At 49.8% G+C, this 115,343-nt stretch carries 114 protein-coding genes (1 of these 114 running past the window's edge); 64 read left to right on the top strand and 50 right to left on the bottom strand.

Annotated elements, in window-relative coordinates; all coding sequences use genetic code 11:
* A protein-coding gene (locus FPE01S_RS15850; protein ID WP_046370046.1) for an MFS transporter crosses the window boundary here: on the bottom strand, window positions 1-265 show its 5' end (the start). It extends 1,010 nt beyond the left edge of the window; only the first 265 of its 1,275 coding nucleotides appear in the window; its start codon is at window positions 263-265; its stop codon lies off the left edge, out of view.
* Window positions 266-530: 265 nt separating this feature from the next.
* Between FPE01S_RS15850 and FPE01S_RS15845 the strand changes: the two genes are divergently transcribed.
* Window positions 531-1,748 (top strand): ROK family protein, encoded by a 1,218-nt coding sequence (locus FPE01S_RS15845; RefSeq protein WP_046370045.1) that lies wholly within the window; start codon window positions 531-533, stop codon window positions 1,746-1,748.
* A 137-nt stretch (window positions 1,749-1,885) separates the two neighbouring features.
* Here the strand turns inward: FPE01S_RS15845 and FPE01S_RS15840 are convergent, their stop codons facing one another.
* The 3 genes from FPE01S_RS15840 to FPE01S_RS15830 form a co-directional block, all read right to left on the bottom strand.
* A complete protein-coding gene (locus tag FPE01S_RS15840) occupies window positions 1,886-2,380 on the bottom strand; it encodes an SMI1/KNR4 family protein (RefSeq protein WP_046370044.1) in 495 nt (164 codons plus the stop codon).
* A 114-nt stretch (window positions 2,381-2,494) separates the two neighbouring features.
* Window positions 2,495-3,190, bottom strand: coding sequence for a hypothetical protein (locus FPE01S_RS15835; protein ID WP_046370043.1), 696 nt, complete (start codon window positions 3,188-3,190; stop codon window positions 2,495-2,497).
* Window positions 3,191-3,250: 60 nt separating this feature from the next.
* The gene (locus tag FPE01S_RS15830; RefSeq protein WP_083990296.1) at window positions 3,251-4,066 is read right to left on the bottom strand and encodes an AraC family transcriptional regulator; all 816 of its coding nucleotides are present in this window, start codon (window positions 4,064-4,066) and stop codon (window positions 3,251-3,253) included.
* 30 nt (window positions 4,067-4,096) lie between these two features.
* Between FPE01S_RS15830 and FPE01S_RS15825 the strand changes: the two genes are divergently transcribed.
* The 4 genes from FPE01S_RS15825 (at window position 4,097) to FPE01S_RS15810 (ending at window position 11,375) form a co-directional block, all read left to right on the top strand.
* Window positions 4,097-4,969: an AraC family transcriptional regulator gene (locus FPE01S_RS15825; protein WP_046370041.1), complete on the top strand. Its 873-nt coding sequence runs from the start codon at window positions 4,097-4,099 to the stop codon at window positions 4,967-4,969.
* A gap of 61 nt (window positions 4,970-5,030) precedes the next feature.
* A complete protein-coding gene (locus FPE01S_RS15820; RefSeq protein ID WP_046370040.1) occupies window positions 5,031-5,768 on the top strand; it encodes an SDR family oxidoreductase in 738 nt (245 codons plus the stop codon).
* Between the two features lie 373 nt (window positions 5,769-6,141).
* A complete protein-coding gene (locus FPE01S_RS15815; RefSeq protein WP_046370039.1) occupies window positions 6,142-8,790 on the top strand; it encodes a glycoside hydrolase family 38 N-terminal domain-containing protein in 2,649 nt (882 codons plus the stop codon).
* 176 nt (window positions 8,791-8,966) lie between these two features.
* Window positions 8,967-11,375: an arylsulfatase gene (locus FPE01S_RS15810; RefSeq protein WP_046370038.1), complete on the top strand. Its 2,409-nt coding sequence runs from the start codon at window positions 8,967-8,969 to the stop codon at window positions 11,373-11,375.
* A gap of 15 nt (window positions 11,376-11,390) precedes the next feature.
* On the opposite strand, the gene FPE01S_RS15805 is transcribed toward FPE01S_RS15810, so the two are convergent.
* From FPE01S_RS15805 to aspT, 3 genes are read right to left on the bottom strand one after another with little or no spacing between them, the layout of a single operon-like run.
* Window positions 11,391-12,581: a porin gene (locus FPE01S_RS15805; protein ID WP_046370037.1), complete on the bottom strand. Its 1,191-nt coding sequence runs from the start codon at window positions 12,579-12,581 to the stop codon at window positions 11,391-11,393.
* Window positions 12,582-12,602: 21 nt separating this feature from the next.
* Window positions 12,603-14,252: an aspartate 4-decarboxylase gene (aspD, locus tag FPE01S_RS15800; protein WP_046370036.1), complete on the bottom strand. Its 1,650-nt coding sequence runs from the start codon at window positions 14,250-14,252 to the stop codon at window positions 12,603-12,605.
* Between the two features lie 35 nt (window positions 14,253-14,287).
* A complete protein-coding gene (gene aspT, locus FPE01S_RS15795; RefSeq protein ID WP_046370035.1) occupies window positions 14,288-15,982 on the bottom strand; it encodes an aspartate-alanine antiporter in 1,695 nt (564 codons plus the stop codon).
* A 205-nt stretch (window positions 15,983-16,187) separates the two neighbouring features.
* On the opposite strand from aspT, the gene FPE01S_RS15790 reads away from it, so the two are divergent.
* The 5 genes from FPE01S_RS15790 (at window position 16,188) to FPE01S_RS15770 (ending at window position 23,128) form a co-directional block, all read left to right on the top strand.
* Window positions 16,188-17,273, top strand: coding sequence for a DUF1214 domain-containing protein (locus FPE01S_RS15790; protein ID WP_072054007.1), 1,086 nt, complete (start codon window positions 16,188-16,190; stop codon window positions 17,271-17,273).
* Between the two features lie 122 nt (window positions 17,274-17,395).
* On the top strand, window positions 17,396-18,853 hold the full coding sequence (cls, locus tag FPE01S_RS15785) for a cardiolipin synthase (protein WP_046370034.1): 1,458 nt from the start codon (window positions 17,396-17,398) through the stop codon (window positions 18,851-18,853).
* A gap of 200 nt (window positions 18,854-19,053) precedes the next feature.
* Window positions 19,054-21,384: a beta-galactosidase gene (locus tag FPE01S_RS15780; RefSeq protein ID WP_046370646.1), complete on the top strand. Its 2,331-nt coding sequence runs from the start codon at window positions 19,054-19,056 to the stop codon at window positions 21,382-21,384.
* 124 nt (window positions 21,385-21,508) lie between these two features.
* Entirely contained in the window at window positions 21,509-22,321 is an 813-nt protein-coding gene (locus FPE01S_RS15775) for an oxidoreductase (protein ID WP_046370033.1), read from the top strand.
* Window positions 22,322-22,330: 9 nt separating this feature from the next.
* The gene (locus tag FPE01S_RS15770) at window positions 22,331-23,128 is read left to right on the top strand and encodes a helix-turn-helix domain-containing protein (protein ID WP_046370032.1); all 798 of its coding nucleotides are present in this window, start codon (window positions 22,331-22,333) and stop codon (window positions 23,126-23,128) included.
* Between the two features lie 27 nt (window positions 23,129-23,155).
* Here the strand turns inward: FPE01S_RS15770 and FPE01S_RS15765 are convergent, their stop codons facing one another.
* The 3 genes from FPE01S_RS15765 to FPE01S_RS15755 all read right to left on the bottom strand — a co-directional run bounded on the left by FPE01S_RS15765 (window position 23,156) and on the right by FPE01S_RS15755 (window position 26,821).
* On the bottom strand, window positions 23,156-23,746 hold the full coding sequence (locus FPE01S_RS15765; protein ID WP_046370031.1) for a YdeI/OmpD-associated family protein: 591 nt from the start codon (window positions 23,744-23,746) through the stop codon (window positions 23,156-23,158).
* Between the two features lie 99 nt (window positions 23,747-23,845).
* Entirely contained in the window at window positions 23,846-26,437 is a 2,592-nt protein-coding gene (locus FPE01S_RS15760) for a bifunctional YncE family protein/alkaline phosphatase family protein (RefSeq protein WP_083990295.1), read from the bottom strand.
* Window positions 26,438-26,467: 30 nt separating this feature from the next.
* Complete coding sequence (locus tag FPE01S_RS15755) at window positions 26,468-26,821, bottom strand: hypothetical protein (RefSeq protein ID WP_046370029.1); 354 nt, start codon at window positions 26,819-26,821, stop codon at window positions 26,468-26,470.
* Window positions 26,822-27,455: 634 nt separating this feature from the next.
* On the opposite strand from FPE01S_RS15755, the gene FPE01S_RS15750 reads away from it, so the two are divergent.
* On the top strand, window positions 27,456-27,929 hold the full coding sequence (locus FPE01S_RS15750) for a DinB family protein (RefSeq protein ID WP_046370028.1): 474 nt from the start codon (window positions 27,456-27,458) through the stop codon (window positions 27,927-27,929).
* Here the strand turns inward: FPE01S_RS15750 and FPE01S_RS15745 are convergent.
* From FPE01S_RS15745 to FPE01S_RS15725, 5 genes are all read right to left on the bottom strand, one after another.
* On the bottom strand, window positions 27,926-29,764 hold the full coding sequence (locus FPE01S_RS15745) for an alkaline phosphatase (RefSeq protein WP_046370027.1): 1,839 nt from the start codon (window positions 29,762-29,764) through the stop codon (window positions 27,926-27,928). The genes FPE01S_RS15750 and FPE01S_RS15745 overlap by 4 nt on opposite strands.
* A 96-nt stretch (window positions 29,765-29,860) precedes the next feature.
* On the bottom strand, window positions 29,861-31,456 hold the full coding sequence (locus FPE01S_RS15740) for a RagB/SusD family nutrient uptake outer membrane protein (protein ID WP_046370026.1): 1,596 nt from the start codon (window positions 31,454-31,456) through the stop codon (window positions 29,861-29,863).
* 17 nt (window positions 31,457-31,473) lie between these two features.
* Entirely contained in the window at window positions 31,474-34,560 is a 3,087-nt protein-coding gene (locus tag FPE01S_RS15735) for a SusC/RagA family TonB-linked outer membrane protein (RefSeq protein ID WP_052956026.1), read from the bottom strand.
* Between the two features lie 86 nt (window positions 34,561-34,646).
* Window positions 34,647-35,711 (bottom strand): FecR domain-containing protein, encoded by a 1,065-nt coding sequence (locus FPE01S_RS15730; protein WP_046370025.1) that lies wholly within the window; start codon window positions 35,709-35,711, stop codon window positions 34,647-34,649.
* Between the two features lie 41 nt (window positions 35,712-35,752).
* Complete coding sequence (locus tag FPE01S_RS15725; protein WP_052955890.1) at window positions 35,753-36,277, bottom strand: sigma-70 family RNA polymerase sigma factor; 525 nt, start codon at window positions 36,275-36,277, stop codon at window positions 35,753-35,755.
* A gap of 272 nt (window positions 36,278-36,549) precedes the next feature.
* Here FPE01S_RS15725 and FPE01S_RS15720 point away from each other — a divergent pair, with 272 nt between their 5' ends.
* Window positions 36,550-37,368 carry an SDR family NAD(P)-dependent oxidoreductase gene (locus tag FPE01S_RS15720; protein WP_046370024.1) on the top strand — a complete coding sequence of 273 codons (819 nt, stop codon included), beginning with the start codon at window positions 36,550-36,552 and terminating at the stop codon, window positions 37,366-37,368.
* 15 nt (window positions 37,369-37,383) lie between these two features.
* On the opposite strand, the gene FPE01S_RS15715 is transcribed toward FPE01S_RS15720, so the two are convergent.
* Window positions 37,384-37,965: a Crp/Fnr family transcriptional regulator gene (locus FPE01S_RS15715; RefSeq protein WP_046370023.1), complete on the bottom strand. Its 582-nt coding sequence runs from the start codon at window positions 37,963-37,965 to the stop codon at window positions 37,384-37,386.
* 144 nt (window positions 37,966-38,109) lie between these two features.
* Here FPE01S_RS15715 and FPE01S_RS15710 point away from each other — a divergent pair, with 144 nt between their 5' ends.
* The 3 genes from FPE01S_RS15710 to FPE01S_RS15700 all read left to right on the top strand — a co-directional run bounded on the left by FPE01S_RS15710 (window position 38,110) and on the right by FPE01S_RS15700 (window position 40,733).
* Complete coding sequence (locus tag FPE01S_RS15710; RefSeq protein WP_046370022.1) at window positions 38,110-38,340, top strand: hypothetical protein; 231 nt, start codon at window positions 38,110-38,112, stop codon at window positions 38,338-38,340.
* 47 nt (window positions 38,341-38,387) lie between these two features.
* Window positions 38,388-39,965: a DUF1254 domain-containing protein gene (locus FPE01S_RS15705; protein WP_083990293.1), complete on the top strand. Its 1,578-nt coding sequence runs from the start codon at window positions 38,388-38,390 to the stop codon at window positions 39,963-39,965.
* Window positions 39,966-40,082: 117 nt separating this feature from the next.
* Window positions 40,083-40,733: a hypothetical protein gene (locus FPE01S_RS15700; RefSeq protein ID WP_169749180.1), complete on the top strand. Its 651-nt coding sequence runs from the start codon at window positions 40,083-40,085 to the stop codon at window positions 40,731-40,733.
* A 51-nt stretch (window positions 40,734-40,784) separates the two neighbouring features.
* On the opposite strand, the gene FPE01S_RS15695 is transcribed toward FPE01S_RS15700, so the two are convergent.
* Window positions 40,785-41,081, bottom strand: a complete 297-nt coding sequence (locus tag FPE01S_RS15695) for a hypothetical protein (RefSeq protein WP_046370020.1) — start codon at window positions 41,079-41,081, stop codon at window positions 40,785-40,787.
* Between the two features lie 203 nt (window positions 41,082-41,284).
* Between FPE01S_RS15695 and FPE01S_RS15690 the strand changes: the two genes are divergently transcribed.
* From FPE01S_RS15690 to FPE01S_RS15670, 5 genes are all read left to right on the top strand, one after another.
* The gene (locus tag FPE01S_RS15690; RefSeq protein ID WP_217998227.1) at window positions 41,285-42,277 is read left to right on the top strand and encodes a hypothetical protein; all 993 of its coding nucleotides are present in this window, start codon (window positions 41,285-41,287) and stop codon (window positions 42,275-42,277) included.
* Window positions 42,278-42,279: 2 nt separating this feature from the next.
* A complete protein-coding gene (locus tag FPE01S_RS15685; RefSeq protein WP_083990292.1) occupies window positions 42,280-42,834 on the top strand; it encodes an FUSC family protein in 555 nt (184 codons plus the stop codon).
* A gap of 253 nt (window positions 42,835-43,087) precedes the next feature.
* Window positions 43,088-44,242, top strand: coding sequence for a glycosyltransferase (locus FPE01S_RS15680; protein ID WP_052955889.1), 1,155 nt, complete (start codon window positions 43,088-43,090; stop codon window positions 44,240-44,242).
* The gene (glf, locus tag FPE01S_RS15675; RefSeq protein ID WP_046370018.1) at window positions 44,235-45,380 is read left to right on the top strand and encodes a UDP-galactopyranose mutase; all 1,146 of its coding nucleotides are present in this window, start codon (window positions 44,235-44,237) and stop codon (window positions 45,378-45,380) included. The genes FPE01S_RS15680 and glf overlap by 8 nt, the downstream gene beginning before the upstream one ends.
* An 18-nt stretch (window positions 45,381-45,398) precedes the next feature.
* Window positions 45,399-46,607 (top strand): family 1 glycosylhydrolase, encoded by a 1,209-nt coding sequence (locus tag FPE01S_RS15670; protein WP_046370017.1) that lies wholly within the window; start codon window positions 45,399-45,401, stop codon window positions 46,605-46,607.
* Between the two features lie 4 nt (window positions 46,608-46,611).
* Here FPE01S_RS15670 and FPE01S_RS15665 read toward each other — a convergent pair whose 3' ends face one another.
* Complete coding sequence (locus FPE01S_RS15665; protein ID WP_046370016.1) at window positions 46,612-46,824, bottom strand: hypothetical protein; 213 nt, start codon at window positions 46,822-46,824, stop codon at window positions 46,612-46,614.
* 60 nt (window positions 46,825-46,884) lie between these two features.
* Between FPE01S_RS15665 and FPE01S_RS15660 the strand changes: the two genes are divergently transcribed.
* The 4 genes from FPE01S_RS15660 (at window position 46,885) to FPE01S_RS15645 (ending at window position 49,465) form a co-directional block, all read left to right on the top strand.
* Window positions 46,885-48,057 carry an amine oxidase gene (locus tag FPE01S_RS15660; RefSeq protein ID WP_046370015.1) on the top strand — a complete coding sequence of 391 codons (1,173 nt, stop codon included), beginning with the start codon at window positions 46,885-46,887 and terminating at the stop codon, window positions 48,055-48,057.
* A gap of 247 nt (window positions 48,058-48,304) precedes the next feature.
* A complete protein-coding gene (locus FPE01S_RS26015) occupies window positions 48,305-48,607 on the top strand; it encodes a hypothetical protein (RefSeq protein ID WP_169749179.1) in 303 nt (100 codons plus the stop codon).
* Window positions 48,549-48,965, top strand: coding sequence for a GreA/GreB family elongation factor (locus FPE01S_RS15650; RefSeq protein ID WP_046370013.1), 417 nt, complete (start codon window positions 48,549-48,551; stop codon window positions 48,963-48,965). Before FPE01S_RS26015 ends, FPE01S_RS15650 begins: the two co-directional genes overlap by 59 nt.
* Window positions 48,966-48,967: 2 nt before the next feature.
* Entirely contained in the window at window positions 48,968-49,465 is a 498-nt protein-coding gene (locus tag FPE01S_RS15645; RefSeq protein ID WP_157474060.1) for a hypothetical protein, read from the top strand.
* A gap of 363 nt (window positions 49,466-49,828) precedes the next feature.
* Here FPE01S_RS15645 and FPE01S_RS15640 read toward each other — a convergent pair whose 3' ends face one another.
* The gene (locus tag FPE01S_RS15640) at window positions 49,829-50,050 is read right to left on the bottom strand and encodes a hypothetical protein (protein ID WP_046370011.1); all 222 of its coding nucleotides are present in this window, start codon (window positions 50,048-50,050) and stop codon (window positions 49,829-49,831) included.
* Between the two features lie 73 nt (window positions 50,051-50,123).
* Between FPE01S_RS15640 and FPE01S_RS15635 the strand changes: the two genes are divergently transcribed.
* From FPE01S_RS15635 to FPE01S_RS15620, 4 genes are all read left to right on the top strand, one after another.
* A complete protein-coding gene (locus FPE01S_RS15635; RefSeq protein WP_072054006.1) occupies window positions 50,124-50,744 on the top strand; it encodes a DUF2199 domain-containing protein in 621 nt (206 codons plus the stop codon).
* On the top strand, window positions 50,723-51,376 hold the full coding sequence (locus FPE01S_RS15630; RefSeq protein WP_157474059.1) for a hypothetical protein: 654 nt from the start codon (window positions 50,723-50,725) through the stop codon (window positions 51,374-51,376). Before FPE01S_RS15635 ends, FPE01S_RS15630 begins: the two co-directional genes overlap by 22 nt.
* A 9-nt stretch (window positions 51,377-51,385) precedes the next feature.
* Window positions 51,386-52,924 (top strand): DNA recombination protein RmuC, encoded by a 1,539-nt coding sequence (locus tag FPE01S_RS26255; protein ID WP_046370009.1) that lies wholly within the window; start codon window positions 51,386-51,388, stop codon window positions 52,922-52,924.
* A 108-nt stretch (window positions 52,925-53,032) separates the two neighbouring features.
* Window positions 53,033-53,713, top strand: a complete 681-nt coding sequence (locus FPE01S_RS15620; RefSeq protein ID WP_046370008.1) for a hypothetical protein — start codon at window positions 53,033-53,035, stop codon at window positions 53,711-53,713.
* Between the two features lie 132 nt (window positions 53,714-53,845).
* On the opposite strand, the gene FPE01S_RS15615 is transcribed toward FPE01S_RS15620, so the two are convergent.
* On the bottom strand, window positions 53,846-54,673 hold the full coding sequence (locus tag FPE01S_RS15615) for a sulfite exporter TauE/SafE family protein (RefSeq protein WP_083990335.1): 828 nt from the start codon (window positions 54,671-54,673) through the stop codon (window positions 53,846-53,848).
* 84 nt (window positions 54,674-54,757) lie between these two features.
* Between FPE01S_RS15615 and FPE01S_RS15610 the strand changes: the two genes are divergently transcribed.
* The 5 genes from FPE01S_RS15610 (at window position 54,758) to FPE01S_RS15590 (ending at window position 58,459) form a co-directional block, all read left to right on the top strand.
* Window positions 54,758-55,390, top strand: a complete 633-nt coding sequence (locus tag FPE01S_RS15610; protein ID WP_046370006.1) for a Crp/Fnr family transcriptional regulator — start codon at window positions 54,758-54,760, stop codon at window positions 55,388-55,390.
* A 78-nt stretch (window positions 55,391-55,468) separates the two neighbouring features.
* On the top strand, window positions 55,469-57,145 hold the full coding sequence (locus FPE01S_RS15605; RefSeq protein ID WP_072054005.1) for an MBL fold metallo-hydrolase: 1,677 nt from the start codon (window positions 55,469-55,471) through the stop codon (window positions 57,143-57,145).
* Window positions 57,142-57,360, top strand: a complete 219-nt coding sequence (locus FPE01S_RS15600) for a hypothetical protein (protein ID WP_046370005.1) — start codon at window positions 57,142-57,144, stop codon at window positions 57,358-57,360. Before FPE01S_RS15605 ends, FPE01S_RS15600 begins: the two co-directional genes overlap by 4 nt.
* Before the next feature lie 23 nt (window positions 57,361-57,383).
* Window positions 57,384-57,947 (top strand): YeeE/YedE family protein, encoded by a 564-nt coding sequence (locus FPE01S_RS15595; protein ID WP_046370004.1) that lies wholly within the window; start codon window positions 57,384-57,386, stop codon window positions 57,945-57,947.
* Between the two features lie 20 nt (window positions 57,948-57,967).
* A complete protein-coding gene (locus FPE01S_RS15590) occupies window positions 57,968-58,459 on the top strand; it encodes a DUF6691 family protein (RefSeq protein WP_046370003.1) in 492 nt (163 codons plus the stop codon).
* Between the two features lie 153 nt (window positions 58,460-58,612).
* Here the strand turns inward: FPE01S_RS15590 and FPE01S_RS15585 are convergent, their stop codons facing one another.
* Window positions 58,613-59,455: a helix-turn-helix domain-containing protein gene (locus FPE01S_RS15585; protein WP_245624011.1), complete on the bottom strand. Its 843-nt coding sequence runs from the start codon at window positions 59,453-59,455 to the stop codon at window positions 58,613-58,615.
* A 5-nt stretch (window positions 59,456-59,460) separates the two neighbouring features.
* Entirely contained in the window at window positions 59,461-60,480 is a 1,020-nt protein-coding gene (locus tag FPE01S_RS15580) for an SDR family NAD(P)-dependent oxidoreductase (protein WP_046370001.1), read from the bottom strand.
* A 252-nt stretch (window positions 60,481-60,732) separates the two neighbouring features.
* Here FPE01S_RS15580 and FPE01S_RS15575 point away from each other — a divergent pair, with 252 nt between their 5' ends.
* Together FPE01S_RS15575 and FPE01S_RS24995 are read left to right on the top strand one after the other, a co-directional pair.
* Window positions 60,733-61,071 carry a hypothetical protein gene (locus FPE01S_RS15575; protein WP_046370000.1) on the top strand — a complete coding sequence of 113 codons (339 nt, stop codon included), beginning with the start codon at window positions 60,733-60,735 and terminating at the stop codon, window positions 61,069-61,071.
* A gap of 78 nt (window positions 61,072-61,149) precedes the next feature.
* Window positions 61,150-62,208, top strand: a complete 1,059-nt coding sequence (locus FPE01S_RS24995) for a DUF998 domain-containing protein (protein WP_052955887.1) — start codon at window positions 61,150-61,152, stop codon at window positions 62,206-62,208.
* Here FPE01S_RS24995 and FPE01S_RS15565 read toward each other — a convergent pair.
* The 5 genes from FPE01S_RS15565 to FPE01S_RS15545 form a co-directional block, all read right to left on the bottom strand.
* On the bottom strand, window positions 62,197-63,030 hold the full coding sequence (locus FPE01S_RS15565; RefSeq protein WP_046369999.1) for a CHAD domain-containing protein: 834 nt from the start codon (window positions 63,028-63,030) through the stop codon (window positions 62,197-62,199). The two genes, FPE01S_RS24995 and FPE01S_RS15565, sit on opposite strands and share 12 nt — an antisense overlap.
* Window positions 63,031-63,232: 202 nt before the next feature.
* The gene (locus FPE01S_RS15560; RefSeq protein ID WP_046369998.1) at window positions 63,233-64,273 is read right to left on the bottom strand and encodes a methyltransferase; all 1,041 of its coding nucleotides are present in this window, start codon (window positions 64,271-64,273) and stop codon (window positions 63,233-63,235) included.
* A 115-nt stretch (window positions 64,274-64,388) separates the two neighbouring features.
* The gene (locus FPE01S_RS15555; RefSeq protein ID WP_052955885.1) at window positions 64,389-64,763 is read right to left on the bottom strand and encodes an inorganic diphosphatase; all 375 of its coding nucleotides are present in this window, start codon (window positions 64,761-64,763) and stop codon (window positions 64,389-64,391) included.
* 65 nt (window positions 64,764-64,828) lie between these two features.
* Entirely contained in the window at window positions 64,829-65,311 is a 483-nt protein-coding gene (locus FPE01S_RS15550) for a DUF421 domain-containing protein (RefSeq protein ID WP_046369997.1), read from the bottom strand.
* Between the two features lie 271 nt (window positions 65,312-65,582).
* On the bottom strand, window positions 65,583-65,978 hold the full coding sequence (locus tag FPE01S_RS15545) for a hypothetical protein (protein ID WP_157474058.1): 396 nt from the start codon (window positions 65,976-65,978) through the stop codon (window positions 65,583-65,585).
* 242 nt (window positions 65,979-66,220) lie between these two features.
* Between FPE01S_RS15545 and FPE01S_RS15540 the strand changes: the two genes are divergently transcribed.
* The 3 genes from FPE01S_RS15540 (at window position 66,221) to FPE01S_RS15530 (ending at window position 67,879) form a co-directional block, all read left to right on the top strand.
* Window positions 66,221-66,649 (top strand): SRPBCC family protein, encoded by a 429-nt coding sequence (locus FPE01S_RS15540; protein WP_046369995.1) that lies wholly within the window; start codon window positions 66,221-66,223, stop codon window positions 66,647-66,649.
* Window positions 66,650-66,653: 4 nt separating this feature from the next.
* Window positions 66,654-67,412 (top strand): NADPH-dependent F420 reductase, encoded by a 759-nt coding sequence (locus FPE01S_RS15535; RefSeq protein ID WP_046369994.1) that lies wholly within the window; start codon window positions 66,654-66,656, stop codon window positions 67,410-67,412.
* Window positions 67,413-67,552: 140 nt separating this feature from the next.
* On the top strand, window positions 67,553-67,879 hold the full coding sequence (locus FPE01S_RS15530) for an ArsR/SmtB family transcription factor (RefSeq protein ID WP_046369993.1): 327 nt from the start codon (window positions 67,553-67,555) through the stop codon (window positions 67,877-67,879).
* 4 nt (window positions 67,880-67,883) lie between these two features.
* Here the strand turns inward: FPE01S_RS15530 and FPE01S_RS15525 are convergent, their stop codons facing one another.
* Window positions 67,884-68,918, bottom strand: coding sequence for a DUF481 domain-containing protein (locus FPE01S_RS15525; protein ID WP_052955883.1), 1,035 nt, complete (start codon window positions 68,916-68,918; stop codon window positions 67,884-67,886).
* Window positions 68,919-69,119: 201 nt separating this feature from the next.
* Here FPE01S_RS15525 and FPE01S_RS15520 point away from each other — a divergent pair, with 201 nt between their 5' ends.
* On the top strand, window positions 69,120-69,944 hold the full coding sequence (locus FPE01S_RS15520; protein WP_083990290.1) for a DUF2490 domain-containing protein: 825 nt from the start codon (window positions 69,120-69,122) through the stop codon (window positions 69,942-69,944).
* A 116-nt stretch (window positions 69,945-70,060) separates the two neighbouring features.
* On the opposite strand, the gene FPE01S_RS25920 is transcribed toward FPE01S_RS15520, so the two are convergent.
* Window positions 70,061-70,231, bottom strand: coding sequence for a VOC family protein (locus FPE01S_RS25920; protein ID WP_157474057.1), 171 nt, complete (start codon window positions 70,229-70,231; stop codon window positions 70,061-70,063).
* 76 nt (window positions 70,232-70,307) lie between these two features.
* On the opposite strand from FPE01S_RS25920, the gene FPE01S_RS15515 reads away from it, so the two are divergent.
* Window positions 70,308-71,222 (top strand): pirin family protein, encoded by a 915-nt coding sequence (locus tag FPE01S_RS15515; RefSeq protein ID WP_046369992.1) that lies wholly within the window; start codon window positions 70,308-70,310, stop codon window positions 71,220-71,222.
* Here the strand turns inward: FPE01S_RS15515 and FPE01S_RS15510 are convergent.
* Window positions 71,217-72,002, bottom strand: a complete 786-nt coding sequence (locus tag FPE01S_RS15510; RefSeq protein ID WP_052955881.1) for a DUF72 domain-containing protein — start codon at window positions 72,000-72,002, stop codon at window positions 71,217-71,219. The two genes, FPE01S_RS15515 and FPE01S_RS15510, sit on opposite strands and share 6 nt — an antisense overlap.
* An 88-nt stretch (window positions 72,003-72,090) precedes the next feature.
* On the opposite strand from FPE01S_RS15510, the gene FPE01S_RS15505 reads away from it, so the two are divergent.
* Window positions 72,091-72,303 (top strand): hypothetical protein, encoded by a 213-nt coding sequence (locus FPE01S_RS15505; RefSeq protein WP_046369991.1) that lies wholly within the window; start codon window positions 72,091-72,093, stop codon window positions 72,301-72,303.
* Between the two features lie 184 nt (window positions 72,304-72,487).
* Here FPE01S_RS15505 and FPE01S_RS15500 read toward each other — a convergent pair whose 3' ends face one another.
* From FPE01S_RS15500 to FPE01S_RS25685, 5 genes are all read right to left on the bottom strand, one after another.
* Window positions 72,488-73,258, bottom strand: coding sequence for an alpha/beta hydrolase (locus tag FPE01S_RS15500; RefSeq protein ID WP_046369990.1), 771 nt, complete (start codon window positions 73,256-73,258; stop codon window positions 72,488-72,490).
* A 557-nt stretch (window positions 73,259-73,815) separates the two neighbouring features.
* Complete coding sequence (locus FPE01S_RS15495; protein WP_046369989.1) at window positions 73,816-74,154, bottom strand: YciI family protein; 339 nt, start codon at window positions 74,152-74,154, stop codon at window positions 73,816-73,818.
* 216 nt (window positions 74,155-74,370) lie between these two features.
* Entirely contained in the window at window positions 74,371-74,556 is a 186-nt protein-coding gene (locus FPE01S_RS15490; protein ID WP_046369988.1) for a hypothetical protein, read from the bottom strand.
* Window positions 74,557-74,783: 227 nt separating this feature from the next.
* A complete protein-coding gene (locus tag FPE01S_RS15485; RefSeq protein WP_046369987.1) occupies window positions 74,784-75,542 on the bottom strand; it encodes an SDR family oxidoreductase in 759 nt (252 codons plus the stop codon).
* A gap of 174 nt (window positions 75,543-75,716) precedes the next feature.
* On the bottom strand, window positions 75,717-78,326 hold the full coding sequence (locus tag FPE01S_RS25685; RefSeq protein WP_052955880.1) for a sigma-54-dependent Fis family transcriptional regulator: 2,610 nt from the start codon (window positions 78,324-78,326) through the stop codon (window positions 75,717-75,719).
* An 87-nt stretch (window positions 78,327-78,413) separates the two neighbouring features.
* Here FPE01S_RS25685 and FPE01S_RS15475 point away from each other — a divergent pair, with 87 nt between their 5' ends.
* Both FPE01S_RS15475 and FPE01S_RS15470 read left to right on the top strand, forming a co-directional pair.
* The gene (locus FPE01S_RS15475; RefSeq protein WP_046369986.1) at window positions 78,414-79,310 is read left to right on the top strand and encodes a dienelactone hydrolase family protein; all 897 of its coding nucleotides are present in this window, start codon (window positions 78,414-78,416) and stop codon (window positions 79,308-79,310) included.
* Between the two features lie 21 nt (window positions 79,311-79,331).
* On the top strand, window positions 79,332-80,585 hold the full coding sequence (locus FPE01S_RS15470; protein WP_046369985.1) for a DUF748 domain-containing protein: 1,254 nt from the start codon (window positions 79,332-79,334) through the stop codon (window positions 80,583-80,585).
* Here the strand turns inward: FPE01S_RS15470 and FPE01S_RS15465 are convergent.
* Complete coding sequence (locus tag FPE01S_RS15465) at window positions 80,572-81,822, bottom strand: multidrug effflux MFS transporter (RefSeq protein WP_046369984.1); 1,251 nt, start codon at window positions 81,820-81,822, stop codon at window positions 80,572-80,574. The genes FPE01S_RS15470 and FPE01S_RS15465 overlap by 14 nt on opposite strands.
* Before the next feature lie 247 nt (window positions 81,823-82,069).
* On the opposite strand from FPE01S_RS15465, the gene FPE01S_RS15460 reads away from it, so the two are divergent.
* Entirely contained in the window at window positions 82,070-82,744 is a 675-nt protein-coding gene (locus FPE01S_RS15460; RefSeq protein ID WP_046369983.1) for a sensor histidine kinase, read from the top strand.
* Here the strand turns inward: FPE01S_RS15460 and FPE01S_RS15455 are convergent.
* Window positions 82,722-83,078 (bottom strand): response regulator, encoded by a 357-nt coding sequence (locus FPE01S_RS15455; protein ID WP_052955878.1) that lies wholly within the window; start codon window positions 83,076-83,078, stop codon window positions 82,722-82,724. The two genes, FPE01S_RS15460 and FPE01S_RS15455, sit on opposite strands and share 23 nt — an antisense overlap.
* Window positions 83,079-83,088: 10 nt before the next feature.
* The gene (locus tag FPE01S_RS15450; protein WP_046369981.1) at window positions 83,089-84,201 is read right to left on the bottom strand and encodes a PAS domain-containing protein; all 1,113 of its coding nucleotides are present in this window, start codon (window positions 84,199-84,201) and stop codon (window positions 83,089-83,091) included.
* Between the two features lie 273 nt (window positions 84,202-84,474).
* On the opposite strand from FPE01S_RS15450, the gene FPE01S_RS15445 reads away from it, so the two are divergent.
* The 7 genes from FPE01S_RS15445 (at window position 84,475) to FPE01S_RS15415 (ending at window position 89,916) form a co-directional block, all read left to right on the top strand.
* Window positions 84,475-84,798 (top strand): ArsR/SmtB family transcription factor, encoded by a 324-nt coding sequence (locus FPE01S_RS15445; RefSeq protein ID WP_046369980.1) that lies wholly within the window; start codon window positions 84,475-84,477, stop codon window positions 84,796-84,798.
* 6 nt (window positions 84,799-84,804) lie between these two features.
* Window positions 84,805-85,272 (top strand): SRPBCC domain-containing protein, encoded by a 468-nt coding sequence (locus FPE01S_RS15440; RefSeq protein ID WP_046369979.1) that lies wholly within the window; start codon window positions 84,805-84,807, stop codon window positions 85,270-85,272.
* A gap of 5 nt (window positions 85,273-85,277) precedes the next feature.
* Window positions 85,278-85,688: a DoxX family protein gene (locus FPE01S_RS15435; protein WP_046369978.1), complete on the top strand. Its 411-nt coding sequence runs from the start codon at window positions 85,278-85,280 to the stop codon at window positions 85,686-85,688.
* Window positions 85,689-85,817: 129 nt separating this feature from the next.
* Window positions 85,818-86,393, top strand: a complete 576-nt coding sequence (locus FPE01S_RS15430; protein ID WP_046369977.1) for a DUF4256 domain-containing protein — start codon at window positions 85,818-85,820, stop codon at window positions 86,391-86,393.
* A 43-nt stretch (window positions 86,394-86,436) separates the two neighbouring features.
* Window positions 86,437-86,967, top strand: a complete 531-nt coding sequence (locus FPE01S_RS15425; protein ID WP_046369976.1) for a DinB family protein — start codon at window positions 86,437-86,439, stop codon at window positions 86,965-86,967.
* Between the two features lie 132 nt (window positions 86,968-87,099).
* On the top strand, window positions 87,100-88,692 hold the full coding sequence (locus tag FPE01S_RS15420; protein WP_046370632.1) for an arylsulfatase: 1,593 nt from the start codon (window positions 87,100-87,102) through the stop codon (window positions 88,690-88,692).
* 48 nt (window positions 88,693-88,740) lie between these two features.
* A complete protein-coding gene (locus FPE01S_RS15415) occupies window positions 88,741-89,916 on the top strand; it encodes an exo-beta-N-acetylmuramidase NamZ family protein (RefSeq protein WP_052955877.1) in 1,176 nt (391 codons plus the stop codon).
* On the opposite strand, the gene FPE01S_RS25510 is transcribed toward FPE01S_RS15415, so the two are convergent.
* On the bottom strand, window positions 89,868-90,203 hold the full coding sequence (locus FPE01S_RS25510) for a LytR/AlgR family response regulator transcription factor (protein WP_072054004.1): 336 nt from the start codon (window positions 90,201-90,203) through the stop codon (window positions 89,868-89,870). The two genes, FPE01S_RS15415 and FPE01S_RS25510, sit on opposite strands and share 49 nt — an antisense overlap.
* Before the next feature lie 193 nt (window positions 90,204-90,396).
* On the bottom strand, window positions 90,397-90,714 hold the full coding sequence (locus tag FPE01S_RS15405; RefSeq protein WP_169749178.1) for a LytR/AlgR family response regulator transcription factor: 318 nt from the start codon (window positions 90,712-90,714) through the stop codon (window positions 90,397-90,399).
* A 277-nt stretch (window positions 90,715-90,991) separates the two neighbouring features.
* Between FPE01S_RS15405 and FPE01S_RS15400 the strand changes: the two genes are divergently transcribed.
* Genes FPE01S_RS15400 through FPE01S_RS15380 form a run of 5 tightly spaced genes read left to right on the top strand, consistent with a single transcriptional unit; the run spans window position 90,992 to window position 95,625 of the window.
* Window positions 90,992-91,543, top strand: a complete 552-nt coding sequence (locus FPE01S_RS15400) for a hypothetical protein (RefSeq protein ID WP_046370630.1) — start codon at window positions 90,992-90,994, stop codon at window positions 91,541-91,543.
* 14 nt (window positions 91,544-91,557) lie between these two features.
* Window positions 91,558-92,880, top strand: a complete 1,323-nt coding sequence (locus FPE01S_RS15395; protein WP_046369973.1) for a Dyp-type peroxidase — start codon at window positions 91,558-91,560, stop codon at window positions 92,878-92,880.
* 20 nt (window positions 92,881-92,900) lie between these two features.
* The gene (locus tag FPE01S_RS15390; protein ID WP_046369972.1) at window positions 92,901-93,920 is read left to right on the top strand and encodes a hypothetical protein; all 1,020 of its coding nucleotides are present in this window, start codon (window positions 92,901-92,903) and stop codon (window positions 93,918-93,920) included.
* 8 nt (window positions 93,921-93,928) lie between these two features.
* The gene (locus tag FPE01S_RS15385; RefSeq protein WP_052955874.1) at window positions 93,929-95,152 is read left to right on the top strand and encodes a DcaP family trimeric outer membrane transporter; all 1,224 of its coding nucleotides are present in this window, start codon (window positions 93,929-93,931) and stop codon (window positions 95,150-95,152) included.
* Window positions 95,153-95,199: 47 nt separating this feature from the next.
* Window positions 95,200-95,625, top strand: coding sequence for a hypothetical protein (locus FPE01S_RS15380; protein WP_046369971.1), 426 nt, complete (start codon window positions 95,200-95,202; stop codon window positions 95,623-95,625).
* On the opposite strand, the gene FPE01S_RS15375 is transcribed toward FPE01S_RS15380, so the two are convergent.
* Both FPE01S_RS15375 and FPE01S_RS15365 read right to left on the bottom strand, forming a co-directional pair.
* Window positions 95,589-96,149 carry a DoxX family protein gene (locus FPE01S_RS15375; protein WP_072054003.1) on the bottom strand — a complete coding sequence of 187 codons (561 nt, stop codon included), beginning with the start codon at window positions 96,147-96,149 and terminating at the stop codon, window positions 95,589-95,591. The two genes, FPE01S_RS15380 and FPE01S_RS15375, sit on opposite strands and share 37 nt — an antisense overlap.
* Window positions 96,150-96,429: 280 nt before the next feature.
* On the bottom strand, window positions 96,430-97,005 hold the full coding sequence (locus FPE01S_RS15365) for a Crp/Fnr family transcriptional regulator (RefSeq protein ID WP_046369969.1): 576 nt from the start codon (window positions 97,003-97,005) through the stop codon (window positions 96,430-96,432).
* Window positions 97,006-97,113: 108 nt separating this feature from the next.
* Here FPE01S_RS15365 and FPE01S_RS15360 point away from each other — a divergent pair, with 108 nt between their 5' ends.
* From FPE01S_RS15360 to FPE01S_RS15335, 6 genes are all read left to right on the top strand, one after another.
* Window positions 97,114-97,677, top strand: coding sequence for a helix-turn-helix domain-containing protein (locus FPE01S_RS15360; RefSeq protein ID WP_046369968.1), 564 nt, complete (start codon window positions 97,114-97,116; stop codon window positions 97,675-97,677).
* Window positions 97,678-97,751: 74 nt separating this feature from the next.
* Complete coding sequence (locus FPE01S_RS15355; protein ID WP_046369967.1) at window positions 97,752-99,968, top strand: heavy metal translocating P-type ATPase; 2,217 nt, start codon at window positions 97,752-97,754, stop codon at window positions 99,966-99,968.
* 91 nt (window positions 99,969-100,059) lie between these two features.
* A complete protein-coding gene (locus FPE01S_RS15350) occupies window positions 100,060-100,275 on the top strand; it encodes a heavy-metal-associated domain-containing protein (RefSeq protein ID WP_046369966.1) in 216 nt (71 codons plus the stop codon).
* A 16-nt stretch (window positions 100,276-100,291) separates the two neighbouring features.
* On the top strand, window positions 100,292-100,786 hold the full coding sequence (locus tag FPE01S_RS15345; RefSeq protein WP_052955872.1) for a DUF3347 domain-containing protein: 495 nt from the start codon (window positions 100,292-100,294) through the stop codon (window positions 100,784-100,786).
* Between the two features lie 6 nt (window positions 100,787-100,792).
* Window positions 100,793-103,090 carry a multicopper oxidase family protein gene (locus FPE01S_RS15340; protein WP_245624010.1) on the top strand — a complete coding sequence of 766 codons (2,298 nt, stop codon included), beginning with the start codon at window positions 100,793-100,795 and terminating at the stop codon, window positions 103,088-103,090.
* Between the two features lie 88 nt (window positions 103,091-103,178).
* A complete protein-coding gene (locus tag FPE01S_RS15335) occupies window positions 103,179-104,150 on the top strand; it encodes a GlxA family transcriptional regulator (protein ID WP_046369965.1) in 972 nt (323 codons plus the stop codon).
* Between the two features lie 4 nt (window positions 104,151-104,154).
* Here the strand turns inward: FPE01S_RS15335 and FPE01S_RS15330 are convergent, their stop codons facing one another.
* Window positions 104,155-105,450, bottom strand: a complete 1,296-nt coding sequence (locus FPE01S_RS15330; protein ID WP_046369964.1) for an OprO/OprP family phosphate-selective porin — start codon at window positions 105,448-105,450, stop codon at window positions 104,155-104,157.
* 17 nt (window positions 105,451-105,467) lie between these two features.
* Window positions 105,468-106,688 (bottom strand): DcaP family trimeric outer membrane transporter, encoded by a 1,221-nt coding sequence (locus FPE01S_RS15325; protein WP_157474056.1) that lies wholly within the window; start codon window positions 106,686-106,688, stop codon window positions 105,468-105,470.
* Window positions 106,689-106,958: 270 nt separating this feature from the next.
* Here FPE01S_RS15325 and FPE01S_RS15320 point away from each other — a divergent pair, with 270 nt between their 5' ends.
* Both FPE01S_RS15320 and FPE01S_RS15315 read left to right on the top strand, forming a co-directional pair.
* Window positions 106,959-108,422 carry an aspartate ammonia-lyase gene (locus FPE01S_RS15320; RefSeq protein WP_083990334.1) on the top strand — a complete coding sequence of 488 codons (1,464 nt, stop codon included), beginning with the start codon at window positions 106,959-106,961 and terminating at the stop codon, window positions 108,420-108,422.
* A gap of 216 nt (window positions 108,423-108,638) precedes the next feature.
* Window positions 108,639-109,703, top strand: a complete 1,065-nt coding sequence (locus FPE01S_RS15315) for a type II asparaginase (RefSeq protein ID WP_046369962.1) — start codon at window positions 108,639-108,641, stop codon at window positions 109,701-109,703.
* 436 nt (window positions 109,704-110,139) lie between these two features.
* Here FPE01S_RS15315 and FPE01S_RS15305 read toward each other — a convergent pair whose 3' ends face one another.
* From FPE01S_RS15305 to FPE01S_RS15275, 6 genes are all read right to left on the bottom strand, one after another.
* Window positions 110,140-110,922 carry a hypothetical protein gene (locus FPE01S_RS15305; RefSeq protein ID WP_046370624.1) on the bottom strand — a complete coding sequence of 261 codons (783 nt, stop codon included), beginning with the start codon at window positions 110,920-110,922 and terminating at the stop codon, window positions 110,140-110,142.
* A gap of 346 nt (window positions 110,923-111,268) precedes the next feature.
* Window positions 111,269-111,895 (bottom strand): putative outer membrane beta-barrel protein, encoded by a 627-nt coding sequence (locus FPE01S_RS15295; protein WP_169749177.1) that lies wholly within the window; start codon window positions 111,893-111,895, stop codon window positions 111,269-111,271.
* Between the two features lie 55 nt (window positions 111,896-111,950).
* Window positions 111,951-112,583 carry a DUF4136 domain-containing protein gene (locus FPE01S_RS15290; RefSeq protein ID WP_046369958.1) on the bottom strand — a complete coding sequence of 211 codons (633 nt, stop codon included), beginning with the start codon at window positions 112,581-112,583 and terminating at the stop codon, window positions 111,951-111,953.
* Between the two features lie 3 nt (window positions 112,584-112,586).
* On the bottom strand, window positions 112,587-112,886 hold the full coding sequence (locus FPE01S_RS15285) for a hypothetical protein (RefSeq protein WP_046369957.1): 300 nt from the start codon (window positions 112,884-112,886) through the stop codon (window positions 112,587-112,589).
* A 172-nt stretch (window positions 112,887-113,058) separates the two neighbouring features.
* Complete coding sequence (locus FPE01S_RS15280) at window positions 113,059-113,919, bottom strand: hypothetical protein (RefSeq protein WP_046369956.1); 861 nt, start codon at window positions 113,917-113,919, stop codon at window positions 113,059-113,061.
* Between the two features lie 244 nt (window positions 113,920-114,163).
* A partial coding sequence (locus FPE01S_RS15275; protein ID WP_157474055.1) for a sigma-54 interaction domain-containing protein occupies window positions 114,164-115,343 on the bottom strand: 1,180 nt, incomplete at its 5' end.

The following is a 115,343-nucleotide window of genomic DNA, read 5'->3' as shown; positions in this document are numbered from 1 at the left end:
CGCCTGTCAGTACCTGGGTGATATAAACGAAGAACTTTTTCGTTTTGTACAGTTCCAGGAAGGGTCCCCACAGGGGTTTTAGTGACCAGGGCAGCATGACCAGGGAGGTCCAGAAGGCTATGGAAGCATCTGAGACGCCCATATTCTTGTACATGATGGCGCTGGCACCTGACAAAGCCACAAACGGCAGGCCCATTGCGAACCAGGTACTGGAGATCCAGAAAAGGGGGTGCAGGGTTTGGGTTTTGTCAGTGTTCAGGCTCATTGCTGCTGGTTTGTTTCTGCTCGCAGGATTAAAAAGACCTCCAACCAACCGGTGATCTTAATTAATTATATGAGCAAACAGGCTTATCCACCAAATTAAATAACAAATTCTCATATTAACAGCCTTTTACTAAAATATTTTATTAATTAATCTCCATTTAATATTATTTATAGGTATTTGACCGTCCTTAAATATTATTTATCTGCTTTAATCTTGCATACTATTCCAAAATGGTTTTAATTTGACGGATTCAATTTTGGTATTTATGATATTCTGGGATGATCTGGAAAGCGAAAGCAAGCCGGGTATTGCGTTGAAAAACAACTCCATAAAGAAGGAAATCATCAGCATTCTGTCCCTTTCCGGGAATGTGACGATTCCGGATCTGAGCAAGAAACTGGTGATCAGTGTTCCTAAAATAACGGCGTTGGTAAACGAGCTGATTGCTGACAGCATCGTTAGCGATTATGGAAAATCGACCGTGGCGAGCGGGCGTAAGCCAAGTGTCTATGGCCTTGTAGCAGATTCCGGCTTTTTCCTGGGGGTAGATATCAAACACTCCCATATTAATATCGGACTGATAGACCTGTGCAAAAACCTGGCTTCAACTTCCAAGCATATCCCTTATACCCTGACGAATGAGAGGCATTCGCTGGACGAATTGTGCAACATTATCAAGACTTTTATTGCCAACAGTGCGATCCCGGGCGATAAGATTGTGGCGATGGGACTAAACCTGTCGGGGCGGATCAACTCCACTACCGGGTACAGCTATAGTTTTTTCCATTTTAATGAGGATCCGTTAAGTGTTTACCTGGAACAAGCCACCGGCATCAAGACATTTATTGAAAATGACTCCCGGGCAATGGCGTATGGAGAATACATTGCCGGCGCGGCGAAAAATGAGAAGAATGTGTTGTTTCTCAATCTTGATTATGGGATCGGGATGGGGATCATTATTAACGGGCAGCTTTATTATGGCAAATCAGGGTTTGCCGGGGAGTTTGGTCATATACCCTTTTTTGACAATGAAATCATTTGCCAGTGTGGCAAGAAGGGTTGCCTGGAAACCGAAGCTTCCGGAAGAGCTTTAACGCATTTGTTCCGCGAAAAAATTAAAAGTGGCTATGCCAGCATTATCACGAAAGACATGGCGCCTGAGGATATCAAGCTGTCGCACATCATCCAGGCGGTGAAAGATGATGATGTATTGGCAATTGACCTGATCGCAGAAATAGGGGAAAAACTCGGCAAAGGGATCGCCACCCTCATTAATCTCTATAACCCGGAGCTGATCGTTTTGGGAGGGGCACTGGCAGAAACATCGGAGTACATCCTGTTACCCATAAAAAGTGCCATCAACAAGTATTCCTTGAACCTGGTCAATACAGACACGCAGATCAAGCTTTCCCAGTTAAATGAAAATGCCGGTGTGGTGGGGGCTTGCTTTTTAGCGCGGGACCGTGTTCTGGAGGCACGGTGAAACAAGAGGTCTATTACCCCTCAACAGGTAACTTTTGAATTCCTCAAAAATACTTTTGGAGAAAAGCCAGTCAGTATTTGATATTATCAGGCTCCGATAGTAGTCTCCGGTGCCTGGTAAAAATCCCATTTTGTGTGCTATCCCCTCTTGCGACCATCGAAGCCGTAGTTTTCAAATGTCCAGTCGATGATCACTTCCTGGATCCAGCTGTAAAATGAATCGTTGGTGACTTCGGGGGCTTCGTGAGTGTAGTCAACATCATGTTGCCAGAACACTATTTTGCAGCTTCCGTCCTCCAGGGTGTTTAGGTCAAAACAGTAATGGTTACCGTAGCCGTCGGGTGAAAATGGCACCAGGTTCGGGAACATGGGGTTCAGGACTTCCTGGTGTTGGACATGGTAAAGCCGGTCCATTGACTTTTGACCATGCTCCTGCCCTACCCCATACAAGCTGTCGCCCATCAGGGCAAATCCATTATGATATTTGATAAATTCAACATACTCGTCAGGCAACTGCAAGGAGTATTTCTCCTGGAAGAAGTTTATAGCGTGTTCCCTGGCAGGCGGATTCAGGAACATAACCTTGTCGGAGAACAGGTACAGACTGTTCAGAATATCAGCAAGCATCATCATCCAAATCTAATGATCTGCCATTAAATAATCCAAACGGAATTACGTATAATTTTTGTGTTGATATAATCTTCAACTACTGTCATGATGACTATTACTCATTTGCGTTTCTTCCAACTACTGCTTTTGCAGTAAACTCATATCGGCCCGGAAGGCCAATGTCTCGGCGGTGATGGAGGTGATGACGTTGAGCTGCAACGCATGCTGTATGGCCGAAAGATCGTCCTGCAGGTTTTCCAGCCGGCCGGCCTCACCGAAACTGTTGAACCCTATGAACAGCAGCAGCTGGCTCAGGTTGCCGCCGTCCACCATTTTGAAGGTCAGAAAGGTTTTTATCCCGGCGGACTGGCAGCGGGACTTTAGCTGCTCCACTACTTTTTTTCCATCGACTATGTCGTGCACCGTTAGGTTGATCATCCGAAGAAATTTTGACCGCAGGCCGGTGCTGTCGGCAAAACTGAGGGCAGGGAGGTTGACGAGCTTATAGCCACCCATAAAGTCTGCATAGGGGTAGGTATTAAGGGTATTGTCGGCGCCGTCTTCGGCAGGTGACACCGGATGATCAAAGTCGCTCCAGGAATGGTTGAACGTCGCATCTACAAAAACATCGTCCCGGGTTCCGGAGATGATGTACCAGCCATACCAGCTCCATTTGTCGTGGTGATCCCTGTGCCATTGCAGGTGCTTTTTGTAGCCTGACTCAAAATGCGATGCTTGTGCCGGTTTGGGTTTCCAGTAGGAAAAATGCGCCACATTCCCCTGGGCGAGTGTATTGCCGGAAATGAGCAGCAGCAGGAAAACGATGAATCTCATGAATGATTTTCGGTAAAGCTAGGCAGGCCCGTAACGAAAAAATTGTAAAAAAATGAACTCCTACAGTTCTGAAAAGCAATTACTGATGGGATTGTCTTCCCTGAAATATTCCTTAGGCGATTGACCTGCCACGCGCCGGAATAATTTCACCAGGTGTGACTGGTCAAAGAATTCTGCTTCGTAACAACATTCCGTCAGTGACTTGCCGGGATGCTGATTCCTGTACCGGACAAAATAATTGAGCTGAATAATATTGCTGAATGCCTTGGGATTAATGCCAACTGACTGATTGAAGACGGTGTCGAAATGCTTTTGAGATAACCCGGCTGCCTTTACCAAACGGTCGATCTTCACTTTTCCATTATGGCGTAAGATCTCACCTACCGAATAACGGATGTATTGAGACTTATGGGAGGAAAAATCTACCCCTTTACAAAGCTTCAGCAAGGCGGTTTCAAGGTTTCGGAAAGTTTCTTCCTGGTTTTCCGAGATACAATCTGCCAATCCCCGTGCGGGGGCAATGTCCTGCAGCGGCAGTATGGTGTTCGTGATGAGATCGGCCGGGAAGCCAAACAAAAGATTCAGGGTATGCGGGTAGAACCTTATGCCGTATAAGACGGCATCGTTTTGCAGTTCGAGGGCATACCGGGTAAGTGTTTGTCCGGCGAAAAATGAAACTGGCTCATTGACCCAGCCAGACTCGTTGTCTCCCCTTTTGGCATTGTTGGCGGACAGGTGGAAAATGATTTCATGGTGGCCATCGGGCAAAATGTTTTCGGAATAAACGGGATCGGGCAAACCCGATACCCGCACACACCAGAATGATTTCACTATTGGCGATAAGCTGGCTGGTATATATGTCTGAACAGTGACCATGGTTGCTGCAAAGCTGCGTATATTTATACAATGCAGGAGCAAAAAGAAAAATATGATGGCTTGCCATATGATGCGCTGGGAATTAAAATCCGCTCCGACGCCAATCCCTATCTTTCTGCTGAACTTCAGAAAAAACTACTGGAGCCGCGCAAATTATCTTCCTATTTTATTGTATTGATCGAAAGCGGTTCAATAACTTATAATATAGACGAACAGGACTTTACACTTACAGACGGGCATTTGCTTTTTGCCATGCCCAATCAGTTTTTTATTCCCCCTGCCAAATCAAGAGATCTTAAATATTTCAAGCTGCTGTTTGATGAAAATATCCTGGCACTATTGCCACAACAATTTCCCTTTTTAGCCAACCCATTATACGGACAAACCATGGCACCTGAGCCAGCCGCAAAAGAGAGAATCACTAAGGTGTTTGGAATACTCAACCAGCTGCTGTACCTGGACAAAGTTGAGACCGATACTGAAATAATATTGGCTTACCTGAACACTTTGCTGTCTGAACTGAACAGCGCTTATTTCAAAAACAGGGAAACGGGCAATAGCTTAAACGCCAATCTATCGAAATTTATTGAGTTCAAACTGGTGGTGGAAACGCACCTGACAGAACAACCCTCCATCCCTGCCATTGCAGAAAAATTAGCCTTATCTACCAACAGCTTATACCGCATCGTAAAAGAATATTCAGGAACCTCACCAAAGGATTTCCTGATTAATCGCCTGATGGCAGAAGCGCAGCGAAAACTCCGTTATTCCAATCTTTCCATCAAAGAATTAGCCTTTGAACTGGGCTTTAATGACCCGGATTACTTTTCAAGGCTGTTTAAAAAGAGCACCGGCAAAAGTGCCAGTGATTTTTTACCCGGGCAGGATTTGTCCGGCAAGTAGGATGAATCGTCCATCTCCCCTGTTTTTCAGCCTGCTACTTTTACTTCATTAATTCAAAGTAATGAAGACAGCGTTAGTAACAGGTGCCAACAAGAGTATTGGTTTTGAAGTTGCCCGGCAACTTGCCCAGGCAGGAATATATGTTTATCTCGGCACCCGAAATTTACAAAACGGCATTGCCGCCGTTGATCAGTTGAAAATAGAAGGACTACATCAAGTAGAAGCCATTCAGCTGGATGTTACAGACGATGAATCGATAGCTAAGGCCCGTAAAGAAATTGGCGAGAAAACAAAAGCGCTTGACATCCTCATTAACAATGCAGGTGTTTTTGGCGGTTACCCGCAATCGGCATTGCTGGCAACGATTGACCAGTTTAAGGCAGCTTATGACATCAATGTCTATGGCGTGGTCAGAACCACACAGGCTTTTATTGATTTATTGCAGCAGTCGTCAGCACCCCGTATTGTAAATGTAAGTTCAAGCCAGGGTTCCATTACCCTGCACAGCGACCCCAACTATAAATATTACGACTACAAAGGCGCCGTATATCTCTCTTCGAAATCAGCGTTGAATATGTATACGGTTGTTTTGGCTTATGAATTGAAGCATACCAATTTCAAAGTAAATGCTGTTTGCCCGGGCTATACCAAAACAGATTTCAATGGGCATCGTGGCCCCGGAACGGTGGAAGATGCCGGAAAGCGGATCGTGAAATATGCCCTGATCGGCAATGACGGCCCCACCGGGAAATATTTCAGTGAGGAAAATAACCCGGAGACAGGAGAGATTCCCTGGTAGGACACATCATTGCCTTGCCCCTTGTAACCGAAGGAGGGCTTTGCCCTCCGACTTTGTCTGCCGTAGCGCTAGCGGAGGTAGAAGCTTTAGCGATGAAGGGCTTTGCCCTCCGAAGCTTTAGCGAAGGAGGGTGCTACTTTTCTGAAAACGAGGAATTCATAACATTGAATGAAATGAGCCACCAGACAGCGTTTCAGAAATCTATACGATTGTAAACAGCTAATGTAAACTTCCTGACAATCCTGCCGATACCGATATATCCTTAATCTTATGCTTGTCTGACTCATTTTTAACGGATAGGTTAACCAGTGAATGGGCAACCCGGATTTCGGTTAAATTCGATACGGACAATTTTCAACGATTAATTAGTCATATGGTGAAAAGGAAGGTCTGGTTCCTGGTCCTGGTAGGAATTTGCATTGCATCCTGTTTGACCGCGCAGGTTACCGATATCTGGGTGGTGTTTAAAACACATTTTGACCTGGGCTTTACGGATCTGCCCGAAAATGTATTTAAACGTTACCGGGAGGAAATGATGGACAATGCCCTGCGGGTCATTGAAAGCAACGAAAACGCTCCCAAAGAAAAACGATTTGCCTGGACCGTCTCTGGCTGGCCATTGGAAGCCCAGATCCTGGGACCCCTGCAAACGCCGGAACGCAAGGCCAGGATTGAAAAGGCGATCCGGAACGGCACCCTGGTAGTGCATGCACTCCCCTTTACCACGCATACGGAATCACTGGATTACGAGGACCTCGTTCGCGGACTGGGTTTCTCTTCTTCCATTGCCAGGAAGTACGGATTGCCCTTGCCCATCAGTGCGAAAATGACCGATGTGCCCAGCCACTCCTGGTTCCTGCCCACACTGCTGCAACATGCAGGGATTAAGTTTCTGCAGCTAGGTTGTAACCCCGCCAGCCAATACCCCAGGGTTCCGGAACTCTTCTGGTGGGAAGGTCCCGATGGTTCAAGGGTTTTGTGCAATTACACCGCGTTATACGGTTCTGAGATCAAGCCAACCCCCGGATGGCCCTGTAAAAACTACCTGGCCATGCAGATGACGGGCGACAACCACGGCCCTCCCACTGCCCAGGAAATCGACCAGCTGCTGGCTTACGCTGCAAAAGAATTGCCGGGAGTCAGGGTCCATTTCGGAACACTGGATGACTTTGCCAAAGCCGTCCTCGCTGAGCGGCCTGATCTGCCCGTTATCAAGGGCGATTGCCCGGACACCTGGATCCACGGACTGCAAAGCAATCCGCAGGAAACCAAACTGGCGAGACAGATCCGTCCGCTGGAATCAGCATTGGACCAACTGAATACCCAGATGAGCGCCTGGGGAGCACCGGTGGCGTCCGTTGCACCCTTGCTGGCTAAAGCCTACGAGCAGAGCTTGTTGTACGCCGAACATACCTGGGGCATGAATGCCGAATACGGTCCCCGGTATAGCTATGGCGATGACTGGATAAAATGGATGGCTGAAGCAGAAGCCGAACCGCTTCCTGAAAACGGCAACTATGCGGCACTGACAAACAGTGATGCGCAGCATCCATCTACCGGCAGTAAACGAAAATGGCTGCGTTCCTATGAGGACAAACGCCAGTATATCCGGAACACCCGCGATAATGTTAAACACCCTTTGGAAACCGATCTTAACCTGCTGGCTGCTTCCGTCAACAAAGACGGGAAGCGCGTGGTCGTGTACAATCCCCTGCCCTGGAAACGATCCGGAATGATTGAAAATCCCTGGGAAAAAGGAAAGTTCTTTTATGTGAAGGACGTAGCGCCTTCGGGCTACAGTACTTTCTCCTTTGAAGAATTGGCGCTGGGCACCGGCAGCAGTGATGAACAACCGGTTTTCAGTACCCCATATTTCAACGTGAGACTTGACCTGACCCGGGGCGGCATTGCTTCCCTGAAAGAAAAATCAACGGGTCGTGAACTTGTTGATCAATCGGCTAAATATGCATTGGGACAGTTCCTGCACGAGCGTTTCAGTGCCAATGAAGTGGACCAGTGGTTTAACGTTTACAGTCGCATTAAAGATGGCTGGGGACTAAATGACCTGGGAAAACCCGGTATGCCACCTGCCACGAAAGTCCCTTATCGAGCGTTTACTCCCAGTGCCTGGAAGATCCGGGTAGCACATACTGCCGTGGCCGATATTGCTACGCTGACAGCGGTATCTGCTGAAGGCTTTGCAAAAGGCTATACGCTGGTATTTACCTTTCCCCGTTATGCACCCTATATTGATGTGGAGTGGACGGTAGACAGGAAAACACCCGATAAACAGCCGGAAGGCGGATGGTTGTGCTTTCCGTTTAAAGCAGCACAACCATTGTTTACCGTGAGTCGCCTGGGCGGACCGGTGACTCCCGCCAAAGACATTATCAATGGAACGAACCGGTATTTGATGGCGGTGAATACGGGCGTAGCGGTAACGCAGGCAGGTCAGCCAGGCATGGCATTGTGTTCGCCGGATGCGCCCCTGGTAAGTCTTGGCAAACCCGGCTTATGGCATTTCGATACCAGTTATGTGCCCACTACACCGGCGGTATTTGTGAACCTGTACAACAATATGTGGAATACCAACTTCGCGTTATGGCAGGGTGGTTCCTGGAGCGAGAAGGTGCGGCTGTGGCAGGTTCCGCAACAGGCATCAACTGTTTTGAACCTGGTTCAATATGGATGGGAAACCCGTCTTCCTTTATTAACTGGTGTGGCGGATGGTGCCCCCGGAAAACTTCCGGCAACCAATAGCGGCATTTCCCTTTCACGGAAAGGAATCCTGGTTACTGCCTATGGTGAAGATCCGGATGGAAATGAAGGTACCCTATTAAGGCTTTGGGAGCAGGCGGGTGTTTCAGGAAAGATCGCCATCACCCTTCCCGGTCAGCAGTTTAGCAAAGCCACACCGGTAAACCTTCGTGGTGAAGTAAGCGGTAGTTCAGTGAAGATTATCAATGAGAAATTCAGTTGTGCGATCAGTGCATATGCACCCATAAGTTTTATACTGGAATAAAATACTATTGGCACTCCTAATGCCACCAGGTATAAATCTCTGCTGATCGGGTTGATTGATTATGCCTTTCCATTTTTTTGAGGTTCCGGGGCTTTTTTGGCGAAAATACCCCGACAGAAATGTCTATGAGCATAAAGTATCAGTTACTGCGAAATCAAGTGCTTTAATATCTTTTTATGAGAGCAATACCCAACTACGCCATCGCTTTTCTTTTACCTATTGTCCTGTTTGCCGCATGCAAACAGCCTTCCCAACAGGAAACCGCTACTACTACCGGAGCCGACAAAGTTGCCGGGGAATCTGACAGGACCATTCTGCCGGTAAAGGAACCAGCCCGCCAGGTTTTTACAGAACTTGATGCCCGGAACGCAAAGCCCCCCGTCCGCTTTGAAGTTAAAGCACCGAAAAGCGCACCGAACGTGCTGATCATCCTGGTTGACGATATGGGCTTTGGCATCCCGAGTGCCATGGGTGGTCCTGTTTCCATGCCCAACTCAGAAAGACTGGCAAAGGATGGTTTGACCTATACCCGCTTTCATACTACTGCCCTGTGTTCCCCCACCCGTATTGCCTTACTGACCGGCCGCAACCACCATTCCTGTAACATGGGCAACATCACTGAAGCTGCTACGGCATTTCCGGGATCAACCGGAATGCGTCCGCAGGACATAGCACCCCTTGCTGAAATGTTGAGACTGAACGGGTTTAACACCGCATGGTTCGGCAAATCGCACGAAACGCCTGCCTGGGAGATCAGTGTTTCCGGTCCCTATGACCGATGGCCGACACGCTCAGGCTTTGAAAAATTCTACGGCTTCCTGGGCGCAGAAACAAACCAATGGTACCCTGGATTATTTGAAGGGGAAACAAGAATTGAAACGCCAAAAGATCCTGCCTACAATCTCATGCCCGACCTGGCAGACCAGGCCATCAACTGGATAAGAGCGCAAAAATCACTAACCCCCGATAAGCCTTTCTTTACCTACTTTGCCCCTGGTGCCACCCACACCCCGCACCATGTTCCCAAAGAATGGATCGACAAGTACAAGGGGAAATTTGATGAGGGCTGGGATAAACTCCGCGAACAGACCCTGGAGCGTCAGAAAAAACTGGGAATTGTGCCGCAAAATACTAAGCTGGCGCCCAAGCCCAAAGACATGAAGGACTGGAACCAATATTCAGCATCGGAAAGAAAAGCGCTGGCCAGGCAAATGGAAATTTATGCAGGCTTTGCTGAATATGCCGACTATCATATCGGCAGGGTGCTTGATGCCATAGACAGCCTGGGTCAACTGGATAACACGCTGGTCTTTTACATCCTGGGCGACAATGGTGGTAGTCCTGAAGGGGGCGTCTCAGGGGGAAGTGAACTGGCCTACCTGAATGGCTCGCCGACAACCTTTGAGGAATACAACAAGGACCTTGAAAAGCAGGGCGGACCGCTTACCTATCCCCACTACTCTGCCTTCTGGGCAGTAGCTGCTGATTGTCCTTTTGCGTGGACCAAAGAGATAGCCGCGAACTTTGGCGGCACCCGCAACGGCATGATTGTCCGTTGGCCAAAAGGCATCAGGGCAAAAGGAGAAAAGCGCAGCCAGTTTTCCCATGTGATTGACGTCGCTCCCACCATCCTGGAAGCCTGCGGCCTGCCGGAACCCAAGGAAGTGAATGGCATTACACAGCGGCCGATAGAGGGTACCAGTATCCTTTACAGTTTTGACAATGCCGCAGCCCCGGAGCGGCACATGACGCAGTATTTTGAGATTACCGGGTCACGTGCCCTCTACCATGATGGCTGGGTAGCTGCTGCGATTCATAAGGAACCCTGGGCGCATCAAGCCCGGTCAACCCTTCAAAATGACCAATGGGAACTATATAACGTCAATGAGGATTTCAGCGAATCCACGGATCTGTCAGCGCAGAACCCGGCCAAGCTGAAAGAACTGCAGGATCTGTTCCTTAAAGAAGCTGAAAAATTCCACGTGTTGCCGCTGGATGACCGGACACTTGAAAAACTGAATGCTGCCATTGCAGGCCGTCCGGACCTGATGGGCGGGCGTACCAGTCTCACGGTTTACAATCATATGCCCGGCATGATGGAGAATGCGTTCATCAATGTAAAGAATGTTTCCTTCAGTGTTAGCGCAGATATCGATCAGTCAAAACCCTCCAATGGCGTGATCATCTGCCAGGGCGGTCGCTTCGGGGGATGGAGCCTGTATATGAAAGGCGGTAAACCCGTCTTCCATTACAACTGGCTGGGTAAGGAACGATATACTGTAGTTTCAAAAGAGGCAGCACCCAGTGGCAAAAGCACCATTCGCATGGAGTTTGCTTACGATGGTGGCGGTATTGGAAAAGGCGGCACAGTCACTATCTTCATCAATGACAAACAAGTAGCAACCGGCCGGATCGATAAAACACAGGCGATCATTTTCTCCGGTGATGAAACGGCAGATGTGGGCAACGATGACGCCACGCCTGTAACAGAAGACTATAAAGTGCTGGACAATGCTTTTACCGGAGGGATCAGCAAAGTGACTGTGACGGTAAAACCGGCAGAGAAGGCTACCGCGAAAAGGTAAACAGTTGGCCGATTTTTACAACACCGTCAGGGGTGAAGTGATGCCGAGCATCACCCGGCTGGTATTGTAATTTACCTGGCCGAGGGCGGTTTTCGCATAGTCGGTAAACTTGATGTACTGCCCCACATAGGTGGCGTAAAATTTAAGGTTGAAATTTTTTATCGGATAATATTCAACTGTTGGGATAACACCCCAGGAAGTGCGCAATTTAGAGGAGGTCACGGAAGGATCGGGAATATCATACCAATAGCCGGTACTCACCATGCCGATGATGGACAGTTTCAGTTGGGGCCGGAGCAAATAGGTAACCCTGAGCCAATGTTCAAAGTACCCGACATTTTTCGCAGCGTAACTAAAAAGGCTGTCCTTTACCAGGTCGCTGATGATGCCGGTGCGGTCCAGGTCCTGGGCGCTCCATTTGAAATCGTACTGGAACCTCCATTTACTGATCGTCAGCTGATTTCCCAGGGCGGTATAATACATGTTGACAGGCTTTCCGTTCTCTGTTGCTTCCTGGAAAATACTAAAGCTGTAAATCGTTTTAAACCTGCCGTCTGCAAAATTGCCGGACCAGTTTCCGATATAGGCTGCCGGGAACTTCGCTTCTGTTACCCCCGGTACGAAACCATATATCTCTCTATAAGTTTTGGTCCTTGAATTGAGCACCTGGGCGGTATAGGCATTTTTAGTGGACGGCGTCCAGGAAAACTGGACACCCGTTAAAAAATTGTCTGAGTTGTTGATGATATCGTTGTATTGGTATATATCGATGGGGTTCATATCGAATTCAAATCCACCCCAGTTTGCCGTCATCTTCCCGATCGTCACACTTGTTTTTTGGGAAATATTGTATCCTATGAAGGCCAGGTCCGTTGACCGGCTGACATTGTCCACCGATTGCACCTCTGGGTCTCGCGTATAGCGATCGCGGAAGCGGAAGAAGATTTTATCTTTATATACTTTGCCTTTTATTTCAAACCTGAACTGATTGATGGCAAACTGGCTGTTCACATATTCGCCATTCCTGAAATTATTGTTCAGTCCGGCCTGCACATTAAAGATGACATCCACATTGTTTAACAATTCCGCTTTTCTTACCTTGATCAATGGATCATTTTTGAACAAGGTATCCGTTTGTTTGTCCTGCTGCGAATGCCCCTGCAGGTGCAGCAGGATCAGTATACCAATAAAGCAGACCAGGCGCATATTCAACGATTGGCTGATTGTTTATTTTTGTGCACCCTCCTTCCAGGCGGTAACATACTCCATCAAAATTGCCCGGATATTTTTTCCGACAGCGAGGTAATCATCCGTGTCGAGATTTGCCAGCGACACCCGGATGCTCCATTCAGGACCGGCAAAGCCACCGCCATTGAGGAGTACCACGGAGGTTTTTTCCGCCAGCCGGAACAATACATCGACAGGGTCAAAATTTTCGACCAGCCACTTTGCAAATTCCTCCCCGTAGTAAAACTTTGCGGCCACCAGCACATCTATTTCGGAATAGTACCCGGCACGCGTCGGATCATCCGGGATGTCCACTTCGAGTCCCTCCCATAACAACTTCAGCCGTTGTTGAATGATGGATTGTGTCAGGGCTTTATACTCATTTTTTTGATCGAGCAGGCAGAAAGCAGCAAACAGCATCATCTGGAATTGCTGGGGCAGCGAGAGGCCGGCAGTATGGTTGAGTGCCACCTGACGACTGTCGGCAACCATCCTGTCGATGAATTTTATGGACTCCGGTGTAAGACTGATGGTACCGTATCGCTTGTTTAAGTCCTTCTTTTGCGCAGCGGACAAAGCAGCGATCTTTTTGTCGAATATATTTTCTTCATGAATCGCGATCGCGCCCAGGCGCCAGCCTGTACAACCGAAATATTTGGAGAAGGAGTAAACCGTAATCGTGTTGAAAGGGAGCACGGCCATCAGCGAGCGAAAGTTGTTGACAAACGTGCCATATACATCGTCGGTAATGATCATCAGCCCGGGATTGTCGTTTTTGACGATGGCGGCAATATGATCGAGGGTTGCTGATCCCATCGCAAAAGAAGGCGGGTTGCTGGGATTGACGACAAAAGCAATCTTTACCGCAGGATCCTTTAATTTGTCCAGTTCCGCATCCGGGTATTGCCAGGTATGGAACCCCTTGTCTCCCGTGGAACTTGCCTGGATATACACCACATCAAAGGCGTACCGGTCGAGTTCCGGGATTTCGACATAGGGGGTGAAGGTGGGGGTAAGCAGCGCAATTTTATCTCCCTTTTTGACGAGATAATTCTGCATGAGCGAATCAAAAATATAACACATTGCTGCGGTGCCGCCTTCCACGGCAAACAGGTCATAGTTGCCTTTGGATTCCGTTGTGCCGCACATTTCCTGCAGCAGGTAATCGTGCACCACCTTTTCGATCTGGGAAAGCATGCGGTCGGGAACCGGGTAATTAAAACCAATAACGGCCTCTATCCATTCGCGGATCCAGGCATCAGGATCGAACTTGTGTTTGTCCACCCCATAGCGGAAGGCCTGTTGCAGGAGGACTGCACCGGGAAGGGATTTGTTTTTGTCGATAAAGGCTTCAAATCGTTTAGAAACACCTTCCTTTTCCTGGACGATACCAGCGAGGATCCCATCTACGTCCATATTCCTGCGGCATTCTTCCAGGCCGAATTGTCCCGCGAGGAAAAACGCTTCGCGGGGAACGGTAGCGATCCAGTTGGGGTTACCGCGGCCGGCATTGAGCAGGGCGGCGGCTGACTTCTGTGCGTGCTCTTCGGCGAGTGCGATCAGCTGGTTTTTTATTTCAAAGGGACTGAGTGCGCGAAGTGATTTTTCTTCTGCACGGGTCGTTTTGATTTTCGAAATGTGCGTTGCCATAGTGGAACATTTACAGGTTGAATGTGACGGAGGGATCAGCGCATCAGGATAATGATGACTACCCCCCAGATGATGAGCAGGGTATTGCCGACAGCGTAGGTAACGGTATACCCCAGGGCGGGTGTTTTGCTTTTCACGGCGTCCTGGATGGCACCCAGCGCAGCAGTAGTGGTTCTTGCACCGGCAGCACAGCCCAGGGTGATGACGGGGTTGAATTTGAAAATAAATCTTCCGATCAGAACGGCCAATATCAATGGTATGGCGGTGGCGAGCGCACCAGCAATAAACAATCCCCAGCCGGCCTGCTGAAAACCTTCGATAAAGCTCGGTCCTGCGGTGATGCCGACGATCGCGATAAAAATATTCAGGCCGACGTTGTTCATGAACCATAATACGGGTTCGGGAACCCTGCCGAAGGTGGGATGCTGTCCTCTTAACCATCCGAAAATTAAACCGGAAATCAGGGCGCCCCCGCTGGTACTCAGGCTCAGCGGAACACCGCCAACATGCAGGGTGATTGCGCCCAGTAGGCCGCCCAGGAAAATACCGAGTCCTACAAAGATCATATCCGTGGTATTGGTGGGCCGGTCGGGGTAACCGATATGTGGCAGTGAGGCTTCCACAGCAGACCTGATGCCCAGTACTTCGATCATGTCGCCTTTCTGCAATATCGTATTGGGAAAAACCGGCATTTCGATGCCGCCCCGTTTGAGCGACCTGACTATTACCCCATGCATATAATCCTGTTGCCGGAGGTCAGCGATGGTTTTCCCGATAATTTCTTTCTGAACGATCAGCACGCTCAGTACTTCAACCGGAAAATTCAATAATTCGGTATCCAGTATTTCTGTTTCGTTCACTGCCTGGTAGTTCATCATGAATTCCCGCCTGCCACCGACTGCAATCACGTCATCTTTCCGGATGATCATATCCGGGGTGGTTTCGAGGATCTTGTTGTTTTGACGGACGCGCACCACAAACAATCTCCGGCCGTGTTGCTGCAATTCGGTTTCGATGGCGGCAACGGTTTTGTCGCACGCAAAAGATTGCGGCATGATCTTATAGGCATTATACTCTACCCGATCATAGGCAGAGGTAATGCCGGGATCGTTTCCGATGGCGTCACCGCCCAGTGTTCTTTCCAGTTCTTTTGCCTTTTCAACAATATTGCCCCCGAGTAACTTCGGTCCAAGGGAAGCCAAAACCCATGCGGATCCGGCGGTACCGAAGATGTAGGTGACGGCATAGGCAACCGGGATTTTATTGATCAGGGCCGCTTTTTGTTCAGCGGGAATATTGAGTTGATTGATGGTATCTGAGGAGACGCCGATGACTGCGGAAATGGTTTGAGAGCCCGCCAGCATGCCGGCGGTGAGTGCCATATCGTATCCCATTATTTTTCCGATAACCCAGGGGAAGATCAGGCACAGAACACATACCACCACGGCATACAACATCTGGGGAAGGCCGTCCTTTTTGAGTCCACCGAAAAACTGCGGCCCCACGCTGTAGCCGACAGCAAACAGGAACATCAGGAAGAAAACGGATTTTACGGCTGGGGCGATCTGGATATCGAGTTGTCCCATTAATACGCCCACCAGTAAGACGCTGGTAACTGTACCGAGGGAGAAGCTTTTGAACTTGAGCATCCCGATGGAGTAGCCCAGGGAAAGGGTGAGAAAGATGGCTAGTTCCGGGTATTGCCGAAGTACGCTGACGATCCAATCCATGTTATTGTTTTAGTTTTTTCAATCCGGCAGTTTCTTGCTGCCGTATAAAACTTAAACCAGACTGACCTTAACTCTTCAACAACAGGGGGAGCTGTATTTCGAATCCTAATTTAGGGAATCTATATTGAAATATATTAATATTTAATATTGGCGAAAACATCGGGTGAGGCTTGTCCTGTACTGGTTACCGGTAAAATTTAGAAAAATGAAACAACCATTTTTTCGACTTGCTATCGTGATTGCATTGGGAACACTCGGTTCCTGCAACCAGTCGTCGTCAACCCATGACACTACCGCGAAGGATTCGGGTGAGGTACAAACCGATACTGCGGCCGCATCCAATGCTGTACAGGTGACAGCTGACAATTTCGTTCGTGCGGAAACAGATGTCTATTTTGCCACTTCAGTGAAAGAGGCGGGAGGTATCGGCCAGTTTCACCATTATACCGAATTGATGCCCATCGACAACCAGACTGTTATCCGTGCCAACCGCGATGTGTTGTATTCTTCTATCGTTTTGGACCTCGACGCAGGTCCTGTAACCGCTATATTGCCCGATCCGGGGAAAGGATTTATGTCGATGATGTCTATTGATGAAGACCAGTATGCTGAAACCGTATATGCACCGGGCACTTTTACCTATACCAAAGATAAGGTCGGCACCCGCTACATGATGCTGGCGATACGAACCTTTATTGATCCCAATAACGAGAAGGACCTTGACCGGGTAAAGGCATTACAGGCAGCAATTAAGATAGAGCAGACGAATAAGGGGAGCTTTGACATTCCCAACTGGGATAAAGACAGTCAGAAAAAAATTCATGATTCACTGGTAGAGGTATCAAAATCGCTTCCTGATACCAAGGGCATGTTTGGTCCCCGGGGTCAGGTAGACCCCGTTCGCCACCTGATCGGCAGCGCCTCCGCCTGGGGTGGAAATCCTGAAAAAGATGCCATGTACCTGCCGGTAACGCCGCAGCATAATGATGGCAAAACTATCTATACCCTTAAGGTAAAAAATGTTCCGGTGGATGGATTCTGGTCCATCAGCGTTTACAATAAGGCTGGCTATTTTGAGAAGAATGACTATAATAGTTATTCGATTAATAACGTGACTGCCAAAAAAGATGCTGATGGATCAGTGACGATACAATTTGGCGGTTGCGACGGAAAAATCGCCAACTGTATTCCCATTACGGACGGCTGGAATTACTGGGTGCGGCTTTACCGTCCCCGTAAGGAAATACAGAATGGTTCGTGGAAGTTTCCCGAAGCAAAGCCCAAGAAGTAGAATAGTTATTTTCTTCAGGATATTATTGCTTATTTGTTTTAGCAAATAATAAAGTATTAATAGACAGAAAATATCTTTTAATCTGGCGGAACGGCATCCGGGAGGCTGTCTTCTGAGAGAACATGAAATGGACCATCCTGGCTGAAATCCTTTACGCACTGGTCGTGGTGCTGGTCTGCCTGCGCATCATCTGGGATACCCGCAGGCCCAGTAAAGCCCTCGCCTACCTGCTGCTCGTGATCTTTCTTCCGCTGGCCGGTATCTTTGTCTATTTCTCTTTCGGCATCAACTACCGGAAAAGAAAAATGTTTAGCAAGAAAATCCTGGGAGATGACGCGCTGGCAGACAACCTGCAACAGCATATCGTTCAATACTCCCGTGTCACCGCAAAGGAACACGCAGCCGCAGTCGCCCCGGCGGAATCCCTGGCCTGGCTGCTGGCGCGGGACAGTCTCAGCGCACTCACCGCCGGAAACGACGTGAAGCTGCTGATCAATGGCGAGGAAAAATTCCCCGAAGTGTTTGCCGCAGTGGCCGAGGCAAAACATCATATCCATATCGAGTACTATATTTTTGAGGATGACGACACCGGGCAACAGCTGATCCACGCACTGACCGAAAAATCAAATGAAGGCGTGACAGTCCGTTTCATCTATGATGATTTTGGCAGTCATGCGCTGAAGAAAAAAACCCTGCAACATATGAAAGCAGCCGGTATCAGGGTGTTCCCATTCTCTAAGATCAGATTCATTGCACTTGCCAACCGGCTCAACTACCGCAACCACCGCAAGATCATTGTGATCGATGGCTGCACCGCATTCGTCGGCGGCATCAACGTGAGTGAACGGTACGTGAATACCGATGCCAATCCTCAAAGACTTTTCTGGCGTGACACCCACCTGCGCATTGACGGTGCCGGCGCGTATTACGTGCAGTACCTCTTTCTCTGCGACTGGAATTTCTGCGCGAAAGATCACCTTCAGGCTTGTCCCGAATTTTTCCCGGATCCCGCACAGTTGCAGCAGAAAGGAAATGCGATCGTTCAGATCGCTGCCAGCGGACCGGACTCTGACCGTCCCACCATTCTCTTTGCCATCCTGCAGGCCATCAAACTGGCAAAGCAGGAAATTCTCATCACCACGCCTTATTTTATTCCCGGCGAAAGTATTCTTGATGCGCTGATGAGTGCATCCCTCAGCGGCGTACAGGTGAAAATATTGGTACCCGGAAAATCCGACTCCAGGGTGGTGAATGCTGCCGCCTGGTCTAACTACGGCGACCTGCTCAGAGCCGGTGCAGCAATCTACCTGTACCGTAAAGGCTTTGTACATGCGAAGACACTCGTGACCGACAACTCCGTCGCCATGGTGGGAACGGCGAATATGGATTACCGTAGTTTCGACCTGAACTTTGAAGTCAATGCCATCGTATATGGTGAACAGGCGGCAAAGGCATTGCGCGAAGTCTTTTACAGGGATCTTCAGGACGCAGAAAAAATAGATCCGGCCGCCTGGCGCAACCGTCCCGTAATGAAACAGCTGGGCGAAAAATGCGCGCGCCTGATCTCTCCTATGTTGTAACAACGCAGGAAATCCTTATTTCACTTTTATTTCCGGCACCGGTGGCCCACCAGGTGGATTCACCACAATTTTAAAAAAATCTTCTCCCGGCAATCGATTGTGTAACCCGAAGCAGGCACAACCGCTTTTCATTATTTTTATCCCTTCCTTTTTTTTTTTCAACGATTGCTCTGCCGGAACCATTGCCCAAACAAAAACTCATGAAACGTTTCTGCTTTATTCTTTTCGCATTGCTCCTAGCGATCACTGGTACAGCTCAGTTAACGAACAGCCCCAACGGCTTCGCCATTGCAGACAGCAGTTTTCTGCTGAATGGCCAACCTTATGTGATCCGCTGTGGTGAAATGCATTTCGCCCGGATCCCCCGTGAATACTGGCAACACCGGCTGAAGATGGCCAAGGCCATGGGCCTGAATACCGTTTGTGCTTACCTCTTCTGGAACCTGCATGAAACCACGCCCGGCAACTTCAACTGGTCGGGCGCAGCGGATGCCGCAGCCTTCTGCAAGCTCGCCCAACAGGAAGGGTTATACGTCATCCTTCGTCCCGGTCCCTATTCCTGCGCAGAATGGGAATTCGGTGGTTTCCCCTGGTGGCTGTTGCAGCAAAAAGATATCAAACTGCGCACGCAAGACCCTTACTACATGGAACGCAGCCGGCTTTACCTGAAAGAAGTTGGCCGTGTACTGGCGCCCCTGCAGATCACTTCAGGCGGGCCCATCATCATGACACAGGTGGAAAACGAATATGGTTCCTACGGGAACGATAAGGAGTATATCGGTAAGATCCGCGACTACATCTGGGAAGCCGGGTTTACCGTTCCGCTCTTCACCTGCGATGGCCCTTCCCAGTTAAAGCAGGACGTGCGGGATGAGATCTTCAGTGTGGTGAATTTCGGCGGCAATCCCGAAGCCAATTTCAAAGCGCTGCGCGAGATCCGGAAAACCGGCCCGCTCATGTGCGGAGAATATTATCCCGGCTGGTTCGATTCCTGGGGTACACGGCACCACACTGGTGCTATTGACCATGTGGTGAAAGAACTCGCCTATATGCTCGACCACAAGGCATCATTCAGCATTTATATGGTGCACGGCGGCACCAGCTTCGGACAATGGTCCGGTGCGAATTGTCCGCCGTTCCTGCCACAAACCTCCAGCTATGATTACGATGCACCGATCAGTGAGGCGGGGTGGGACACGGATAAATTCTATGCGTTGCGCAAGCTTTTTGCCGGCTACCTGCAGGAAGGCGAAACGCTGCCGGATGTGCCCGCCAGGAATGCCGTCATTACGATCCCGCCTTTCCGCACCACGGAGACTGCACCGGTATTCTCTAACCTGCCACCCTTTGTCACAGACGAGCATCCACGCAATATGGAAGCATACAACCAGGGTTATGGCAGCATCCTTTACCGAACTGCTTTGCCGGGCGGGCCCGCTACTACCCTGTTCATCCAGGAAGTGCATGATTTTGCTTTAGTATATGTGAATGGAAAAAAGATCGCCACACTCGACCGGAGAAGAAATGAAAACAGGGTCAGCCTTCCGGTAACGAAAAAAGGCGATGTGCTGGATATCCTTGTAGAAGCAATGGGCCGGGTGAATTTCGGCAGTCAGCTGCACGACCGCAAGGGCATTACGGAAAAAGTGATGGTGACGAATCCCGATGGTAGTACAAAAGACCTTGTCAACTGGAAAGTATACCCGATCGCGTTGAGTAACGATGGTATTCCTGGTTACGTAAAGTTCAAGGCGGGAACAACTACCCGGCCCGCTTTTCACCGCGGCAGGTTCCAGCTCACCAAAACGGGCGATACTTTCCTGGACGTCAGCAAATGGGGCAAGGGCCTGGTCTGGATCAACGGTCATTGCCTCGGGCGCTACTGGAATATCGGTCCCACGCAAACGATGTATGTACCGGGACCGTGGCTGAAGGAAGGAAGCAATGAAGTGGTGGTGCTCGATTATACCGGTGCTGTACAACCGATATTGGCGGGACTTGCAAAGCCGCTGCTGGATGACCTGAAAGAAACGGCGAAGCTGCGGAAGCACCGCAAAGCTGGTCAGTCCCTGGACCTTGCCGGGGCAGTTCCTGTGCACACCGGTGAATTTCCCGGGGGAATCGAACTGCAGACCATTCGTTTCGATGTGGCGCAGGGCCGTTATCTCTGCCTGGAAGCGCTGAATTCCCAACGCAATGAAGATCCGTTTACTACAGTGGCCGAATTGTACCTGCTGGATGAGCAGGGCCGGGAAATACCCCGTACACAATGGAAAGTGCTGTATGCAGACAGTGAGGAAGTGGATGGCGATGACGGAAAGGCCGATAACGTGTTTGACCTGCAGCCCACTTCTCTCTGGCATACGCAGTGGCAGGGTAATCAACCGAAACATCCGCATGCCATTGTGATTGATCTTGGTGGCAGCCATAAGGTGAGTGGTCTGAAATACCTGCCGCGGCAGGATTCGCCCAACGGCCGGATCAAAGACTACAAGGTTTACCTCAGCAAGACCCTTTTTAAAGGTTTATAGGATGTCAATTTCGTAACTGTGAAGCTTTTTTTATTGACCCGTTGAGCAAACCACTTTGGCCTGCTGGCAAAACCAGTGAGGCCCCTTCGCGTCTGAAATTTGTGTCATAATAAAAACATCAATTATGCGCAAAACAGTATTGATCACCGGGGCATCATCCGGTATAGGAAAAGCAACCGCCATCGCACTGGCAAAAGCAGGACATAAAGTGTACGGTGCCGGCCGCAGCACGGCCAGGATGCAGGGCCTGGCAGCGGAAGGTATCACGCCGCTGGCTATGGATGTGGCGGATGAAGCGTCGATCAGCGCCGCCGTGAACCGTATCATGGAAAGTGACGGCGCCATTGATATCCTGATCAACAATGCGGGATATGGGGAATTTGGGCCGATCGAGCAGATTCCGATGGATAAAGCCCGCTACCAGATGGAAGTCAATTTGATTGGGCCCGCCCGTTTGGTGCAGCTGGTGTTGCCCGCCATGCGGGCAAAAGGATGGGGGAAGATCGTGAACGTGTCCTCCATCGGCGGAAAACTGGCTACAGCTTTCGGTGGCTGGTATCATGCGAGCAAATTCGCGCTGGAAGGATGGAGTGATGCACTCCGGCAGGAAGTGAGGCCATTCGGCATTGACGTGATCGTGATTGAACCCGGCGCTGTCAAAACCGAATGGGGATCCATCGCGGTGGACAATATGCTGCTGCATGCAGAGGGGACCGCATATGAAACAGCGGCAGCAAAACGCCACAATGGTTTGAAAACAAGTGATGCCGCAGGTGCGGACCCGGTTGTGATCGCCGACCTGATCATGGAAGCGCTCACAGCAGAACGACCGAAAGCACGGTACGTTGGCGGAGCCTTTGCAGCGGAGCTGCTGGAATCCCGGAAAAACATGACCGATGAAGCTTTTGATGCCATGATCACCGAAATGCTGTCTTAATTTACAGTCGTGAGAAAGTCCGCCATATTATATTCCTGCTACTACCAGGGTACATTTGACCGCGAAAAAGTGGTGGAAGAGCACGCACTCACATTTATCCAGTCCGGCACGGTCCGCTTCACCACGCCTGATGGCCTTAAAAACTATCAGGCGGGTGATATGGTGCTGGTGAGCAGGAACCAGCTGGCGCGGGGTGAGAAATCGCCTGGCAGTTCCGGCGATCCGTTTAAATCTGTTACGATCTATCTTACCCAGGATGCATTGCGCCGCTATGCGGCGGAAAAAGGGATCGATGCGCTGCCACGGTATTCCGGACCGCGGATCCTGGGACTTACCCCTAATGCGTTTCTAAGCGCGTTCTTTGCTTCTCTCCTGCCCTATTACGATCACCCCGGGTCATTGACCCCGGCGCTCCAGGATCTGAAAACAACAGAAGCCATAGAACTGCTATTGTCCGCGGGACCAGCATTGCGGGGTTTGCTTTTCGATTTCAGTGAACCGCACAAGATCGACCTGGAATCCTTTATGCTGAAGAATTTTGAGTTCAATGTAGCGCTCACTGAATTTGCGCGACTCAGCGGGAGGAGCTTGTCCACGTTTAAAAGGGATTTCCAGAAAGCCTTTGCCCTGACACCTGAGAAATGGTTAAAAACGCAACGCCTCGAAAAAGCGTATTACCTGATAAAAGAAAAGCATCAGAAGGCCAGCGATGTTTATCTGCGTGTTGGGTTTGAGAACCTGTCGCATTTTTCAACCGCGTTCAAGGAGCTGTATGGGGTGAATCCTTCAGCGGTGGGCGAGCGATAAGAACGGGGGTGCTTTATATGCATTGTATCAAATGTTTCTCGTTCGGGAAAATGGTTTTGGCACTTTTTGCTGTATTGCTTCTGCCACAATTTCATCAATGCGTTTTTGCCGTGTTTCAGGGCGTTTGGCCAGTACCAGCCATTGCAGCAGCATTTTTTTGAGGGACTTGCTAAGCGTCAGGAAGTATTGCTTCGTTCCCTTGTGCTGCCGGAATGCCTTTTCAAGATCTTCGGGAATAGTCAGGTTTTCGACGGCATCCAGGAGGTTCCAGGAACCATTCTGCCTGGCAATTTCAATGCTTTTCAAACCTGCTTCAGCCATCCTGCCACTTTCGATCAGGCGCTCCACTTTGTTCTTGTTGATCCTGCTCCAGGTACTGTTTTTCTTTCGCTGACTGAAAAACTGGTGGGACGTTTCTTCATCGATTTTGATCTTCTTGCTGTCAATCCATCCAAAGCAAAGGGCAACATCTACCGCATCACTCCAGCTGATAGATTTCTTTTTGGCGTTCTTGGTATAACAGACCAGCCAGACTGCTTTGTGGATCTGGTGATTTTTCTCCAGCCATTTTCTCCAGGAAGCGACGCTGGTCGGGTGAAATACTGGTGTTGCTGTCATTCCGGCAAAATAAACCCGTTATATCACGAGGTAGGATAGAATCATCATTGTTATTTCAGCGCGTACCTGATAAAGTAAGAGAAGGTGTCTGTCCTATAGCTAATCGTCGTCATCTTTGGGTTCAACCTTTAATCCAAGCGCTTTAAGGCCTTTCTGGTGCGCGCCAAAATAGGCTTTGGGGAAAGGTTTGTCGCCGTGGATAGTGGACCAGACGTATTCACTGAACACCAGGGCATCCTTATCGATGAGGTCGGGCCTGGAGAAATCCATTTTCGCCGTGAGCGGTGCCAGGCGGGCCGTGGTTTTGCTGGTGAAAGCAGTTTTGGGTGGATTCATCTCATTGATGGGAATAGCAGGTTGAAGGCAGGTATAACCCGAATAATCCGGCAGTTGCTGAAAGCACTCGGACATTACCGGTGACGATGCCACCAGCTGGTTCATCGGTTGCACGCCAAAGATCCGGCAGATCGTATGCAGCACCGACGACTGGTTATAGAAGCGGCTGATTACCGCATCCCGCTTAACGTATGGACCCGCTACCATACAGATCGAGCGGTGCCCGTCCACATGGTCCGTACCACTTTGCGGATCATCCTCATTGATGAAGATCGCCATATCCTTCCAGAACAGACTCTTCGACAGCGCTTCTACTACCCTGCCCGTCGCCCAGTCGTTATCCGTCACGTAGGCCCGCGGCGTGGGATTCTTTTCACTGTATCCCGACGTATGATCATTGGGCAGGTAAATGATGATAAATTCCGGCAGGCTGCCAGCAGCTTCATATTCTTTCAGCGCCTGGATAAAGACGTCTGCCCGCACCTGGTCCGTGATGTTCATATTCCATCCGGGATATCGCAGGTCACTGTATTTCTCCAGGCTTTTCATATTGTAGACGCACTTGTACTGTGCAGAATCGTTCTTATTCATCCAGGACTCATAAACGTCAGTCCAGGTTTTGCCTTTGGTGATCTCCGCCAGGTCGGTTTCCCCGAAATTCCGGAAGGATATGCCTTTCCGCATCAGGTGATTCCAGATAAAACCGCAACCCGCGTAAGCGAGCGGGTCCGTTCCGAAATCATAGGCACAGTGCCCCATGGAAAAATCCTTTTCATGGTACGGTGTTGTAATGCCCTGAACCGCCCAGTGGTGGCCGTCACTGGAGTTGACGCCATTACAATAGTAGTTGTCGAGCAGCACAAACTGGCGGGCCAGCGCATGCGTGTTGGGCGTGGTGGTTTTTCCGAACTCCACGAGACCAGGGTCGCAGTTGCCTTTCCCGAAATCACCCAGCACCTGGTCAAATTTTTTATTCTCCTTGATGATGTATACCACGTGTTTGATGAGCGACGGCTCGCCGGGATTGTCGGGCACCGGTTTGGCGACTGCATTGGGATTGGCAGCAGCCTGGGCTCTTAACAGGTCGATATAGTGAAAGCCTTTGCGCGCAGCTGCCGTATAGGTTTCGGCTGCAGCCTTGCTGGCGGGGAGCTCCACTTTCTGCATTTCTCCTCTTGTGGCAGTTACATTGCCGATAAAAAGGTTGTTGCCCGCAACATTGACTGCCCCGGGGAAGCCGCCGGCAGCAATAAAACCATACGGTGTTTTGCCTGGCTGCTGCACATCAATGAGCGCAATGGAATTGTTGCCGGCATTGGCAGCGAGCAGGGTTTTGCCGTCTTCAGTAAAGCACAGCCCGGTAGTAAGACTGCCATAAGGAAGTGCAGGATCCGGTTTCGTATTGATGGTCTGCACAACAGCGAAGGTTTTTGTATCGATCACGCTGATGCCGTCGCCACTGTCGTCCGTTACATACAACAATTTACCGTCAGGGGACAAGGCCATTGCTTCGGGCTGGATGCGTGTGGTGATGTCAGCAATTGCTTTTCTTGATTTGATATCGATAACGGTTACGGAACCGCGCAGCGCGACGGAACGTTCATCAACAGCAACCGGGCTTCCGGCAGTTGTTTCTGTGCGGTCATTCTTGCCAGGGTGCGGTCCGCCGAAATTGCTGACAAAAGCCAGTTTTTTGTCTTTGGAGATCACGACAGCATAAGGACAAACGCCAACGGGGATCGTGGTGAGCAGGGTGCCTTTCGCCAGGTCTACCACGGCAATACGATTGGCTATTGCCAGGGCGACGAACGCGATATTGTTGCTGCACAACCCGATGCCCAGCGGGTTAGTGTTCTTTTTGTTGAGGGACAGGTCGATCTTCCGGATGAGGGTAAATTTTCCTGACGGGCTCACATTACCCACGTAGAGGTTCTTATTCAGGCCGGTAAAATAAATCGTGGAATCATTGCTGTTCACCGCGAGGCCGTTCATGGAACCGGCTTCCTTATCCTGGTAGTCGAATGCGTTAAGGGTGTTGAAACTGGCGGCATCAATAAAATACAGTTGCCGGTTGGCTTTTGCAATGAGCAGTTTTTTATGGTGGGCGAATTCGAGGTTGAGTACACGTTTGGCGGATTCATAGTCTGAGGGTTTGGGTAAGGTCAGGCTTTGTCCCGCTGGTTGAAGTAAGTGCCCATTTGGTAGGAGGTCTTTCCCTGCAAGCTGATTGCTCCAGGCTGTATCAACCGGTTTACGGATGTCTATCCTGTGTTCAGGGATATTGGCGGTGTCCTGCGCCGGAGAGATTTCGAAGGCCAGCAAAAGAAAGGCAGCCAATAAGCACTTTGTCTTCATGCCTAAATATATTGAACAATCCGGACCGGATTACTGCCGGTTGAGAAAGTGGGCGGCCAATACGCCCAGTGCCGCGCCGGCGAGTCCGAAGGCCCAGGATCGCCATTTCGGCAGACGCAAAGGTTGGCTGCTGGTTACTGCAGTGCGTTGTTGCTGCAGTGCCTGGTATTCATAACCGCCATTGATCAGGAATTCAATACCATGAGCAGTGGGCTGGTAAACCCTGGCGCCATTGACGATGTCTGTTTCAATGATATGTCCGTCGGCAAATACTTCCTGGGCGATGATGATTTTGTGCCCACCGGCACAGGAATCTTTTATGGGCAGATTGCCTGCCATGATGACTTCAAACAGCAGTTTATTGAGTTCGCGTGGTGTGTACACGATCAGGGGCGGTTAAGGTTTATGAAAATGGGCCTTTACAAATTAGCGCAGTTTGGCAAAAACTGCAATCAACGGGAAGATTAAATATTGGAGCACCAATTTTAATCCGGAAACCCGTTAATGGAGTTTACGAAGAAAAGGCACGTACGGTTGCGCTCACGCGAACTTTCTGCTCCTAACAATTCAATGTTTGACTGGTGAATTGGGTCTGTTATTCTATTCCATGGATTTCGGCACCGGGGCAGCATCGGGGGGCTGTTTTTTCAAAAAAGCGCAAAATACAAAAACCGAGTGAAATGAGCCACCAGACTGCATTGTACAACCGTATATGTACTATCCGTTTACAAATGGTTCGATTATGCGTGTAAATTGCCAGGTGTGAAATCGGGAAAATCGGGATACCAGTGGCTGGGCGCCAGAATAACCAGCATGTTCATTAGTTGTTCACAACCGTATAAATTCATGAAACGCAGGCTGGTGGCTCATTTCACTCGATTTTACATTTTACTCAATTTCAGAAAGGCATCCTCCTACGCTAAAGCTACTGCCTACACTAAAGCTACGGCAGTCAAAGACGGGCGACAAGGCACTCCTTCACTTTGACTTTGGAAATGTAGTACCTTCAATTGCGATCATGGAAAGGCAATTTACCCAACACCTGGCTGACAACCTGCTCAGCTTTGCAGAAGGCGGGAACTGGACGGATGTTTCATTGCTGGAAACATTGCAAACGGTTTCCCTGGAGGAAGCATTGACCGTTACGCCCGGATCGCCGAATACCATTGCGGGCCTGGTGAGCCATCTCCTTTACTGGAACCAGATCCTGCTGCAACGCCTTGCGGGTGAAAACCCGGAAATCCCTGACAGCAATGGTTTTGACCTGCGGATCCCCGGCAATGAAACGGAATGGCAGGACCTCATCAGGGAAGCCCATGAGTCGTTCAAAGCGCTGGGTTATGCCATGGAGGAATTTCCTGAACAAAATCTGGACACAAATACCAAAGACCGGCATTCCACTTATCGCCACAACTTCTTTGGCATCGTGGAGCACGCCTATTACCACCTGGGGCAGATCGTCATCCTGAAACACCTGGTCAAGGCGCATTAATTTATACCCAAAGCCTTCAGCATTTTTCCGAACAATGCCGTGTTTTCGTAAACACCCTGGAACAATTGTGCCTGTGGTCCATAGGCAAATACGGGTACGGGCATTGCGGTATGATGCCCGGTCGCAAACTGCCCGCTGATGGAGCCGGTGCTGTAATTGCCATCCAACAACGATAACCCGCCGGTTTCATGATCGGCTGTAACGATCACCAGTGTTTCTCCATTGGCGTCGGCAAATTGCAGGGCCCTTCCAACCACTTCATCGAAATCGATCACTTCTGTGGCCACATAAGGCAGGTTATTTCCATGTCCGCCATAATCGATCTGTGCGCCTTCGGTCATGAGGAAAAAGCCGGATTCTCCGGAACCAAGCACCTGGAGCGCTTTGCTGAAGGCATCCGGCAGCCAGTTGCCGCGCTGGCCCAATACTGAACGCCCGGCGCGGTCATCCAGGACCACCCATTTAGAAACGGTTTTCAGAGGAACACTGTCGATTGAAGTGGTGACGTGAAACTGCTGATCTTCCAATTGTTTCTGTATGGCTGGCGTAAAACTTTTGTTGCCGGCGCCCCATACGAACTGTACGGGCGAGCGGCCCAGGTCAGTGAAGATCGCTGCGGAACTGTCGCGATCCATCCGGTGCGCATAAAAGTCCGCCGGTGTGGCATCGGTAATATCGCCGCAGGTCACGAGGCCGGTCCTGATCTTTTTCATTGCCAGGATCATTGGCAGCAGGGTGAGTGGTGCACCGGTATGGTCAACGCCCACATAACGGTTGTTGGTCTTTTCCCCGGAGGAAAAGGCGGTTGAACCCGGCGCAGAATCCGTTACAAAATTGTCGTGCGAACTCGTTTTCGACAGGCCGATATGTCGCATCCGGAAAACATTGAGTTGCCCCTTGTTGGCCGTGTAGCCGGCATACCATTGGGCGAGCCCGGTGCCGTCGCCGATGAGGAGGATAATGTTTTTGACCTTCCGGGTAGCGCCATCGCTTTTGTACGTGGGCTGATAGGCGTGGTTGCTGAAGGTGGACGTGAAACTGGTGGCACCCAGCTTATCCAGGAAGGCCGCCATATCGCTGATCCGGTCGGTATTGATGAAATCCACTTTCAGGTCCATGAACTGGTACCAGGCAGTAATGGAATCCGGTGCGTTCCAGAAACGGATGGGTTTGCCAAGGCTGTGGCTGCGCTGAATACTTTGCTGCAGCCGCTGCAATTCGGTTTCGGGGATACTGCTTTTATAGCCTTTCCATGCTGTGTAGTTGCGAAGGTTATCGCTGAACAGGGCAACCTTTGTGAGGGCATTAGTCGTGTAGGTTTTGTTCAGCTCTCCGTCGAACCAGATAAAATCCGGGTAGGTGTTGAAGGTCGCCGGATCGGGACGATTGCCCGAGATCACGCATTTAAGCGTTTTGCAGGCGGTGAGATCCGGATATTGACGCAACAAGCTGACCAGTTTTGCCAGTGTGGGTATGGCTTCGGTCTTGATATCAATCAGCAACTGCAATGGTTTGCCGGGGTCAGCATATACATGCCCGTTATGTTCCCGGATACCGTTGGCCAGAGGTTTCAGGTACAGTGCTTCCAGCGTTCTTTGCTGTTTTACGCCTTCCCGGTCGTGTGCCACGATCAGCTGATCGCCTTCCAGGAAAATATCTGCTTCAATGGAACCGAAACCTGCTTCATAGGCCGCACGGAATGGCACGGCGTTCTCGTAGTCATTGTGCGAGTGGGCATTGGCGGTGGAATAGTTCACGGGCTGTGCGAAGGCGGATGATATTGCCAGCACAAAAATCAGCGGAAGAAGCCTGTACGTGGGGAAGAGCCTGAACATGTAAATACGTTTGTAGTTGCAAATTAAGAAAAGAGAAAAGGCTGCCGGCAAGCGACAGCCTTTTAGTTGATCAAAGGAAAGTTTGTTCAACATCTATTACCAGCCTGGCGTCTGCTTATACACGCCGTTACTTTTGGAGATCTCATCGGGATTGATCGGCCAGGCCATATGTTTGGCAGGATCAAAATTCCGCGCGGGCCAAACGGTCTGGATCGTATAGTTGGAAGCCGGATCGGTTTTATTGTCGTGTATGCGGCCATGCAACGGCGCATTGATCACGGCATAATCCCCCCAGCGTTTCAGGTCCTGCAGGCGATCGGTCCATTCGCAGGCCAGCTCGCAACGTCGCTCGCGTTTAAGATCCGCCAGCGTGGGGGTGGTAATCGGCGCCAGTCCCACCCTTCCGCGCACTTCATTGAGCGGCTCAGCAGCAGCAGCGGCTTGTCCCTGCTGGAGCAATGCTTCCGCCTTGAACAGCAACACTTCGGCATACCGCATTAAAGGTAAGTTCAGCATCGTAGTGGGGTAATCACCGCTCTGGTTAATCTTGGTATTGGAGCTGGCTACGCCATCTGATCCATAGCTATACGGTTCCATGTATTTGTTGATCTGGAAACCGGAGAGGCTGTTGGTGGAGAAATATTTTCTTTGTTCACCAAAGAAGGTGAAATCGTCTCCAAATTTCAGGATGGTCACTTCGCGGCGGGGGTCTCCATTTTCGTAGGCTTCATATAATTCTTCTGTCGGCTGGAAATAGCCCCAGCCATTGTATACGCCCCACCCTTTGTTTTCCAGTACTACGCCCATAAATTCAGAGCCACCCTGGGTACCGGAAGTGACGGACCAGATGTATTCGCTGCTCCAGTTGTTATCGATGGAGAAAACAGCTTTGTAGTTGTCCTTTGCAGTGGGTTTGCCGGTGATCAGTGCACGGTGGCATTCGTTTTTGATCTGGTCAGCGATCGCAGGGATCTGTGCCCACTTGCTGTTGTCGTATTGCGCCCAGTAAGCGTAGGTTTTCACGAGATAACCCAGCGCTGCAGCTTTGTGTGCGCGGCCCTGGTCAGCAGGACCATAGGTTTCAAACAGGGGCAGCAGTTCAGCAGCTTTCTGCATGTCGCTGGCGATGATCGCATAGTTGTCTTTCACCGAAGGCAGTTGCGGTGCGATGCGCTTGCCATATTCGCTGTTTTCAATACCATCATAAGGAACACCCTGTTGTTCGTGGCCCCAGAGATAAGCAATCCAGAAATGGATGAACCCGCGCATGAAATATGCTTCGCCCAACGCACGCTTCCGGAAATCTTCGGAAACATTGGTGGCCTTCTGCACCCCATCGATGGCAGCATTGGCATTGGCGAGGGAAGTATACAGATCGTTCCAGGGACCGGTCATGTATCCTTCGCGGCCGGAGCAGATAAAGTTTTTGATGTTCTCGCCATCGGCCTTGGAGCGGCCTACGATGAGATCGTCACTGGCATTCTGCATCCAGAAGAGGTTTCGTCCCCAGGTGGATTCAAAACGCATGGAAATGTACAGAGACGCGATACCTTTTTCCACATTCGATTCACCATCCCACAGATACGCGAGTGAAGGTGCGCCATTGGGTTTTGTATCCACCCAGTCTTTTGAACAGCCTGTGCCGAGTAGTGCAAGCACGAGGACCAGCGAGAAATATTGTAAACGTTTCATGTTAGCACTTTTGAATGTTATAAAGAGAGTTTTACACCGGCAGCAAATACCCTTGACACGGGGAATTGTCCGCCGTCAAGGCCGATACCGCCCACTTCTGGATCCATACCGCTGTACTTGGTGATCGTGATGAGGTTATCACCGCTCAGGTACACGCGCATCGTGGCGGTCTTGAACACTTTCGGGAAATTGTAACCGATCACCAGGCTCTTCAGGCGGAGATAATCGCCGTTCTCGAGGTACCAGTCGGATGGTGTCTGGAAGTTCTTGTTGGCATCACTTGCGGAGATGCGCGGAATATTGGAACCCGTGTTGGTGGGTGACCAGGCATCGAGGATCTTGTCCCAGCGGTTGTACCCCTGCTCGGAAGCATTGAGAGTGGATTCTTTAAACGCGTTGAAGAGTTTCACACCGCTTACACCCTGCCAGAACATGCTCAGGTCAAATCTTTTCCAGGTGACGTTTGCCGTAAAGCCATAGGTCAGTTTCGGGAAAGAAGCGCCCATGTACACGCGGTCCTTGTCGTCAATCTTGCCGTCGTTGTTCTGGTCCACAAATTTCAGGTCGCCGGGTTTGGCATTCGGCTGAATAAGTTCGCCATTGGGACCTGCATGATCGGTGATCTGTTTTTCATTCTGAAAGATGCCATCCGTTTTGATCAGCCAGTAAGAGTAATAAGGCTGTCCCACAGCGGAACGGTAAGGCGCGATGGTTCCCCTCCAGGCATCCGTATGCTGCCATACGGATGCCGGGTTGCCGTCGATGTATTCCACCCTGTTCTTCAGCGTGGCCACGTTACCGCTCACTACATATTTTACATCCCTCACATTACCCGTATAAGTAGCAGAAAATTCATAACCGGTATTGCGGATCTTACCCTGGTTGATATAAGGTGGGGCGATGCCCATTGTACTGGGCCAGGAAGTCATAGGATTGATGAGATTGTCGGTGAGCTTGTCGAAATAATCAAAAGTGAATGACAGTTTTTCTCCGGGGAGAGAGAGATCGAGGCCGAGGTCTTTCTGCTCTGATGTTTCCCAGCTCAGGCTCTGGTTGACCGCACTGGCCATATACAGTGCGTTGGACTGTGGCGCCCCGTTGCCGATCTGGTAAGTATAATCCGGTGTAAGAGTCGGGTAGCCATAGTAGTACCTGACAGAACCGATATTGCCTATCATTCCCCAACTGGCCCGCACTTTCAACAACTCAATCGCGCTGAAATTAAAAAATGGTTCAGAACTAACCTTCCAGGCAGCCGTAACACCCGGGAAACCTTGTCCGCGGAAGCCATCTCCCAGCCTGCCGGCGAGATCATAACGGTAGCTACCGGTTACAAAATAGCGGTCTGCCCAGCTATAGGAAACTCTCCCCACATACGACACATTTCTATCTTTAATTTCCCAGTCGCTCGGACGCAGGTCGGTGAAGTTGCCGGCATTGACGAGGAACTGCGCCCAGTTCGCTTCATTGTCGAAGGTTTTCGCAGCGGCAGTGAAGCCCCGGTCAGAAAACTCCTGGGCGGTGGTGGAGGCCATGGCGCCAATGTTATGCCGGCCAATTGTTTTGCTGTAATTCAGGGTGTTTTCCCAGATCCAGTTATACGTTTTGCCCGTAGAATAGGACAGCGTATTCTGATCATTCGGCTTACCGGGTTCGGTACGTCGTGGTTCAAAATTCTTGTAGAGGGAAGAACCCTGGCGGTAGGAGAAGCGGGTCAGGAAAGAAAGCCCTTTCACGATATTGGCTACCCGCAGTTCGGATACTGACTGGATGTCGGTGCTCCGGTCATAGGGTTTGTTGCGCAGCAAGGTGGCCACCGGGTTCACCACGTCCCCATGAATACCGAGGTAGTCGGAGTTCCTTGGACCTACACCGCCGAAAGTACCGTCTTCGTAATAGGGCGTTGCTGAGCGCGGCATGTAGATGGCGGAAAGAATGGTTCCTGTATAACCACTGGAAGTTTCTGTTCCACGGCTGTCGTGGTTGTTGATGAATAGTTCCTGTTTGAACTTGAACTTTGAATTGAAGGAATACAACGCATTGAAGCGTGCGGAGAGATTCTTACTATAGGTATTGATCAGTGTTCCCTGGTTCTCTTCATATCGACCCTGGAACAGGGTGGAGAATTTTTCGGAACCTGCATTCACCGTAACGGTATGGCGTTGTACGAGGGCGGTGCGGAAGATCTCGTCTATCCAGTCAGTACGGGTAACCTGCGCATCGGGATTGATGGAAGCATTCCAGCCGTCCAGCGGGGCTTGACCGGCGTTGGTGAAGGCCAGGTTAGACACTTCTGCTTCTTTATCTGCCGTGAGGGACTGCGGGGTTTTCCAGGCTTGTTTCATGCCCACGAAGCCGGCATATTCCACACTGGGTTTGCCCTGCTTCGCCTGGCGGGTGGTGACGAGGATAACCCCCGCAGAACCGGAGAAAGCGCCGTAAATAGCTGCGGAAGCCGCATCTTTGAGGATCGTCATGCTCACCACATCAGCCGGGTTATAGGGCGCATTGGGAACGCCATCCACTACGAAGAGCGGGCTTTCGTTGCCGCGGGAGCCCTTCCCCCGGATCACGATCTCGGGCGTGGAGTTGGGGTGTCCGCCATTGCTGACCACGGTCACGCCGGCTACCTTTCCCTGGATCATGTTGGCCACATCCAGTACTGGTCTTTCCTGGATCTGCTGCATATCGGGCACTTCGGCCACGGCAGCGGAAAGATCTTTCTTGCGCATGGTGCCATATCCTACCACCACGATCTTGTCCAGCTCAGCGACCTTATTGCGCAGGTTCACGCTGAGCGAAATGCGACCGCCTTCCTTCATTTCATAACCCGGAAGGGTATCGGTCAGATAGCCTACATAACTTACGATAAAACTGTAGCCTGTTCCCGCTGGAACATTGCCGAAAGTAAAGAGACCTTTTTTGTTGGTTGTTGTGGATTGTTTGAAATCACCTGCCGGTTGTTGCAGTTGGATGACGGCGCCTTCGAGCGCTTCACCTTTTTCATTCCGGATAATACCGGTGGCGGTGTTGTTGCTGAGCTGCGCGGTTAGCCGGGATGCGCCCGCGCAGAGCACCAGCAGGAAGATTAGCAGTCGCTTCATAAACTGGTTGGTTTTGATTTTTGGGAAAAGGATAGTATGCACAGGCCAGGCGGCATGTGTAAACTGGTGATTACTATGGTGGTTGATTATTTGATTTGCAGGGTGAAATTGTTGCTGTTGTTTTCAATAAGGTTCAGCTCATTCAGCAGGCAAAGGGTTTCGAGGAAAGCTTGCAGGGTCATCTTCGACGGGTCGTAAACACCTGTAAACTCCATATTGGCGAGGGCAGCTGCATCATACTGCAGCTCCACGTGATATTCCTGTTGCAGTTTTGCCAGTACTTCCGGCAGGGACTGTTTATTGAAACTGAGGATGGCAGGTTTAATGCGGGGTGTAGCCAGCGGCGGGCGTCGTGTTGCGGCAATAGTGGTGACATTCGCTGTGAGTGAGGTCCTGTTCACTTTTAATTGTTGTCCCGCAGAGAGGTATACTTCATTGAAAGAAGGAGCGAAATCCTTTTCCTTCCTGATGACGATCTTGCCGGAATGCAGCCGGATGATCACATAGGAAGGGTTTCGGTCGTTGACCGTGAAAACAGTACCCAGCGCAGTGGTGGTAAAGTTTTTCGAGTGGACGATGAACGGCCTTGTTTTGTCTTTCACCACGGTGAAAGTAGCTTCTCCGCTCAGGAAGATATCGCGTGTGTTGTTGCGGAAAAGGCTGTCGAACGTGATGCTGCTTTGCGGTCCGATCTTCACTACACTGCCGTCCGGCAAGGTGCTGGATGCGAAATCATCCGAAGTATTGGCGATGGTTTTCCTGGTTTGCGGCATGGGTGTGATGGCATGCGGTGGTAAAGTTTTTTGTGCCGGTGCTTTACGGGCAATTGTGCCTTCGCCTGTTGTTTCGGGCCGGCTCAACTGGTAGACGGCATAACCGGTGATGATGATCATAATGGCTGCCGCAACTGACCAGATGGTGCGCAGGCGGCGGGCCCTTCCCTGGCTGACCTGTTGCTGAATGGATGACCAGAGCCTTTCGCCCGGAACAGGAATGGATTCATCTACCTGGAATGCTTCCCACGAACTTTCAGTATAGTACTCGGAAAATTTCTCAGGATATTCCCGGAACCACGCACTTACCAGTTCCTGTTCTTCTGGTGTGCATTGCCCTGTGATAAATTTTTCGATCAGCTGTCGCGAAATGTCCATGACTATTATTCGTATGAGCGGAAAAAATCCCCTATCCGGATTTAAAAAAAGATACTCAGGCTCTGGCGGATGAATTTGACCGCTTTGGTAATATGGTTCTCGATCGTTTTGGGAGAGATGGAGAGCATATGGCTGATCTCTTTATGCGAAAGATTTTCGATCCGGCTCAGTTCAAACACGCGGCGGCTCTGGTGCGGCAGGTTCCTGATCACGGATAAGGTATGCACAAGTTCATCTTTCTGCACCAGCCTGTCCGAAATAGAATTTTCCATGGCGAAAATGTCCTGCAGTTCCTGGGTCTGCCGCAATTTTTCTTTTCGCAACAGGTCGATCACAATACATTTCGACATGCGGAAGAGCTGGGTAGACATGGAATATTCTTCTGACAGGCTTTCCCGTTTTTCCCAGAGCTTGATGAACGTGAGCTGAACGGCTTCTTCGGCGAGCCAGGCGGAACCGGTAAACTTATGGATGTATTGATACAATCGCGCATGATAGTCATTGAAGACCTGGAAGTATGCTTCATGACTTCCGTTCCTGACCGCTATGACGTTTGAATGTTTCACTGGTTTTAATGGCTGCGCAAAGTTGTGCGGAAAGTTGCATGTAAATGTAGGGGGAAAATTATCATAGTATTAAGAAAAAGTATTACGCATTTTGAGCCTTTTATTGCGCAAAAGAAGGATTCATTGTCGGAAAAAATATGCAGCGGTGTGACATAGATCACATAAAGTGCCGTTGCATTTGAATGTGACGCAAGTCACAGCCTTACTTCCTTTTCCTGTATCAACTTTGTGTTGTCAACGACAAAATTTCATCAACACAAAATCTTATAAAAATGTCAAAGACAATCTTTATCACCGGTGCCTCCAAAGGATTTGGGAAAATCTGGGCCGAGGCTTTTCTGAAACGTGGCGACAAAGTAATTGCCACAGCGCGCAACCTGGATAGCCTGAATGATCTAGTAAAGCAGTATGGAGAAAATATTCTCCCTGTACGCCTCGATGTAAATGACCGCGATGCTGTTTTTGTAGCAGTGAACAAAGGTCATCAGCATTTCGGAAAAATTGATGTACTGATCAACAATGCCGGTTTTGGTTTATTTGGTGCAGTAGAAGAAACAACAGAACAACAGGCCCGCGACCAGTTTGAAACAAACTTCTTCGGGTTGTTGTGGGTAACACAGGCTGTGCTTCCCATTATGCGTGCGCAAAAATCCGGTCATATCATCCAGGTGAGCAGCGTACTCGGCATTACTACTGTTCCGATCCTGGGCTTGTACAATGCATCGAAATTTGCGGTAGAGGGACTGACGGAATCCATGGTGCCGGAGGTTGCGCCTTTCGGCATTAAACTGAGCCTGGTAGAACCGAATGCCTTCTCTACTGATTGGGGTGGCGGTTCAGCCGTACATGCCGATGCATTGCCGCATTACGAACAAGTGAAGGCCGACCTGTTTGCCAGTTTTACGCCTGATTTTTATGGTGACCCGCTGGCAACTATTCCTGCCATCCTGAAACTGGTGGACAGTGACAATCCCCCGTTGAGACTGTTCCTGGGGAGGGTGGCTTATCCTTTCGTGAAACAGACTTATGACTCACGCTGGGCAGAATGGAATGCATGGAAGGAAATTTCAGCGGATGCCCATGGCGCATAAAGATGCCGGCAAATGTCAGGCATGCTTTTTCTGTCCAAGACGGCTGAGGGTTTCTCTTGAAACGCCGAGGTAGGCTGCAATCAGTTGCTTCGGTACGATATTGTATAATTCCGGATAGAGTCGCATCAGGTCGTCGTACCGCCCTTTCGCATCGTTGTTCATAAAGGAAAGCAGTCTTTTGTTGGCTGCCACATATCCCTTGTTGGACCGGCGCCGGAAGAACCTTTCGAACTGGTGCAGCTCATCACATAGCTTTTCCCTGTCGGCATTGTTCAGACTAAGCGTTTCCACATCAGTGATGCAATCGACCGTAATGGTTGCTTTTACTTTGTTCTGCAGGGAATTATAATCGGACGCCCACCAGGTGGGCATGGCAAACTGTAGGATAAAGATTTTAAGGTCATTGTTGGTATAGTAGGTTTTCATACAACCGCTGACTACAAAATGTTCCCGGTCAACGGTGTCCCCGGGTGCGATGACTACCTGGCCCTTCTTAAATGAGTGCGGTCGAAAGTGAGAATATATGTAGGCAAACTGTTCGTCGGTCAGCGTACAGAATTTGAGCAGGTGTTGTTTCAGTAATGTTTCAGCTTGCATAGCGGTTGCACTGGCTGTACAAGTTAAGGTGATTTTCCTGATCGGGGCTAAAAGCCCGGATCAGGATTTTTTATGAACAAAAGATTATTATGGCGAAACCGACAGGTGAGAACTGTCCATGGTTCATTCAGTTAACCCTGTACAATGAAAAAACTTTTACCGCCCCTGCTCGCGCTGGCCTTGCTGGCAGCCGGAAACCGGCCGGCAGGCGACGAGCTTCCGGAGGACGGCACCATTGAAACGCCGGTTGGCAAGCTCTCCTTTGAGAGTGGCTACCCCACTTCGGAAAGCGTTCAGAAACTATATGACGATTTGGATTTTCAGCGGGCCGACCGAAGCATTCTTTGGCAAATCCTGGACGCTGACCAATTTTAAAGGAGTGAAATACCCCCCCACGATCAACTTATCAACAGCAACTATATATGAAAATTTCACTGTGGGCAGCAATAATAGTACTACTATTTGCTTCCTGTAATAACACGACTCCTGAACAAAAAACTTCAGGTACAACTACAGAAACAGCGCCAGTGAGCACGATGTCATCCGGTTTTTCGGAACTGGCAGCGCTTCCGTTCGAGACCAACCGGCCAACGGCAGCACAATCGAAACTCCTGAAAGATCAGCTTCTTTTTCAGCGGGCCTGCCAGACTTACCTCTGGGCCATGCCGCTGGTGAATACATTGGGCATGAAAGAAGGGTCAGAAAAAGTATTTGGTGCAGGCTATCATGTACTGCCGGTCTGGAAAAAAAGGCTGGACGCCAAAACGCTGGTCACAACTCCCAACTCTGATGTTATCTATGCGATGAGCTATATTGATGTGGGCAAAGATGGTCCGATGGTATTTGATGCGCCACCCATGTTGCAGGGGATCCTGCTTGATTTCTGGCAACGTCCCATTCCTGTTGACGATGGCAGGCACTTTGGCGACGTCGGTTTTTTTGGTCCGGATGAAGGTAAGGGTGGAAAATTCCTGATCCTCCCCCCCGGCTATACGGGAAAAGCGCCAAAGGGCTACTTTGTGTACAGGTCTGCCACCAATAACGTATTCATTTTCCTGCGGGCATTTTACCAGGTACCGACTGATCTTTCGCCTGCGGTGTCGCTGATGGAGAAAGTAAAGATCTATCCGCTGGGCAAAGAGAAAACGGCCAGGCCCATGCAATATCCCGATGGATCAGGTATTGCAGCCAATATGCTGCCGGCACGTGATTTTTCGGCATTCGAACAGTTAAAACGCCTGGTTGATTCCGAAGAACCTGCCAATATCGGATCGCCCGACTGGATGGGAATGCTGGCAGGCATCGGTATTATTAAAGGTCAGCCGTTCAGCCCGGCTGTGGCAGACAAAGATATCCTGGATAAAGCCGCCCGGACAGCCTATAAAATGAGCCGTATGATTGCGTTCAGCGATACTGTCAGCGGCCGTTCATTTTACATGTATCCTAACCGGCAATGGGTTAACCCCATGACAGGCGCTACACCCGACAATATTTCCGGGCCGTTTACCAAAAACCTCTCCTGGCAACGGAAAGAGGGCGGCTATATGGATCTGAATACGCGCATTTGGTTTTTCTCCGATTATTATTCCTGGAGCCCCGGTATGGCATCGCAAACACCGGGTAAGGGCGCCAAATATGTGGTTGCCTTTCGCGATAAAGAAGGCGATTATCTGGATCCCTCTGCCAACAACAAGGTTAACCTGCCGCCCAATGTACCGGCAGCCAATTTCTGGTCGTTGACTTTATACGAATCAGAAAATGCCTCCGGGTATGACAATGGACAACCCTTTCCATCCCTGGGGTCGCGGGACAAACCGGTACCGAATGCCGATGGATCTACCGACCTGTACATTGGCCCGCAGGCCCCGGAGGGAAAAACGGCCAACTGGCTTAAAACTATTCCGGGAAAAGGATATTTCGCGATCCTGCGTTTGTACGGACCTACCGAAAAAGCCATCGATAACTCCTGGTTCCCGGGTGATTTTGAAAAAGCTAAATAGACCGTGCCCGCGTTGAAAACATTGTACCGGTTTTTCTACCTGATTGTACTGACAACAGGGTTTTGCCAATATTCCTTCGCACAATCAGATACAACAGCTGGATTATCTGTAGAAGAAATGAGTAAAAAGCGACAAAACCCTGTGGAAGGATTGCGCAGTATTTTCCTCCAGGAAATTCTGTTGCCGGTGGGAGAAGGAACAGCAAGTTCCTTTTCCGTTCAACCAGTCTATCCTTTCCGGCTGGGAAAACACGTGAAGCTGATCACCTATACCATCATTCCATTTCAAAGCATTCCACCGCTGGAACCCGGCGGTTCAAAGGAAGGGGGCATGGGCAATATCCTTTTCAATGGCTATTTTTCACCGGTTAAGAAGACGGGCAAAACCTCCTGGGGACTCGGCCCGGCTGTTCAGATCCCCACCCGGACCAATGCTGTGCTGGGCAGCAACAGGGTAGCACTTGGGCCAACAGGTTTGCTGTATTATGCAGGCGATAAAATTACCGGCGGTATTGTGGCGCAGAATTACTGGTCGCTGGGGGGCGAGGGTGTGAACAAAGTCAACTCCTTCAGCCTGCAATATGTTGGCTACTATAACCTGCCCAAAGGATGGTTTGTGGAAAGCAATGCGACGATCATTGCCAATTGGCTTGCCACGTCGGACAAATGGCTGGTGCCGGTAGGCGGCGGCCCCGGCAAGACCTTCAAAATCGGAAAACTGTTTTACTGTGGCGCCGTTCAATGGTTTTACAATGGGCGACACCTGTAGGCGTGGGCAACTGGCAGGGTATTTTCCAGCTGCAGATCATACTCTAATTCACTAATTACGGATACCGATAATCGCATCCCCGAGTATATCCACTACTCCCTGCTGCACAACGCCGATTTGTTCCACTTCGTTCCCGGCCATCCAGTGCTGGCCGTTGTGAAGCAGGGTCAGGCGCTGGGTGCCTTTATCGGATTGCAGCAGCACATCGTATGTGCCTGTGACGCGGCCATCCCACGAAATGGTTTCGGCGAGTGCGGCTTTGTAGAAGATGTTGTTGTGGGTGAAGGTGGTGGTGAAGACCAGGTGATCGATCGTATCCGGCCTGCCACTAACAAGTTGGAAGTCCATAGTAGAATACGTTTAGTTACTGTAAGTTAAAAAAAATCCGGCGGGTGCGCGAAGGCAAATTCAGACTTGATAAGTTCTTCCTGTTCAGTATGATCCTGATTGTTTAACAGTAAAATGCTGAAGTGCCGGTAAGTAAATTGTAACTTATAAGGAGTGAAAATCACCATCCGGCCCTTTACTTCACCCACCTCTAATCAATCAACATGGGAAAGACATTAGCGCCGCCAAAGGCGATAAAAGCGGCAAAGACCGGTAAGAAAAAAGCTCCCACAAACGGACAACCGGATGCTGCATCCTGGGTGGGAAAGATCCCGCAGATCGAGCCTGGACTATATGCGGATGGTCTCCCCTATCCCGACTTCAATTACCTGGCTTTTAAACTGATCCTGAAACCGAACCGGTTCATATCCCGGGAAAGTCTCTTTGATTTTGCGAGGGTCATTAAAGCGCCGGCTGCGGAACACGGCGTTGGCTTTAACATGAGCAACTATGTGGATGCACCTACCAAGATCAGGGAGATCATCTTCATTGATACGGAAGATTGCCGGCTATACAATAATTCCTTTATCGTGCGCCGCCGTATAACTTATGTCAACGGCTTCCCGGAAGGTGACCCCGAAATTGTATTCAAATTCAGAAACGCAGATCTGCAGAAAACAGCGCAAACTGATGTGCGGCCGCAGATCCAGGGCGATTATGAAGTGAAGTTCAAATGCCAGGTGTTGCCGCTGAAGGAGAAACTCGGTGGCATCCGCATCCTTTATTCGAACAATGTCCAGTTTCCGCGCAAGAACGTAACGCAAAGCGATGTGCTTTCCTTTGATGCCATCTCGGAGGTTTTCCCCGTATTGGCAAGTCTGAAAAAAGAACCGGGCGAAAGGATCAACCTGGTGAATGGTGCCATCATAGAAGAGGTGTTGCAGGATATCTGCATGCTGGATTTCGGGAATGGCCACACGGCGAAGGCGAATGTGGGTATCTGGAGGACCCGTGGTGAACACCGGCCACTGATCGCAGAATTTGCCTACCAGCTTAAGTTCAAAGACCGGAGGGAACTCGACAGGGAGTCAATGAAGCGCGCCGAAGCATTTTTCCTGGCGCTCCAGTTTGCCGCGAAAGACTGGATGGCCCTGAACGCCACCAAGACCGGCGTGGTGTACAGGCTCCTGGGCAATCCGCCGAAATCCAACGAATAGTCATGGCGAGAGGACCATCTCCAAAGGCTGAGGCCCTGATGAAACGGCTTGGCCTTTCTTTCGAACATATTATCGCGCTTCGGTTTGCCGTGAATGTTGCCATTGCCACCTGGATCACCTGGACAACCTTGAAACTGATCGGCGATTCCAATCCCATCTGGGCGATTGCCTCGATGGTGGCTGCATCCGATCCGGAGCCTGCCGAGGCCCGCAAGATGTTCCGGGCAAGACTGATCAATGTGGTCGTTGGCTGTGCTGTCGGCTTTTCATTCCTGCTGATCGGCGGGGCCAAACAATGGTTGCTTCCGCTCGCACTCGGCACTACGGTACTGGTTTCCGCTTTTTTGGTGCGTGTCAAGACGATGTGGCGGCAGGCGCCGATCACCGCAGCGATCGTGATTGCCGCGAGTATAAAGGGAGGGGCTACTGTGGCAGGAATCCAGCACGGACTGCACAAGATTGGCGAAGTGGTGTTTGGGTGTTTGGTAGGATTATTCGTTAGCCTGGCGATGTCAAAGTTTTGGCTGATACAGCATGCGGATGAGCAGTCCGGGTAGACGGGGTTTCACACGGAGCCTTTTCACGTAAGGGCGCTGGCGCCCCGCAAAGCAGAGACCCAGGCAAATAACCGATTTAGCCGTGGTTTGCTGGCATTTTAACCACAAAATCGCCCGTATTGTTCCCCGGTTGCATCGAGCGACTCTGATTCTCTACACTTCAGCGACAATCATCACCAGATTCGAAGGGGGATGCTATTTGCAGGCAGTAGGGTAACTGTACCTGTATATTATTTACCCCAAACATTAAGCTATGTTTCCGGATCTGCTTTGCTTTTGCCACCTGCGATGGAATTTTGTTTATCAACGCCCGCAGCACCTGTTGAGCCGCTTTGCCCGTAATGGTCGTGTTTTCGTTGTGGAAGAACCCCTGTTCGATGCCGCTCCGGGCGACAGCCACTACGAAACTTCCAAAGATGTTACTACTGACCTCTGGATCGTAGAACTGCATATTGAACCGCTATTGTCGCGGGTAGATATAATTGAAACTCAGCGTATCCTCGTGGACAAGCTGATCCGGAATTTCAACATCAACAATTTCATCGGCTGGTACTATACCCCCGCCGCACTGGAATTCAGTGATCACCTGGAACCAGTTCTTACCGTTTACGACTGCATGGATGAACTATCTGCTTTCCTTAATGCCCCTGAATCCCTTAAAGCACTGGAACTTTTGCTACTGGAAAAAGCAGATATCGTGTTTACCGGGGGACAAAGCCTGTACGAAGCGAAAAAACACCTGCACGCCAATATCCATCCCTTTCCCAGTAGTATCGATAAAGCCCACTTTGGAAAGGCAAGGGCCGATCAGCAGGATCCCGAAGACCAGGCAGCCATTTCGCACCCGAGGATCGGTTTCTATGGCGTGATCGATGAACGCCTGCATATTGCCCTAATGGATGAACTGGCTTTGCGGAAGCCCTATTGGCATTTCATCCTGCTGGGTCCTGTCGTAAAGATCGACCCATCAACCCTGCCCCGGCATGCCAACCTGCATTACCCGGGCGGAAAAAGTTATGGAGAACTACCCCGCTACCTGGCTGGATGGGACATTGCCATGCTGCCTTTCGCACTGAATGAATCGACCCGCTTTATCAGTCCCACCAAGACCCCCGAATACCTTGCCGGTGGAAAGCCGGTCATCTCCACTTCAGTAAAAGACGTGGTGAGTGTGTACGGAACCAACGGGCTGGTATCGATTGCTGATACCGCCGATGACTTTATAGCGGCAGCAGAAGCGATCTTAAAGGCAACACCAGCGGAACGCAGTGCCTGGCTGAAAAAGACCGATGCTTTTCTTGCCGGTATGTCGTGGGACAAAACCTTGCAGGAAATGAAAACATTGGTACAGTCCACCCTGAACAACAAATTCATCAACCTTAAAGAAAAAAGAGAAGCATATGTTTGATTATCTGATTGTGGGAGCCGGGTTCGCAGGAGCAGTCATGGCTGAACGACTGGCTGGCGCCGGCAGGAAAGTGTTGGTAGTGGATAAGAGAAATCACATAGCCGGGAATACTTTTGACTATTATGATCCTGCAGGAATCCTTGTACACAAGTATGGACCGCATATATTTCACACCAACAGCAAAGAAGTTTTTGACTATCTCGGGCAATTCACTGCCTGGCGCCCCTATGAACACCGCGTGCTGGCAAGCGTAGATGGCATGCTCGTGCCAGTTCCGATCAACCTCAATACCATTAATGAACTATACGGCCTCCGGCTCAGTGCCGGTGAGGTGGAGGACTTCCTGCATTCGAAAGCGGTAAAAATAGACAGGGTGAAAACTTCGGAAGACGTGGTGCTGAGCAAGGTCGGTAAAGAATTGTACGAGAAATTCTTCAGAGGCTATACCAAAAAACAATGGGATCTCGATCCTTCTGAACTGGATGCCTCAGTAACAGCACGGATTCCCGTGCGGCACAACCGCGATAACCGCTATTTCACCGATACCTACCAGGCGATGCCGGCGCAGGGCTATACGAAGCTTTTTGAAAACATGTTGCATCATCCCAACATCAAGGTGATGATCAATACTGACTACAAGGAAGTGGAGGACAGCATCGTGTTTAAAAAGATGATTTACACGGGGCCGGTCGACTACTACTTTGATTATTGCTTCGGAAAGCTTCCTTACCGTTCTATCGAATTTGAATTCCAGACTTATGAAACGGAGGTGTTTCAGTCAACGGGCACGATCAATTATCCCAATGAACACCCCTATACGCGCGTAACAGAGTTCAAGTACCTGACGGGGCAGCACCATCCGAAGACTTCGGTAGTGTATGAATATCCCAAAGCAGAAGGTGACCCCTATTATCCTGTACCGCGGCCTGAAAATGCCGAGCTGTACCGGAAATACCAGCACCTGACTGCAGAACTGAATGACGTTTATTTTACCGGCAGGCTGGCAACTTACAAATACTACAATATGGACCAGGTGGTGGCGCAATCGCTTGCCCTGTTCAAAAAGATCATGGCGCAGGAAAAGGAAACCGTGTTGCGCCCTGTACCGGTACCTGCCGTCACCAATGGCCGTCATTGAACCGTTAACGTAGCAACTATGCCAGGAAATAAATTCATGTTCGCTACAGGAATGGAGAACAGCTATCCCACTATTCTTTTGCCGGATGGCAGCGAGAAGCGGGTGGATGAAATGGAAAAGACGGGGCATTATGCCCGGTGGAAAGAGGATCTTGAACTTGTCACATCCCTGGGGATTGAGTTCCTGCGGTACGGCCCGCCCTACTACAGAACCCACCTGGGTGCCGGCAGGTACGACTGGACATTTGCGGATGAGACCTTTGCGTACCTGAGAGATCTCAACATTACACCCATCGTCGACTTGTGTCATTTCGGCGTTCCTGACTGGATCGGAAATTTTCAAAACCCTGATTTCCCGGAATTATTTGCAGACTATGCTGCGGCGTTTGCACGGCGCTTCCCGGACCTGCGGTTGTATACACCGATCAACGAAATCTTTGTTACCGCCATGTTCTCCGCACGGTATGGCTGGTGGAACGAGCGGCTGCAATCGAATGAGGCTTTTGTGAATGCCTTGAAAATACTGTGTAAGGCAAATGTGCTGGCAATGCAGGCAATACTGAGCGTACAGCAGGACGCAACCTTTATTCAGAGTGAGTCATCAGAATTTTATCATGCTATTGATCCGGCAGCATTGCCGCTTGCCCGCTTTCTGAACCAGAAAAGATTTCTGTCGCTCGACCTGACCTATGGTTACCCGCTCAATGTAACGATGTATGAGTACCTGCTGCAAAATGGCATGACGCGCAAAGAGTATCATTGGTTTACCGACAACCAGGTGAAGGCGCATTGCGTGATGGGAAACGACTATTATGTAACAAATGAACACCTCGTGCACCCGGATGGTTCCACACAGGCCTCGGGAGAGATCTTTGGCTACTATGTTATCACCAGCCAGTATTACCGGCGCTATAAACTACCAATCATGCATACGGAGACCAATATCCGGATGCCTGCATGCCGCGAATGGTTGTTGAAGCAGTGGGCGAATGTGCATCGCCTCAAACATGACGGCGTTCCGGTGATCGGATTCACCTGGTACAGCCTGTTACACCAGGTGGACTGGGACTCGGCATTGCGTGAAGATGCCGGCATCGTGAACGAACTCGGCTTATACGACCTCGACCGGAAGATCATGCCGGTCGGAGAAGCCTATAAGCAACTGATCGAAAACTGGAAAGATGTTATTACGGAGGAAAGTTACGGACTGTCTTTTCATAACTGGTAAGCAGCTAGCGTGTGAAGATCACGTTCTTCCTGATGATGGTTGCCGTAAAGAGGGAAAAAAGTTCATGGGCCGACAAGCGGAATTGCCAAAACGCACTGCCTTGTGGAATTTCTTCCGTAGCCGCAGGGGAGATTTCGATGACGCTTTGTGGACTAAAAGCGGCAGTATTGTTGACGTCCTCGATGGAAGACATTGATTCTGACGGGTGGAAAGCCATAAATGAACTGTTGATTCAGAATGTATAGATAAAATTTGATGCCAAAAATCGATTTACCATATGGAAAACAATCCTTTCAGAAGTTTCTGGATGGGCGGCTATGAGTGTGCCGACATCCTCAATGCATTTGGTAACAGGGTTAACCTCCAACGGCTATCGGGTCATAAGGACCGGTTGGTGGCGGACTACCGTGACCTGACCCATTTCGGAATAAGGACAGTACGGGAAGGAATTTGCTGGAGTGCAGTGGAGCGCCGGGCCTACCGGTATGATTGGACGACGGTGACGGCCATGATCCATACGGGAAGGCAGATGGGCGTGCAACAGGTCTGGGACATGTGCCATTTCGGATTTCCTGATGATCTTTCGCCTTTGCATCCCATGTTTGCCCGGCGTTTCGCCGCTTTGTGCCGCGCGTTTGTGCAACATTATCGTTCGAACGAACCAGACGGGCCGTTGATTGTAGTGCCGATCAATGAAGTAAGTTTTATCTCATGGCTCGGGGGAGATGTACGGGGCACAGTGCCATATTGCGTCGGGCAGGGATGGGAAGTAAAGTATGCCCTGATGCGTGCATATATAGAAGGAATCTATGCCATGAGGGAGGTGGATCCGGGAGTCAGGTTGCTTACCACGGAGCCTTTGATCAACAGGGTACCCTGTGGTGACGCAACGCCGGAGCAAATGGAACAGGCTGCCTTTGAACATGCATTACAATACCAGGCAGTCGATATGTTGTGCGGCGTTATTTGTCCGGAGCTGGGTGGCAACCGCAGCCTGCTCGACATAATGGGGGTGAATTATTATCACAACAACCAGTTGATAGCAGGTACCGATGATTGCCTGCCCTGGGTGAACACCGCCTGCGATCCGCGCTGGCGTTCAATGAGTGACCTGATGCTGGAAGCCTGGCTGCGTTACGATTGTCCATTGCTGTTAGCAGAAACCAGTCATCCCGGAATTGATCGCCCCGATTGGATTCGGTATGTCGGAAAAGAAGCTGCGGTTGCGCTGCAGCATGGATTACCTCTGTGGGGCATTTGCCTTTACCCCGTCATCGACCGTCCCGACTGGAATGAAATGGAAAACTGGCATCGTTCCGGTTTGTGGGATGCTGTAGCAGGGGAAGATGGCTCTGTCGGCCGCGAACTGGTGGAGCCCTATGCAATTGCCCTGCAGGAAGTAATGGAGCAGGTAGAGAATGCAGTACTCTTGGCGCCTATTGCTGATTAAAAGCTAATTAAACCCTGCGTTTAACAATTCTGAAGCATCTTTCGCATACCTATTTTGATACCTTCATGCCATGTCAGCACGGCACGCAAATATTTATTTCTTTCCAACCTGCAAGGACTTTCATTTCTAGTCCCCGGTCTCTGCTTTTCACCTGACCGGGGTCTTCATCAATAATTACTGATTCTGCAACTGCAATTGTTCACCAGCGGTCAACAACATGGCTTTGCCCGCTGCAAAGGGAATTCTCATGCAAAACCAAAGTTCTGTGAGGGTAAGCGGCATCATCCTGTTGCTGCTGGTCATAATCAATAGCATCATTATAAGAGAAGCATATACCGGAAATGAAAAATGGTACCTGGCACTCGTTGTCAGTGTGCCCCTGCTTATGCTCGCAATGTTCAGTAATGGCCAGCAAAAGCCTGTGCGGTTATATATCCCGTTCAGGCAAACCTATTTTCAGCAAAGCAAAATGCACATCAAACATACCGATCATGAAAAACAAGGCAAAGACTCCAGCCGCTGTAAAAAAACACTTACTGCTTACCAGTGATGACCACGAACTGTTGCTTTTCTATCTGAAGGGCGGCACCGAGGTCAAATCATTTGACCGCAGCAATATTGCGGCGCTGCAGGAAGAATTAAAACGTGCACAGCTGGTTGACAAAGCTGATTTTCCGCGTGATGTCGTGAAGATCAATTCACGGGTAAAGGTGAAGATGGAGGGAAAGAAGGAGGCAATGGAATTTACAGTAGTGACTCCGGATAAAGCGGATATCCGTGAAAGAAAAATCTCGGTACTGGCGCCTGTCGGAACAGCACTGCTCGGATTCCGGAAAGGGCAGCAGGTGCAATGGGAAGTTCCGGCAGGAAAAAAGACATTCACCATTCTCGAAGTAAAAAATGAATAGGGATGCACCTGTTGTTAGTCATATTTCTTGTGTTGTCTCCCTTCCTTTTCTGGCTGGGCTTCAGGTCTGTATTCGTCCAACGGAGAAAAAAAGGAATGAAGGCCGTCAGGGAGGTTTATCACAGCATTACGGCCAGACATGCACTCTCCATCTCAGATGTTGATGTATTCGGAAACAGGCTGATCGCCATCGACAAACATTTCAGTAAACTGGTGATGGTCGTTCACAGGAATGCCGTAACCTGGGAAACCTGTGTCGATACCAGTAACATCCTGTTTTGCCGGGTGATCAAAGAACAGCAGGAAGGTACGCGTGGTTTCCGCCGGGTACGACTGGAAATCACGCTGGATGATGCAGCTGAACCGCTTGGGTTCGTGTTTTTTGAGGAGGAAGCTGATGACCGGCGGGAACTTCCCTACAGGGTGCAAAGGGCGCAGTTCTGGAAGCGGCTGATCCAGTTGCAGCTGAGTTTTATCCAGGTTTCACAAAAGGTGAATTGAGGGCGGTAATACGCGCCTTTTTTTTCCCGCAGGATTTTTTTTCTCGCAGGGCTCAGAGGAGCTGAGGCGCAGAGGGAAAAAGTCGCGAGGTCGGTGTTCAGTTGCTGAAGTAATAGTGTGAAGAAACCAAATAGCCAGATATGAAAATGCAATATTTCAGTTGTGGTTTTGTATTCCGTTGAGGATCTGGTCCAGGAACAACGATTGCGTCTTTGCTCAATATAATTGAATAGGATGGGCTGGTATCCCAGACCTCTTGCCTAAAATTATTATCAATATTAAATTTCAACCGTTTTCCCGCGAAATCGTCAACTGTACCAAAAACAATATCCCCTCCCCGCAACAATTGCTCGCGGGTCACGCTTAGGCCAAATAACGTATCTCTCTTGTAACCAGAAATTTCTTCTTCGTACGACCATCGTCCTCAAATCTGAACTTCAAAGTATATTGATACTTGCTGCTCTCCCCCACCCCGGACATAGCCCGGTTATAAATGGCAATAACTGAATCCTGGTTCTCAGGGATCTGACCAGATAATTCTGTCTGAAGTAATACAAGGACAAAAGCAAGCAGGCTGATTTTCATAGCTGACAATTAAACGAATCGAGGTCAAATTAGAAATTTCGTCTTAATATGCTGAATTTTCTATCTTAACCCGGTGAACATATCCATCAAATTTACCTGCAGTTGCTGCGGAAAGGAACACGAAGAATGGCCTTCCCTTGCTTTCTCCTCTCCTGACAATTACGACTGTTTATCGCCGGATGCCAGGGAAACAATTGCCAGGCTGGAGGGTGACTTTTGCATTGTTCACCACCCGGCTCAGACAGACCGCTTCATACGTTGTTCTTTGAATCAAAAGGTCAACTATTCCTGCCAGGACCTCAACTATGGCTTGTGGGTTTCCCTCAGCGAGAAAAGTTACGATGATTACCTTGCCAATTTTAACAATGATAACCACGAAACCACCTATTTCGGTTGGTTATGCAATGGGATACCAGGATACAATTTCGACTCTTCGATTCCCATGAATGTCTTCACCCAAAAAGGAAACTTACGTCCCGTTATTGAGCCACATGAATCATTTGACCATCCGTTTGTAAAAGATTATTACCAGGGCATCACAAAAGACGAAGCTGACCGGCGGGTCAACCAGATGCTTGACCTTATTGAAGCAATTGCTGACCCCGGTAAGAAAAAAAACATAAGCATTGCCACGGCGACAGTTGCCGGAGAGGCAGAACGAAAATCTAAGTGGTGGAAGGTCTGGAAATACTGAAATACAACTTTCTCAGGAAACTGGTCATTCTATCTGTTATCTTAACGGGCAGTTGGCATCAGGTCTTTGCCCAAAAACAAGCTGGGTTCCTCATTCAGTGCTTCGTCACTGCAAACGAAAAGGACACTTCCAATTTTGAATACCTGTTCTCGCTTTTTATCAGCGCGGAAGATTTTCTGAATATGCATTGCGACTCCATGACCCTGAACGAAAACGATCACGGTTGCGATTTCTCAAAACAATTGAATGAACTTTTTCAAAATAAAACTCAGTTTGTTGACACTCGGTACAAGACGAATGAGTATTTGGATAAAACCTGTACGGCGAACCCGGTTACCTTAAACCTATGGAAACCATGGTTTGGCGGAGTCACCAAGACTATCACGATCTACGACAATTACCGGTATGTGCTCCATGCTGGCAAAGTAGAGGTTTCTCCATGCTGGCTAAGACGAAGCTTTGCCCCAGATGACTTTTATTCCGCATTTAAGCTGAGAATTGCCCTGTCTGCGTTTCAGCGGCAGGAGATCTCACCAACAGAAACGAAACGGCTTCAGGACGACTTTTCAAAACTCATTTATCAAAATAAGACATTGCAGCCGGATTCAACAAACAGACGACACCTTTACTAAATTTTGACGATGGAAACGACTATTATATTACTGGTTCTGATTTTATTTATACTAACCGTCGTAGCGTACTTCAGTTTCAGGGCAGCGCAGCCCAAGCCGGATAGCCGGCTTACGGATCTGAAGTTCACGGTCGATAACCTTAAAGCCGACCTCGGAAAAATTGAACAGGTGGTCAGGACAGAGATCGCCACAAACCGGACTGAAAGTAATGCTGCCCTGCGCGAATCAAGAGAGGAGCTGACCAGGTCGCTGGGCGTATTTTCTGAAGTGGTCACGAAGTCCTTTGGCGCAACCAATGAGGCGCAGCAAAACCAGCTGGAAGCTTTTTCCAGGAACCTGGGCGCCCTGACAAAGTCGTTTGATGAAAAGCAGGTACTGCTGATCACCACTATCGAACAAAAATTAAAGGAGGGCGCAGAAAGCGCTGCGACACAAAACAAGGAAAGCCGGGCAGAATTATCCGGTGCGCTGAAGGACTTCCACGAGCGGCAGCGGGAAAACTTCAACAACCTGACGAAGAGCCAGGACAATCAGAATGCGTCCATCACGGAGAAGATCTCCGGCATGACCACGGCGCTGCAAACCGGATTGAAGAGTATGCAGGAAGGCAATGAAAAGAAGCTGGATGAAATGCGCAAGACCGTTGACGAAAAGCTTCATGATACGCTGGAGAAAAGGTTGGGAGAGTCTTTCAAATTTGTGAGTGAGCGGCTCGAAGCAGTACACAGGGGCCTCGGGGATATGCAGCACCTGGCGACCAATGTCGGTGATCTGAAGAAGGTGCTGTCGAATGTGAAATCAAGGGGCGTGCTGGGCGAATACCAGCTATTGAATATCCTGGAAGACCTGCTGACGAATGAGCAATATGAAAAGAATGTGAAGACTAAGGAAGGTTCCGGCGCCCTGGTAGAGTTTGCGATCAGGATGCCCAACGGAAAAGATACGCAGAAGTCGCTCTGGCTGCCGATCGATTCAAAGTTTCCCAGGGAAGACTATGAAGCATTGATCAATGCCTACGAGGAGGGCGATGCAGAAAACCTCGAGGGCCTGCGCAGGTCGTTCCGTAACGGCATTATCAAAAATGCGCGGGACATTAAAGAGAAATATATTGATCCCCCAAATACAACAGAATACGGGATCATGTTCCTCCCCTTTGAAAGCCTGTATGCAGAGGTATTGAGAACGCCCGGCTTATTTGAGCAGGTGCAGAAGGAATACAAGATCACCATCACCGGGCCAACCACCCTGAGCGCGCTGATCAACAGTCTCCAGATGGGCTTCCGGACGCTGGCGATCGAAAAGCGCAGCAGCGAAGTGTGGGACCTGTTGGGAGCAGTGAAAACGGAGTTTTCTGCCTTTGGCGAAATCCTGGACAAAACGCAGAAAAAGCTGCAGGAGGCTAGCAATGTGATCGACAGGGCGGGCGTACGCACGCGGGCGATTGAGAAGAAACTACGGAAGGTACAGGAGCTGCCGGCGGCACAGTCGGCAGAGATGATCGACGATATCGAGGCTTCGTTTGGAGAAGAAGGGGGCGTTGCGACCTGAAGTCGGGTGCGTAGGATCGCCAAAATGGAGTTAAGATCCGGTAAAGCCTTTTAAAAACGCGTTTTTTTTATCACCTTAAGGTTCATAAAACCTGCAAAACCTTATACCATGAGAAAACAATTCCTGGCATGTCTTACTGCCTGCACCCTGCTGTTCTTTTCCTGCTCAAAAGACAAGCCCGGTACGAACCTGCCACAAGCCCCAACAGCTAAAGCAGAATACGACCACAGCAACTACGGTGTCTATAAAGGTGTAATTGGTCGCCCGAACGGCATCGTAGACATTAACCTCATGAATGACGGCAAAGTATCGGCAAAAATAATAATCGACAATGTTACTTATCTCTTTACAACCACAGACCTGCTGTTGAAAGATCAGCCTTGCGTGCTGGTTTTCCATAACGCAAATAGTTACTTTAAACTCTACGTTTCTGCTGATGGAAATTATGCAGCTATTGAAGAATTCGTTTTAGAAAATTATCCTTTTGTCAAAACGGTAATCACCAAAGAAACGTCTGACGCCATGGTAAAACGTTACGAAACTACTTATACCAGTTTTTCATCAACAGAAACCTATTTCATGGTGCTCAACAACAATAAAATAGGAGGATTATTTGAACAAAACAACACATCCACCATTGCCTTCACCGGGATTGTTTCCGGCAACGATATCCTGATCTCATCGTACAATGAATATTATCTAACAGGGCAAACCAGCGGAGAGAATATTTCAGGCAAATGGGATATAGGAAATAGCAGCGGTACCTGGACAAGCAAACGGGTGTATTGATTGTTTATAAGTTTGGAAGTTTATTGGTATAGTAGTTTGCTTAGGAGCAATACTTCCTGTAAATATGGGATCAATTTTTCCAACCTTTTTGCGCCTTTGCCCCTTTGCGTGGCGCGCTTCGGCAGCCAGCGCCTACCCCATCGCGAAAATCAGTTCTTTATACAAAATATAAACACCCATAATGAGCACAAACCACCCGAAAGTTTTTTTCAGTCTGCCTGCGGGAATCTTACTATTGAGAAAACTACCCAGCAGGATGCCAGCAATAGCGAGCCCGGTTACGACAAACAGCAACTGCCAGTTGATGCTGTCCTGATGCAGGTTCCCGGTAAACCCAATCAGGGAATTCAGTGCAATCACAAGCAGTGAAGTGCCAACGGCCTCCTTCATGGGAAGGTGCAGCAATAACACCATCGCGGGGATCAGCAGGAAACCGCCGCCTGCGCCGAGCATTCCTGTAACGAACCCGATCGATGTACCAAATAAGATCAGCTTGCCTGCCGGGAACTTTTGGCCGCTTTTTTCATGGGTTGTAGGATTTCCCGCCGCTTCCGTGACTGGTTTATTATTCCCCCGCATCATAAAAACGGAAGAGATCACCATCAACAGGGCAAACAGTACCATGGTCAGCCAGCTTTCTGTTATCGAAAAGCCACGGATGGTGGCGATCTGCTCCGGGATCGCAGGAACCAGCCATTTGCGGGTGGCGAAAACGGCCCCCACTGATGTAGCAGCGAACAATAAAGCCATCCTGATGTTTACAGTACCCTGACGGTATTGCTTTGCAGCACCGACAAGGCTGGTGGAACCAACTACAAAAAGTGAATAGGAAGTTGCCGTTACCGGTGAAATGCCAAAAAGATAAACCATTACCGGCATCGTCAATATCGATCCGCCACCGCCGATTAGTCCAAGCGAGATACCGATCAACAGGGAGGCAATATATCCAAGAAGATGCATGATGTAATTTTCATCAAAGTTGCCGCACATCCCTGTGGCAGTGGGTGATAAAAGTCACCCACAGAATTTTGGTAAATTAACAGTATGGAAGAAAGATATCCCATCCGGCAGATTTTCCCCGGACTTGAAGAAGGACTTTATGAAGAACTGGAGCAGTACGCCGATATAAAAGAGATCCCGGCCGGCACGCAGATGCTGCGCAAGGGACAAACCATCCGGTCGACGATGCTGGTGCTTGATGGCATCGTCAAACTCTACCAGGACGACGAGGAAGGGAATGAATTCTTCATGTACGATATTGAACCCGGTGAAGCCTGTGCCGTATCGATGGTGTGTACCTACCGGCAGGAAAACAGCCAGGTGGTAGCCAAAGCGTTAACGGACGTGGTGGTGCTGAATATCCCGATTCAGTATATGGATGAATGGCTGGGGAAATACAAAAGCTGGCACTATTTCGTGATCCGCACCTGGCGGGCGCGTTACGATGAACTGCTGCGCACGATCAACGATATCGCCTTCCGGAATATGGATGAACGCCTGTTGTCCTATATCGAAAAACAGGTGGAGAAAATGGGGCGGCAGGTGAAGCTGACCCACCAGGAGATCGCAACTGACCTCAATTCTTCCCGGGAAGTGATCAGCCGCCTGATGAAAAAAATGGAAAAGAATGGCTGGCTCATCTCCCACCGCAATTCCTTCGAATGGACGAAACCCTGATCATGCTGTTATGTGACCAAGATCACTGATGGGCGAAAATGCATGTTCCATCTTTGTGGAACAGTAAAACAATACACTATGTATTTTCAGCACATTTATGATAAAAGCCTGGCACAGGGCAGTTATTTTATCGGTTGTCAGCAAGCCGGCGTGGCGGCAGTAATCGACCCTAAACGGGATGTGGACACTTATCTCAAGATCGCTGAAGAGCAGAAAATGCAGATCACCCACATTTTTGAAACGCATATACATGCCGATTTCCTTTCCGGTTCGCGGGAACTGGCTGCCCTCACCGGTGCAAAGCTGTATCTCTCTGATGAAGGCGGACCAGACTGGCAATACGAATTTGATCATATCGGTCTTAAAGACGGCAGCAGTGTCAAACTGGGTAACCTCAGGTTCGATGTGTTGCATACACCCGGACATACGCCGGAAAGCATCAGCTTTCTTCTGACAGATATACCGGCAAGTGAGGAACCCGTCATGTTGTTTACAGGCGATTTCGTGTTCGTAGGTGATATCGGCAGGCCCGACCTGCTGGAAAAAGCTGCAGGCCTCACGGGTACACAGGAACCCGGCGCACGCCAGATGTTTGCTTCCCTTAAAAAATTCAGTGCATTACCCCCTTATGTGCAGGTATGGCCCGGCCACGGTGCAGGCTCCGCCTGCGGCAAAGCACTGGGTGCTGTACCCTCCACTACGACGGGATATGAGTTGGAGCGGAACTGGGCTTTCCGTTTTGAAGAGGATGAAGCCGGATTCGTCAAATACCTGCTGGAAGATCAACCCGAACCGCCCCGCTATTTCGCGATGATGAAAAAACTCAACAAGATCAACCGTCCATTACTGACGGAGGTTCCTGCTATACGGGAACTGAGTATTGATGAAGTGAACGCAGCGATGGAGCAAGGATTTCCGCTTATCGATACCAGGGAAAAGAGCGCCTTTGCGGCTGGCTATATTCCGGGCAGCATCAATATCCAGGGGAACAATTCATTCAACACCTGGGCCGGATGGTTTCTCGATTATGAAACGCCTTTTATGCTGATAGCGGATCCTGCGAACCTTGACGACCTGACCCGCAAACTCATGCGCATCGGGCTGGACAATATCCTGGGCTATATCCCTTCCGTTCAGCAATGGGAAGCAGCCGGAGGTGAATTGGAGCAGGAACCGGTGATCACACTGGACAAGTTTAAAGAACTGTATTACGGGGAAGAAGATATTGATGTGATCGATCTCCGCGGCGCCACTGAATACCAGTCCGGTCACATCAAAGGCGCCCGGCATCTTTTTATCGGAAACCTGTTGAATAACCTTCACCTGGTCAGCAAGGATAAAAAGGTGGTAATTCACTGCCAGGGGGGCGATCGCGCTACCATCGGGTATTCCCTCCTGGCAAAACACGGGTATACCAATATCCTGAATTTTTCAGGCAGCATGAATGCCTGGCTGCAGGGTGGAAATGCAGTTGCAAAAGCAGGCGTTACACAATTTGTGGACGTGAGAACGAAGGAAGAATTTGCTGCCGGGCACGTTCCCGGTGCCCTGAACATTCCGCTTCAGGACCTTTCAGAAAGGATCAATGAGATCGTTGACCTCGGCAATAAGCCCGTGGTATTTTATTGCAAAAGCGGATACAGGAGTGGCCTGGCTGCCAAACAATTAAAGGAAAAAGGATATGACCAGGTATATAATGGCGGTGGCCTCGAAGAAGTCAAAGCACTCTATAAGAATAAAACAGTCCGTTTATGAAAGCCCTGATCACCAAAGGATGGAACCTGATGCGCATATTGCGACTTGCAACAGGCATTGCTGCAATAGTCTATGCCCTGATCACCAGGGAGACTATTGCCGGCATCGCAGGGATCTTCCTGGTCGTAATGGGACTATTCAATGCTGGTTGTAGTACAGGAACCTGTTCAATTCCCCGGCACCGCCGCTCCCGGGGCAAAAGACGACACCAATAGTTTTGCGTTCTTAATTATCATACATGCTTCAAACTCTGCAACAACCCTGGCCATGGTATGTGGCCGGTGCGCTGATCGGGCTTATCGTACCCGCCCTGCTCCTTTTGGGTAACAAACATTTTGGCATTTCCGCCAACCTGCGTCATGCCTGTGCAGCCTGTTTCCCGGCTGGCATCAAATTCTTCCAGTACGACTGGAGAAAGGAAATATGGAACTTCTTTTTTGTCGGCGGAATACTGGCAGGTGCCATACTGACCATACAGTTGATCCCAAATCCGGATCCGGTAGTAATCCACCCCGCACTGGAAAGGGAATTGGCGGGGTATGGCATCATCGATCACAGCGGCTTACAGCCCGGTGAGCTTTTTTCCTGGAGCAGCCTGTTCACCGTGAGGGGACTGATCATGCTGGTAGGCGGCGGCTTCCTGGTAGGTTTTGGCACCCGGTATGCCGGCGGTTGTACATCGGGTCATGCGATCATGGGGCTGAGCAACCTCCAATGGCCATCGCTGGTAGCAACCGTAATGTTCATGGCAGGTGGACTGATCATGGCAAACCTGCTCCTGCCCTATATTCTGCATCTGTAAATTATCTGAAAACAATCACAATGGAATCTATCAGTCAACAGGATACCATCAGGCAACAGGATACAATTTGTATCAATGAATCGGAAAAACAACATCCCTGGTGGTACAATTTCAAATACATGGCCGTAGGCATGCTGTTTGGCGTCGTGTTCCTCAAGGCGGAGATCATCAGCTGGTTCCGCATACAGGAAATGTTTCGCCTTCAAAGCTTTCATATGTATGGGGTGATCGGAACAGCAATAATAGTGGGCGTGATCTCCATCTGGCTGATCAAAAAATTCAAAATCAAAACCATTCACGGGGAGGAGATCGTGTTTCACCCCAAAAAATTCAACAAGGGCCAGATCTATGGCGGACTGATCTTTGGCCTCGGCTGGGCATTGACCGGTGCTTGTCCCGGCCCGCTTTTCGCCCAGATCGGAACAGGGGTTACAGTAGTGATCGTGGTATTGCTGAGTGCCATTGCCGGCACGTGGACCTATGGCTATTTCCGGGAACGGTTACCGCACTAGAAATAGTTCAATTGTTTATTATTTTAATTGTTTAGAAGTTGGCTTTGACGGATTACAACCCGGAGTAACGAAAACTAAATATTCCTCATTGCGCCTTTGCACCTTGGCGTGCTTTGCGTGAAATTAAAAAGCGCGCAGCGCTTTGCGGGCAAACTAGCCTTTTCCTGCGAGCAATTCCGATGGCGCATACCCGAAATGTTTTTTGAACGCAAAAGAAAAATGAGAAAGGTTCTCAAAGCCGACCTCGTAGCACACATCGATGGGTTTCATCTTCTTTTCCGCGAACTGGTAGTGCGCAAGTTCCAGGCGTTTCCGGGTGAGCCAGCGCTGCGGTGTACTCGAAAAGACTTTCTTGAAATCCCGTTTAAAGGTTGTCAGGCTCCTTCCCGTCAGGTAACTGAATTTTTCAAGCGGCATATTGAACATGAAATTCTTTTCCATATAGTCCACGAGATCAATTTTTCCCGGCTCTTCGAAATTCGCGAGAATATTATCGATTGTTGAATCAATGGAACGCAGGATCGTAACGGCTTCAGTGATTTTCAGATTGGCGAGATCCGGTGGCAGGCTTGTCATGTCGAAATACGGCAAAAGCGAAGAGAGGCAGCTTTCCAGCAATGGGTGATGGGCATAATGGCGGATGCCGGGCGAATCTATTGCTGCCGGGCGGACGTCCAGCTTCGAATAAAAGTTGCGGAGCCAACCGGTCGTCAGGTGCATTACAACTGTTTTGTGCGGGAAACCATCTTTGGGATAATTAATGATTGTCGCCAGCTGGTTGCGCGGGATGAGGAAGATATCACCCTTCTGAAAAATCTGGGTGCCGCCTGTGCGCACTATTTTTGTTTCACCGGATAGGAACCAGACCAGCATATGCTGATCAAATATTATGTCCGATTTGAAGAATTTGTCCTGGTAACAGGACAACTTGATGTCTTCAGTAATGTATTTTGCCTGGTATTCCATGTTGCGGTCTTTCCCTGATGCTGTGAACAAATTTACTATTGGATGTCGAACCTCATGCCGGTCATTGTTTCGGCAAACCGCCATAGCCGTTTGGCTGCTTTCTCATCGAGGGAATATTCCATCACGCCATTTTCGTGGATCCTTGCCTTCGTGGGCATATTTGAATCGTCGGGGATCAGTTCCGCAATATCACCATCTTCGCAATACACACCGCCGATTTGATCCAGGGCCGGGCTGGTTGCAGCCCAGACTGTAGTGGCCGCACCCTGGGGGATGTTCTTTAATGCAGCAAGCACATCCGCACGGAGGCTGCCCTCTTCATCGAGAAATCCCATTTGATGGAAAAGTTCCGGTGGCGCTTCGCGGGCGAGTTCAGTACCGCCAATAGAGCCGGGATGAACAGAATAGGCCCTTACATGATGCTTTTTTGCACGATTGTCAAGTTCGAGGGCGAAAAGATTGCTGGCTGTTTTTGATTGACCGTAGGCGATAAGGGTTTCATAGGAACGATATTCAAAATTCGGATCTTCAAAATTGAATGGGGATAAATGATGGCCAAGCGAGGAGACATTCACTACGCGGGCGCCATTTGCCATCCTGAGGGCAGGCCAGAGTTTAGCAGTGAGGTGAAACTGCCCTATAAAATTGGTGGCAAGTTGTGATTCAATTCCTCGCCGGTCGTGGCGAAACGGTACCCACATGATACCTGCATTGTTGATCAGGAGATGAAGCGGGCGCTGTGAGGAGAGGAATTTTGTTGTAAATCCCTCGATCGACCAGGGATCCATCATATCGATCGCCTCAATTTCGATATTGGGAATGCCTTCAAGGTTTTTTGCTGCCTTCTGTACATCGCGTGCAGGAACGATCACGGTGGCGCCGGCAACCGCAAGTGACCTGGCAGTTTCAAGGCCTATGCCGGTATTTCCCCCGGTGACGATGGCGGTCCTGCCGGAAAGGTCAATGCCGCTGATGACGTCATCAGCAGTGGATGTTGCGTCGAAACCTGTGCGAAGTGGGTGTTGAAGGGCTCCCTGGTAATTGTGCTGTGTCATGATTGATCGTGTTTGATGACACAAAGCTAAAAAGCGCCAAAGCCGGAGGGTTTGTTCAGAAGGCCGAAGTTGTTTTGTTCAGCGGGCCAGGTGGGTTCATTTTCACGCAGAGCCTGCCTGCGCTTAAACATCAGCAGTCAACGCAACCCCAAACTTCAAACCCCAAACCTCAAACCATTATACCCCCTCTTGCACAACCAATTAATTCTTACTATCATTAAAGCAGATTTCTAAACCCCAAAACCTTAACCAATGGAATCAAACCCTACCGTTACCCAGGGCGAAAGCCTGCAGTCCTCCTATTCATATGCTGCGCACCTGCTGATCAATCAGAAACTTTCCGCAATGGAAACTAAAAATGCCCTCGTAGCGCAGGGACTCGATGAAACATCAGCCGTACAGGTCGTGGAAGAAACGTTGGTTCAGACAAAGGCTGCTGTGAAGGATCAGACGAAAAAAGACATGCTCTATGGTGCACTCTGGTGCGTTGGTGGCATTGTGGCCACCGCTGCCGATATCGGGTTTATTTTCTGGGGCGCTATCGTTTTTGGCGGCATCCAGTTTTTCAGAGGTGTGGCAAATGCTACCTAGACAGTCTGCTGATTAAAGTCATTTATCTGCGTGCCGGCAGTCATTGATCATGGTTGTTTCCTGTGTTAACTTGTTACCGTGACACCAAAAACAGTTATTCCGGCAAAATGGCCGCGCGCTTTGCTGCTACTGGTTCTCGCCTATGAGGCGTTGGGTTCTCTGGCAGGTGGTGTTTTGCTGATCGCCGCGCCTGACGGGCGCTATATGGACATGCCTGTTGCGTTGATGCGTGGCTATTTCGACAGCTTCCTGCTTCCCGGGGTTATTTTACTCGACCTGGGTCTGCTGGGGGTGTTTGCTTTTATTGCAGTGCTTCGCAGGTGGTACTTCGCCTGGCTACTGGTGGCAACCTCGCTGGGCGGGTGGATCATCTGGTTCATTGCAGAGATCGTTATCCTGCAGGAATTGCACTGGCTGCATGCGATGTGGGGCCTCCCTGTTTTGCTGGGGGCCATAGCCAGTGTACCACTTTTCATTTCGCGTTTTCCGAGTGCGGGTTCACAGCGGGTATTGCTCTGGTGCGGTATATTCTCTTCGCTCTGGTATGTTGCAATCAACTGCTTTGTTCCGCTGTATTACGATGGTTACAGTTTTGCAGGCCTTACTGTCAGTGAATTGTCGGCCATTCATGCGCCTACCAGGATCCTGTGGGTGCTACTGGCGCTTCCTTATCCACTATTGTTTGCCGCTTTCGGATGGGGTGTGTTGATGATGCCAGAAGGAAACCGGCTGTTGCGGATAACGGGTTCCCTGGTGATCGTTTACGCCATTTTTAACCTATACTGGCCACCCATGCATATGCGGGGCAATATGCCATCCCTCACAGATACACTGCATATTTGTTGGGCGATCGCTACCAACCTCTTCATGTGGCTTTTTATGATCCTTGCTGCTGCAGCCATAAAAGGGCGGTTTTGCAGCTTTACCATTATTGCCATAACACTGCATGTCATATTCGGGGCACTGACTTTTACAGAAGCGCCAAACATCGCTGTAAACGGACCGACGCCAATGATCGGCACCTGGGAAAGAATCAATATTGCCGTATTTATGTTGTGGGTGGTGGTATTTGCAGGGAACCAGCTCCGGAATGCTCCTTCCTTTGCAAAAGAATTACCGGGAAAATTAAGCCTGTAATTTACGGAACTGAAGCAATGCCTTTTTTTTCAGGCGGCATTTCTCGCCGCTCATATAATGCAATAGACGCCGGAGTCCATCGCCACCCGGAGGATCACTCAATGACTGTTCATGCCGTAGAATTGCCGATGCCGTTCTGGTATCATTGAAGGCACCCAATACGTCGGTCAATCTCTCTACAAATTTTACGTGGTCGTCGCTCCATTCTCCGGGAACGGGAGTTTTCAGATCGTCCTTATACAGTTTGGAGAGGTAAAGCATATCCTTAAGGTTTTTCCGGATGGTATGCAGTTCATCGTCTTTGAAATTTCCCGCGAGCAGCACTTCTTCAATATTTCGTTTTTTCAGCCGGAAATAAACATCCTTTTCGAGCGCAAAAGGAGTTGGTAAAGTTTCAGGAGAAGCAACGTCCGATTCAGCGAGGATAGTTGCCAGCTGTTGTTCCAGCGCGATAAATTCCTGTTTATGCAACCAAACGGACTTTTCCTTCAGGAGGTCCCTGATTTTCTTTTCCAATGCAGAAATGGTGTCTTTAACATCATCGGACGGAAGGAAGATCATCTTCAATCGTTTCAGGCAAAGTTGCCGGTCGCGTATTTCACCAACCTGGCGGTACATTTTCTTCAACCGTTTGGGCAATTGCAGGGGTGGTTTATTTACACTGCCATCGCGCAGCATCCTGAGAAAGGCATGGAGTTTTTTAATATTCACACGGAACTGGTGAATCGTCTCCTCATCCGGTTGGCGGGGAATATCAACGCCTGCTGCAGCGAGTTTTTTGCAGTAACGGTGAAGAATTGATCTGGCATCTGCATCACCCATAAGATCTGTTGTGACAAAGTTACCTGTATCCGCCGGCTATTCTCCGGGAAACGGAACGCCGGTCAATGATTCACACCAGGCCAGCAACGCCTCCTGCAGGTTAACATCATCAGCCTGGGGATGATGGGCCTGCACTTTGCGGTGAAAAAAATACCTGCCGGTACACCGCCTTTGCACCGCGCTATGCCTGACCGAAGTAAGCTTATTTATAAGCAATGGCCGCACTCGATGGGCCGGTAAGGGGAAGCAGGGCTGTCTTTTTAAAACCGGTCTGTTTTGCCCATTTGTCAAAGTCCGCGAAAGTATAGTCGAAACCGTCTGCTGTTTCAATCAGCATATTCAGGCTCATCATCAGGCCGAACAGGTTTTGTTTCCTGTCGTTGTCGATCACCGCTTCTATGGCGATGAATGCGCCGCCTTCGGGAAGTGCATCATAAGCTTTCCGGAGTAGTAGCAGTTTATTTTCTTCGTTCCAGTCATGCAGGATATTGCCCATGGCGATCACGTCGGCTTTTGGCAACGGTTCGCTGAAGAAATCACCGCTCACCGCCTTCACTTTGTTTGCCGCGCCAAACTTGTCAATGGTCTTAACGGCAATATCTTCAACCTGTTGCATGTCCAGGGTGGTGCATGTCATATCCGGGTTATGTTTTGCCACCATGATGGAGAGCACCCCGGCAGATCCACCGGCATCCAGGAAGGTTTTATAGGGAGAGAAATCAAATTTCTCCGCAAGTGCCATAAAATTACCGATCTGAATTCCGGTCATGGCGCTGACAAAACCCTGTAATCTTTCAGGATCCTTGTATAAGGTTACAAAGAGCGGATCTTCACCACCAGCCACTTCATTCTGGGCAAGCCCCGTTTTTAGTCCCTCGCCCAGCTTGTGCCAGAAACCATACAGGCGGTTGTTGAACATTTCCAGGATACCCCCCATATAGGTCGGTTTCTGCTTATCAAGAAAAGCTTCAGCATCCGGGCTGTTGGAATATTGTGCAGCATCCCAGAAGCCATCCCGTTGTAAAAAGCCCAGTACATGCAGCGCATCGAGAAAATCATACAGGTGCCTGTCGGTACATTTCAAACTGAGGAGGGCCCTGATGGCTTTCGCCGGCATTTTCCCTTCGCGGGCAAGATGGGTGAACAACTCAAATTCAACAGCAGTGAGCAGAATTTTAGCGGGCCAGAAACCTGATCCGATCTGCATGATCTTATCCGGTGAAGGTGGTGTCTGATTATCCATGGAAGGTTTATTTCCGGAAAGGTAAACCAATCAATACCGGAAAACGGGCTTCCTGTTCCGGAAAGGCGATAATGCTGGTCAGACTGGCAAAAGCGCCGAATGAATTGTTGCAACTTTAGTTCTTACCCCGGGAGAGCAGCAAGGAGGCTTTTTTGAGGCGGATTACCTTTTCCGGCTGAAATTTCTTCCCTTCCACTTTGTTGTAGGCCACAAAGAAAAAAATCAGCTGTTCAACGAGTTCGCCAGGAAGATCAGAAATGTCCCTCACCTGCCGGTAAACAAGTGAATTTTCGGGAATAAAAAAATAGCGGTCGTTACGGATGGTCCTGGTCTTTTCCGTCTGCATTGCCTGCAGCAGGCCGATCAGCCGGCAACGCACTCTGCAACCAGGGAAGGTTTTGTGTTCCGAGATCACGAGTGCATCCAGCGGGTCACCATCTTCGCCTTTTGTTCCGGGGATCATACCGAAATCGAAAGGAAAAATCAGCACGGTTATACTTCACAAAAATCCTGCTGCGGATAATATTCCGCAAAATTGCCGGAGAAACTACACAATTATTTTTTTGTAACGCTGACATGTCCGTTTTTTTCGATCGTGATCTCTTTCACTTCCTCAAAGGATTCGCTGTTCAGTTCAAGGCGTACACTTTCGTGGAGGTCATCTTTGCTGATGGCTGATTTCCACATGTTGCGTTCATTCATTTGTCCGTCGCGGTAAAGTGACATATGTTCTCCCTTTACGATTTTCCCGATCCAGGCATGTTTCATGGCCAGCAGGGCGAGTACGCGATGGATGACCACCAGCACGACAGCTGCCGTGACCGTGGCAATAAAAGGCGAAGCGCCGACCACACCTCTTGCGAGGATGGCGCCCAGCATGATGGCGACGATGGAATCGAAGGCAGTTTTCTTCCCGAGGATCCGCATGCCGCCGAGCCGGATGCAGGCCAGTGCAACGAAAAAGGCGATGAAGGCACGAAAGCCCATTTGCAGGGGACTAAGATGTTCTCCGCTGCCCCATAAGATAGAGAGGTCCATGGCAGGTGGTTTGGGTGGAAGAATAAAAATCTGTACCCGGTGTAATTGAAGTGTAGGAGTTTAGCTGGACTGGCCCGGGGCATCCTCCCTGCGATCTTCCGGCCGAAGGCCGGCTGTGTTTTTTTCTCCGGACAACAGCATGTTACAACCGATCGGCACATCAAGTCTTCGCACTTCACTGCGCCTTTGCTCCATTGCGTGCCCTGCGTGAAAAACTCATCGCGCAGCGATGAAAATACAAGCGGGAAAAGGCAACAGTGAAAGCTAAAGATCAATCCCTGCCGTCGCCAAGAAAAAAGGATCGTTCCATGCCCGGCTGCAGGGGTCCGTCGAAGGAAATCACCGGCAACTGATTGCGGGCCGGGATTTCGAGGCTGGTATCCAGTAAAATATTGCTTCCATTGATCAGTCTCAGCCTGATACGCGGTTCAGCCGGCCAGGGCAGGAGATCTGTTTCCCCCTGAAGAAAGCATCCTCCCATTACGCCCCTGTCGCATTCGAATCCAAGCCGCGACTCACGCCAGTCTACCTGTGAAATGATTACTGAATCGCCCTGGTTGCCGAAGCCTGTGATCGTGAGGATTTTTCCGGAACGACTATACCACAGTAAAACAATGACGGCAATAAAGGCAATTACCAGGAAGTATACTTTTTTTGTTGAATTCATACAGGATGATGGCTTACTGATAGGATGCAGGCAGGGAAAGTTTTGCATAATCAGCAGCGGCCAAACTTAAAATTACCGGTAGTTTCCACCTGGCGCATCCGTAGTTTTACGGATTCTGTAAATATCATTCCCGGTATACAGCCACAAAGTACAGCGATGGATGGCGGGAGCTAAAAAATAGTCGAACTATTTTAGGTAACTTAAAAGTTACGCTTATATTTGTAACTTAAAAGTTACCTGTTATGTTTACAATTCAACATGAATGGTTGTACAAGCAGCAGCCCAGGGAAGTGTGGGAATACCTGACACAGGCCGAACTGATCACCCAGTGGTTGATGCCAAACGACTTCAAAGCAGTAGCCGGACACGAATTCCGGTTCCATACGGCACCAATCCCGGAACTGGATATGGATGGCATCTTCTATTGCAGGGTACTTCATATAAAACCCTTTGAAAGCCTGTCCTACAGCTGGAAAGGAGGTCCCGGCAATGGCATCTTTACCATGGACACCCTTTGTGCGTGGACCCTTATTCCTGAAGGCACGGGCACCCGGCTAAAACTTCATCATTCCGGCTTTACGCAGGAAAATCATGAACTCTTTGCCCGCATGACGGAAGGATGGCTGTATCATATCGGGAAAACCTTTTCATTGTCAAGCCCGGTAAAATAATGTTATGAAGATCGGTATCATCGGCGCCGGACAGATTGGCGCAACACTGGCTGCACAATATATCCGGGCGGGACATAACGTGAAAGTCGCCAACGCGCGTAACCAGGCCAGGCTAATGGAAGTGACAGCACTAACTGGTGCAGCGGCAGTCACTTTAATTGATGTAACCATAGGCGTTGATGTGCTCGTTGTCTCCATCCCTTTCCTGGAGATTCCAAATCTGGCTTCCGCGTTGGACGGAATGATTTCACCAGCAACAGTAATCATTGACACCACCAACTATTATCCTATTCGTGATGGTCGCGTCGATGCGGTTGAGGACGGCCTGCCGGAAAGCATATGGGTATCGCAACAGCTATCGCATCGCGTGGTAAAAGCATACAACAGCATTCTGGCCGGATCGCTCGTTAAAGCCGGACGGCCCAATGGTTCCGCCAGCCGCATTGCCCTGCCGGTCTCAGGAGATGACGCTGGTCAAAAACAAAAAGCAATGAGGCTGGTCAACAACAGCGGCTTTGACGCATTTGATGCCGGGTCACTTGGAGCCTCCTGGCGGCAGCAACCGGGAAGCCCGGCCTACTGTACTGACCTGAGCCTTGCAGCGTTGATCAACAATCTTCCACTTGCCCAACGGGAACTATTGCCCGCCCGCAGGGAAACGGCACTGCAGTTTATCCTGCAACAGAACCCTGATCATTGGCTAAGCTGGTATAAAGAATGTGTCGCGAACAACCGCATCATCTTTGAAACACAGCCGGGGTGAACCTGAACTCCTGCCTACGCTAAAGCTACTGCTTGCGCTAAAGCTTCAGCAGTCAAGTACGGCAGGCAAAGCCAACCTTCAAACCTCAAACTTCAAACCTCAAACTTCAAACCTCAAACTTCAAACTTCAAACTTTCTTCATGCCCATCCCCGATCTTGACGTCTTCCAGGTGATCGCTGATCCAAGCAGGCGGCAAATCCTGCATCTGCTGACAAAAGGAAGTCAGAACATCAACGGCCTGTCCGAAAACTTCGACATGAGCAGACCCGCAGTTTCCAAGCATATAAAAATCCTGGAAACTGCTGGTTTCGTCACGATAAGGGAATCCGGCAGGGAACGTTTCTGCGAACTGAATCATCAGGGCTTCGACGATCTCAAAAAATGGATCAGCTATTTTGACCGGTTCTGGAATAACAAGCTGAATAACCTGGAGAACGTGATGAACAAAAAGCGGAAAGCGAACTGACTTTCTATAACGACCATCCCACGGTGAACTGAAATACGAAATCAGTTTCTTTTCCTGCCACCGCCGGCTGGTTATCATAGTTGACCGTTGTTCCGGCGCGGAAGTAGAAATCCTTCCAGAATTCATATTTCGCATCGAAAGAGAAATCGGAACGCCATCTGCCGGATTCAGTTAAAGAGGGATATACGTACCAACTTGACAGCAGGCTGAGATCACCGATATCAAATAGATTCAACTCTGTTCCGGCATAAGCTTCCAGGCTGTTGCGGGCGGGAGTTTCATTGGTAAAGCTTTCATTGTTCACGGACAGGCCGCCGCCAACACCCCAGTAAGATTTATTGGTATGTTTCAACAGCTTGCCACCGCCGATTTTACCGGTGGTCCTTAACCGAAGCGCCTGTTCTGTATTGGAAAGGAAACTCAGCGATGCTCCCAGGTACCAGTCGTGCTGCAGAAAATATTTATAGTTGATGGCAGCATCCGTTCGTTTGGTATCCTCCACGCTATCCTGTTTGGAAAAAAGTGTATTAAAGTTCGCATCCAGCTGCCAGCGGTCAGCCAGGTAACCGACGGCACTGCGCACCGAGAATTGCCGCAGGTTATTGGCTTTGGTAAGGCTCATTCCCACATCAATGCTCGCCTTGGCGCGGCTCCAGAAATCTGATTTCAAGCCCTTGATGAAAACAATATCTTCCAGCGCCACTTCTATGTCCGTCCTGCCAGGATCTGCCGTCACAACCCTGCCGCTGTCAGGCCTGCTTTTCAGATTCCCATTGATCCGCCTGCCATCAGCCAGCGTGATCAGAAACCTCGTATCCGAAAATACCGAGCGGATCTCGGACCATTTGATAGTAAAGTCATTTTTCGAAAAGCTGGTTTCCATGGTCAGTACACCATTATTCAGTGATTTCATTTCACCAACAATGGTGTTGCCATTTTTGAAGATGACCGAGTCTTTCTGTGCCAACAGCAACATTGGCATCAAGACCAGGCAGATCACCATTGGCAATGCCCCGAACAACTGCTTTACCGGCTTCAACAGATTTATTTTTAATACGTAATGAATGTAAGTACCAAAACAATATCAGCCTGTAGTAGTTTTTATCATTTTTTACATGGTGGCACTCCCGATAAGAAGAAGTAGACAACGGCCGAATTTTTTACGGCGAAAGTGGCGGGAAGGCGTGGCGGGAATTGTCATTATCCATTCCTGCTGACTGGCAGGGATGATTCTTAACCAATGACCAGACCTTTTAATGTGTGGCTGCTGGGTTTACCGGCACTCCTGTCGGTGTGCTTCAACCAGACACTCCGCGCACAATCCGCTGCGCCCCCACCCTATACGATGGGATTCATTCCCGCCTCTATCTCTGAGACTGATATTGCCTTTCCGCTTTATGAAAAATGGCATTTGCACGGCCAGGTGGATTTCCAGCTGGTAACCCAGGGCACATACGTGGATCAGAATCCTTTTGCCTATGCGCAGCGGACGGTTATCCGCCCCTGGATCATGTATTCGGGTTTCAGAAATCTCAAACTCTGGCTCGGTTATGCCCACAACAAAAAATATGAGATCAAGGAAGCTGGTAATTATGAAACACTGGAAAGGCGGATCATCGTGATGGGATCCATTGCCCAAAACCTGCCTAAGGGAAGCATGTTTCAGCAGGTAAGGTTTGAAACCAAATTCTTTGACGACAGGGAAGGCGTTCACCAGGCGGTTCCCCGGCTCAGGGCAAGGTTCGGGGTCAACCATTACCTGCGGCAGCACAGCAGCAAACCGATCTTCAAAGCACCGAACATCTCCTACTATACAGAACTGATGCTGAAGTTTGCCGACAAAGACTATGCAGAGGAGCATTTTGACATTTTCCGCCTATCCGTCTATTACAGTGCGGGCATCAACCATAACCTTCATTTCCTGGCTGGTATGATCGGTCAGATGCAACTGCGTACCAACGGCACCCAGTTCGATGTCTATTACGGACCGATGATTTCCCTGCGCTACAGTATTAATAAAAAAGAACGGGAGACATTTGACAATGTCGACGCCTCCGCCGATTAATCAATTCACTAAACATTACAACGATAAAGAACGGCACATTGCGAGAAGCAAATTCAGCAGCGAGCGCATCCGGGTCAGGCGTGTGCAGGTAAGCATCCCATCTTGCAATGCCCTGCTTAATGTCGCGCGGCACCACCGCGTTCAACGATGCCAAAGAAAATATCATCATCTGAAGGTCCCTGGAAAGTCACCTCGAACCCAAGCCGGTCGCGGTAAAATTCCAGCGCAACAGGAACATTCCTGACGATGAAGAAGGGTACAATGCAGGATATGGCGGCTCTGGACATGAAGGCGCTGAAAATGGCAACAAAATTATGATTTTGGCTCGTATTTTCGATGCAGCGACAGCTAAATAACCTGCCCATGCTCGACCTTGTAATTGAAGCCCGGAGCGCAGCCTTAAGTGCCGCCATCACGGTCAAACGCATCCTTCCTTTCCGTTTGCGCAGGATGGTAGGCCCTTTTATTTTCATGGACCATGCAGGGCCGATCTCGGATCTGCCCGTCACCCCTTCTGCACTTGATGTTTTGCCGCATCCCCATATAGGTCTCTCTACTGTAAGTTATCTGTTCGGCGGCAGGGTCACGCACCGTGACAGCCTTGGTGTTGAACAGGTGATCCGGCCGGGAGAAGTAAACTGGATGACTGCCGGCAGGGGCATTGCCCATTCGGAAAGATTTGAAGACCCCGCCGCGCTGTCAGGCGGTCTCGAAATGATCCAGACCTGGGTCGCCTTACCGGAAAAGGATGAAGAAGCCGCCCCTTCCTTTAACAATTACAAACCAGAACAACTTCCCGTGTTTACCGACAAGGGTGTGTGGATGCGCCTCATCGCAGGCGATGCCTATGGCTTAAAAAGCAGTGTGCAGACAAATTCCCCCTTATTTTACCTGCATGTCAACCTCGGGGCGGGTGCGGTATTCGGACTCCCGAAAGAACACTCAGAAAGAGGATTGTATATCGTTAAAGGAAGTGTTGAAGTAGCCGGCATTACGTATGAAGCCGGCAAGATGCTGGTATTCACCAAAGGGGTGGATCCGCTGCTGATCGCTAAAGAACCGGCTACACTGATGATGCTGGGGGGCGAGCCGCTGGGAGAAAGATTTATCTGGTGGAATTTCGTGTCATCCCGCCGGGAGCGCATAGAACAGGCAAAGGAGGATTGGAAACAGGGCCGCATCATCCTGCCCCCGAATGATAACCACGAATTTGTACCCCTGCCGGATGATAAGTCCAGGCCCGCAGGCAATCCTCCCAAACCGGAACCCTTGTCATAAATTTTCAGCCGGACCACCATCAACCATAGTCCGCAATTGCCGCGCATTGTCGAACGCATTTCCGATCGTATTGTTGAAATAAGCGAACACATCTTTCCCGGCTGCCAGCCACCGGGCGATCAATGCTGCTTTCTCTTCGAGGAACAGGTTGGTGTAACTGTCGCGGTAATCGCCGTTCGGACCATGGAAACGCAGGTAAACAAAACCAGCCTTCAGGCGGGAGATTGTTTCCACTGCATTCATATTGGAAGACTTCGGAATATCCTGCAACACCATGGTTGCATTGAAGTGGTTCAGCAACTCAATCGTTTCGCCCGTGTACCACCTGTCGTGACGGAACTCCACGGCCTTCCGCCAGGCGCCATCGGGATCGTTTTCTTCCACTTCGTACAGGATGGATTCTACCTGGTCAAAATAGTCCAGGGTGATTTTTCCCGGGAACTGGATCAGCAGGGAACCCTTTTTTTCCCCCAGCCCCGCAGCAGCGGTCATAAAGGGTTCCAGTAAACCAAAATCGCCTTCCAGCTCCTTACTATGGGTAATGGCTTTACTGAGCTTGATCGTGAAGCTGAAATTTTCCCCGACATCATCTGCCCATTTCCGGGTGGTGGAAGGCAACGGCGTTTTATAAAAAGTACTGTTCACTTCCACGCTGTTGAACAGGGAACTGTAGTAATGGAGGCGGCTCTTCGCCTGGAAAGCCGGGGGAAACGTGTTCTTGTTTCCCGGCACGACTATATTGCTGGTACCGATCCAGGCCGTTCCTTTCTGTTGCATCATTTGCGACATACTTGATTCATGTGCAGGTACCTGCGAATGGCATGCCTGGGGTATATTTCTTGCATGGTTTGTCTATAAAACCGTTGTTATGGAAAACGAAACATCCCGTGATCCCATGGTTCATACGGCAAATGTCAAAAAAGAATTCCGTCTGCTGGTCGATCACCTGCGCAGGGATATTCAAAAGCTGGATGACCCGAAAGCCAAAGCGCTTTTTGAAACTTCAGCAGAAGTGATCTCCGGTCTGGAAAAAGCATTCACCGACTATGAGGAAAAAAATGAAACGGCCTGGAAATATTAGCCAGAGCTTCCTGTTCAGAACAGGATGGAATATACCGGAAGAGCATGCACCGCCATGGTAGCGCTGAACAGGAATCGCAGCAAGATAAGATTGCAGCCCTCCATAAAACGGTTGTTGATGAGGCAACTACCATTGATGGACAGCCATGGGTGGCAGGAAACGCCACCCTTACCGTGAAATTTATTTATAATTTTTCGTACCAGTCGAGAATAAAGTCCGCCACTTTTTCCCAACCCGGCTCCCCGCAGATGAAATGGCTTTTCCCTTCAAAGACCTTCAGGTCGACCCGGCTGCCAGGATCAGCATATTTACCGGCAAGTGTTTTGGTGAGGGATGGTGGAAAGATATTGTCGCTGCCACCGCCGATGAACAGAAGGGGCGCGTGCGGCTTATTGAAATCAATATTGGAAAAGCTATTGAGCACCAGTTCACGGCTAACTTTATAACTTTCCGGAACAGCGAAGCGGTCAAATGCAGGGCCCCGCTCCTGTTCGGGAAGGGTATTGAAAAAACATTTGTCGTACCAGGCCCGGCTGCCCATGAAAAAAGGTTTGCCAGACAGGAATCCGAACGCTGGCAGCACTGCCTTCAAAGTTGTAAAGGGTGGAAATACATTTTTGGGCGGGGCACCGTCAATGCTTACAGCGGCTGAGGCTTTTCCCAATTCCAGCAATTTCATGGAAGCCATCCCCGCCATGGAGTGGCCGATGATCAGCGGTTTCTCAGGAAGGCTGTCGATCAGTCGGACAAGATTATTAACGACATCTACAAAACCGGTTTTTACAAGATCCGGGTGCACGTTCTGACGAAGTGCCGCAGGATCACCATCGTGCCCGGGATTAGCCGGGGTGTGAACGGTATAGCCTTTCTGCTCATAATGTGACTTCCAGGCTGCCCAGCTTTTGTTGTTCACAAAATTGCCATGGATCAGTACGATCGTTTTCGATGTTGCCATAATTATTGCTTTATAGGTTTGGGTTGATGACTTGAAACACCGTAAACAAAAGTTGAGCGTTTTACAAAGGGGCGGGCGTTTTCGAATGTAGAAATAAAATCGCATAGTCCATGCAGGTAGCAGGGTATATCCTGGTGCCGGGTGGAAAATGAGGATGTGAACGTGGGTGACAACAGGTGAAAAAGGTTTGAGGTTTGAGGTCTGGGGTTTGGTCTTGCCTACCGAAGCTTCAGCGTAGGTAGGGGTTGGGAAAGAACTATCCTCTCTTTCAAAATAAACCATTTTGTAAAACTGAGCGAAATGAGCCACCAGTCTATGTTTCACGAACGTATGCGTTGTATCCGCATAAAATAATTCATTGATAAACGGGTTTCCGGTGGCAGATACCTGGGCCCTGATCAGGATTTTTCCCGGGTCGGCTTCCGGAGGGGTGTCCGGTATTCATGCAATTTCCGTTTATAAATGCCTAAGTTTTTGAAATGCAGTCTGGTGGCTCATTTCGCTCAGTTTTACAAATTGCCTCTTTTCAAAAAAAAGCAGCACCCTCTTTGTAGCTTTTAAACCGCCATGCGCACTTCAACCACTGCGCCATATTGGATAATCGGGCAACCGCTCGCGATGGCAACAGCTTCGTCGTAGTCCCTGGCCTTGATGAGAAAAAACCAGCTCAGCGACATTGTACTTTCAGCATAGGGACCCTCCCGTACAATATCAGGCCTGCTGATGACCCGTCCGCCTGAATCCCAGTTCTTGGGCGGATATATAAGTTTGCCTTCTGCAGCGATATCGTCGACCCATTCCACGTACGGTTTGAAAGCATCTTCAATCTGCCGTTGAGAGGGACTGGCATGTTCGCTGATCATATCACGGTGGATCAGGATGATGAATTCGTTCATAACAGAAAAGTTGGAGGTAATAAACCGATCAGTTGTACAGGGCCTGGGTCGCTTCGAGAATGATGTCCACCACTTTAACGAGGTTGGCGGGCACCATCTGGTCATCAAGCCCGATAATGCTCCAGGAAGGCTTGTTTTTCCAGGCGGCCTTTGAAATTTTGGTAACCGTTGCTTTTGCCGCCCATGGAACCTGGGTGGCAAATGCTACCGATATAATTATTCATTTTGAAAATCAGTGACGGTAAAAATGTATTCGAGTGGTTGCTCGATCATGCGGATAGCATCGTCGAGATATTCACCACCCTCGGTAATGTCGTGTTCCGCCGGTTCGTAATGCACTTCAGTTCCGGTTGCCTGAAGTACTGTATGAGTCGCTGACGGACTAATAAAAAAAGGTTTCATAATGTTATGTTTGAGGATTAGAGAAGAAGAACACAATGTGGTAGAAATGATCTGCAAACTGCTGACTTGCCGTGTTGTTGACCGGTTTTCGTAAGGATCATACGCCGGCGTGGGGATACCCTCGTGCACGAACAGGTGGAAAGTGCACTCCCGTTACAACCGCCTCGGCAAACTGTCACCCGTCGTCTTCGTTTCACCAGGTGGCAGATCATCTTTAGCAGTAATACCTACGCAACGGGCTGAGCCTGCCTGCTCCACCACGATTCAAAATTCAGTGCACCCAATGATGCCTCACCGGCAGGCACCAGTGAAGTGTGCGATATGCCGCCGCCGAAATATTCCGGTTTTCCGTTGGGTTCCACCTTCCGCGGATCATTTGTATGCCGGAGATAACGGGCTACCACATCAAAAAGTTCAAACCTTTCCGGACCGGCGATCTCCACCCTGCCATTGAGCGGTGTGCCCAATGCAAACCCTGTAACAAAAGCAGCTACATCTTCAGCTGCAATGGGCTGGAAACTCACGTCTGACAGGTGAACGGTATTGCCTTCCGTAGCCTGGTTGGCAATCCCTGCCAGGAATTCGAAAAACTGGGTGCTGCGGATAATGGTATAGGGCACCCCGGATTGCACGATGAGATCTTCCTGTGCTTTCTTAGCCCGCATGTACCCAAGGTTCTGCATGATATCCACGCCAACGATGGACAAAGCAAGATGGTGTTTAACACCGGCATTGATCTCTGCGGCCAGCAGGTTACGCCCTGACGTCTGGAAAAACTCCATAACCGCCTTGTCTTCAAAAGAAGGAGAATTGGCAAGGTCGATCACGATGTCAGTGTTCTGCAAAGCCTCCGCCAGCCCCTCGCCCGTAAGGGTGTTGATGCCGGTAGCAGGAGAAGCAGCGATAACCTGGTGACCTTCCTGGCGGAGGCGGGCCACTACTTTTGTTCCGATGAGGCCGGAACCGCCGATGACTACGATTTTCATAACTGATGTTTTGCGATGATGTTGTTTGGTCCCTGTAAGACCAACCCAATGCCAAAACACCAATTGCCTGATTGTCAATCGCGTTCCCGGAAATGCACTATAGATTACTCACTTTATTTCGTGAAATCACGGCAAGCCTCACGAAATAAAGTGACAATCCGGGAAGAAACAATGTCAGACGACATAATCCCGCTTTTCGATCCCCAGTTTTTTCATTTTAGAATGCAGGGTGTTACCGGGAACTTTCAATACTTCGGCTGCACTGCCGGTACCGGAGATCTTTCCCGCACACCGTTTTAGCGTTTCGATGATATAATCCCTTTCCACTTCATCGAGGGAACGGTTCAGTAAGATCGCTGCATTCTGACGGGAAGCGTCTGTTGATGGCGGAATATAAACTTCATCGAGAATACCATCCGTAGCCAGCAGGATACTGCGTTCGACAAGGTGTTCCAGCTCCCTTACATTTCCCGGCCAGGTATAGCTGCGCAATTGCTGCAGCAGCCGCGGTGTCACTTTTTTGATCTTGCGTCCCGCATTTCTGCTGTACTTCTGTACAAAGAACTGGGTGAGCGGTTCAATATCCGCCGCACGATCGCGTAAGGGTGGCAGTAAGATCGGAAATACATTGAGCCGGAAATACAGGTCAGCGCGGAATCGTCCGGCCCTGACTTCTTCTTCAAGGTTGCGGTTGGTTGCAGCGATCAGCCGCACATTCAGTTTGATCAGCTGTTTTCCGCCCAGCCGTTCCAGCTCACGCTCCTGGATCACCCGCAATAATTTTGCCTGCGCTTCCAGGGGAAGCTCCCCGATCTCATCCAGGAATATGGAACTGTTATTGGCCAGTTCAAACTTACCGATCCGCCGTTCTATAGCGCCGGTAAATGCGCCTCGTTCATGCCCGAATAGTTCACTCTCAATCAGGTTAGCAGGCATTGCAGCACAATTGACTTTCACCATCAGTTTATCCTTCCTGGGCGAAGCGTTGTGGATGGCCCTTGCGATCAGCTCCTTTCCTGTTCCCGTTTCTCCCAGCACCAGTACGGTGGAGGTGGAATCCGCCACGAGCGACATGAGCCGGTAAACCTTCTGCATTTCTTCGCCATTGCCGATAATCTCGGAAAAATTGTAGATCGTTTTGATCTGTTCCTTCAGGTAGTCGTTTTCTACTTCCAGCTGTTTTTTGTAGGCGAGCAGTTTTTCATTGGCCTGTATATTCGAAATGGCCACTGCGATCTGCGCGCAAATGCCTTTCAGGATCAGCTGGCTCAACCGGTTGGCAAGCAACCAGATCGTCCCGATATTTTTATCTCCCACCCGCAGCGGGAGTCCATATACATTTTTCAACCCGGTTGAGCTCCAGAGTTTCGCATAATCACTCCCGCTTTTCAGCTCTTCTTCAATATTGAACATTACGCCGTCACTGCTGGCAAGTACCTGCGCCGTGTGCGGTTGATGAACAGTCACTTCCCCATGCACCATTTTCTCAAAATGTTCCGGTGTATTGGCAAAAAGAGAACTGTCATACATGTAAGGTGAAAGGTGAATGCCATCATCATCTATCACCCGCAACATGGCAAGTTTGGTATGAATGGTCCTGTCCAGCACTTTGAAAATAGCATCCTGCAGGTCCTGCCTGGTTCTTGCCTGGGTGATATCACTGCTGAAATCCAGCAGGAAGGCCTGTTCATCCTGCTTTCTGGTCACCATGTCATTGGCCATGATATTGGCCATGGCAATCGAGATTTGCGAGCAGACGCCCTGTAACAAAGGAATATTGATCTCGTCAATATCAAGAAATAGAATGCCAAGGTTCGTTTCCCCGTTGCGGAGACGGATACCGACAATATCAGTGAATCCCAATGTTTTCCAATATTGGAGATAGGCGGACCGTATCCCGCGGCTGATCTCGCGGTCAACATTGAACAACATCGGGATATTGCTGTTGAGTACCCTGTCCTGCAAACCATCACTGATGGGATATGCTGAATTCTCCAGCGCCCTCAGGATCTTCGGATCGGGTTTATTGGTAAGTTCATATACATACGGGCTCATCGTTGCATTGTCCTCATTGATCCTCCTGATCACAAAACCGTTCCGGGGACGCAGCTTGCCTAAAGCAGCCCGAACCGTCAGCGCCAGGTCTTCTTTGGTTCTGACAGCTGCAATATTGTTGCTGAATTCCAGGAGAAAAGATTTCTCCCCCTCCTTATTCTGCAATTCCTCATTCTTGATAATGTTGGATACAGCACTTGACAACTGCGGCGCCATGGCTTTGATCATGCTGCGGAACGCCGGGGTAAAACTATCTGGCTTATCCGTATAGATGTGCACAAATCCCATGGGCCTTCCCTCCTTCATCAGGCAGGTCATCAGGATCTCCCGTACGCCCTTTTCATAATTGACGCGCAGAAAAGGCGGACTCAGCGGTTGGTCCATGATGTCTGCCAGGAAAAACGAAATGGGTCCCTCTGACTTCAGTACAGCCTGGATAAAAGGTTCATTGAGCGAAAAATGAGCATGAACCATTTCCTTGTAACGGGTATGGTTTCGGATAGGAGATCCGTCGTTATCGAGCAGAAAAGGCGTGTAGGTTTCGTCCTTGTAGTCGATCAGGGTAACGATCGTGTGGGTAAAGTAAAAAATACCCTTGATGCGTTTCTTAAAAAGGGTGATCAGGTCATTTTTATCCCTGATCCTTGTGATATCATCACTTAATGCCAGCAGCATTTCTCCCTGCTGTTGTAAGGAAAGGTTTGATTTGTCGTCCGATGTCTTCTTCATCAGTTTGCCTGCAGTAAGTCTTTAAAGGTAGTCCATAAAAACTTTCGGTAGATTTAGGGACAATTATTTCCCGATAAAATCTTCAGTATGCAGTCGCTTAAAAAAGAAGACCTGAGCCAGGAGGTATTCGACCTCTATGACGACTATGCCCATGACCGTATTACGCGGCGTGATTTTGCTCAGAAGCTTTCGCTGTATGCCGTGGGTGGAATTACCCTGCCGGCACTGATGAGTTTTCTCATGCCCGATTACAAGGATGCCATCCAGGTGCATTCAGGTGATCCGAGGGTGGATGAACGTACAATCAGCTATGAATCACCAAAAGGCGGCGGTTCAATAAAGGCATTGCTGTGCATGCCTGCGGGAAACAAAAAGAAACTCGGCGGTATTGTGGTAGTGCATGAAAATCGCGGACTCAACCCGCATATTGCCGATGTCGCCAGGAGGGCTGCACTGGCTGGGTTCATCAGCCTCGCACCTGATGCACTGAGCCCATTGGGCGGCTATCCCGGGAACGACGATGCAGGACGGGAACTGCAGTCGAAACGCGACCGCAATGAAATGCTGGAAGATTTTATCGCCGCAGCAGACAACCTCAGGCACCAGGAATATTGCAACGGCAAAGTCGGCGTGGTGGGATTCTGTTTCGGGGGATGGATTGCTAACATGATGGCCGTCCGCATTCCCGACCTGGCTGCGGCAGTTCCCTTTTATGGCGGTCAGCCGCCCGCATCAGATGTGCCGCAGATCAAAGCTCCGCTATTACTTCATTATGCAGCACTTGACACCCGCGTGAATGAAGGATGGCCGGCCTATGAAGCGGCCCTGAAAGCCAGTCATAAGGAATATACAGCCTATATGTATCCCAATGCCAATCATGGTTTTCACAACGACACGACGCCGCGGTTCGACAAAGACGCTGCAGCGCTGGCGTGGCAGCGGACCATTGACTTTTTTAAGGCAAAGCTGGATACCCGGGCATGACATTGGCATAGCCCGGGGTAAATGGCTTTGACAAAAACCAGGAAAGTTGTCTATATCTCACTGGGGATTTTACTCATCGGTCTCGTTGTGCTGCGCATCCTTTTGCCCGGGATCCTCTTACGTTATGTAAACCGCCAGCTTACCCGTATTGATGGCTACACCGGTCACGTGGAAGATATTGACGTAGCGCTGTTCAGGGGTGCCTATACCATTGATTCCATCCGCCTCGACAAAAAATCCGGCAAGATCCCGGTTCCTTTTTTCAGCGCACATGAAATAGATATATCCATCGAATGGCGGGCGCTTTTTAATGGGAAAATTGTAGCGGAAATTGAAGCTGACCGGCCCAAACTGAATTTCGTGAAAGGGCCGACGGAAGCCACTTCGCAAACCGATATTGATAAAGACTGGACAGACGTGGTGGACAAACTGATGCCATTTAAACTGAACCATTTCCAGGTAAACAACGGCGAAGTGCACTACCGCGATTTCCACAGCAGCCCGAAGGTGGATGTCCTGGCGCAGCATATTGAGATCTCCGCCCGCAACCTGTCAAACGCCAAAAGGGATAAAGATGCCCTTCCCTCCCCTGTCACCGCCACTGCCGACGTTTACGACGGGAAAGTTACCGTCAACATGAAAATGAATGCGCTGGCAAAGCAGCCCACATTTGACCTGAATACCCGCATGACCACACTATCGCTGGTGAAGTTGAATGATTTCCTGAAAGCCTACGGCAATTTTGATGTGGAAAAAGGAACGATCAGCCTGTACACTGAGGCGGCAGCAAAAGACGGACGGATCAGCGGTTATACCAAACCGGTGATCAAAGACCTGAAAGTAGTGAACTGGAAAGAGGACAAAGAGAATCCTGCAAAGCTGGTGTGGGAATCAATCGTGGAAGGTGTGGCGTGGGTATTGAACAACAAGAAAGAAGACCAGATTGCTACGAGAGCAAAATTTGAAGGCAATATCAAAGATCCTGATGTCAATGCCTGGGTGATCGTGGGACAACTACTGAGGAATGCGTTCATTGAAGCACTTTACCCATCGCTTGAAAATAGCGTTAATATCAATTCGGTGGGTAAGCAGGATGAGAAGAAAACTTTCCTGCAGGAAATCTTTGATAAGGATCGGAAAGAAAATAACGCCCCCGACGATAAAAAGAAATCGAAAAAAGAACTCCGGAAAGAACGGCGTAAAGAAAAACGAGAGGAACGCGAAAAGCGCAGGGAGGAGCGAAAAAAAGAAAATACTGCATCTAAAAATCAGTGATGGTTTCCACTTCCTCCTGCAGCACCAGTTCTTTGGCAGCACGGCGCGATGCGCGCCGCTGGCCGGAACTGAAAATGATAAATGCAACAAGGGCGCAACTGCACATCACGGCAGTCATCGGCAGGGCCGATTGATGTTCGAGCACGCTAACCAGGGCGGATGCGCTGGCACCGATCGACATCTGGATCGTGCCGATCAGCGCCGAAGCATTTCCCGCCTGGTTGCCCATCGGCGCAAGCGCCAGTGCCGTCGCATTCGGGAAAATGAAGCCCTGGCAGGCCAGGAAAAAGAAAATGAGGACCATCACCAGGTAAAGATTGTCCCAGGCCAGAACAACGCTTAAAACCATCAGCAGGCCGATTACCGTCTGGGATAATGAGGCAAACCGGATCACCTGTTCATTGGAGAATTTCCGTAACGCCAGATTATTGGCCTGGCTGGCGCTGATCAGTCCTGCTGCAATGATGGCAAAGATCCAGCCGAACTGCTGCCGGTTCACACCATGCAGTATCATGAACACATAGGGTGATCCGCTCACATACGCATAAAGTCCTCCGTAGGAGACTGAACCCGCAACGGCATAGACCTGAAACTGCGGATCTTTCAGGATAGCCGTAAAATGCCGCAGGATCGGGACCGGTGCCAGCGAAAAAGCGGGGTCAGGCGCTTTGCTCTCCGGCAGGATAAAATAAGTACCCGCCAGGATAAGCAACACCACAACAATGAGGGCAACGAATACATATCGCCATCCCAGTGCTGTTGTGATAAAACCGCCGAATGCCGGTGCAAGGATGGGCGAAACAGATACCACCAGCACGAGCAGAGAAAAGATCCGTGCATTGTCCTTTACGGAAAATAAATCGCGTACCATCGCCCTGGCAGCAACCATACCAACACAACCGCCGATAGCCTGGAAAAAACGGAACCAGATCAGCATTTCCGGAGACCTGGAAAGGGCACAACCGCTGGCTGCCAGGAAATACAGGCACAGTCCTGCATAAAGCGGCCGCTTTCTCCCGTATCGTTCGAGCAGCGGACCATACAGTAATTGTCCTGCTGAAATGCCGATAAAAAAACTGGACAGGGATAAAGATATTTCAGCAACAGTTGTGCGCAGATCGGCAGCAATTTCTGGGAAAGCAGGCAGGTACATGTCGATCGACAACGGGCCAATCGCGGTAAGCAGCCCCATTACCAGGATGACTGACCAGTGCTGTGCGGATTTTTCTTTGATCATTGGGTGTCTATTCGTGGTTAACCATCATGCCAGAATGCTGTTTTTGTGCCAGTTGTGGAAAGATAAAATTGTTTTAAATTTTTCACTATTTATAAACAAGTTGTCCTACCTTAGAACCACCCCTGCTATTATTTCTTCCAGCATTTCCAATGATGATTCGATGGACAAGTATCTGAGGATGCTTTCCGGAATTCCACTATCCTGACTTCACAGCAACGCTGAAGCCTTTACCATCTAAAAAGGAATAATGAACGCAACACAACAACAGCCGATACCGGTTGATGAACAGATCAAAGTGATCGTTCACGAGATCAGGAATCCACTCCAGGCCATTGACCTGGCAACACAGATGTTATCAGGAGCTCCCGGCAGGGACGATCAGAATCCCTCCTATTTTGACATCATCAAAAGAAATGTCAAAAAGATCGAGGAACTGCTGAAAGAGATTTTGCAGGCTGAAACGCCTGCACCGGAAAGTTTTGCGCCGGTAAATATCAGTGCCTTGATCGACGACTGCCTGCTGCAGATCAAGGACAGGCTTGATCTGAACAAAATAACTGTGTTCCGGCATTACGCCAGTGACCTTATGATCAATGGTTCCGGTGAACAGTTTAAGCTTGTGCTGACCAATCTTTTCACCAATGCCATTGAAGCCAAACAGGATTCGGGCAGTGTGATCTGGGTGGCTGCTTTCCCATCAGAAAGCACCATCAAACTGGTGGTGAAAGATAATGGCAGGGGCATGGACGCGAACACGCTTGTCCACATGGGTGATCCCAATTTTACCACCAAATCCTCCGGGCTCGGAAGAGGCATGTGTAATGTGAAACAGATCCTTAAAGCACATGGCGCTACTTTTGCGGTGAACAGCGATCCGGGACTCGGCACTACGATCGTGATTACGTTTTCATGTATTTACTGACAGCTTCCCGCAAAGTTTTGATACTATAGGGTTTTTCAATGAATGCTGCAGCGCCTGCATCGATGGCAAGTTGCTCTACGTGCGGACTTGCAGACATAATGATCACCGGTACATCCTGTGTCCTTTCCTGTTTTTTCAGGTGTTCGCAAAGGCTTACCCCGTCTACTCCCGGCAATTGTTTGTCGATCAGGAATATATCCGGAACGTTAAACTGGCCACGCAGAATCGCTGCCGCATCAGGATAGATTGTAACCAGGCAACCCTGCTGCTCAAGTATAAGATGGGCAGAGTCTCTTATCGCGTCGTCGTCATCAACAATAATTATCTTTTTCACTGTTATCGCTTTAAACCGGAAAAAAACAATGAACGATCATTTTATTTCCGGCGATCCTTTCCAGGTGCAGTGCCCCCTTGTGCAGCGTCATGATCTTTCCGGCAATCGTCAGGGCAATGGCCGGTCCGTTAACGGGCTGTTCTGCCTGAAATGAATTGACTTGCTCTACATCACTGAATGCAGTACTGTTGTGGGTAATGGAAAGCCGCACTTCGCCCTGCCGTTCCGTACCGTCAAGCTGCCGGGGGGGTGCCATCATTTTTGTTTCTATATGGATATGTGGTGAACTCCTTGCTGAAAAGTGAATCATGTTGCGCAGGAGTTGCTGCAATAACAACTCCAGCTGTTTTTCGTGTGCCCGGATGGGCAACAGGTCTCCCGTAGTAAGCAATGTACCAGTTTCCTGCAGCTTCCGGTTAAACTGTTCCGCCAATGCAGCAACCAGTTCTTCCAGGTTAACACAGCGCTCCGGTACATCCGCGATCGTGATCTGGGAAAGTGCCACAATGTCGTCTATCAACAGGCTCATCCGGTTCAGGGAAGACTGTATCCGCCGGAAGGATGCTTTTCCGTAATTGCTCATGGCAGAAGCTTCCTGGCGCATCAAGCCTTCCATGAGGGTATAGATGTCGCGGATCGGCCCCCTGATATCATGTGTTGCAAGATGGGTCAGCTGTGCTACTTCCTTTCCGGCAAGGTGCAGTTGCCGGAGCCGGTCCTCCAGTGCTGCATTGACACGTTGCAGTTCCTGTTCCTTTACCAGCCGGTGTGCCACGTCATGTATCAATAACATAGTGCCCAGGAAAACACCATCTGCCTGAAGCGGTATAATATGAATTTCTACGTGGCGCCTGTGCTGCAATCCAGGATCGGGGGCAAGGAAACTTTTCAGGCCAGACCGCGAATGCTGCAGGGCAATCATCAGATCGCTGTCATTTTTAATGCCCGGCAATACCTGGAAAAGCATGAAGCCTACAGCCTGGTCTTGGGAAGCGCCAAGCAGGCGCGCTGCTGCAGTATTCCAGGCAACAACAATATTTTCAGTATTGATGGCTACCATTCCATCGATGCTGAATTCCATCAGCAACGAATGAGGTAAAAAAGGAACACTTTCGGTTTTCATAACTTTCAATAAAATAACAGCATCCCCCCTCGTACCTGGGAGGCAACAGCGTAAGGGACCACAAAAAGAGACGGAACAGGAAGGCATCAGGTGCCTTGGCTATCAGAATATGTAGGTACTCCCTTTCAGAAAAAGAGGTAACCGAAGGTAACATATATTCCCCGTAATGGTCCGGGAAAAACGGGCACTATTTTGAGGCGCTCAGGTTAGCTTTCAAGATTTTTTTGCGTAGTTAAATAACTACACATACATTTGTAGTCAAATAGCTACATTATGAATTTACGAAGAGATGTCTTCCAGGCTATTGCAGACCCTACCCGGAGGGCGATCCTGTTGCTGGTGGCATCACACGCCATGACAGCCGGTGCAATCGCCGCAAATTTTGATACCGCCCGGCCAACAGTGTCCAAACACCTTCAGATCCTGACAGAATGCGAATTACTGGAACAGGAGCAGCAGGGGCGGGAAATCTATTATCACCTTAACCCGAACAAGATGAAAGAGATCGCAGACTTCCTGGAGCCGTTCCGCAATCTTTGGGACGACCGGTTCAACAAACTCGAGTCCATCATGAAAAAATACAAAACCAAAAAATAGCCGGACATGGAAAGAAAGACAAAACTCAAGGCTGAAGAAGGCAGGCAGGATATCGTGATCACGCGGGAATTTGACCTGCCTTTAGAACTCCTCTTCAGGGCCTATTCCGAAGCGGAGATCGTCGAGCAGTGGATGACCACCAAAGTATTGAAGCTTGACAACAGGGCCCATGGCGGCTGGCAGTTCGAAACCAAAGACCCCCAGGGCAATGTGGTATTCAGGGCCAACGGAACCATTCATGAATTCACCCCGGAGAAACGCATTACCCGCACGTTTGAAATGGAAAACACCGGTTTCCCGGTACAGCTGGAGTTTCTCGATTTTGAAGCCCTTTCTGATGATACCAGCAAACTCACCATGCAGATCGTGTATCGCTCCGCGGAAGACAGGAACAGGATGCTGAAACTGCCCTTTGCCGCAGGCATGAACAAGGCGCATGACCGCCTCCAGGAAGTCGTAAACGCTTTAAAATAACTACCATGAACAAACGAAACAAAATCATCTATTGGATTGCCACATTATGGCTCAGCCTGGGAATGGTTGCAACAGGCATCGTACAACTGTTCAAAATGAACCAGGAAGGTTCGGTAGCCCCACCCGGTGCCGACGGTATCGGTTTGCTTGGTTACCCGCTTTACCTGCTGACCATCCTGGGTATCTGGAAACTCCTGGGAGTTGTAGCATTGTTGTTGCCCCGTTTTCCGCTGCTCAAGGAATGGGCTTACGCAGGATTTTTCTTCCTCACTACAGGAGCCATCTTTTCGCATATCGCTATTGGGAACCCGGTAAAAGACATTTTCCCTTCCCTGCTGTTACTGGTGCTTACTTGTCTCTCCTGGTATTTCCGGCCGGCTGACAGGAAGGTGGAAGTGAGTACGCTTGGAGTTTGAGGTCTGTGGTTTGTGGTTTGAAGTTAGGCTTCGCCTGCTGTACTCGACTGCTGAAGCTTTAGCGCAAGCAGTAGCTTTAGCGAAGGCAGGTTTGAGTAGCACCATTTAAATAATGTCAACCTATTCATCATGAGTAAGAATATCATATCCAAAAAGAAATTGTCTCCAGCAGCACAGGCTGAATTGCTCAGTACGCTTAAAGCAAGGTTTGAGAAAAATCCCAAACGTCATCCGGGCATCAGCTGGAGCACCGTTCTGGCTAAACTGGAGGCACAGCCGGAAAAACTCTGGTCGCTGGAACAGATGGAAGCCAGTGGTGGTGAACCAGACGTGGTGGGGCAGGACAAAAAAACAGGAGAGATCCTTTTCTATGATTGCGCAGCCGAAAGTCCCAAAGGCCGCAGAAGTATTTGTTTTGACATCGCGGCGCTTGAATCACGGAAAGAACATAAGCCCGAAAATGCAGCCCTGGCACTGGCCGAAGAAATGGGGATTGCCATGCTTAGCGAAGAAGAATACCGTTACCTGCAGTCCCTGGGAAATTTCGACACCAAAACTTCCAGCTGGGTGCAAACGCCGGAGGCCATCCGTAAACTGGGTGGTGCCCTGTTCTGCGACCGCCGTTACAACCATGTATTTACCTATCATAACGGTGCCGAGTCCTATTATGCAGCGCGGGGTTTTCGCGGCGCACTGAAAGTCTGAATTCCTTTTTTTCGTACCTTCTGTTATCCAAAATAAACCAAACATGAAACGCAAACATTTTTTGCTGTCATTGCTATTGCTGGTGACATTGTCTCCTTTTTGCCAGAGCCAGGTAACGGTTGATGATTGGGTAAAGGAATGGGAAAGGGCAAAAGCCTTTACAAAGGAATACCTGGATGCCATGCCGGACGACAAATATTCACTGAAACCAACGCCGGAAATGCGTTCCTTCGCCGACCAGATGCTGCACCTTGCAGACGCCAACTATGCGTTCGGGTCTTCAGCAACCGGTGAAAAAAGTCCCGTGGAACCCGGCGGATCTGAAAAGGCTACGGACAAATCCAAAGCCAATGTGACCAAACTGGTGATGGACAGTTATGATTTCATGATCAGCAGCATCAAAAAAATGAACCCTGCGCAAATGGGCGAACAGATCAAAATGTTTGGCCGTTTTGATATGACCAAAGGTCAGGCTATTGCCAAAGCATTTGAACACCAGACCCACCATCGCGGCCAGGCGACCGTATATATCCGCCTCGCCGGCGCCAAGCCCCCACAGGAGAAACTGTTTTAATTGTACCGGAATATTTTTGCAACCCCCTGCGCCTCAGGGGGTTCTTTTTATGTTACCGCATTTAATAAAAAATCTTCCCGGAAATGGTTGTTTGAACTGGTGAGGCTTGTCCTGTTCAAAATCAGAACCAACATGACAACGCTACACTTTAACCGGCAAAAGGCAGGCTGGGTGACTTTGCTGCTGTTGCTGGTTGCCATCTCCGGTTTCGGCCAGAAAAAACCCAATATCCTCGTGATTATGGGGGACGATATCGGCTGGTTTAACCCCAGTTGTTTCAACCGGGGCATGATGGGCTTCAGAACACCCAATATCGACCGCATCGCGAGTGAAGGGGCCATGTTCACCAGCTGGTACGCACAGCAAAGCTGCACTGCCGGCCGCGCGGCATTTATTACCGGCCAATCCCCGATCCGCACCGGCCTCACAAAGGTGGGCATGCCTGGGGCAGATGTCGGCCTGAGCGCCAAAGACCCTTCCATTGCAGAATTTCTAAAAGCCCTGGGTTACTCCACCGGCCAGTTCGGCAAGAATCACCTGGGAGATAAAAATGAATTCCTGCCCACAGTACATGGGTTCGATGAATTCTTCGGCAACCTCTATCACCTGAATGCCGAAGAAGAACCGGAAGATCCGGATTACCCCAAAGACCCCAATTACAAAAAACTATTCGGCCCCAGGGGTGTACTCCGTTGTAAGGCGACTACAGTTGATGATGCGACCGTACAGGGACCGTTTGGCAAGATCGGTAAACAAAAAATTGAAGATACCGGCCCCCTTACCAAAAAGCGGATGGAGACAATCGACACCGAATTCACCGATGCCGCACTTGATTTTATGGACCGGCAATCCAAAACCGACAAGCCTTTCTTCTGCTATTTCAATTCCACCCGTATGCACATCTTCACCCACCTGAGCCCCGCCTATGAAGGCAAAACCGGGTTCGGCCTCCAGGGCGACGGCATGACGGAACTGGATGACAATGTCGGCAAACTGCTGAAAAAACTGGATGACCTTGGTATCAGCAACAATACTATCGTTGTGTTCACTACGGATAATGGCGCCGAGATGATGAGCTGGCCCGATGGCGGCAGCACACCTTTCAGGGGTGAAAAAGCAACCAACTGGGAAGGCGGTTACCGCGTACCCACGGTCATCCGCTGGCCCGGCGTGATCAAGCCCGGCACCCTGGTGAATGATATCTGTGCGCACGAGGACTTTATCCCGACATTCTGTGCCGCTGCCGGACAAACCGATGTCGTGAACAAGACCCTTGCCGGCTATGCCGCTGGTGGCAAAACATTTAAAGTGCACCTGGATGGTTATAACCTCCTGCCTTTTCTCAAGGGGGATGTCAAAGAATCACCCCGCAAGGAATTTGTGTACTGGAGTGACGATGGCGACCTGTTCGCCCTGCGATACGGACGCTGGAAACTGGCCTTCATCGAGCAATACGAAACAGGCCTGTCGATCTGGGACAGGGATTATACCAAATTGAGAGCGCCCATGATCTACGACCTCTATATGGATCCTTTTGAAAGGGGACCCCAATCTTCCTGGTATCCTGACTGGAAGGCAAAGCACATCTACCTGCTGTATGGTGCTACCGCATATGTAGCGAAATGGCTGTCAACTTTCCGGGAATATCCGCCCAGGCAAAAACCTGCCAGCTTCAACCTTGACGAGGTGATGCGAAAGATGACGGAAAAACCGGGTGGAAACTGATCAACTGCTTTTATAAGCAGAAGACGGGTATTTTTATAGTCCATAATAATGGCTACGAAAAATACACTTCTTTGCGGAATTGACCAGGCCCCACTGGCATTAAGGTCCATGAAGACCCTGCGCTGGGGCCTGGTCTCCAATTCCGTGGCAATGACGGTAAACGGTGTACCCGCATTACCGCATTTACTGGGGGAAGGATTCCGGATCCGCAAACTGTTTTCACCCGAGCACGGGTTTTCGGCAACAGGCATTGATGGCGCAACCCAGCCCGATCAAACTGACCAGCAAACCGGGCTACCCATCATCAGTTTATATGGAGGGAAACTTTGCCCGACAGAAAGAGACCTGGAAGATATTGATGCCATCCTGTTTGATATTCCCGATGTGGGATGCCGTTTTTACACCTATCTCTGGACGCTGACGTACGTGATGGAAGCGTGTGCCGCGTTCGGGAAAATGCTGGTCGTGCTGGACCGTCCCAATCCCATCGGGGGTGATCTGAATTGTGCAGAAGGCCCGATGCTGGATGAAACGCATTGCAGTTCCTTTATCGGCCGCTGGTCAATCCCCATACGTCATAGTTGTACGTTGGGAGAACTTGCCCGGTATTTTGCTGCCACACGCCTTCCTGCATTACATCTTGAAGTAGTTTCCGTTGAAGGATGGGAAAAGCGGCTTTCAGCAACATCTGGTAGCTATTCCTTCCGGCCGACATCTCCGGCAATCACCAATGCAGCTACTGCCCTGCTCTATCCCGGAACAGGACTATTGGAAGGCATCAACATCAATGAAGGACGTGGTACAGCACATCCGTTCTGCTGTTTCGGCGCGCCCTGGATCAACCGGCATCAATTGCAGGAAGCTTTTGCTGAATTGCAGGTCCCGGGTATTGCAACAACACCTGTTTCTTATACGCCGCGCGAGAGCCGTTACGCCGGGCAGGCTTGTGAAGGCTTACTCCTTAATGTGAACGATGCTGAAGTTTTCCGGCCGGTGGCAGCCGCAATCACTATTATCCGGCTGTTGATGGAACTCTATCCGTTATGGATAGCCGAAGCATTTTATCCGACTGCAGCCAATCCTTCCGGAACAGGGCACCTGGATAAACTGCTGGGTGTTCCAGGGGCATTCGCCAGGCTGATGTCTAAACAAACCATAGCAACTGATGTAACGGATCAATGGCGCGATACCATAGTATTCCCGGCAAACACTACCAACACGTGAGGTGAGAGGTTCCTGGATACCGGCAGCTGATCGCCGCCAATTGAAACGGAATTCCTGCTGATTGAAGTAACGTGTTTGATGTTGACAAGAAACTTACGGTGAATACGGAGAAAGAGTGTTTTCGGCAACCGCTCCTGCAAGGCACCAAGGTTGATGTAAACGCGGCGCGTATAGCGGCCCGCATGCAGTTTGCAATAATTATCCTCTACACTGATGTACTGAATGACACTAAGCGGGATCGGTACATATCGCCCTTTTTCCTTTACAAGAACGCAATCGATTGGCATCCTGATTTAATTTCCGAAATAATAAGAAATGAAAAAATATCGGCAAAGCCATTGTCATCATCTGTATAAAATCAGGAATAATCTGACAATAAACCGGAATAATTGACCAGGGAGCTTTCCAGTGTGGCAGGTGTTTCAACTGCGTGCCCGGCAACCATTGAAAAAAATCGCTCCCAAATCTGCCGGTTTACGGTTAACCCAGGATATTCAGCTTCTCTACAATACTATTGAAATACTGTTTGGAGATAGGGATGAAATGTTCACCAACAGCAAGTTGCTGCCTGTCCAGCGTTTTTATATGATTTATCGACACCGCATAACTGCGATGTATCCGGATGAAAATTTCTGTGGGCAGCTTTGTAAGTGTAGCAGAGAGTGTTTTCTTCACCCGGAAAAATGTATTGTCCGCGAGGATTACTTTGGTGTAGTCGCCTTCAGCGCAAAGGAGTGCGATTTCCTCCGGTTTGATCGCATACAGTTGTTTCCCCTGCCAGGTAAATATGGGTGGCATAGCCTGAAAATACAATTTTTTCCTCCGCTGTAGGAAAGGGATTCGTTCGGGATTCATTCGTTAATTTAACGAAGAATCCCCTTTGAATCCCGAACGAATCCCGAAGGCAACCCGAAGGAATGGACAGCTACCGTCGAACGAAGCAGGGTTAGCGGCAAGCAGATATCATTCACCGAAAATCCGGTACAACTTAACCGTAAAACGACCTCCGTTTCAGGTGCCTGCTCTTTTATTATCTAAGTTGTACTGCTATCCATTCATTACGAAAATCAATTTCATGTCAGACAATTCCTGGCAAACCCCGCAAGCGGTAGCCATCCCCAAAAGCAGCGACGGCCTGGAAAAAGGCCGTTATGGTCCCATCTGGCCCAAGACACCCGCCAACTATGGTTTCACGGTCATAGCAAAAGTGATCGAAGGCAGGGAAGAAGCCATCCGTAATTATGGCAAGACCATTGAGGAAGCCGTTAAAGGCAGTCCCGATGTACTTGCACCCCTCAAACTGCATTTCCTGCGCTGGGTGCTGTTTGACGTCGGTTCCGGCCTGCATTTCATGTACCAGGGTATCTTCGACACCGACTTCGACAAATATGTTGAAGATGCAATCGCCCTTTTCAACAGCACCGGTATCACTACAGTATTTGTAAACCTGGAAGGCTGGCCGGAAGACTGGAAGACCAATGTACCAGCAGTGACGAAATTCTTTCACGAACACCAGCGTCCCAGCTTCCTGGAATATGGCGAATACCCGTTTGTATCAGCAGATGAAGTAAAAAAAGCCCTGCGCCTGAAAGCTGCATTCTCAGAAATGCTCGACCAGATGCAATAACACAAAAGCTACCTATGCTTGAACTGGAAGACATACAGCATTACCTGCTGACCAGGCCGCATGCGACCATCGCTGAATATCATTTCATGACATTCAGCGATGCTGCGAGCGGCAGGAGATGGATCAACGACCTGCTGCACACCATTGGCAATGCAAAGACCGTTATGGCTGCAAGCGATACGGATATGCGGTGGGTGTCCATGGCCTTTACAGCTAATGGTCTCCGTAAGCTGGGGATCAGTGAAACCGAGCTGGCCACTTTCTCCGAACCTTTTTTACAGGGAATGGCAGCTCGTGCCGGGATGCTGGGTGATACCGGCGCCAATCATCCGGACAATTGGGAAGACAATATCACCAGCGATAACCTGCATGCAGTCGTCATCCTGTTTGCAAAAGACCGTGAGGAAAAGGATCGCTGCCTGAAAGCGCATGAGGCATACCTGGTGAACAACCCGGGTGTGAAGATCCTTTCCACGCTCCACATAGAGGCAATACCACCCTACGATTATGTACACGAACATTTCGGTTACCGTGACCGCATTACCACACCGGTGATCGAAGGGATGGGTGTTGAACCAACACCGGGCTCCCATCCTCCCAGCAAAGCCGGTGAATTTATCCTGGGCTATGCGGACGACACCGGGGAAACTGTGCCGCTTCCCCAACCTTCCGCGCTCACCAGGAACGGCAGCTACCTGGCCTATCGCAAGATGCAGGAACATGTGGGCGCTTTCCGCGACTACCTCAGGGCTAATGGTGAAACAGAAGAAGAGCAGGAACTGGTCGCAGCCAAGATGATGGGCCGCTGGCGGAAAAGCGGGGCGCCACTGGTATTGTGTCCGCATAAGGATGATCCCGAACTCGCGGGTGACAACCAGCGCAACAATAATTTCGATTACGAAAAAATGGACCCGCACGGATATGCCTGTCCCATCGGCGCCCATATCCGCCGGATGAATGTCCGCGACAATTCAGTGACCAGAATTATGAACCGCCGCCTCATCATCAGGAGAGGCGGAACCTATGGCCCTTACCTGCCGGATGATGCGCCGGAAGATGGTGCCAACCGGGGCATTGCCGTGTTCGCGGGTTGTGCTGATCTGAGCCGCCAGTTTGAGTTCCTGATCTCCGTATGGGCCAATGACACCACATTCGAAGAACTGAACGAACGTGACCCGTTCGCGGGAGTACAGGATGGATCCCTGGATTTCGCCATTCCGAAAAAACCGATCAAAAAAAAGCTGAAGAATATCCCCGCCTTCACTACGGTGCGGGGTGGTGCCTATTTTTTCCTGCCCGGCATCAGTGGGTTACGTTACCTGGCCGGGCTCACCTAACGCATTCAAGTCATTTTATCATGAGTAATTCATTCGCAACGATGCCCCGCCTGTACAACCAGTTCCTGTCACCCAGGAAGTATATTCCAGGCAAGCGCCGCATCAGCATTTACTGGACCTGGAGTTATCCCTGGGAAGCAAACCGTGATACCAATGAACTGGACAACCGCTTCTCCACGATGGCTGAAGTACGCCGCGCGGGCTGGCCAAACTTCGAATCCATTGAATATTCGGAAAAGATGTTCCTGCAAGGCATTGCCGGTACACTGGAACTGTTCCACCTGGGCACGGTCCGTTTTCAGCAACTGGCGGGTGAGGTTACCAGCCATCCGGTTTCAATCTTCCAGCGCATTGACCAGGCGGGACAAAGACTTCCCATTGATGAACGCATCCTAAACGACACCGATACGCTGATGGTTTTCGGTCTCGACCATATGGTGACGGAACAGGAAGCCTCTCCGGAAGAGATCAATGCCATCAGCAACTGGCTGAAGCGCGAGGGCACCTGCCTCGTGCTGAGTCCGCATCACGATGTGGGCGTTTCAGAAGACCTGAAAGAAAGGCAGATGGAATACAAACATCATGGCGATCCGTTGGTTCCGCGGCAACAACGATTTGGCACGTATACCCGGTCGCTGATGAAAGGACTGGGCGTACCGGTGATCAACCGTTACGGGTTACGGCCGGCAACAATCAACGGAACCAACCAGCTTGCTCCCCTGAATATCAATAAGGATCTTGACAGCCGCGGCTGGCTGAATGGCGTAACTACCTTCAATTTTCACATGCACCTGCCGCACTATGCAGTGACCACCGAAGACAGCAAACTGATCTCAGTACTCGCCAGGCAACCCATCGATATGAGCCACCCCCATCCCTTTATTGAAGCTGGCAATACCGAATTCAATATGTTCCTCTGGATGCCGCCGTCAGGAGAAAGGGTCGGGGAAATTCTGCTGGCCGATTCGACAATCTTCACCACCCTGTTTGGCAGCGATCCCAGCCTGGATCAGTTCTGGAAAAATATCGCCAGGCTTTAATTGTATCCGTGAACTGCCGAACCCGATACAGGAACCTGGTGTACGCTTTCCTGGCATTACTGCTGCCAGCAACAGCCTTCAGCCAGAACGGTGACGATGAAAAAAAAACCAGCATAGAGGTCCAGGGATTTATCATGTCAGACATGGGCTACAATTTCAACAGCATCGACCCGGACTGGTTCGACGTGATGCGCCCCACCAAGCTGCCTTCCCGCAAGGGAGAATTCGGAACATCCGGCAATATCTGGTTCAGCGTGCGGCAAACCCGGTTCGGCATCAGCAGCAACACGCCAACAAAACTCGGTGAACTGAAAACGCTTTTCAATTTCGACCTGATGGGATTCGGCGTCAACAAGGGGCAGACCACTTTTCACCTGATCAATGCCTGGGCCCAGCTCGGGAAATTCCTCATTGGCCAGACGGCATCCATCTTCATGGACCAGGATGTATTTCCTGTGACGCTCGACTACTGGGGGCCTATGTCGAGGTTATACAACTTCAATATCCAGGTGCGGTATATACCCATATCCAACGAAAAACGCCGCCTGTACCTGGCAATCGAAAGACCCGGTGCGACAGCCGACGAAGGGAATGATGCGACCAGTATTGCCCTTGACAAAGTAAAGCCCTATTACCGCATGCCCAACCTCCTGGCACAATACCGGCAGAACTTTTCGTGGGGTTATGTACAGGCTGCCGTATTGGCCAAACTGATGCAATGGGACGATGTGTCCGGCAACACTGCTACCGATCTAAGCGGAAAGGCATTTGGCTGGGGGTGGACGCTCAGTAGTGTTGTGCCGCTTGGGCAACGGTTCCGTTTTAAAGTTCAGGTAGTGCAGGGTGAGGGTTCAGAAAGCCATATTGCCGATGCGCCGGCCGATGTTGTACCGGAACACAATCCCAGTGACCCGGTTCAATACATTAAAGGTATACCGCAGCCTGTATGGGGTTTCTTCACCTATCTCGATATGGACTGGAACAGCCATTGGGCCAGCAGTGCGGGATACTCGCAGGAAACAGTAAGCAACGGCAACCTCCAGGCTCCCGATGCATTCCGTAAAGGTCAGTATGCATCGGTTAACCTGCGGTTTATGCCATGGACGAATATCATGGCAGGTATCGAGTATCAATATGGAAAGCGGCACAATTACCAGTCGGCCTACAGTGCGTCTGCCAGTAAGCTGCAATTTTCCGTAAAGGTGAATTTTTCTGCAAAGACCAGTTTGTAACGGCGAACCGTAACCGGGTGTTCATTAACTAACATAAACCGTGTACTATGTTTGAGATCCTGCAACGCGTCTGGGAAAACCTCCTCGCAAGAACCGAGGGGCCGCTTAACTTGCGTTTTTTCTTACAGCCTACCATTTCGATCATCTTTGCCATACGTGCGGCCATGAGGGACGCAAAGGCCGGTACTGCACCTTACCTGCAGCGGTACGCCAAAGCCAGCAAGGCTGAAAAAAAGGGCATGCGCATGGAGATCTACAAAGACGTCGGAAAAATATTTGTAATCGGAACCATATTGGATATCACCTATCAGCTCATCGTGATCTTCAAACAGAAGACGCAGGCCAGCTTTTATCCACTCGAATCGCTCCTCGTTGCTTTCCTGCTTGCCATCGTCCCCTACCTGCTTTTACGCGGTCCGGTCAACAGGCTGATCCGCTATTTTACGGGAAGATCCGGTCGTTCACAGGACTGACCCGGGAAACCCGCCGGGAATATTCTCGAACTGGCTGCTGCAGGACTTCCTGTAGACAAACGAGACGTATTCCGGCCTGGCATTTTGTTTTGTTGCCGCAGGAAGTCAACAGAGAACCTGCCTGCGCCGGTGATGATCAGGGATAGCGACATTCCGATGGCCAGCAAAAAAAACTCCATACCTTCTGCAGCCTGGTTGCCGAACCAGTTCATAAAGAAATAGTCTGTAAAATTCGTGAAAATAACGCCCGTCATTACGATAGCTATTGCAAGGCTCCAGAATCGCACGGCAAAACCGGCAATCAGCGCAAGCGGTCCAAAAAACTCGATGAGGATAACTGCAAAACCGATGACCCAGGGAAGTCCTGCTGTTTCTGTAAACCATTTCATTGTACCCTCAAATCCGAAACCGCCAAACCAGCCAGGCAATTTCTGGGCGCCATGGGCAAAGATCACCAACGCAAGAAAGATCCGGAGAATCAGTGGTGCCAATGAAGCGTCTGTTTTACACACGATATTTTTCATTGTATCATTTTTAGAGATACAAATTTCTTTCATCACATGGCCCTGCTCCAATCAACAGTGATAAGAAATAACGTTATCCTGGGGTAATGAAAGCGGGAAGATTTGAAAGTTTGGGGTTTGATGTTTGGAGTTTGGAGTTTGGGGTTGCTTTGCCTGCCTGTCCCGGCATCCGTGCAATAAACGAAACCACGAGTTTGTTTTTCCGAAACGCAGTCTGGTGGCTAATTTCACTCAGTTTTACAAATTGCCTGTTTTCCCAAAAGCAGGAGCCCTCCATGCTTTAACGAATGCGAGACCGCAGCCGGCTAAGACTTTGCGGTGTAATACCGAGATAAGAAGCTATCTGGTGATCGGGGACGCGCTGGTCGATCTCCGGGTAACGCAACACGAAAGCCTGGTACCGCTCAGTAGCGGATTTAGCCAGCGTATCCGACACCCGCTGCGTTAACGCGATGTAGGCATTCTGGATCATGATCCGGAAATGTCTTTCCAGCTTTGGAACAGCCTCATAAAGCAACTCCAGGTTGGTTTTGGTGATCTGGTACACCTCGGTGTCTTCCAGGCAGTCAATATTGTAGTTGCTGGGCGTATCAGAAAGAAAGCTGTAAAGGTCGCCTACCCACCAGTCTTCCGCACCAAACTGAACCACATGCTCCTGCCCCGCCGCATTTATTTCATAAGTGCGTGTAACACCTTTTACGATAAAGGTTTCGTAACGGGCAATATCTCCTTCCTGGAGTATGTATTGCTTCCTGCGAAATTTTCTGAACGTAAAGGTCGATTCTATGATTGCCATCTCCGCTTCGGTGAGTTGTACATGTTTGTTCAGATTCGAGAGGAGTGCTTTTATCATCATTCAGGTGCAGCCGTAAAATAAAAGAATTCCGGTGAAACAAAAGGGAGATAGCATTCCAACCTTTCGTGCCGGAATTTGTTGAACTTTGGCACGAAAGGTCTACCCCCGATGAAATTATATATCAAGAACATGGTTTGCGATCGTTGTATCATGACGGTGGAAAAAGAACTGGAAGCACAGCAACTGCCCTGGAAAATGGTCCGGCTGGGTGAAGTGGAACTGGTTAAAACGCCATCTGAAACCGAATTAAAGCGACTGAATCAAAGGCTTTCCGGGCTGGGTTTCGAATTGCTGGATGATAAACGCTCACAGGTAGTGGAAAAGATCAAAAATGCGATTGTATCGCTGGTGCACCGGGGAGAAGACGATCACAACCTGAAAATGTCCGCGTACCTGGAGCAGAAACTGGAAATGGATTACCATTCCCTCACTACCCTGTTCACCGCAGTGGAGGGTGTCACTATAGAAAAATACCTGATCCTGCAACGTATCGAGCGCGTAAAGGAACTGCTCTGGTACGATGAACTCAGCCTCAGTGAAATTGCTGACCAGACCGGCTACAGCAGTGTTCAGCACCTCTCCCAGCAATTCAAAAAGGTGACAGGCACCACGCCATCAGCCTTTCGCGCCTCACGGGAAAACAGCCGCAGGCCGCTGGACAAACTGTCATAATTATATACAAAAGCCGGGTCAGCGTATAACAACCGGCAACGGCAGTAGGGGGAAATTTGTAAAAAGATTTCAAAATGTCTCTTGTAAAAGAAACTTTTCCCGTACTCGAAATGACCTGTGCTGCCTGCGCAGTGAGCGTGGAATCCATGCTGAAATCAGCCAAAGGCGTTAAAGATGCCGGGGTCAATTTCGCGAGCCAGACAGCCTGGGTGGAATATGATCCGATACAGGCTCCCAGAACCTCCTTGCAGCAAACGGTACGCTCCATCGGTTACGACCTGGTGATCGACACGGAAAACAGCAAAGCCATTACCGCTACTGCACAACAGCAACATTACCATAACCTGAGGCGCCGCACAGTATGGGCCGGGGCACTATCCCTTCCGGTAGTGATCATCGGGATGTTCTGGATGGATCTTCCCTACGCCAACTGGATCATGATGGCATTGTCGACGCCGGTAGTATTTTACTTCGGCCGCAATTTCTTTGTCAATGCCTGGAAGCAGGCGCGGAATGGCCGGGCCAATATGGATACCCTGGTTGCCCTGAGCACAGGCGTGGCCTGGGTGTTCAGTGTCTTCAACACTATCTATCCGGAATTCTGGCACGCAAGAGGCATTCATCCGCATGTTTATTTCGAAGCAGCTGCCGTAGTGATCGCCTTTATCTCCCTGGGCAAGCTGCTGGAAGAGAAAGCGAAAGCAGGCACCTCCGCAGCCCTGAAAAAACTGATAGGCCTTCAGCCCGACACGGTCACGATCGTTCACCAGGACGGCGCCTATGAAGACATCCCGGTCGTCCAGGTGAAAGTGGATGACATCCTGCTGGTAAAGCCCGGCGAAAAAGTTCCCGTGGACGGCATGGTGAGCGAAGGCGCATCGTACGTGGATGAAAGTATGATCACCGGTGAGCCGGTAGCAGTCCTTAAAGCAACCGGTGCCCGGGTATTTGCCGGCACGATCAACCAGAAGGGAAGTTTCCGGTTCCGGGCCGATAAAGTTGGTGGCGACACGGTGTTGGCACAGATCATCAAAATGGTACAGGAAGCCCAGGGCAGTAAAGCACCAGTCCAGAAACTGGTGGACAAAATCGCCGGGATTTTCGTACCGGTAGTGATTGGCATTGCCCTGCTCACCTTTGCCGCCTGGATGATCTGGGGTGGCGAGAATGCCTTTACCCATGCCCTGCTCACTGCCGTTACCGTACTGGTGATCGCTTGCCCCTGTGCGTTGGGGCTCGCCACCCCCACCGCGATTATGGTAGGCGTCGGCAAGGGTGCAGAAAATCATATCCTCATCCGGGATGCAGAAAGCCTGGAACTGGCCCATAAGGTTACTGCCATAGTTCTCGATAAAACGGGAACTATTACAGAAGGAAAACCGGAAGTAACAGACCTCATCCTCACCAGCCGGGAACCTGATCAGGCGAAAGCCATCCTCCTGGCTATTGAACAACAATCGGAGCATCCCCTGGCAGCAGCTGTAGTGGAATACCTCGGAAAAGAAAACTTACCGGCCATAACCGTGGGTGCCGTTGAAAGTGTCACCGGCAAAGGCGTCAGGTCAACTTATGCGGGTAAAACCTGGGGGGTTGGCAACCTTGCCCTGCTGCAGGAACTGGGGGTACCTGTGAGTGCCGCACAACAGGCACAACTGACGGCGCTGCAGCAACAGGCGAAAACAGTGGTGTTGCTGTCTGCAGACAAATCACTGGAAGCGATCATTGCCATCACTGACAAGGTAAAGGCAGGTTCAGTTGCCGCGGTCAGGTCTTTGCAGGACCAGGGCATTAGCGTATACATGCTCACGGGCGACAATCAGCACACTGCCGCAGCCGTTGCGCGGGAAGCAGGGATCAGGCAATTCAGGGCGGAAGTACTGCCATCGGATAAGGCCGCCTTTGTTGCGCAACTGCAGCACAAGGGTGATATCGTCGCTATGGTGGGCGACGGTATCAACGACTCCCAGGCCCTGGCGCAGGCGGATGTAAGCATCGCTATGGGCAAAGGCTCCGACATCGCGATGGATGTAGCGAAAATGACGCTGATCACTTCAGACCTGAACACCATTCCCCGTGCCCTTACCCTCTCCCGCCACACTGTCCAAACCATCCGCCAGAACCTTTTCTGGGCCTTCATTTACAACCTGGTCGGCATTCCCATTGCAGCCGGAGTCCTCTACCCGTTCAACGGTTTCCTGCTGGATCCCATGATCGCAGGTGCTGCTATGGCATTAAGCTCCGTAAGTGTGGTGACCAACAGCCTCCGCCTGAAATGGCGCCGCCTTCCCTGAATAATTATATACAGGAAGGCAAAAATGCTATAACAATCTCTCCGGGGCGTCGGGGTACCTTTACATCATCAAAACAATGTCAATTAAGCATATGGAAACAATACAATTCAAAACGACGATCAAATGTGCAGGCTGTATTGCCGCCGTTACACCGGTACTGAATAAAACCGTTGGCGAAAACAACTGGAAAGTAGATACGGGTGACCCATCCAAAATACTGACCATAAAAGCGGAAGATGCTGCTGAAGCCACCGCTGTGGTCAGCGCCCTGGAAAGCGTCGGCTACAAAGCAGAAAAATTAAACTAATCTCAAACAATTTATCATGCAAACGATCAGACAATTCTTCGCCGTGACCACGATGGCACTTGCCGTACCCTTCCTGGCTTTCAGCCAGGATAAAACACCCGTTAATAACCTGCTGCAGCAATACTATGGTATCAAAAATGCCCTTGTCGCCGGAGATCCCGCTGCTGCTGCCAAAGCTGCAACAGCGTTCACCGGGGCGCTTCAGAACATTAATACCGGCAGTCTCGCCGCCAGTGAACAGGCCGCCCTGAAACCAGTCAGGGAAAAACTCCTGGAAAACAGTAAGGCTATTGCATCCGGAAAGGATCTTGCGAAACAGCGGGCCGCATTCCAGGTGCTGTCAGACAACCTGATTCCGGTGGTAAAAGCGTCCAAAGTTGATGCTCCGGCCTACATCGCTTACTGTCCTATGAAAAAAGCTTCCTGGCTCAGTGCAGAACAGGCAATTAAAAATCCTTACTATGGCAGTGCCATGCTCACCTGCGGTTCAGTTAAAGAGACGATTCAATAAGCGTACATGAAACGGAGTTCCATTCTTGCAACGCCCATGGCGTCATTGCTCCTGCTGCTCACAGCAATATTCCCTGTCAGACCGCTGCAGGCACAGCATGCTCAGCCGCAGCATAGCCCGGCAGCGTCGGCTACGCCACACCGTGAACCTTTCCGTACAGTTTCCGGTGGCCGGATCATTTACCACCTGTATATCACAGATACCGTGGTGAATTATACCGGGAAAAAAGCCAAAGCCATTGCCATCAACGGTACAATCCCCGCCCCGGAACTCCGTTTCACCGAAGGCGATACTGCCGAACTCCATGTGCACAACCTGATGCACATGGAGACTTCCATCCACTGGCATGGCCTCATCCTGCCCAACGAACAGGACGGCGTACCTTATCTTACCACCACACCCATCAAAGCGCACAGCACCCTCGTTTATTCCTTTCCGATCGTGCAGAACGGCACTTACTGGTACCATTCCCACTCCATGCTGCAGGAACAATCCGGCATGTACGGAGCATTCATTATCGACAAGCGAAACAGCGAACGGAAAAATGAACATACCGTGTTGCTGAGCGACTGGACCAATGAAAAACCGGAGCAGATCGAACGATCACTGCATAGCGCAACCGACTGGTATGCAATCCGGAAAAATGCCGCCCAGGATTACTGGCAGGCGGGCCGCGAAAAAAAGCTGGGCGTTAAATTCAACAACGAATGGAAAAGGATGCTGGCTATGGATGTAAGCGACGTTTACTATGACCAGTTTACGGTAAATGGAAAACCTGAAGAAACAGCGCCGCTATATAAAGCAGGCGACAAGGTGCGGCTCCGTGTCATCAACGGCAGCTCCTCCACCTATTTCTGGTTGCGCTGGGCTGGTGGAAAAATCACCGTGGTGGCGTCAGACGGACAGGACGTAGAACCTGTGGAAGTAGACCGCCTGATCGTAGGCGTATCTGAAACCTATGATGTTGTCGTGACCATTCCTGCAAGCGGCAGCTATGAATTCATGGCTACCGCTGAAGACCGTACCAAAAGCACGTCCTTGTGGCTGGGTGAAGGCAGCAGGCATCCGGCCGGCGCCCTGCCCCGCCTGAAATATTTTGAAGGCATGAAGATGATGAACGATATGATGAATATGGACGGCACCATGAATGATATGGGCATGAGCATGAGCCTTCAGCAGATGGACATGAATACGGTAATGTACCCTGAGCTAGTGGACAGCAACCAGGAGATCACGGCGTTGAACTATTCCCTCCTGCGGGCACCTGCCAGTACCAAACTACCGGACGGCCCGGTCAGGGAAATGCTTTTTGAACTGACAGGGAATATGAACCGCTATGTGTGGACCATCAACAATAAAACAGTTTCTGAATCTGATAAGGTCCTCATCAAAAAAGGGGAAAACATCCGCATCATCATCCGCAACAATTCAATGATGCGCCACCCGATGCACCTGCACGGACACTTTTTCCGCGTACTGAACGGGCAGGGAGACAATGCACCGTTGAAATCTGTACTCGATGTGATGCCCATGGAAACCGACACCATCGAATTCCACGCTTCGGAGCAATACGGCGACTGGTTCTTCCATTGCCATATCCTTTACCATATGATGGCCGGAATGGGCAGGATCTTCAGCTATGATACGACTGGCGTTGCCGTTACCCCCGGCAAACAACAGGATCAACAAATGCTGCCTTATAGCGCGCACAACAGCCAGCAGGGTTTTCAGCAGAATATCCGGAAAGTATACCGCGATGACCGCAGGCTGTTCCTGTCTGCCCAGATCGGCCTGGAAAGCAACGGCAGCGACGGTGAAATCCGGCTGGCCAACACGCGCTGGTCATTTGATACTGAATGGCGGCTCGGCATCAACAAAGAGAAAGGTTATGAAAGCGAGACCCATATCGGCCGGTACATCGGGCGCAACCAGTGGCTGATGCCCTATATCGGGTACGATTGGCGGTCGCGGGAATATGGACACCATGGCAAAGCGGAAGATGACAAAAATCTGTTCGGGCAGACCAATACCAAAGATGAGCGGTCTGTTATCTGCTTTGGTGTGCAGTATGTGTTGCCCTTACTGATCCGCGCGGATGCGCGGGTGGATACGGAGGGCAAGTTGCGTTTCCAGCTGGGCCGCGAAGATGTTGCCGTAACCAAACGCCTGCGTTTCAACTTCTACGTCAATACCGACAAGGAATACATGACCGGCCTGCGGTATATCGTCACAAAATATTTTTCACTCTCCACCCACTACGACAGCGATATGGGCTGGGGTGGTGGCGTAACAGTCACCTACTGATTGCAAATACAGCAACCGGGTGTAAACCGGCCACCGGAACAGGTTGATCTGGCCACCATGTATCCTTAATTTTGTAAAAAATAAGGACATGAAACATGTCACCCTGGTGGTGCCCGATGGCGAGATTAACCTGAACAGCCTTGCCGGCGCTTATGAAATCCTTACAAGAGCAGATGACTACTGGCAGCGCATCGGCAATCCACCGAAGCTGAAAGTACAGATCGCAGGTTTTGTTTCGGAATTGCCTGTCCACCAGCATTATTTCGCCATACATCCCGGCGATATCCGGCAGATTAAGAAAACCGATCTCCTGATCATTCCTTCCCTGTTTGGCGATTATGAAGAACTGATCAGGCAAAACAGTAACCTGATTGACTGGATCAGCCGGCAATACCGCGACGGTGCGGAGATTGCCAGTATGTGTTCCGGCGCATTCCTGCTGGCCGCTACCGGCCTGCTGGATGACCGGCTTTGCTCCACGCACTGGAATGTTGTCAGCGAGTTCCATGAGCGGTTTCCCAGGGTAAGAATTGCCGCAGACAAAATCATTACCGATGAAAACGGCATTTATACCAATGGTGGCGGATATTCCTTTCTCAACCTTATGTTGTACCTCGTGGAGAAGATCTTCGACAGGCCGACCGCTATCTTCTGCTCCAAGATTTTCCAGATCGATATCGAACGCACCACACAAAGCCCCTTTACTATTTTTCATGTGCAGAAGAGTCATGGCGACGACATTATCAGCCGGGCACAGCAGTATATTGAAGACAATATTGAAGAAAAGATCTCCTTTGAAAAACTGGCAATACAACTCGCCATCAGCCGTCGCAACTTTGACCGCCGCTTTGTAAAGGCAACGGGCAATACTCCGGTTGAATACCTGCAGCGCGTCAAGATCGAAGCCGCCAAAAAGGAACTGGAAAAAGGCCGGAAGACCGTGTTTGAGGTGATGAGTGATGTGGGTTATACTGACGACAAAGCCTTTCGGGAAGTGTTCAAAAAAATAACCGGCCTCTCCCCTATGGATTACCGGCATCGGTACAGTAAAGCGGGGTAAAAAATTACATCACGGTGATCTGTAAGCGCGTTTCAAAGAAGTGCACATGGCCTTTCATCCGGAAACGATCCAATATGCCATAACCATAAATGAATTCGCAGCGCAGCGCTTTGGAGAGGTACCAGTTGATCATCGGGGTGATCCTGGTGAACTTCCCTCCCTGGATCGAACGGTCGTTGAGATCAAACGAGGAAAGGTGCAAAACGCCTTCGATTTCTCCCCATCCACCTTTAAATACAGATTTGTTAACCGGAACAAAACCGTAGATGCTTCCGGTGGTATTGTAAGGTCTGCTGGTTCGGGTAAAAAAATAACTGAGCACCACATCGCCCCCGTTAAACCTGTAGTTCTCCTGTTTTTCATCATAGAAATGATGCGCCATGATCTCGGTACCGATCGTAAACCGGTTATTGGTATAGTAAGCTTCAATGCCGGTATGGCTGGAACGGTTGGTGGCAAATTCACCTGTATTGATCAGTTGTGGCGTCGGGTTGGATTCCGGTCGGCTTTTCACGGTGAATTTTCCTTCAAACGGTTTAGCATATCGCAGGTTTGCAGCTATGTGAAAGAACTCCTTCCGTTTCGGATTGTTGATAGGCATCCATCCGACCCTGCCCACATACTGCCATTCAAAAGTGGAGAAACCCTGTCCTTTCGAAGTGAGGTCATTGAAGTAACCGAGGTTCCAGAAAATGCGGGTTTTTTGGTGGTAACCAAACCATTTGATGCCATCGGCAAGAATGGGAATCGGGTCGAGTGCCATCTGGCGCTCATTGGTGAGCCCGGAATGACCATTCATTACCTTGATCATCGAATAACCTTCCTTGGTGCGGCCTACAAAAATATGCCCGAACAGTTCAGGCACCCCGATAGTCAATCCGGATTCGCGTACCATCCAGACGCCCTTATCGCCGTCGTACATATAGGCGAATTTCCAGGCGAGATATCTTTTGGATTTAAGGAAGCGCCCGCTGGCCAGGATCCGGAAATCGCGTGTTTTGTAGGTGGGTCGCAGATCGATGTTCAGCGAATCCATCTGCTTTTTGAACGTGCTGCTTTCCGAATAGCTGGTGAAGTCACCAATGAAACCGGCACCTATCCTGAAAGTGGAGTAGGTGCCGGCAAATTCATTTGGCGCAAGTGCTTTTGGTGTGTTCTCAAAAGTGGAATCAGCAGGACGCGCTTTAAAAACAAGTCCGTCTGTACCATTCGGCATCACCCGCGTAGTATCCTGCGCGTTAACCAACGCAACGCTGAGGGTACCTGCAACCAGCAATGCCAACCGGCCCGATCGGTTCATACAGATGGTTTCAGCCCTCAGTCATTCTTTTTGGTGTAGAAAGACTGAGAGAAATTGTATTTGAAGGAGAACTGCAGCTTGGAGATGGAAGTACTCCAACCATCTTTATAATTATCACGGTCTCCCCACTGGAATTCAACACCCATCATAGCATTCTTTACCGGGTACCACATCAGGTTGCCGATAGCGTATTGACCCTTTTTGAAAGCATCGACATTCTGCGCATTGGAGTTGTCGATATCAATGGAGGAGTAACCGAAAGAACTGCTGAATTTTTCATTCCAGTTGATGTCAAAAAAGCCCACCAGTCCGGTTACGGGAAGCAAAACGCCTTCAACAGGCTTGGAAGGGTTTCCTGTATTTTTCAGTGCTACGTCCACCGGCGCATCGTTCATATAGTTCTGCACACCTTCACCATAAAGCGCTGATCCGCGGAACACCACTCTCGGTCCGATCTTAATATTCGTGCTCAGGTTAAGTCCCCAACCCACACCGTCTCCGGAAAGGTCGTAGCCGGTGGGATTCTGGTCTTCCCATTCCATTTTACGAACAATACCTGCCAGCTCAATATAACCCCATTTGAAAGCATGGCGATATTCGGCAGAAAGATCCGGCAGTGGGAATCGTCCATGCACGCTGTCCAGTGCCAGACGATCATCATACACACCCTGGTCCGCACTGGCGCCCGGCCTTTCCAGCGCAATAGTCAGCCGCGTATCGCCCTGGATGGGCATATAACGCACCTGTATGTTTCGGAAGAAAGCCATGCCCGTGGGACCCCAATATTCAACCGTATTGGGAAATACATCAATATCCATAAAGGGACTCCAGTACTGGCCTGCACCAAACTTGCCCAATTCAGCATACGCATGCCGGAGGCGGATCGTGGTTTGTCCCGCATCGACACCGGTACCGAACATTTCAAATTCGAATTGCGTCTTCAGTTCGCCCAGTCCGGTCTTAAACCAGTTCTTGAATCCCAGGCGTGTCTGTCGTACTGAAAAATAGGTATTGCCATCAGTGCCGTATTGATTCTTATAGGAGGGTAATTTTGTAGGACGAACCACATCATACCAGTCGGGGTGGATCTGGTTAAAATCGTAGCCCGCATCCATCATGATAAAACCATAGATCTCCATGACTTTGGTTTTCTCTTCTTCCTGCGCCGTCGCGGCAGTGGTGATCAGCAACCAGGCTGCAGAAAAGAGGAGGTTCCTCAGCAGCATTGTCTTCTTCATAAGAAATGTTTTTAGGTTGATGGTTTGTATCTGATTAAAATTAGACGCTTTGTTTTGCCTCTGGGACAACTACCGGCGTTTAACGGTTAAACTACCCCTTCTGAAACCGTTAGCTGACCATGTTTCTGCCAAATGAAAGCCCCATATAACTGTAAAACATCGTCTCGTTTTACGGTTAATCCAACAGGAATTCAGGTAGCCGGTCCGGAAGCAAGTACCTTGATCCTACGCATCATCGGCCTTCCGCGCGGCCTTCAAAAACACCTTGAAATGAAAAAGAAACTCCTCTCCGCCATCTCCTGCCTGATTTTACTGAATACCACCAGCTTACTTTTTGCACAGGGCACCCGTACGGAACACGACCTGCTGGGTGACAAACAAATTCCCAATGATGCTTACTACGGGGTGCAGACAGCAAGGGCGCTTGAGAATTTTCGCGTCAGCAGCATGCCGACTTCTTTTTTCCCGGATTATGTTAAGGCTTTCGCTATCGTCAAGCTGGCGGCAGCCCGCGCCAATACACAGGTGGGCCGCATGAAACCCGAAAAGTTGCAGGCCATTGAAAAGGCCTGCCAGGCAGTGATGGATGGCAAATATCATGACCAGTTCCTGGTAGATATGTACCAGGGCGGAGCCGGCACGTCAGCCAATATGAATGCGAACGAAGTACTCGCCAATATTGCGCTTGAACTGAGTGGTCACAAGAAAGGGGAATACAATATCATTGAGCCGCATGATGACCTCAATATGGGTCAGTCCACGAACGACTCCTACCCTACCGCTATCAAGATCGCCCTGCTGCTGCACAACGACAAGCTTGTAAAAGAAGCCACCGCACTGGCACAGGCCTTTCATAAGAAAGGAGATGAATTCAAAGGTATTGTCAAAATGGGCCGTACCGAAGGTCAGGATGCTGTTCCCATGACCCTTGGACAGGAATTTCATGCTTTCGGCGTACAGCTGGATGCAGAGATCGCTGCGATGAAGAAAGTAGAAGCGGCGCTGTGTGACCAGAACATGGGGGCCACCGCTATCGGTACCGGTATAACTGCTTCACCAGGCTATGCAGAAAAATGCGCCGTTGAACTCGCCAAAATCACCGGCAAGCCAATCGTCATGAGTAAGGACCTGATTGCTGCCACCAGCAGCCAGCAGGCATTTGTACTGTATTCTTCCGTACTGAAAAGTTTTGCTGTTGCATTATCCAAGATCTCCAGCGACCTCATAATCCTCGCATCCGGACCGCGTACCGGCATCTTTGAGATCAACCTTCCCGCACTGCAGCCCGGCTCGTCCATTATGCCCGGAAAAGTGAATCCCGTGATGCCGGAGCTGATGAATGAAGTTTGCTATAAAGTGATCGGCAATGATGTGACGGTCACCCTCGCAGCACAAAACGGCCTGCTGCAGCTTAATGCCTATGAACCTGTTGAAGCCATCGCGATTATGGAATCACAGGGATTACTCTTCAAATCAATGCCATTGTTCAGAAAGAATTGTATTGAAGGTATTACTGCCAACAAAGATGTGCTGGAAAAATACATCAACCGTAGTGTAGGTATTGTGACCGCCCTGAACCCTGTGCTGGGCTATGAGAAAACCACTGAACTGGCCAAGGAAGCGCTGACCTCCGGAAAAGGTATCATTGAACTGATCCGTGAAAAGAAACTGCTGACAGAAGCACAGATCAAGAAGTTGCTCGATCCGGTGGCGCTGACGGGTGAGAAGCAGTAGGAAAAAAGTTTGGGGTTTGGGGTCTGAAGTCTGGAGTTGGGTTTGGGGTTTGGGGCTTGACGTTGGATGTTTGACGTTTGGCACCAAAGCCTGATCATATTCAATCTCCAGACAAATGTAAGTTTTGCCCCTGACCTCAAAACAACCTATAAACCGCGGACTTCAAACATATAATTGATCAAACTACAAAGACAACACCATCTTAAACACTCTTTTATGAAAAAGCTCCCCTACTATTTCAGGAAGGCGTCAGTCGCCTTACTTGTTATGGCATCGCTAACCGCCTTCGGTCAGAAGAAAGCGAATGTAACCATCCTGGCTACAGGCGGTACGATTGCCGGCGCGGCGGCAAGTGGCACCCAGGCTGGCTACACCTCCGGACAGGTAACCATCGATGCGATGGTGAATGCCGTTCCGGACATCACCAAACTGGCGAATATCAAAGGAGAGCAGATCTCCAATGTCGGCTCGCAGGACATGTCCTTTGAGATCATGCTGAAACTGGCAAAACGTATCAACGAACTCACCAAAGGCGACGTGGATGGCATCGTGATCACCCACGGTACCGATACCATGGAAGAAACTGCCTACTTCCTCAACCTGGTGTGCAAAACCGACAAACCCGTTGTGCTGGTGGGTTCCATGCGGCCTTCCACTGCCGTGAGCGCCGATGGTCCCCTGAACCTCTATAATGCTGTGGCCGTCGCCGCCGATCCCAATGCTGCCAAAAGGGGCGTTCTATTGGTGATGAACGACTGGGTGCATTCCGCTCAAAGCCTCACCAAAATCAGTACCACAGCCGTACAGACTTTCATGAGCCCGATCAACGGACTGATCGGTATTTCCAACTACGGTGTAAATGAGTTTTATCGTTATCCCTATAACAAATTTGGAAATGGTTCAGAATTTAAAGTGGATAATGTGACTGCACTCCCCCGCGTTGATATCATCTATGCCGACGTCGATATGCCTGCTGACCTGATCGAAGCATCCGTAGCGAAAGGCGCCAAAGGCATCGTAATTGCCGGTGTAGGAAATGGCAACATGCCGAAAGCCGCACTGGATGCCTGTGCAAAAGTTGCCAAACAGGGAATCCCGGTTGTACGCAGCAGCCGCGTGGTAACGGGAAATGTGGGCCGGAATGTTGAAGTGAATGATGATCAGCTGGGGCTCATCGCATCTTATGACCATAACCCGCAAAAGAGCCGCATACTGCTTTCTGTCGCATTGCTGACCACCAAGAGTCCGGATGCATTGCAAAAAATATTTTATTCCTATTGATCCTGCTCTTTCCTTTCTTTCAGGTTGATAGTGAAAGGTGCTTCAGCGATGAAGCACCTTTCTTTATAATGTATTTGTCTATGATGGCGCTGCCTGCCTTCGCTAAAGCTTTGGCCGGCGCTGCGCGCCTGTCACGCTATTTCTACACGGTTTCGCGCAAAGCACGCCAAGGAGCAAAGACGCAAAGAATTATGGTAAACTGATGCGCATAATCGCTACAGTAAGGTGATAAGTCTTATGCAGGAAAATAAACAGATGGCATGCGAAACATCCCAAAAAATGAAAACAATCGAGTGCCGTTGACATTGGCAATCTGCCCGCATGCTAAAACAAATCCCTTCGCGCCTTTGCTCCTTGGCGTGCTTTGCGCGAAACAACAACGGGCGCAGCGAGAAAAGTCTCAGTCATTTGCGTGAAACACCGTAGGCTTTAAACGCTATCTGAATATTTTTTTTCGTTTTCCCTTTTCTTTGGGCTGGCAGCCGCCAAAGCAGGCGAACTGTGGCGTAAACAGCATAATGCCGAATTCAAATCCGGCACCGTGGCCGCTGCTGAACTCATCACCGAAAGTAAGTGCAAATACGGCATACTGGCTGGGTTCCCATCGCAGGCCGGCTTTGTACTCAGGAATCGTACCGGTCTTCCCGGCGGAACCAAATACTTCTCCCACAATGGAAGCAGTGGGACTGAAGGGATACCAGGCTACCCGGCCGGAATAGGTAAATGCCCAGGCTGTTTTTCCTTCGTTGCCATAATCGATCGTCATGCTTGCCCCGGGCATCAGGTCAACCGACAGCGTGTTGTTAAAGAAGGGAATTGTAGCGGGTGCATTCATCCAGTAAGTCCTGAAAGCATCTTTGACCCGCAGTTCAGCATCAAGTGTACCAGGTCTCATGCCGGTACCAGCCTTGACACCAATCCCTCCGGTCTGCGCCTTGTTTTCATAAATCATGTATTTGGCATATAGCGTTGAGGAGTAGCCGTCGTTGGTGGTGGGGTCATTGTCGTTGTTGTACAGGTAGGCTGCAATGGTGAATTCCCACCGGGGAAACAGTGAATAGGTAGTCATCAGCATGGAGCTCCGCTGGCCCACTGTAGGAATAATCGTAATCGTTCCCCACGGTTTTGACAACCAGCTATCAGAGTTGAATTGCTGTGCCTGGTCCTGTTTTGGAAGTAACAGGAACAACAGTAACAACAGCCATGTTCCAAATGCCATGCTACCGGTTCCTGTCATTTTCAACTTTATGTTTTTTAATCCCTGCATACCAGTTCCATCAGCAACATTTTATCAACTCCTTTCCCTCCTCTATTTTTCTTTGCGTCTTTGCTCCTTTGCGTGGCGCCAACGGCGCCATTGCGTGAAAAAACTGAAAAACAACTGCGTAAAAAAACCTGCGCGAAAGGCGCGCAGCGCCGTACCATATACTTTGCGTGCTCCGCCTCCTCCCACCCTTTTCCTCAAAAAAAGGAACCTGCTCCGTGCAAGGAGCAGGCCCATAAATAAACCAGATCTAACGAAACTATGCTGCTTACGAGACAAGAGACATATTTGCGTGAACTCCCTACTGCATGAACACAACGCCGAGCTGGAGACCAACCGACTTGAGGCCATCGATCTTGAAATCATCCTCCTTGTTGGTGGAATAGCTGTAGCGGGCGCCCACCAGGATGCCGAATCCCGAATGTTCGGAAGGCTTGATGATTGCACCGATCTCCGGGCGGATCAGGAAGCCCCAGTTGTCCACTTCGGTAACATAGGTATTGTAGTAAAGGTCCTGCTCGCTGTAGGTAGCACCCAGGGCGAGTCCCGCATAGGGATAGAACATCTTTCCGCCACTGAAATACCAGTGGGCATTTACGGCCAGCGGAAGGGTGTAGATATATTTGTAAAGGTCAGTAGTAATGGCGCCGTCTTTCAGCTGGTAGGTCGTGCGCGGAACATATTGATAGTAACTGTTCCAGGCAATCTCCGTACCTACGGAGAAGTTGTGTTTGATGCCCCTCCGGTATTCCAGCTTGAAACCATACAAACTGGTTTTATCGAGAAAATCATTTCCAACGGGAAAATTGACATCCCATGCAAATCCGAACATATTGTCGAAGGGGATGGGTCCTTTGACCGACTGTGCCGAAGCCGGTAAAGCAAAGGCCAGCAGGATCAGTATCGAGAGGGTGATATTCCTAATCATGGTTGTTTTTTTAAAAGTGATAACCTTAGTCATTGGATGATCAAATGCCACGCGCTTATTGTGCACTGATATAAGGCGATTGCGTGAAAGCCTGGTCGATGGAATTCAATGCATTGTCCAGGTTGGTGCCGGTTGAACCCAGTGCACCGCCATTCCAGTTGGTCCACAATACTTTCAGGCGGTGATCTTCCTCAACAGGATTCTTGAGGTCAATCATTTCAATGATCAGCGAACCAGTTTCATAAACATACACGCCATAATAAGGCGGATAATAGGGATACCAGCCGCAATAGTACCACCAGCAGCCTCCCCATCCGGGATACCCCCACCAGTACCCGGGGTACCAGCCGCTGGTATAGATATCAACATCTTTAAGGGCCATTGCGCCAATACCGATATCGGGATTATCGTCTCTGCCAACCGCGGTGTAACCCCGCGCCTCCATATGCGATTTGATGGATGCCAGGATCTGGTCGCCGTATTGCGGATCGAGAATACTGTCCTGGGATGTATTGCTGATCAAGCCCACATAGTCGGGTAATACAAAGGTTTGATAGCTTTTGAAATCAGCTGCTGCATCATAATTGGTGTACACTACAAATTGTCCCGAAAGGTCATCCATATTGGGGTACTTGCGGCATTGGGTAAATGCCAGGATCACCAGGATGAGGTAAATGGTTCGTTTCATCGTTTACGTTTTTGTTTCATTGAATATGCGCGACGTTTTTTGACTGGTTCCAAGGGTTTCAAAGGCGCCTTCAATCAGTACGAATTCAGGAGATTGCATAAAATCCCGCAATGCCTTTTCGGATGGCCACAGCGAGATAAAATGGTAGTATCCGTTAACAAGACAGTCGCCACTCAGTGTTTTCTCCAAACATTCACTGGAAATCTGGGAAAAAGCCAGTTTGAAAGTCTGAACAAACTCTTTCCTGTTATTCTCAGGAACAAAACCGCTCAGTTTAAGCAAAAGGGGTTTATTGTCCATCATGATCACAGTGATGCAACACAGGTGCGCAGTGCGTGTGCGCTACCTGCGTGACTGGTTTTAAGGAAAATTTTAGCAGTACCGAATAGGCCCAAAAATAGGGTGATGTCCACATCCCGCACAGATTTTACGGTATAACAGGAGGCCTTCCGGCAAACGTTTGAGCGGTTAACGGTTAAATTATCTGTGCTGCAAATACCGGCAAAGACGGGTGTACGGAAAAGACGTATTCCTTAAGGCGGGTAACAGCGCAATTGGTAATATCATCCTGGGTCTCAAACGTCTTGTCAGGATCAGGTTTGCATTCATATAATTCGGACCAGATCTGCTTGTAGGTGCGGCATTCGATCAGCTGCATATTTACCCTGATCTTTTCCCTGCTGAATTGCATACCCCCCGTCAGGATATAATTGAATCCGATGGAAGCACCAAGTTCCCTGTAATCCGGGTATTTCTGGGTCAGCGACTTGACAGCAGGATAAGCGATCACGGAGATCTCATCCACCTGCATCAGCGCAGCAGAAATCTGCAGGCATACATTATCGGCAAACGCCTTCTGCAGGTCATCTGCGGCTGCACAAAGAAATGGAAGTATCGCCACAGACAACTGCCGGTCATCAGCGTCCCCGAAGCTACGTGTACCATTTGCTGCCACCACCCGCCCGGTGGAACTCCAGCGGTCATTGAATTCAGGAATATACTTCCCCTTCGGTATACTGATCATGATCTGGTCTTCACTGCCACTCTCGGCATAGTACTGGTTCAAGGCCCGTCTTAAACGGCCGGCATGAATGCGGACAATACAGTTCTGCTGGGGATTGAAATTGACCGGCTTCTCCAGCACCTTCACCGCAATGGTATATTCCTTAAGGCAGGCCGAGTTGCCGGAAAGGGTTTCATGTACAATAAATGAAAGGAATTTTTTCAGAATGCCGGACTCCATAAAATGAGGATGCTCGAAAATCCTTTGCATCTGACTTTCGATAGCACCGGCTCCAAAAGGAATGGTGGGCGCGTAAGCAGTGACTTGCTCCATATGGTTGGTTTAATAGTACCGGGTAGAATAGATACGGACCAGGATGGAGGGAAAGGATGGCGGCTAATTCATCGGCATGGTAATTGATAATAGCCAACAAACATGCCATTCAGCGGAATATCTTACACATTTTTTTACCTGCCTGATTACCAATAGCGTTCAATTATTCACGATAGTTTGCTATCAGCCCTTAAACAGTTTTTCGATAGCGAAATATCGTTACTCTCGAAATATCGAGACAGTTTCAGCTGGCTCTTGCTCTTTCAATACCCAGTTTTTTCAGTTTTGAACGCAGTGTACTCGGATGCAGGCCCAGCCGCAGCGCCGCACCATCAGCACCATTGATTTTCCAGTTACAATGTTCAAGGACTTTCAGTATATGGGCTTTTTCCACCGATTCAATGGATTCCCTTTCTGTCAGCTCGTCCGTTTTGCTGATGGAAATAGCGGGTACTTCGCCCTGCCAGTCCAGTATCAGTGCGGGTCCCCTGCTGATCACCACCGAACGCTCGATCATGTTCTTCAGTTCACGGATATTCCCCGGCCAGGAATATTCGGTCAGCCTGACCATATCTGCTTTGGATACCTGGAATACTTCCTTGTGCTGCTCAGTGGCGAACAACTGCAGGTAATGGGATATCAGCAACGGGATATCGCTTTTTCGTTTGCGCAAAGGCGGTATGGTTATGGGAAACACATTTAACCGGTAAAACAGGTCTTCCCGGAAAGCCCCTGCCCTTACTTCGTTCTGGAGGTTCCGGTTGGTTGCTGAAATAACCCTGACATCCACCTTGATCACCTGTTGCCCCCCGATCCTTTCAAATTCACCGTTCTGTAAAACACGGAGCAGCTTGCTCTGCAGCGACACGGGCAGTTCACCTATCTCATCCAGGAAGATGGTGCCGCCGTTGGCGAGCTCGAACTTTCCTTTCCGGGCGCTTACAGCGCCTGTAAATGCGCCTTTTTCATGCCCGAACAATTCACTTTCCATCAGGTCTGCAGGGAGGGCCGCGCAGTTGACTTTCACAAATGCTTTTTCATTCCGGTAACTGTTTTCGTGTATGAGACCGGCAAACATTTCTTTTCCGGATCCGGTTTCTCCCAGCAACAGTACGCTGGCATTGGTATTGGCCACCAGCCTGGATTTCTGAACGGCATACAGAAAGGCTTCGCTTTTTCCGATAATGTCAGCAGCGGCTACTTCAGTTTCGGCTGCCACCGGGTTCAGCATAATATTTTCCTTGTCAAGTTCCTGCTTCAGCTGCTTAACTTCTTCGAATGCTTTTTCCTGTTCCGTATTATCCATGCCAATGCTCATTATGCCTTTGGCGGAATCATCGGAATCGTACATTATCACGTTTGTCCAGCTGATGGACAGGTTGGTGCCGTTGGCCGTCCGGATTCTCGAAGTGAACTGGGAAAGC

The organism is Flavihumibacter petaseus NBRC 106054 (assembly GCF_000974785.1).
Classification (GTDB): domain Bacteria; phylum Bacteroidota; class Bacteroidia; order Chitinophagales; family Chitinophagaceae; genus Flavihumibacter; species Flavihumibacter petaseus.
The sequence above is the reverse complement of the archived record's forward strand: the minus strand, read 5'-3'. Positions and strand labels throughout refer to the sequence as shown.

Coding starts and splice junctions, on each gene's coding strand:
- FPE01S_RS15430 (WP_046369977.1), top strand. CDS start 85,818: ATGAGTAAGAATATCATATCCAAAAAGAAATTGTCTCCAGCAGCACAG.
- FPE01S_RS15465 (WP_046369984.1), bottom strand. CDS start 81,822: ATGATCAAAGAAAAATCCGCACAGCACTGGTCAGTCATCCTGGTAATG.
- FPE01S_RS15765 (WP_046370031.1), bottom strand. CDS start 23,746: ATGACAGCAACACCAGTATTTCACCCGACCAGCGTCGCTTCCTGGAGA.
- FPE01S_RS15815 (WP_046370039.1), top strand. CDS start 6,142: ATGGTGAAAAGGAAGGTCTGGTTCCTGGTCCTGGTAGGAATTTGCATT.
- FPE01S_RS15660 (WP_046370015.1), top strand. CDS start 46,885: ATGGAAAACAATCCTTTCAGAAGTTTCTGGATGGGCGGCTATGAGTGT.
- FPE01S_RS15700 (WP_169749180.1), top strand. CDS start 40,083: ATGAGTAAAAAGCGACAAAACCCTGTGGAAGGATTGCGCAGTATTTTC.
- FPE01S_RS15545 (WP_157474058.1), bottom strand. CDS start 65,978: ATGAATTCAACAAAAAAAGTATACTTCCTGGTAATTGCCTTTATTGCC.
- FPE01S_RS15560 (WP_046369998.1), bottom strand. CDS start 64,273: ATGGATAATCAGACACCACCTTCACCGGATAAGATCATGCAGATCGGA.
- FPE01S_RS25685 (WP_052955880.1), bottom strand. CDS start 78,326: ATGAAGAAGACATCGGACGACAAATCAAACCTTTCCTTACAACAGCAG.
- FPE01S_RS15450 (WP_046369981.1), bottom strand. CDS start 84,201: ATGAAAACCGAAAGTGTTCCTTTTTTACCTCATTCGTTGCTGATGGAA.
- FPE01S_RS15495 (WP_046369989.1), bottom strand. CDS start 74,154: ATGAACGAATTCATCATCCTGATCCACCGTGATATGATCAGCGAACAT.
- FPE01S_RS15345 (WP_052955872.1), top strand. CDS start 100,292: ATGCAAACGATCAGACAATTCTTCGCCGTGACCACGATGGCACTTGCC.
- FPE01S_RS15485 (WP_046369987.1), bottom strand. CDS start 75,542: ATGAAAATCGTAGTCATCGGCGGTTCCGGCCTCATCGGAACAAAAGTA.
- FPE01S_RS15745 (WP_046370027.1), bottom strand. CDS start 29,764: ATGTTCAGGCTCTTCCCCACGTACAGGCTTCTTCCGCTGATTTTTGTG.
- FPE01S_RS15645 (WP_157474060.1), top strand. CDS start 48,968: ATGCACCTGTTGTTAGTCATATTTCTTGTGTTGTCTCCCTTCCTTTTC.
- FPE01S_RS15400 (WP_046370630.1), top strand. CDS start 90,992: ATGTCAGACAATTCCTGGCAAACCCCGCAAGCGGTAGCCATCCCCAAA.
- FPE01S_RS15420 (WP_046370632.1), top strand. CDS start 87,100: ATGACAACGCTACACTTTAACCGGCAAAAGGCAGGCTGGGTGACTTTG.
- FPE01S_RS15665 (WP_046370016.1), bottom strand. CDS start 46,824: ATGGCTTTCCACCCGTCAGAATCAATGTCTTCCATCGAGGACGTCAAC.
- FPE01S_RS25510 (WP_072054004.1), bottom strand. CDS start 90,203: ATGCCAATCGATTGCGTTCTTGTAAAGGAAAAAGGGCGATATGTACCG.
- FPE01S_RS15600 (WP_046370005.1), top strand. CDS start 57,142: ATGAAAGCCCTGATCACCAAAGGATGGAACCTGATGCGCATATTGCGA.
- FPE01S_RS15490 (WP_046369988.1), bottom strand. CDS start 74,556: ATGAAACCTTTTTTTATTAGTCCGTCAGCGACTCATACAGTACTTCAG.
- FPE01S_RS15580 (WP_046370001.1), bottom strand. CDS start 60,480: ATGACACAGCACAATTACCAGGGAGCCCTTCAACACCCACTTCGCACA.
- FPE01S_RS15415 (WP_052955877.1), top strand. CDS start 88,741: ATGGCTACGAAAAATACACTTCTTTGCGGAATTGACCAGGCCCCACTG.
- FPE01S_RS15530 (WP_046369993.1), top strand. CDS start 67,553: ATGCCCATCCCCGATCTTGACGTCTTCCAGGTGATCGCTGATCCAAGC.
- FPE01S_RS15705 (WP_083990293.1), top strand. CDS start 38,388: ATGAAAATTTCACTGTGGGCAGCAATAATAGTACTACTATTTGCTTCC.
- FPE01S_RS15475 (WP_046369986.1), top strand. CDS start 78,414: ATGCAGTCGCTTAAAAAAGAAGACCTGAGCCAGGAGGTATTCGACCTC.
- FPE01S_RS15735 (WP_052956026.1), bottom strand. CDS start 34,560: ATGAAGCGACTGCTAATCTTCCTGCTGGTGCTCTGCGCGGGCGCATCC.
- FPE01S_RS15340 (WP_245624010.1), top strand. CDS start 100,793: ATGAAACGGAGTTCCATTCTTGCAACGCCCATGGCGTCATTGCTCCTG.
- FPE01S_RS15575 (WP_046370000.1), top strand. CDS start 60,733: ATGGAATCAAACCCTACCGTTACCCAGGGCGAAAGCCTGCAGTCCTCC.
- FPE01S_RS15305 (WP_046370624.1), bottom strand. CDS start 110,922: ATGGCATTTGGAACATGGCTGTTGTTACTGTTGTTCCTGTTACTTCCA.
- FPE01S_RS26255 (WP_046370009.1), top strand. CDS start 51,386: ATGGAAACGACTATTATATTACTGGTTCTGATTTTATTTATACTAACC.
- FPE01S_RS15825 (WP_046370041.1), top strand. CDS start 4,097: ATGCAGGAGCAAAAAGAAAAATATGATGGCTTGCCATATGATGCGCTG.
- FPE01S_RS15670 (WP_046370017.1), top strand. CDS start 45,399: ATGCCAGGAAATAAATTCATGTTCGCTACAGGAATGGAGAACAGCTAT.
- FPE01S_RS15650 (WP_046370013.1), top strand. CDS start 48,549: ATGAAAAACAAGGCAAAGACTCCAGCCGCTGTAAAAAAACACTTACTG.
- FPE01S_RS15730 (WP_046370025.1), bottom strand. CDS start 35,711: ATGGACATTTCGCGACAGCTGATCGAAAAATTTATCACAGGGCAATGC.
- FPE01S_RS15515 (WP_046369992.1), top strand. CDS start 70,308: ATGCTCGACCTTGTAATTGAAGCCCGGAGCGCAGCCTTAAGTGCCGCC.
- FPE01S_RS15510 (WP_052955881.1), bottom strand. CDS start 72,002: ATGATGCAACAGAAAGGAACGGCCTGGATCGGTACCAGCAATATAGTC.
- FPE01S_RS15540 (WP_046369995.1), top strand. CDS start 66,221: ATGTTTACAATTCAACATGAATGGTTGTACAAGCAGCAGCCCAGGGAA.
- FPE01S_RS15295 (WP_169749177.1), bottom strand. CDS start 111,895: ATGATTAGGAATATCACCCTCTCGATACTGATCCTGCTGGCCTTTGCT.
- FPE01S_RS15605 (WP_072054005.1), top strand. CDS start 55,469: ATGTATTTTCAGCACATTTATGATAAAAGCCTGGCACAGGGCAGTTAT.
- FPE01S_RS15820 (WP_046370040.1), top strand. CDS start 5,031: ATGAAGACAGCGTTAGTAACAGGTGCCAACAAGAGTATTGGTTTTGAA.
- FPE01S_RS15590 (WP_046370003.1), top strand. CDS start 57,968: ATGGAATCTATCAGTCAACAGGATACCATCAGGCAACAGGATACAATT.
- FPE01S_RS26015 (WP_169749179.1), top strand. CDS start 48,305: ATGCAAAACCAAAGTTCTGTGAGGGTAAGCGGCATCATCCTGTTGCTG.
- FPE01S_RS15750 (WP_046370028.1), top strand. CDS start 27,456: ATGGAAAGGCAATTTACCCAACACCTGGCTGACAACCTGCTCAGCTTT.
- FPE01S_RS15805 (WP_046370037.1), bottom strand. CDS start 12,581: ATGCGCCTGGTCTGCTTTATTGGTATACTGATCCTGCTGCACCTGCAG.
- FPE01S_RS15840 (WP_046370044.1), bottom strand. CDS start 2,380: ATGATGATGCTTGCTGATATTCTGAACAGTCTGTACCTGTTCTCCGAC.
- FPE01S_RS15845 (WP_046370045.1), top strand. CDS start 531: ATGATATTCTGGGATGATCTGGAAAGCGAAAGCAAGCCGGGTATTGCG.
- FPE01S_RS15320 (WP_083990334.1), top strand. CDS start 106,959: ATGAAAAAGAAACTCCTCTCCGCCATCTCCTGCCTGATTTTACTGAAT.
- FPE01S_RS15335 (WP_046369965.1), top strand. CDS start 103,179: ATGAAACATGTCACCCTGGTGGTGCCCGATGGCGAGATTAACCTGAAC.
- FPE01S_RS15500 (WP_046369990.1), bottom strand. CDS start 73,258: ATGGCAACATCGAAAACGATCGTACTGATCCATGGCAATTTTGTGAAC.
- FPE01S_RS15435 (WP_046369978.1), top strand. CDS start 85,278: ATGAACAAACGAAACAAAATCATCTATTGGATTGCCACATTATGGCTC.
- FPE01S_RS15445 (WP_046369980.1), top strand. CDS start 84,475: ATGAATTTACGAAGAGATGTCTTCCAGGCTATTGCAGACCCTACCCGG.
- cls (WP_046370034.1), top strand. CDS start 17,396: ATGAAATGGACCATCCTGGCTGAAATCCTTTACGCACTGGTCGTGGTG.
- FPE01S_RS15595 (WP_046370004.1), top strand. CDS start 57,384: ATGCTTCAAACTCTGCAACAACCCTGGCCATGGTATGTGGCCGGTGCG.
- FPE01S_RS15535 (WP_046369994.1), top strand. CDS start 66,654: ATGAAGATCGGTATCATCGGCGCCGGACAGATTGGCGCAACACTGGCT.
- FPE01S_RS15390 (WP_046369972.1), top strand. CDS start 92,901: ATGAGTAATTCATTCGCAACGATGCCCCGCCTGTACAACCAGTTCCTG.
- FPE01S_RS15325 (WP_157474056.1), bottom strand. CDS start 106,688: ATGAAGAAGACAATGCTGCTGAGGAACCTCCTCTTTTCTGCAGCCTGG.
- FPE01S_RS15775 (WP_046370033.1), top strand. CDS start 21,509: ATGCGCAAAACAGTATTGATCACCGGGGCATCATCCGGTATAGGAAAA.
- FPE01S_RS15395 (WP_046369973.1), top strand. CDS start 91,558: ATGCTTGAACTGGAAGACATACAGCATTACCTGCTGACCAGGCCGCAT.
- FPE01S_RS15720 (WP_046370024.1), top strand. CDS start 36,550: ATGTCAAAGACAATCTTTATCACCGGTGCCTCCAAAGGATTTGGGAAA.
- FPE01S_RS15780 (WP_046370646.1), top strand. CDS start 19,054: ATGAAACGTTTCTGCTTTATTCTTTTCGCATTGCTCCTAGCGATCACT.
- aspD (WP_046370036.1), bottom strand. CDS start 14,252: ATGGCAACGCACATTTCGAAAATCAAAACGACCCGTGCAGAAGAAAAA.
- FPE01S_RS15330 (WP_046369964.1), bottom strand. CDS start 105,450: ATGAACCGATCGGGCCGGTTGGCATTGCTGGTTGCAGGTACCCTCAGC.
- FPE01S_RS15615 (WP_083990335.1), bottom strand. CDS start 54,673: ATGCATCTTCTTGGATATATTGCCTCCCTGTTGATCGGTATCTCGCTT.
- FPE01S_RS15460 (WP_046369983.1), top strand. CDS start 82,070: ATGAACGCAACACAACAACAGCCGATACCGGTTGATGAACAGATCAAA.
- FPE01S_RS15290 (WP_046369958.1), bottom strand. CDS start 112,583: ATGAAACGAACCATTTACCTCATCCTGGTGATCCTGGCATTTACCCAA.
- FPE01S_RS15355 (WP_046369967.1), top strand. CDS start 97,752: ATGTCTCTTGTAAAAGAAACTTTTCCCGTACTCGAAATGACCTGTGCT.
- FPE01S_RS15695 (WP_046370020.1), bottom strand. CDS start 41,081: ATGGACTTCCAACTTGTTAGTGGCAGGCCGGATACGATCGATCACCTG.
- FPE01S_RS15440 (WP_046369979.1), top strand. CDS start 84,805: ATGGAAAGAAAGACAAAACTCAAGGCTGAAGAAGGCAGGCAGGATATC.
- FPE01S_RS25920 (WP_157474057.1), bottom strand. CDS start 70,231: ATGTCCAGAGCCGCCATATCCTGCATTGTACCCTTCTTCATCGTCAGG.
- FPE01S_RS15610 (WP_046370006.1), top strand. CDS start 54,758: ATGGAAGAAAGATATCCCATCCGGCAGATTTTCCCCGGACTTGAAGAA.
- FPE01S_RS15550 (WP_046369997.1), bottom strand. CDS start 65,311: ATGGACCTCTCTATCTTATGGGGCAGCGGAGAACATCTTAGTCCCCTG.
- FPE01S_RS15470 (WP_046369985.1), top strand. CDS start 79,332: ATGGCTTTGACAAAAACCAGGAAAGTTGTCTATATCTCACTGGGGATT.
- FPE01S_RS15505 (WP_046369991.1), top strand. CDS start 72,091: ATGGAAAACGAAACATCCCGTGATCCCATGGTTCATACGGCAAATGTC.
- FPE01S_RS15620 (WP_046370008.1), top strand. CDS start 53,033: ATGAGAAAACAATTCCTGGCATGTCTTACTGCCTGCACCCTGCTGTTC.
- FPE01S_RS15640 (WP_046370011.1), bottom strand. CDS start 50,050: ATGAAAATCAGCCTGCTTGCTTTTGTCCTTGTATTACTTCAGACAGAA.
- FPE01S_RS15380 (WP_046369971.1), top strand. CDS start 95,200: ATGTTTGAGATCCTGCAACGCGTCTGGGAAAACCTCCTCGCAAGAACC.
- FPE01S_RS15405 (WP_169749178.1), bottom strand. CDS start 90,714: ATGCCACCCATATTTACCTGGCAGGGGAAACAACTGTATGCGATCAAA.
- FPE01S_RS15680 (WP_052955889.1), top strand. CDS start 43,088: ATGTTTCCGGATCTGCTTTGCTTTTGCCACCTGCGATGGAATTTTGTT.
- FPE01S_RS15360 (WP_046369968.1), top strand. CDS start 97,114: ATGAAATTATATATCAAGAACATGGTTTGCGATCGTTGTATCATGACG.
- FPE01S_RS15710 (WP_046370022.1), top strand. CDS start 38,110: ATGAAAAAACTTTTACCGCCCCTGCTCGCGCTGGCCTTGCTGGCAGCC.
- FPE01S_RS15280 (WP_046369956.1), bottom strand. CDS start 113,919: ATGGAGCAAGTCACTGCTTACGCGCCCACCATTCCTTTTGGAGCCGGT.
- FPE01S_RS15835 (WP_046370043.1), bottom strand. CDS start 3,190: ATGAGATTCATCGTTTTCCTGCTGCTGCTCATTTCCGGCAATACACTC.
- FPE01S_RS15350 (WP_046369966.1), top strand. CDS start 100,060: ATGGAAACAATACAATTCAAAACGACGATCAAATGTGCAGGCTGTATT.
- FPE01S_RS15690 (WP_217998227.1), top strand. CDS start 41,285: ATGGGAAAGACATTAGCGCCGCCAAAGGCGATAAAAGCGGCAAAGACC.
- FPE01S_RS15790 (WP_072054007.1), top strand. CDS start 16,188: ATGAAACAACCATTTTTTCGACTTGCTATCGTGATTGCATTGGGAACA.
- FPE01S_RS15760 (WP_083990295.1), bottom strand. CDS start 26,437: ATGAAGACAAAGTGCTTATTGGCTGCCTTTCTTTTGCTGGCCTTCGAA.
- FPE01S_RS15375 (WP_072054003.1), bottom strand. CDS start 96,149: ATGAAAAATATCGTGTGTAAAACAGACGCTTCATTGGCACCACTGATT.
- FPE01S_RS15520 (WP_083990290.1), top strand. CDS start 69,120: ATGACCAGACCTTTTAATGTGTGGCTGCTGGGTTTACCGGCACTCCTG.
- FPE01S_RS15425 (WP_046369976.1), top strand. CDS start 86,437: ATGAAACGCAAACATTTTTTGCTGTCATTGCTATTGCTGGTGACATTG.
- FPE01S_RS15685 (WP_083990292.1), top strand. CDS start 42,280: ATGGCGAGAGGACCATCTCCAAAGGCTGAGGCCCTGATGAAACGGCTT.
- FPE01S_RS15715 (WP_046370023.1), bottom strand. CDS start 37,965: ATGCAAGCTGAAACATTACTGAAACAACACCTGCTCAAATTCTGTACG.
- FPE01S_RS15285 (WP_046369957.1), bottom strand. CDS start 112,886: ATGATGGACAATAAACCCCTTTTGCTTAAACTGAGCGGTTTTGTTCCT.
- FPE01S_RS15365 (WP_046369969.1), bottom strand. CDS start 97,005: ATGATGATAAAAGCACTCCTCTCGAATCTGAACAAACATGTACAACTC.
- FPE01S_RS15830 (WP_083990296.1), bottom strand. CDS start 4,066: ATGGTCACTGTTCAGACATATATACCAGCCAGCTTATCGCCAATAGTG.
- FPE01S_RS15565 (WP_046369999.1), bottom strand. CDS start 63,030: ATGGGTGATGCAGATGCCAGATCAATTCTTCACCGTTACTGCAAAAAA.
- FPE01S_RS15315 (WP_046369962.1), top strand. CDS start 108,639: ATGAAAAAGCTCCCCTACTATTTCAGGAAGGCGTCAGTCGCCTTACTT.
- FPE01S_RS15740 (WP_046370026.1), bottom strand. CDS start 31,456: ATGAAACGTTTACAATATTTCTCGCTGGTCCTCGTGCTTGCACTACTC.
- glf (WP_046370018.1), top strand. CDS start 44,235: ATGTTTGATTATCTGATTGTGGGAGCCGGGTTCGCAGGAGCAGTCATG.
- FPE01S_RS15810 (WP_046370038.1), top strand. CDS start 8,967: ATGAGAGCAATACCCAACTACGCCATCGCTTTTCTTTTACCTATTGTC.
- aspT (WP_046370035.1), bottom strand. CDS start 15,982: ATGGATTGGATCGTCAGCGTACTTCGGCAATACCCGGAACTAGCCATC.